The organism is Micromonospora sp. NBS 11-29 (genome assembly GCF_002140155.1).
Taxonomy (GTDB): domain Bacteria; phylum Actinomycetota; class Actinomycetes; order Mycobacteriales; family Micromonosporaceae; genus Micromonospora.
Genome location: NZ_NAPR01000013.1, coordinates 633,742 through 736,912, shown reverse-complemented (window position 1 = coordinate 736,912; position 103,171 = coordinate 633,742). Strand labels below are relative to the sequence as shown.

Sequence of the window (103,171 nt, the reverse complement as noted above, 5' to 3'; positions counted from 1 at the left end):
CGCCCAACCCCTGACGACGGCGGTGCTGGTCGGCGCCCTGCTCGCGGTGGCGGTGGCCGGCGCGCTCTGGTGGACGTACTTCGACGTGGCCCGGTTCGCCGGGGAGCAGACGCTCGGGCGGGTCTCCGGGAAACGCCGCAACCGGCTCGGTCGCGATGCGTACAGCTATCTACACCTGCCCATGCTGGCCGGACTGATCCTGGTGGCGCTCGGGCTGAAGAAGTCGCTCAGCGAGATCCGGATCCACATCGAGAGCGAGGCCAGCACGCCCGGTCTCTACCTGCCCGTGCTCTACGGCGGGGTGGCGCTCTATCTGCTCGGGCTGATCCTCTTCGAGCTCCGCACGCTCCGCTTCCTGGGCCGTTCCCCGGTCCTGGGCCTGGTGCTGGTGGCGGCGCTCGCGCCGCTGGCGGCACGGCTGCCCGTGCTGGCGCAGTTGGCCCTGCTCGCCGCGGCGACGGGCCTGATGCCCCTGGCGGACGCGACCGTCTTCCGGCACCGGCACCGGCGTCTGCACGCGCAGATCGACAACGCGCACGACCCGGCCGACGTCGCCCCGAAGGAGCTCTTCTTCGATCTGGCCTTCGTGTACGCGTTCCTCCAGGTGGCCGCGCTGATGGCCGACGATCCCACCTGGACCGGCGTGGCCCGGGGTCTGCTGGTGCTCACCCTGCTCTGGCTGGCGTGGGCCGGGTACTGCTGGCTGACCGTCATGATCACGTCAGAGCATCGGGTGGTACGGCTCGCGACGCTCCTCGTGGTCGCGCTGACCACGCTGCTCATCCTGGCCAGCCCGCAGGCGTTCACCGACGTGTCGGGCGGCCTCGACGGGCCGCTGGTGTTCGTGGCCTGCTACGCGGTCATCCGTCTCCTCCGCCTGGCCGCGTTGCACATCGCCGGCCGGCGGCAACCGACGCTCCCGAAGCCGCGGCTGCGCGACGCCACACCGACGCTCCTCGCGCTCGCCCTGCTGCTTGCCGCCGCGCTCGTACCCCGTCCAGCCGACGACATCCGCCTCCTCGCCCCGCTCAGCGTGGTTCTCTGGCTGCTGGCCATGGCGATCGACGTCATGGGCAACGGCCGTCTCACCGTCGGTAACCTGCGGGTCACCTCGCCGGAGCACTGGACCCGCCGGTACTCGCTCGTGATCATCATCGGGCTCGGGGAGGCGGTGATCTCGTTGGGCTCGGCGGTGACGTTCACGCCGGTCTCGTTGCGCGTCATCGTGGCGGTGTTCCTGGGCACCGCCCTGTTGGCCAGCCTCTGGTGGGTCTACTTCGGCCCGGGCAGCGCCGAGGCCCAACGGGCCCTGGCGGCGGCGCGGGGCGAGCGGCGTATCCGGCTGGCCCGCGACGGGTACGCCTGGCTGCACCTGCCGATGGTGGTCGGAATCGTGCTGGTCTCCCTCGGTCTGCGCAAGACCATGTCGGTGCTGGGCAGCCGAGGGCTCTTCGAGTTCGGAGCGCCGCTGTACCCGGTGGGGCATGTGGCGCTCTTCGGCGGCGTGCTGATCTACCTGCTCGGCGACCTGGCGTTCCGGTACCGGCTGACCGGCCGCTACCGGCCGGCGCGGGTGGTGCGGGTGCTGGTGGTCGCGGCTCTGCTGCCGTCGACGCGGGAGCTCACGGCGTTGCTCGCGCTGGCCCTGCTCGTCGCGGTCTGCCTGGCCTTCACCGCGTTCGAGGCGGTACGGCACCGCTGGCCGGGCGGGCTTCCGGCGGTGACCGGCCGCTGATTCCACGACGGCCGGTCAGTCGCCGTCCACCCGACGGTCGCGCTTGCGCTGGGACTGCCGTTTCTTCTCGGCCAGCCGGCGTTCCTTGGCGCCCCGGGAGGGGCGGGTCGGCCGGCGCGGTTTCGGCGGCGGCGCGACCGCCTCGCGCAGCAGCGCGGCCATCCGCTCCCGGGCCGCCTCCCGGTTGGCCAGTTGCGCGCGGTGCTCGCTGGCCGTCACGGTCAGCACGCCGTCGACCAGCCGGCCGGCGAGCCGGTCGAGGGCCCGCGCCCGCAGCGTCTCCGGCACGCTCGGCGAGCCGGCCAGGTCGAAGCTCAGCTCCACCCGCGAGTCGGTGGTGTTGACGCCCTGCCCGCCCGGCCCGGAGGAGCGGGAGAACCGCTCCCGCAGCTCGGCGGCGGGCACCACGAGCCGGTCGGTCACCCGCAGTCCGTCGTCCACGCTCCGAGGCTAACGCCCCGGCCGGTGCCCCGGGGTCGGGGTGCCGGTCAGCCGCCCCGGCCGATGATGGTGTCGGCGGTCTGCTGGACCTGGTCGATCGGGATGGCGAAACCGATGCCGATCGAGCCGTTGCCGTCGATGGTGGCGATGGCGGTGTTCACGCCGACCACCTCACCGCGCGCGTTGACCAGTGGCCCGCCGGAGTTGCCCGGGTTGATCGAGGCGTCGGTCTGCACCGCGGTGTGCCGGCCGTTGCCGATCCGGACCTGCCGGTTGAGCGCGCTGACGATGCCGGCGGTGACCGTGCCGGCGAGCCCGAGCGGGGATCCGACGGCGAGCACGGGTTCACCCACCCGGGTCGCGTTCGCCTTGGCCAACGGCAGCGGTGGCAGCCCGGCCGACGCGGGCACCTTGAGCACGGCCAGGTCGCTGCCGGGCTCCCGGCCCACCACCTCGGCGGTGAACCGACGCCCGTCCGAGGTCTCCACCGTCACCGGGCCGGTGCCGCCCCGGGCCAGGATGTGGTCGTTGGTGACGATGTGCTGCTCGTTGTCGATGGCGAAGCCGGAGCCGGACGCGCCCCCGCCGGGCCGTCCGCCGACCATCACCGAGACCACCCCGGGGACCGTCCGGCCGGCGGCGGTGACCAGTTCCGCCGGCACCGGCGCGGCGGAGGCCGCGGACGGGCCGGGCGCGCCCCTATCGGCCGCCCAGGTGCCGGCCGCCGCGCCGGAGACGGTGGAGAGCGCCACCACCGCCGCCGCGCTGAGCAACCGGTGCGACCAGCTCCGCCGCCCCGCCGCCCGGTCGGTCCCGGGTACGTCCCGGTGTCCGCGCCCGTCCGGGTCCAGCTCGGGCGAGACGAACCACGGGCCGCGCGGCTCGCCGAGTCCGGTCTGCACTGCCATGCCTGGCTCCTCACGTGTCGTGCCTCGTCCNGCCCATGGCCAGGACCAGTCCGAGGCCGATGAAGCGCGCTGAGACGTCCTGCCGTTGCGTCCGGTAGCCCACCGACGTGCCGATGTCCTCGTACACGTCCTTCAGCTCGGCCCTGGTGGACGCGGCGTGGAAGCCGCCGCCGGTCTGCTCGGCGACCGCCTTGAGCGTCTGCCCGTCCACCGGCACCTGGATCGCCCGGCCGCCCCGGTCGACCGACCCGCCGGGGGTGCCGAACGAGATGGTGTGCACCGGGACCTTGGCCGCGACCGCCTGGTCCGCCGCCTCCATCGGGTCCATCCCGGAGGTGTTCGCGCCGTCGGAGAGGATGATGATGCGGGCCGGCGGCGGGTCCTTGGCGGCCGTCGCGTCCAGGCTCTTCACCGCGCCCAGCGAGGTGCTGATCGCCTCGCCGATGGCGGTGCCCTGCACCCCGGTGATGCCCTCGGCCAGCCGTCCGATGCCCTCGTGCAGGGCCTCCCGGTCGGTGCTCGGCGGCACCAGCACCGCCGCACTGCCGGCGAACGCGACCAGGCCGACGTTGAACTCGTCCGGCAGCCCGTCGACGAACTTCCGGCCGGCCTCCTTCGCTGCGGTCAGCCGGTCCGGGTCGACGTCGCCGGCGAGCATCGAGGTGGACACGTCCACCGCGACCATCACGGTGGCCCGTTCCCGGGGCACCCGCACCTCCGCCTCGGGCCGGGCGAACCCGACCNCGGCCGGCGCGGGGCGACCCGGTCCAGCAGGCGCAGGTTGGTGAAGCGCACCGCGTACCGGCTCTGCCGGCGCTGCATCACCAGGTAGCCGGCGACCAGCGCGGCGACCGCGAGCAGCAGCCAGAGGCGGGCGGGCGACTGCCAGTTCATGCGACACCTCCCCGGGCGGCGGCCGGCGCGCTGGCCAGCCGGCGTTGCTCGTGCACGTGCCGGACCACGTCCGCGCACCAGTCCCGGTCGGTGCGCAGCGGCAGGTGGGTCGCGCCGGCCCGGCGCAGGATGTGGCGTACCTGGTCGCGCTGGGCGGCGGCGGCCTGCGCGTACCGCTCGCGCAGGGTCGGGTCGCCGGTCCAGACCTCGCGCCGCCGGCCGTCCTCCGGGTCGACCAGGGTGATCAGCCCGACGTCGGGCAGCTCCAGCTCGCGCGGGTCGGTGACCTCCACGGCGAGCACCTGGTGCCGTACCGCCAGCCGGCGCAGCGTCACCGCCCAGGGCGGCGGCGCGTCCGGCTCGTCGGGCAGCTCGTCGAGGAAGTCGGAGACGACCACCACCAGACCCCGCCGGGTGGCGACCCGTTGCAGGCCGTCCAGCCCGTCGGCCAGGCCCGGCGTGGTGACCGCCGGGCGTCCGCCGGCCGGGCCCGGCCCGCGCGGGTCCACCCCGACGCCGGTACGCGGGGCGCCGAGCAGCGCGCGGAGCAGCCCGAGCAGATGGGTACGGCCGCTGCGGGCCGGGAACCGGCGCAGCCCTTCGGGGGTGAGCACCTGTGCGCCGAGCCGGTTGCCCACCCCGGCGGTGAGGAAGCCGACGCAGGCCACCGCCGCCACCGCCAGTTCCCGTTTGTCCAGGGTGGCGGTGCCGTACTCCATGCTGGGGCTGGCGTCGACCAGGATCCAGGTGGTCAGTTCCCGGTCGGCGTCGACCTCGCGGACGTGCGGCACGGTGGTGCGGGCGGTGACCGCCCAGTCCATCCGGCGTACCTCGTCCTCGCCCGGCCGGTACTCCCGGCTGCCGGCCGCCTCGCTGCCGGGGCCGGGCAGCAGGCCCCGGTACCGGCCGTGCAGCAGGCCGTCGAGCCGCCGGGTCACGGTCAGTTCCAACCGGCGCAGCCGCTGGTCGGGTGCGAGGTCGGCGAGACCGGGATCGGCCNCCGGGCCCGATCCGGGCCCGGGCCGGCCGGTGTCGGGCCGGCCGGCGTCGGGCCGGCCGGCGTCGGGCCAGGTGGGGTCGGGCCAGGTCGGTGCGGGTGGGGCGGGAACGACCCGGCGGGTCATGCCGCCGCCAGGTCCGGCGTCGCCCCCGCGGGCCCGGTGACCAGGCGGGGTGGGGGCACCGCGTCGACCAGGCGGCGTACCACCGCCTCGCCGGAGATCCCGTCGGCCACCGCGTCGAAGGAGAGCACGAGCCGATGTGCCAGCACGTCCACCGCCAGCTCCCGGACGTCCTCGGGGAGCACATGGTCCCGGCCGCGGATCAGCGCGTGTGCCCGCGCGGCGGCGACCAGCCCGAGCGTGGCCCGGGGGCTGGCCCCGTACGCCAGCAGCGGGGCGACCTCCGGCAGGCCGAAGCGCCCGGGGTCCCGGGTGGCGAGGATGAGCCGGACCACGTACTCGGCGAGCGCGTGGTGGACGAAGACGTCGGCGGCGCGGCGCTGGAGTTCCCGGAGCCGGACCGGGTCGAGCACCGGACGCGCGGTGGGGCGCTCGGTGCTCATCCGGTAGAGGATGGCCAGTTCGTCGGCGTCGCTCGGGTAGTCGACCACGACCTTCATCAGGAACCGGTCGCGTTGCGCCTCGGGGAGCTGGTAGACGCCCTCGGACTCGATCGGGTTCTGNTCCAGCAGCGCCGACTGCACCTTGGCCGGGGCCCGGTTGATCTCGTCGGCGAGCACCAGGTTCGCCATGATCGGCCCCAGCTCCACGTCGAACGCCTCGGTCGAGGCCCGGTAGATCCGGGTGCCGACGATGTCCGAGGGGACCAGGTCGGGCGTGAACTGGATCCGGGAGAACGTGCCGCCGACCACGGTGGCGAGCGTCTGCGCGGCCAGGGTCTTGGCCACCCCGGGCACGCCCTCCAGCAGGCAGTGGCCGTCGGCGACCAGGGCGGTGAGCAGGCGGTCGACGAGCCGGTCCTGCCCGACGATCACGCGTTTGACCTCGAAGAGGGTCTGGTCCAGCTCGACGCCGCTCGCGTCGGCGTCGACTGGGCCGGTCACGCCGGCCAGGGTGTCCGAGATGTCCGTCACGGTGCTTGCTTCCCGGGCCGGACACACGACAAACGTCGGATTATCCGGCCCAGTGCCACCCGCTCCGGGCCGGACCGGGAGCACCTCCCCGATCGGGCGGCAACCACGCGAAGCGGCGCTGGCGGCCCCGCACGGGACGGAATCCGACACCGGCCCCCGCCGTGGCGGAGGCCGGTGCGTCAAGCCGGGTCAGTTCGCGATCACGAGGTGGAACGGCCGGGGCGAGTAGATCCCGTCGGAGGTGCGCGTCTGGACGAAGACCGCGTTCGGGGTCTGCAACCGCGGCGCCACCTGGATCTCGCCGGAGGGCGGCACGTTCACCTGGTCGTTGGTGCCGACGGTCGCCACGTACGCCTTCTGACTCACGTCGTAGTCGAGCAACACCTGGAACTGCCCCGGCTTGGTGTCCGGCCACCCGCTGGTCGGGAACCGGAACGCGGACACCACGTTGGCGGAGTGCTGGAGCAGCACCCCGGTGGAGGACACCACCGCCCAGGCGACCGTGCCCGGGGCCGGCGGGGCCACGGTGGCCCCCATGGCGGCCCGCGCGGCCTGCCGCTCGGCGGCGGTGACCACGGGCTGCTCCCCCTGCCGGACGGCGGTGCGGTCGGGCTTCGCGCCCGGCTGCGCAGCGACCGCGATCCCTCCACCGGCCACGGTGAGGGACAGCACGGCGAGCGCCACCACCGTCGCCTTTCGCTTGAAGAATGTGGCCATGACATACTCCCTTTTCTGACCGTGAGGATACGGCCGACCCGCGTTTTCGAGCACGCGGGACGGATGGTGGTGCGGCACGGGCGATCAGGCGCGAACAATGGCGGTTCAGCGAACATCAACGTCGCAGCGCATCGCGTCTGAGCTGGGCTTACTGCCCAAGTCGTGACGGCACGACCAGGTGGAACCTAACACCGGTAAATGGGAGTGGTCAATAGCGCATATCGCGTGTCGGCGTCGATCGAAAAGCGTGTCGATAATTGCGAGGAGATACCGCACGACGACTCACGAAATTGATTCACGGGACATCGCGGCGGCCCGGGGAGCGGGTAGCCTGACCGCCGTGGTCACGGTGGACGGTCCAAGGCGTGTCAGCACCCGGGGCGGCCGGTGGGCGACGGCGGCGTGCTGGCTGGCCGTCGCGCCGGTGGCCGCGTGGGCGCTGCTCCGGCTGGCCGGGCTGGAACGGGGGCCACTCGTGCTGGTGACGGCCTTCACGCCGTACGCCGCCGCCGTGGCCCCGGCCCCGGTGGTGCTGGCGCTCGCGCTGCGGCGCCGCGCCGCCGCGACGGTCGCGGTGCTCGCCACGCTGGCACTGGTCGGCGCGGTCGCGCCCCGCGCGGTCCCCGACCACGGGCCCACGGTCGACGGCCCGGCCGTGCGGCTGCTCACCGCCAACCTGCGCCTGGGCTCGGCCGACCCGGCCAGGCTGGTGACACTGGTGCGCATGCGCCGGGTGGACGTGCTCACCGTGCAGGAACTCACCCCGCGCCTCGCCGCCGACCTGGACCGGCTCGGCCTGGCCACCCTGCTGCCGCACCGGTCGCTGACCCCCGAGGTGGGCGCCACCGGCTCCGGCGTGTACGCCCGGCACCCGCTGCGCGATCCGGGCCACCGCCGTAACCGGGGCTTCTTCTTCACCCAGGCGTACGCGACGGTGCTGGTGCCGGGAGCGCCGCCGCTGCGGGTGGAGTCGGCGCACCCGGCCGCCCCGTACGCCGTCGACGTGGTGCCCGACTGGTGGACCGACCAGCGCGCCCAGCCGCCGGCCACCCCGACCGGCGGGCTCGGCGTGCTGGCCGGCGACTTCAACGCCACCCTGGACCACGCGGCCCTGCGCGACCTGATCGCGACCGGCTACACCGACGCCGCCGACGCGGCCGGCGCCGGGCTCGGTGGCACCTGGGGCCCCTACGACGGGGACCCGATCCCGCCGGTCACCATCGACCATGTGCTGGTCGACCGGCGCATCGCGGTCCGCGCCGCCGGCACCTGGCCGGTGCCCGGCAGCGACCACCGGGCGCTGCTGGCCGAGCTGCGCCTGCCGGCGGCGTGAACCCCACCCCGCCGCGCCGAGCGTCAAGCGGGGCCCCCTCCTCTACCGCAGGCGTTAAGCGGGGCCCCCGCCTTACTCAGGCCGTAGGTGAGCGCGTCGACGAGCGCGTGCCAGCTCGCCTCCACCACGTTCGGGTGCACACCGACGGTGGTCCAGTCCCGACCGGCGCCGGCCGTCTCCACCAGCACCCGGGNTCCGGGTAGTGCCGGGACAGCCCCACCCGCAGCGCCTCGTCGAGCGCGTTGACCGGGCCGTTGCCCTCGGCGGTGGCGATCACCCGTTCGCCGCGTACCCGGATCTTGACGGTCGCTTCGGAGACCACCGCGCCGTCCTCGCGGTGCTCGACCAGCACCCGGTACGACTCCAGCCCGAACGGCCGGGCCGGCGCCTCGCCCGGCAGCTCCGAGCGGACCAGCAGCTCGAACGAGGCGTCGGCGGCCTCGAACGACCAGCCGCCGGCCTCCAGTTCCTTGACCCGGTTGGTGACCCGGGACAGCGCGTCCGGATGGCCGGCCAGGTCCAGGCCCAGCTCGCGGCTCTTGAGCTCGATGCTGGCCCGGCCGGCCATCTCGGTCACCAGGATCCGCATGTCGTTGCCCACCACCGCCGGGTCGACGTGGTTGTAGAGCAACGGGTCGACCTTGATCGCGCTCGCGTGCAGCCCCGCCTTGTGGGCGAAGGCGGCGGCCCCGACGTAGGCCTGGTGGGTGTCGGGGGCGATGTTGGCGATCTCGGCGATGGCGTGCGAGACCCGCACCATCTGTTCCAGGCAGCCCTCCGGTAGGACGGGCATGCCGAGCTTGAGCTGGAGGTTGGCGACGATCGCGAAGAGGTCGGCGTTGCCGGGGCGTTCGCCGTACCCGTTGGCGGTGCCCTGCACGTGCCGGACGCCGGCCTCGACCGCGGCGATGGTGTTGGCCACCGCGCAGGCGGTGTCGTTCTGGGCGTGCATGCCGAGCCGCTCCGGCGCGATCCCGGTTCGCGCGACCAGGTCGGCGATCACGGCGCTGACCTGGGAGGGCAGCATGCCGCCGTTGGTGTCGCAGAGCACGAACCGCTCGGCGCCGGCGGCCAGCGCGGCCTGCGCCACGGCGGCCGTGTAGCCGGGGTCGTGACGGAATCCGTCGAAGGTGTGCTCCCCGTCGACGAAGACCCGCCGCCCCTGGGCGACCAGGTACTCGACGGTGTCGGTGACCATCGCCAGGTTCTCCTCGGCGGTGGTGCGCAGCGCCCGCTCGACGTGCCGCAGGTCCGCCTTGGCGACCAGCGCCACGGCCGGGGTCTGCGCGTCGAGCAGGCCGCGCACCTGCGGGTCGTCCTCGACCGCCAGGCCGGCCTTGCGGGTGGCGCCGAACGCGACCAGGATCGCGTGCCGCAACTCCAACTCCGTGCGGGCCCGCCGGAAGAACTCGGTGTCCTTGGGCACCGCGCCCGGCCAGCCACCCTCGATGAAGCCGACCCCGAGGTCGTCCAGCAGGCCGGCCACCGCCAGCTTGTCGACCACCGAGTAGGTGAGCCCCTCGCGCTGGGCGCCGTCGCGCAGCGTCGTGTCGTACACCTGGAAGGTCATCGGAGTCCTCTTCTCGTGCCCGGGAGAGCAAACAAAAAGACCCCCCGCGGATGCGGGAGGTCTGCGCGCTCGGCGAGGGAGTGGGCCGGCGCGCTAGCTGCTAATGATCAGGACGAAGCTGGTCACGTCCCGTACTCTGCCACCTCCGCCGGGTGCTGGGAGCCGTAATCCACATTCCGGGACGCGGCGTCGTCCGGTTGGCACCCGGACCGGGTGGGTAACCCGGTCGGAGAACAGCGGCGCTGCGGCGGCCACGGCCGCCGGGACGGGAGTGGGCAGATGGACAGTTTCGACCCCTGGCGTTACCGCGACGAGGCCGGGGTGGCCAGCGCCGACCTGACCGACTACAAGGTCGAGGCCACCGACGGCGGCATCGGGAAGATCGACCGCGCGAGCCACGAGGTCGACGACAGCTACCTGGTGGTCGACACCGGCCCGTGGATCTTCGGCAAGAAGGTGATGCTCCCGGCCGGCACCGTCAACCACGTCGACCACGACGCCCGCACGGTCTTCGTCGACCGGGAGAAGGACCAGATCAAGGCCGCCCCGGAGTACGACGAGACCAGCCACGCCGACCCGACGTACCGGGACCGCCTCGGCGGCTGGTACGGCGAGAACCACTCGGCGCTGCCGCCGGACGGCCCACCCCGCGTTTGACGCCCGACCGACGGTCGGCGGGGCACCCGGATGTCCCGCCGACCGTTACCGTGTCAGGGGTGGACGCTCCGGAGAAACCCTTCCCCGCGTTGTTCAACTTCCGCGACGTCGGCGGCTACCGCACCCGCGACGGGCACACCGTCCGACGCCACCGGCTCTACCGCTCCGACTCCCTGCACCGCATCGACGAGACCGACCGGGCGGCGTTCACCGCGCTCGGCATCCGCACCGTGATCGACCTGCGCCGCCCCACCGAGGTGGAACGCGACGGCCGGGTGCCGGCCTACGACGGTCTCGTCTACCGACACATCCACCCCGAGCACGAGGACTGGGCCGCCATCCAGTTCGAGTCCTCCGGGGTGAGCCTCGGCCGCTACCTCGCCGACCGCTACGCCGACCTGGCCCGCACCGGCACGGCGGGGCTGGCCGAGGCAGTCGGCCTGATCGCCGACAGCGCCAACGCCCCGGTGGTGGTGCACTGCGTCGCCGGCAAGGACCGCACCGGCATCGTCTGCGCGCTCACCCTGGCCGTGCTGGGCGTGCCGGACGACGACATCGTGGCCGACTACGCGTTGAGCACCGCCGCGTCCGAGCGCTTCGGCGCCTGGGTGCGGGCCACGCTGCCGGACGCGGATGACCCGCCGCCGCCGTTCCTGGCCTCCCCCGCCGAGGCGATGGAGCTGTTCCTGGACGAGCTGCGCGCCGGCCACGGCTCGGCCGAGGGCTACCTCGCCCACGCCGGCGTCACCGAGGCCCAGCTCGACGCCCTCCGCGCCCACCTGCTGGAGTGACCGGGTGGCCGGCGCCGCCCCTGGCTGCGCCGGCCACGCGTACGACCGTCAGAGGACGCGGGTGACCCAACCGTGCCGGTCCTCGGCGCGGCCACGCTGGATGTCGACCAGCTTCTGGCGCAACGCCATGGTGGTGCGGCCCGGCTCGCCGCCGATGAGGAACTCGCCGTCCGGGAAGCGCACGCCGCCGATCGGGGTGATCACGGCCGCGGTGCCGCACGCGAAGACCTCGCGCAGCCGCCCGCTGGCCGCGTCCGCCTGCCAGTCGGCGAAGCTGACCGGCCGCTCCGCCACCCGGTGCCCAGCCTCGACGGCCAGGGTCAGGATCGCGTCGCGGGTGATGCCCGGCAGGATCGTGCCGCTCAGCGGCGGGGTGACCAGCGAGCCGTCGTCGTAGACGAAGAAGACGTTCATGCCGCCCAACTCGTCGACGAACCGCTGCTCCACGGCGTCCAGGAAGACCACCTGGTCGCAGCCGGCCTCGATGGCCTCGGCCTGGGCGGCGAGCGAGGCGGCGTAGTTGCCGCCGCACTTGGCCGCGCCGGTGCCGCCGGGCGCCGCCCGGGTGTAGTCCGGGGAGACCCAGACCGTCACCGGCTTCACCCCGCCGGCGAAGTAGGCCCCGGCCGGCGACGCGATGACGCAGTAGAGGTATTCGTTGGCCGGGCGCACGCCGAGGAAGACCTCGCTGGCGAACATGAACGGCCGCAGGTAGAGGCTGGCGTCCTCGTGCTCCGGGATCCACTCCCGGTCGATCTCGACCAGCCGGCGCAGCGACTCCACGAACGTCTCGGGCGGCAGCTCCGGCATGGCCAGCCGCCGGGCGGACGCGACGAAGCGGGCCGCGTTGGACTCCGGCCGGAACATGGTGACCGCCCCGTCGCCGGTGCGGTACGCCTTCAGGCCCTCGAAGATCTCCTGCGCGTAGTGCAGCACCGCGGCGGCCGGGTCCATCGGGATCGGCGCACGCGCCTCGACCCGGGCGTCGTACCAGCCCTTGCCGTCGGCGTAACGAATCGTGACCATGTGATCGGTGAACACCCGGCCGAAGCCCGGGTTCGCCAGCAGGGCGGCCCGGTCGGCGGCGGATACCGGCGCGGGATTCGGACGGATCTCGAAATCGAGCATGTCACCACCGCTCATCGCGCTGACCTCCACTGCGGATCCCACGGCGTGCGGGATCGCACGCCGACGTCACTGGTGCCAGAAAACTTACCCCGAACGGTCGTTCAGCGGATAGCTCCGCCCCCGCACATCGACGATGCCAATCGGGTGGAGCTGGCCCGGAAAACAGGTCTGGCGGCCCGCATCCGGGCCGCCAGACAGGGACGACCCGGTCAGGCTACGGCGTAGCCGGCGAGCCGGTCGCCGACCTCCTCGGTGCGCAGCGGCGCCCCGGGGGTACGTGCGGCCAGCTCGGTGGCGACCGCGGCGGTGACCCGCGCGGCGGCGTCGGCGTGGCCGAGCTGGTCGAGCAGCAGCGCGGCGGAGAGCACGGCGGCCACCGGGTCGGCGACGCCCTTGCCGGCGATGTCCGGCGCGGAGCCGTGCACCGGCTCGAACATCGACGGGTAACGCCCCTCCGGGTTGATGCAGCCACTGGCGGCCAGCCCGATGCCGCCGGTCACCGCCGCGGCGATGTCGGTGAGGATGTCGCCGAAGAGGTTGTCGGTGACCACGACGTCGTACCGGGAGGGGTTGGTCACCAGGAACATCGCGGCGGCGTCGACGTGCTGGTATTCCGTGGCCACGTCGGGGTGCTCGGCGGCCACCGCGGCGAAGGCCCGGGACCAGAGCGAACCGGCGTGGGTGAGCACGTTGGTCTTGTGCACCAGCGTCACCTTGCGTCGTTCCCGGCGGGCGGCCCGGGCGAACGCGTCGCGGATCACCCGCTCGACGCCGTGCCGGGTGTTCAGGCTCTCCTCGGTGGCCACCTCGGCGGGGGTGTCCCGGTGCAGGCTGCCGCCGGCGCCCGCGTACAGCCCCTCGGTGCCCTCGCGGACCACCACCAGGTCGACCTCGCCGGGCTTCACGGCGGCGAGCGGACCGGTCACGCCGGGCCAGAGCCGGGACGGGCGGAGGTTGACGTACTGGTCGAAGGCGAACCGCAGCTTCAGCAGCAGGCCACGCTCCAGCACACCCGGCGGCACGGTCGGGTCGCCGACCGCACCGAGCAGGATGGCGTCGTGCCCGGCCAGCTCGTCGAGGACGGAGTCGGGCAGCACCTCGCCGGTGCGGTGCCAGCGCGCGGCGCCCAGGTCGTATTCTGTCGCCTCGATTCCGGGCAGCACCGCGTCGAGGACCTTGCGGGCCTGCCCGACCACCTCGGGACCGATGCCGTCGCCGGCCACCACCGCGATGTGTGCCACCTGGCGCTCCTCACCTCGTCGTTCAGCGCAACGGTAGTCGTCGTCCCGCCTCCCGGTACGACTCTTCCATCATCCGGGACGAGCGGACGCACAGGAGGCTCCCAGCCGGCATTCATGGTGCGGTCATCTCCACTGCTTATGGTCAGGCGGACGGGTCGAGGGAGACCCGCGGGCGGCGGCCGGCGAGGGGGCAGGGTGTCATGCGGATCGAGGAGCGGCGGACCCGCTGGGTGGACGAACAACCCCGGACCCGGTGGGTCGACCAGTCGGCGTTCCGGCATCCCCGCCCCGACCTGCGCCTCGGCGCCCGCAGCCACCGGGTCGAGCGGCCCGCCGCCACCACGCCCGACCGGATCAGCGTCCGGCACACCGTGACCACCTCCACCGCGGAGTACACGCTGCTGCTCAACGCACCCGACTGGCTGGGCCACCGGGGCGTCGGCGAGGCCCTCCGGGACGCCGTCGCCGAACTGCGCGCCGTCGACCTCACCTACGGTCCCAACCAGCCGGACAGCCTGGTGTCCCGGCTGCGCCGCGACGAGATCAGCCCCGACTCGTACCCGCCGCTGGCCGACCTGGTGGACCGCTGCGCCGCGATGCGGGCCGCGACCGACGGCTGGTTCGACGCCTGGGCGGTGCCGGGTGGCTTCGACCCGGGCGGCCTGCTCGGCGGCTGGGCGGTGGAGCGGGCGGCGGCGCGGCTGCGCGCCGCCGGCGTCCACGACTACGCCGTGCTCAGCGGCGCGGACCTGACGGTACGCGGCCACGCCGCGCACGGCGGCCCGTGGCGGGTCGCGGTGCACCACCCGACCGAGGTGCGGCGCGCACCGCTGGTGCTTGAGATGACCGCCGGCGCGGTGGGCACCTCCGGGGTCAGCGGGCGGCGGGGACACGTCGTCGACCCGCACACCGGGGAGCCGACCGACCGGCTGGTGGCCGCCACCGTGGTCGGCCCGGATCTCGCGGTCGCCGACGCCTACGCCACCGCCCTGTACGCGGCCGGACCGGCCGGCCTGGCCTGGTTCCGCGACGGCTCGGACTACCGGGCGCTCTTCGCGCACCGGCGCTGACCGCGGCTGCGCCCCGTCTCGCACCCGGGGCGTGGACCGCGATCGGCCCCCACGGTCTCGGCAACGACCGTGGGGGCCGGTCAGCGACGAGTGCGCGTGGCTCGCGCAATCGAGGGGTGCGGGCCGACGGACCGCACGCCCGACCGCGTCACCCGAAGACGTGCCGGGAAGCGAATCGGCCGCCAGACCGCACCGGTACGCTAGCGAATCGACGCAACTCGACGCAAGAGTCTCCACAGCGGACGTACCCGGGGTCGACCCGCGGTGGGGCAGGTGCGACGCGGCAGGCCGGGGATGGCACGCTGTCCGCCGTGAGTTTCGATCTGAGCGTGTGGGCCCTGCCGAACGGGGCGACACCGGACCAGGTTCGGGCGGCGGTGCAGCAGTGCCGCGAGGGCTGGCACAGCCAGCAGCACCCCGACCCGCGGGTGGTCGCCTTCTACCGGGCGATCACGGCGAGCTACCCCGACCGGCCGTCCCGGCCCGGCACGCCGTGGGAGGTCGTGCCGCTGCACGCGGCCGCCGACCACGTCGAGATGAACCTCTTCGCCACCTGCCCCGACCAGGTCCTGCTGGACATCGAGCGGCTGGCCGGCGAGCACGACCTGATGCTCTTCGACGCGCAGGACGGTTCGGTCTACCCGCCGCCGGTCCGGGTTCGTTCCTGACTCCCCCGGCACGACGAAGGGCCCGGCCGTCCGGCCGGGCCCCGATCAGTCCTGGTCGGACTACTCGTCGCGCAGGTCCGCCGCGCTGGCCGCGACCGCGCCGATCGAGTCGGCCGCGGAGGTGAGCAGGTCGGCGCCGAGCGCCTGGTCGACGGTGAGCGTCATCAACGTCTCGCCGCCGGCCTCCCGCCGGGCCACCTGCATGGCCGCGATGTTGACGCCGGCCTCACCGAGCAGCGTGCCGACCGTGCCGACCACGCCGGGACGGTCGACGTAGCGCAGGAAGAGCAGGATGCCCTCGGCGCCGATCTCCACGTCGAAGCCGTCCACCTCGGTCAGCTTGAGCACGTCGCGGGCCCCGGCGTGAGCCACCGTGCCGGAGACCCGGACGGTCCGGCCGTCCGGCAGCGCGCCGCGCACCGTCACCAGGTTCGGGTGGTCGACGGTCTCGGCCGGCGTGACGAGCGTGACCTCGACGCCCCGCTCGGCGGCCAGGTGCGGCGCGTTGACGTAGGTGACCTGCTCCTCCACCACGGAGCTGAACAGCCCCTTGGTGGCGGCGAGCTTCAGCACCGACACGTCGTGGGTGGCGATCTCGCCGCGCACCTCGACGGTGACGCTGGCGGCCACCCCGCCGGCCAGGGCGGTGAAGGCCCGGCCCAGCTTCTCGGCCAGCGGCAGCAACGGCCGGACGTCCTCGGCGACCACGCCACCGGCCTGCACGTTGACCGCGTCCGGCACGAACTCGCCCTGGAGCGCGAGCTTCACGCTCTTCGCCACCGCCAGGCCCGCCTTGTCCTGCGCCTCGTTGGTGGAGGCGCCCAGGTGCGGGGTGGCCACCACGTTGTCGAAGGCGAACAGCGGCGAGGAGGTGCAGGGCTCCTTGGCGTACACGTCGATGCCGGCGCCGGCGACGCGGCCCTCGGCGATCGCGTCGGCCAGTGCCTGCTCGTCGACCAGCCCACCGCGGGCCGCGTTGACGATCCGGACGCCCGGCTTGACGATCGCCAGCTCCTTCTCGCCGATCAGGCCGACCGTCTCCGGCGTCTTCGGCAGGTGGATCGAGATGAAGTCGCTCTCCCGCAGCAGCTCCTCCAGGCCGACCAGGCGGACGCCGAGCTGCGCGGCGCGGGCCGGCTGGATGTACGGGTCGTACGCGATCAGCCGGGTGCCGAACGCGGCGATCCGGGACGCGAAGAGCACACCGATGCGGCCGAGGCCGACCACGCCCACGGTCTTGCCCTGCAACTCCACACCGGTGTACTTCGACCGCTTCCACTCGCCGGCCTTGAGCGCGGCGCTGGCGCTGGCGGTGTTGCGGGCCACCGCGAGCAGCAGCGCGACGGCCTGCTCGGCGGCGGAGACGATGTTGGAGGTGGGAGCGTTGACCACCATGACGCCCCGCGCGGTGGCGGCGGGCACCTCGACGTTGTCCAGGCCGACGCCGGCCCGGGCGACCACCTTGAGCCGGGGCGCCGCCGCGACCGCCTCGGCGTCGATCTGGGTGGCGCTGCGTACGATCACCGCGTCGGCCTCGGCGAGGGCGCAGAGCAGAGCCGGGCGGTCGGTGCCGTCCACGTGGCGCACGTCGAAGTCGTGCGCGAGCACCTCGATGGCGGCGGGGGCGAGTTCTTCGGCGATCAGTACGACAGGATTCATCGGTCCTCGTAGACGCTCGGTGTCGGTCGGCCTGGGGCGTCGGGACGCCGCGCTGCGCCCTGCGCCGATGCGTGCCATGGCCGTCGGGTGCGCCGGGGCACCACACCAAGGATGGTAGGTGCCGGTACGCCCTCCGGGTCCCGCAGTGCCGGGTGAGCGCCCTCACACAGCGTTGTCGCACGCCCGTCATCCGCCGTTCACGCAGGCCGGGCCGGACGAGGCGTGGCTCACCCGCTCCCAGCAGGNCGCACCGACGCCGGGGAGAGCGGTCGGTGCGCGGGCCGCGCGGGGTGAGGCTCAGGCGGTCTCGGTGATGGGCCGGTCGACCCAGCTCATCATGGCGCGCAGCTTCTGCCCGGTCTCCTCGATCGGGTGCGCCGCGCCCTCGGCCCGCCACTTGGCGAAGTTCGGCCGGCCGGCCTCGTCCTCGGCCACCCACTCGCGGGCGAACTCGCCGGACTGGATCTCGCCGAGGATCTTGCGCATCTCGTCCTTGACCCGGGCGTCGACGACGCGCGGGCCGCGGGACAGGTCGCCGTACTCGGCGGTGTCGGAGATGCTGTAGCGCATCCGCGCGATGCCGCCCTCGTACATCAGGTCGACGATCAGCTTCAGCTCGTGCAGGCACTCGAAGTAGGCCACCTCGGGGGCGTAGCCGGCCTCGGTGAGCACCTCGAAGCCGGTCTGCACCAGCGCCGCCGCGCCGCCGCAGAGCACCGCCTGCTCACCGAAGAGGTCGGTCTCGGTCTCCTCGGTGAACGTGGTCTTGATCGCACCGGCGCGGGTGCCACCGATCGCCTTCGCGTACGCCAGGGCGAGGCCGAACGCGTTGCCGCTGGCGTCCTGCTCGACGGCGACCAGGCAGGGCACGCCCTTGCCGTCGACGTACTGGCGGCGGACCAGGTGACCCGGGCCCTTCGGCGCCACCATCGCCACGTCCACCTCGGCCGGCGGCTTGATCAGGTCGTACCGGATGTTGAAGCCGTGGCCGAAGAAGAGCGCCTTGCCCGGCGCCAGGTTCGGCGCGACGGACTCGGCGTAGAGGCCGCGCTGGGCGGTGTCCGGCGCCAGGATCATGATCACGTCGGCCTCGGCCGACGCCTCGGCCGGGGTGAGCACCCGCAGGCCCTGCTCCTCGGCCTTGGGCCGGCTCTTCGAGCCGACGGGCAGGCCGATCACCACGTCGACACCGGAGTCACGCAGCGACAGCGCGTGCGCGTGGCCCTGGCTGCCGTACCCGATCACGGCGACCTTGCGGCCCTGGATCAGACCCAGGTCGGCGTCGTCGTCGTAGAACACCTCAACGCTCATTGACTTCCCTTTCCTACCGGCGGTGCCCGTCGGCCCGTCGAAAAACTGGTGGATCGCGGATGAGGCGGCGCGCAGCGCCGCACCTGCAGGGATCAGGCGGCGCGCAGCGCCGGGCCGGCGGTGATGGCGCGGGAGCCGCGCCCGATCGCCACCGTGCCGGACTGGACCATCTCCTTGATGCCGAACGGCTCCAGGTCGCGCAGCAGCGCGTCGAGCTTGTCCGGGGTGCCGGTGGCCTCGATGGTCAGGGTGTCCGGCGCGACGTCGACCACCCGGGCGCGGAACAGGCCGACCGTCTCCAGCACCTGGGCGCGGGCGGCGCGGTCCGCGCGGACCTTGACCAGCAACAGCTCCCGGGCCACCGAGACCTGCGGGTCCAACTCGACGATCTTGAGTACGTTGACCAGCTTGTTGAGCTGCTTGGTCACCTGCTCCAGCGGCGAGGACTCCGCGTTGACCACGATGGTGATCCGGGAGACGTCCGGGTTCTCGGTCTCGCCCACGGCGAGGCTGTCGATGTTGAAACCGCGCCGGGAGAACAGCCCGGACACCCGGGCCAGGACACCCGGCTTGTTCTCCACGAGCACGGAGAGCGTGTGCAGCGTCATAGCAGTGCCTTCCTCGTCATGCTCTCATGGCCCTCGCTGCGCTCGGTGCATTCGGTCATGACTGTGCCGTCCTCGTCATGCCCTCATGGCCCTCGCTGCGCTCGGTGCATTCGGTCATGACTAAACGTCATTCTCGTCGAAGTCCGGGCGGACGCCCCGGGCGAACATGATCTCGTCGTTGCTGGTGCCGGCGGCGACCATCGGCCACACCATCGCGTCCTTGCCGACGGTGAAGTCGATGACCACCGGGGCGTCGGTGATCGCCATCGCCGCCTCGATGGTCTTGTCCACGTCGGCGGCGTTCTCGCAGCGCAGCCCGACGCATCCGAGCGCCTCGGCGAGCTTGACGAAATCCGGGATGCGGTGCTTGTGCGTGCCCAGTTCGGTGTTGGAGTAGCGCTCCCCATAGAACAGGGTCTGCCACTGCCGGACCATGCCCAGGTTGCCGTTGTTGATCACGGCGACCTTGATCGGGATGCCCTCCAACGCGCAGGTGGCCAACTCCTGGTTGGTCATCTGGAAACACCCGTCGCCGTCGACCGCCCACACGGTGGTGTCGGGCCGGCCGACCTTGGCGCCCATCGCCGCCGGCACGGCGTAACCCATGGTGCCCAGGCCGCCGGAGTTGAGCCAGGTCTGCGGCTTCTCGTAGGAGATGAACTGGCTGGCCCACATCTGGTGCTGGCCCACACCGGCCACGTAGATCGTGTCCGGGCCGGCGATCTCGCCCAGCCGCTTGATCACGTACTGCGGGGAGAGCGTGCCGTCGGCCGGCTCCTCGTAGCCGAGCGGGTAGCGCTCGCGCAGGTCGTCGAGCTGGGTCCACCAGTCCGCCAGGTCGGTGGCGGGGTGGGCGGCCCGCTCGGCGGTGACCGCCGCGATCAACTCGTCGATGACGTGCCGCGCGTCCCCCACGATCGGGACGTCGGCGTGCCGGTTCTTGCCGATCTCGGCCGGGTCGATGTCGGCGTGCACCACCGTGGCGTCCGGCGCGAACGAGTCGAGCTTGCCGGTGACCCGGTCGTCGAAGCGGGCGCCGAGCGCCACGATCAGGTCGGCCTTCTGCAGGCCGTAGACCGCGGCGACGGTGCCGTGCATGCCGGGCATGCCCAGGTGCTGGCGGTGCGAGTCGGGGAACGCGCCCAGCGCCATCAGCGTGGTGACCACCGGGATCCCGGTCAGCTCGGCCAGCCGGCGCAGCCCCTCGGTGGCGCCGGCCTTGAGCACGCCGCCGCCGACGTAGAGCACCGGGCGGCGGGCCGCGGACATCAGCCGGGCCGCCTCGCGGATCTGCTTGCCGTGCGGGTGCAGCGTGGGCCGGTAGCCGGGCAGCTCCAGCGTGGGCGGCCAGGAGAAGGTGACCTCCGCCTGGAGGACGTCCTTCGGGATGTCGACGAGCACCGGGCCGGGCCGACCGGTCGAGGCCAGGTGGAACGCCTCGGCCAGCACCTGAGGGATCTCCTCGGCGGTCTGCACCAGGAAGTTGTGCTTGGTGATCGGGAGCGTGATGCCCTGGATGTCGGCTTCCTGGAAGGCGTCGGTGCCGATCATCGGCCGGGCCACCTGACCGGTGATCGCCACCATCGGCACCGAGTCCATGAACGCGTCGGCGATCGGGGTGACCAGGTTCGTCGCTCCCGGGCCGGAGGTGGCGATGCAGACGCCGACCCGGCCGGTGGCCTGCGCGTACCCGGTGGCCGCGTGCCCGGCGCCCTGCTCGTGACGGACCAGGATGTGCCGGACCGTGGAGTCGTAGAGCGGGTCGTACGCGGGCAGGATCGCGCCGCCGGGGATGCCGAAGACGACGTCGACGCCGAGCGCCTCGAGCGACCGCACCAGCGAGCCGGCGCCGGAGACCTGGGCGGTGGCGGGCTGCCGTACCGGCGTGGGGGCGCCTTCCGGGGCGGCCGGGACGGCCCGGCTCGCGGCCGGGGCGGCACCGGCCCGGGGTGCGGGGGCGTGGTCGGGGTCGCCGGCCGCGCCGGCGCCCGGTCGGGCCCGCCGGGCGGTGTGGGCGAGCGTCTCTGGCGTGGGTCTCGTCATGGCGGTTCAGGCCTTCGGCTGTGAGTGGGTGACGCGGTTGTCAGGATGGGACGCGGGCGTCCCGGCGATGGTCCGACGGCAACAAAAAAGCCCTCGTGCAGGATGCACGGGGCCAGCGCACTCTCGGGAGGAGAGTGCGCTCAGGTAAGTACTCGCAGCGACCGGTTCGACGACATGCGGCTAAGCCTGACGCATCTCACGCGATGAGTCAACTGATCCCACATTTTGGTCCACGGACGTGGGCGTGTCGGCCACCTGCGACCCCTCCACGGCCGGTCCCACCTGCGGCGACGCGTCCGTCGAGGGGCGTGGGGCGGGCGGGTTGTTGCGCAGCCGGGGCAGCAGCGGCGACGGCGTACGCGCCGGCGGGGGCGGCGGCGCCGACGGGATCGAGGCGGACCGGTTGCCGGGCGAGGTGGCCGCCTCCAGCATCGCCTCCAGGTGCTCCGCCGGCACGCCCCAGCCGAAGAGCGCGCCCTGGCCGAACCGGCAACCGGCGGCCACCACGGCGGCCAGCTCCGTCGGGTTGGTGACGCCCTCGGCGATCACCTCCAGGCCGAGCTGGTGGCCCAGGCGCATGACGATGTCGACCATCGGGGCGAACGCCGGCCCGTCCCGGTCGACCGGCCGGACCGGTTCGTGCTCGGCCACCAGGCTGTGGTCGATCTTGAGGATGTCGATCGGCAGGCGGCGGAGCTGCCCGAGGGAGGAGTAGCCCGCGCCGAAGTCGTCCAGCGCGATCCGTACGCCGGTCCGCCGCAGCGCGGTGAGCCGCCGGATCAACTCGTCCAGGTCGGTGGCGACCGCGTGCTCGGTCACCTCCAGCACCAGCCGCTGCGGCGGTACGTGGTGGGCGCGCAGCGCGTCGGCGACCTGCACCACGTATTGCGGGGCGTGCAGCTCGCGCGGGGAGACGTTCACCGACACCCAGACGTCGTGCCCCTCGGCCAGCCAGCGGGAGAGCTGGTAGCACGCCTGGTGCAGCACCCAGGCGCCGAGCTTGGCGATCATCCCGCACTCCTCGGCGAGCGGGATGAACTCGTCCGGCCGCACGTTGCCCAGCTCCGGGTGACGCCAGCGCAGCAGCGCCTCCGCGCCGACCGGGCGGACCGAGGGCAGCGAGGCCACCGGCTGGAAGACCAGCCGCAGCTCGTCGCGCTCGATCGCGCCGCGCAGCTCGTGCTCCAGCCGGGTACGCCGGCTCAGCAACTGGTCGTACGTGGCGTCGTAGCGCTCGACCCGGTTCTTGCCCCGCTGCTTGGCGTAGCGCAGCGCCAGGTCGGCGTTGCGCAGCAGCAACTCGACGTCGTGGTCCCCGCCGCTGCCGGCCACCCCGATGCTGACCGAGAGGAAGACCGGCCCGTCCGCCTCCTCGTACGGGCGGCCGAGCACGCCGAGCAGCCGGTCGGCCACCGGCCCCGGCTCGGCCGAGCCGTGCATCAGCACCGCGAACTCGTCNCCACCTCGGCCAGCACCGCGTCACCGACGTCGTGCCCGCGCATGTCGTTGACGTTCTTGAAGCCGTCCAGGTCGAGCCCGAGCAGCACGCAGGGCTCGCCGGAGTCGGCGCACCGGTGCAGGGCGCGCAGCAGGCCACGCCGGTTGGCCAGACCGGTGAGCGGGTCGGTGTGCGCCAGCTCACGGAAGTGCGCCTCCCGCTCGGCCAGCCGGGCGGCGTAGCCGCGGACGTCGTTGAGGGCCAGATATTGCCGGGTCACCAGCGCGAACCCCTCGATGCTGCCCGCCACGATGCCGTACCCGTCGAACCGGCCGCCCTGCATCAGGTGGTACATCGCGGAGGCGGCCATGGCGAACATCGGCGCGAACGCGTACTCGCCGTCGCGGCGGATGAGGTCGACGTCGAACTGCGTCCGGTCGGCCTTGCGCCCGGCGACGGCGGTGGCCAGCAGGCCGGCGACGGTCACCGCGGCGCCGGCCGACAGCATGCCGGGGCCGCTCTGGCAGAGCCCGGCCGACACGCCCAGCCCGCCGACGGTCACCGCGATCGTCCCGACCCCGAGCAGGATCAGCCAGCCGCGCGGCGGGGCGGCCCGCGGCACCAGGATCAACGTCAGCCCGGTGGTCAGCGCGGTGCTGACGGTGGCCAGCAGGATGGGCAGGCACGCGGCCGGGGTGGCCGCGCCGAACAGCCGGGTGGGCGCGCTGAACGCCACCCAGCCGACGAACCAGAGCGAGGTGGCCATGATCAGGCCGTCGAGCAGGAGCCGGGCGGTCGCGGCCCGGGTCGCGGCCGCGCCGGGCAACCGGAGCAGCGCGGCGCCGAGGCTGAGGCCGGCGAGCGTGGTGGTCACCGCGACCAGCGTGGCCCACCCGGTCCGTTGGCCCTGCCGGTGCGCCCAGTGGTCCCCGGCCGTCAGCAGGCCGCCGAGGCCGAGCAGCAGGCTGAGCAGGGCGGCCCCGGCGGCGACGGCCAGCAACATGTGAACCTGGCGGCGGGGGCCGGTGCGACGGCGGGCCGACGCGACGAGCAGCGCGGTGGCGCCGGCCGCGACGAACCCGCTCGACGCCGCGACGATGACCATCCACGGGGACGACTGCACGGCTCAACTCTGCCGGATTCCCGCGCTCCGTGGGGCACCGGATGTGCAACTGTTGGGACACAGGGTGCACGACCGACACCCGCCGGGGCGGCGGTGTCAGACTGGTACGCATGCCTGAGCTGCGGTCGAGGACATCCACCCACGGTCGGACGATGGCCGGCGCCCGGGCCCTGTGGCGGGCCACCGGGATGACCGACGACGACTTCGGCAAGCCGATCGTCGCCATCGCCAACAGTTTCACCCAGTTCGTACCCGGTCACGTCCACCTCAAGGACCTCGGCGGCCTGGTCGCCGACGCGGTGGCCGAGGCCGGCGGGGTGGGTCGGGAGTTCAACACCATCGCCGTGGACGACGGCATCGCCATGGGCCACGGCGGGATGCTCTACTCGCTGCCCAGCCGCGAGCTGATCGCGGACGCGGTGGAGTACATGGTCAACGCGCACTGCGCGGACGCGCTGGTCTGCATCTCCAACTGCGACAAGATCACGCCGGGGATGCTGCTGGCCGCGCTGCGGCTGAACATCCCGACCGTGTTCGTCTCCGGCGGCCCGATGGAGGCCGGCAAGACGGTGGCGATCGAGGGCGTCGTGCACAGCAAGATCGACCTGATCGACGCCATGATCGCGTCGTCCAACGAGGCGGTCACCGACGACCAGCTCGGCGAGATCGAGCGCTCCGCGTGCCCGACCTGCGGCTCCTGCTCCGGCATGTTCACCGCCAACTCGATGAACTGCCTGACCGAGGCGATCGGCCTGGCGCTGCCCGGCAACGGGTCGACGCTGGCCACCCACGCCGCGCGCCGGTCGCTCTTCGTCGAGGCCGGCCGCACCGTCGTGGAGATCGCCAAGCGCTGGTACGACGGCGACGACGCCTCGGTGCTGCCCCGCTCCATCGCCGGCCGGTCCGCGTTCGAGAACGCCGTCGCCCTCGACGTGGCCATGGGCGGGTCGACCAACACGATCCTGCACCTGCTCGCCGCCGCCCGCGAGGCGGAGCTGGACTTCGACGTGGCCGACATCGACGCCGTCTCCCGCCGGGTGCCGTGCCTGGCCAAGGTCGCCCCGAACTCGCCGAACTACCACATGGAGGACGTGCACCGCGCGGGCGGCATCCCGGCCATCCTCGGCGAGCTGGACCGCGCCGGGCTGCTCCACCGCGACGTGCACGCGGTGCACTCCCCCGACCTGGACCGGTGGCTGACCGACTGGGACGTGCGCGGCGGCTCGCCGCGAGCGGAGGCGGTCGAGCTGTTCCACGCCGCCCCCGGCGGGGTGCGCACCACCGAGCCGTTCTCCACCACCAACCGCTGGTCGTCGCTGGACACCGACGCGGCCGGCGGCTGCATCCGGGACCGGGAACACGCGTACAGCGCCGACGGCGGGCTGGCCATCCTGCACGGCAACCTCGCGCCGGACGGCTGCGTGGTGAAGACCGCCGGCGTGCCCGAGGAGTGCCTGACCTTCCGCGGCCCGGCCAAGGTCTTCGAGTCGCAGGACGACGCCGTGTCGGCCATCCTCGCCAAGGAGATCGTCGCCGGGGACGTCGTGGTGATCCGGTACGAGGGCCCGAAGGGCGGCCCCGGCATGCAGGAGATGCTCTACCCCACCTCGTTCCTCAAGGGCCGGGGGCTGGGCCGCTCCTGCGCGCTGCTCACCGACGGCCGGTTCTCCGGCGGCACCTCCGGCCTGTCCATCGGACACGTCTCCCCGGAGGCGGCCTCCGGCGGGCTGATCGCGCTGGTGCGCGACGGCGACGAGGTCGTCATCGACATCCCGGGCCGCTCGATCGAGCTGAACGTGCCGGCCGACGAGCTGACCGCGCGCCGGGTCGCCGAGGAGAAGCGCGACCGCCCCTACACCCCGCTCGACCGGCAGCGCCCGGTGTCGGCAGCGCTGCGCGCGTACGCGTCGATGGCCACCTCGGCCAGCGACGGCGCCTACCGCCGCGTCCCCGAGTAGTAAGGAGGGGCCCCCGCTTAACGCCTGCGGTATAGGCGGGGCCCCTTCTTAACATCCACCCACCAGGGCATCGACGCTCACCTATAATGCGGGCACGTACCACCAACGGAGGTGACCCGTGTCCCGCCGCCACACCCCACTCCCCCTCTGCGGCCGTCGCCCGTGCGCGCTGCTGCTGATGCTCGGCCTGCTCCTGGGCCTGGCCGTCCCCACCGCACTGCCGACGCCCGCGTCCGCCCGGCCCGCCGCGCTGGCCGCCGATCCGCTCTGTTACGCCGACGGCTTCAGCCAACCGCCGGGCGTCGGCCGCCCGCTCGCCCTCACCTGGTCACGCATCGGCAACCGGTCCAACGGTGGCTACACCTACCGCTACTGGATGGTGCAGGAACTCAGCGGCTCGACCTGGTACTACCGGAACAGCTACGTGGCGCGGTGCTCCGGCGACGCGCTGGTGTCCAGCACTCAGGTCCCGACGACCGACGGATTCGGCACCGCGGCCTGCACCAGCACCGTCGACCGCTATCCGACGACGTCCGACGCCGAGCGGTACGTCGGGCAGGCCATCTCCTGGGACCGGGGCCACCTCCGCCAGATCACGTTCCGTTACTGGCACCACGAGGTGTTGTTGGTGGTGACCCCGGGATGGTCGTACCGGTCCAGCTCCGTCGTGCGCTGCTGACCGNCCCGCCCCGCCGGGTAGGGTCCGGCGACGTGGAGACGACGGTGAGTTACGCGCGACTGGTCCGACCGGCGATCGACCGCGTCTACGGGGGCGCACGCTGGGCGGCCCGCCCACGCATGGAGGCGTTCTACGCCGAACGCGGCTGCGACCTCGGCGCGGAGAACAGCTTCTTCTCCGGCGTACTGGCCCGGCCGATCCCCGCCGACGCGTTCGCCGACGGCCTGGTCTACACCGACAACAACCTGAGCCGGGAGCTGAGGCAGGGCATCTTCGTCCGGGACGACGACGGCGCCTGGCACCTGACCGAGCTGGGCCGGGAGCTGACGTCGTACGCGCAGCGGGCCAGCGGCGAGGCCGCCGAGGAACTGTGGGCCACCCTGCCCGGGGTGCTGCCGGGCCTGGGCATCGTGCCCCGGCTGGCGGAGCTGGTCGGTCGGGTGCTGGNGCGGGCCGGCGTTCCGGGCCATGTCCCCGCCGTACGAGCCGGCCGACGCCTCCCCGTCACTGCTGCTGGTCACTCGGCTGGGCTCGCTGCGGCACCACCGCGCGGACGCGCACCGGGCCGCGTGGCGGGCGGCCGGCCTGACCGCCGACGGGATCCGCGCGCTGCCGGACGGGCCGGAACGCGCGGCGATCGAGGCCGACACCGACCGCCGCGACGAGCCGGCGTACGCGGTGCTCACCGACGCCGAGCGTTGGGAGCTGCTGGCCGGCCTAGCCGCCCTGCCCAACTAGGCGTACACCGTCGTCGTCGTGCCGGTGGACGGTGCGACCGGCACGCGTGACGCGCAGGGTCACCGCCCGCCCCGGGTGCTCGGCGGCCAGCCGGGCCAGCTCCGGCAGCGGATTGGCAGCCGGTGCGCGGGCCGGCGCGCCGGGCGCCGGCAGCGACTCGTCCGGGTCGGTCGGGACCAGCTCGCCCACGTCGTCGGCGAGGTCGGCGAGGCAGTCGGCGAGCGCCGCCGCGAGGCTGGGCCGGGTGGGCAGGTCGTCCGGGTGCACCGGCGCGTCGCGCGGTCGTACCTGGGCCGACCACCAGCGGCCGTCCGGCCGGAGCGGGTGGCCGGCGTGCTGCCGCAGGTCGAGCACGCCGACGTGCAGCGCCAGGTCGAGGCCGAGCACGAGCCGGATCAGCTCGCCCGGTGGCGGCGCCGCCGGGCGGGTGGCGGTGACAACGAGCCGCCCGGCGGGCAGGCCGCCGCCGGCCTGCCGCACGTACTCCCTCACCGGGTCGGCACCGACCCAGGGCAGGGTGACGCATCCGTCGCGCAGCGCGCGGGGAATCGGATGGCCGCCGTCCGCCTCCGCCAGCTCCTCCGGGGGTACGCCGAAGACGCGCGCCCACGCGCCGAGCCGATAGCGTTCGGGGAGCTGGACCACCGCGCGGCCGTCCGGGGTGGTGGTCACCGTGCGGGTGGCCTCGGGTGCGCCGCCCCGCCAGGTCAGGTGCACCACCCGGTGCCGCAGGTCGGTGATGGTCACCAGCACCGCCCGGTGCAGTCGGCGGCTCCCGCCGCAGGTGGCGCAGCGTAGCGCCGAGCGTCGTCGCTCGGTGCCGCCGCAGCGGTCGCAGCCCTCGACCGGCGTCGGGCTCGACGCGGGCATGGGGTCCGAGCGCGGCAGGACCGGGACCGGGCCGGCGGCACGGCAACGGCAGTCCCGGGTCGGGCCCACCGACCGGCAGTCCGGGCAGGCACGGCCAGGCATCATTTCCCCGAGCCGGGTCGGTCCGGGTGGCTCGGCAACCCGGCCCAGGGCCATCGCGGACGGCCCGCCGAACCGGCCCGGTGCCGGCGCGGACGGCCCTGCGCCCCGACCCGGTGCCACCGCGCACGGCCCTGCGCCCCGACCCGGTGCCGGCGTGGAGGGCCCGCCGTCGGCCCGGCGCAGACCGGTGTACCACCAGCGGCCGTCCCGCCACACCGCCTGCGCGCCGGGCCGCCCGGTGCCGGTCGACTCGACCAGTTCGGCGAGGACGCGTCGCTCGATCCGCTCGACGTCGACGGGCGGCGGGACCGGGCCGAGGAGCGGAGCGCGCTCCCCGGGGCACGGCGGAACGGGGTCGAGCAGCCGGGCCGGCGCGGTCAGCCCCCGTTCGGTGAGCCCGGCCAGCGCCGCCGCCGCGTCGGTGCGGAGCAGCGCGGTCGCCAGGTCGGGTGCGCCCTCCACCGGGCCGTCCGGCACCGGCGAGCCGGGCACCTCGTACCGCACCGTCCACCACGGACGGCCGGCGCGGCGGCGCACCGTCGCGACGAGGTCCAGCAGGAGCAGGTCGGCCAGGTGGCAGAGCCGCGCGAGCCGGGTGCCCGGGTCCACCGGCGCCGCTGCGGCCGTCCCGCCCAGCCAGAGCCGCCACGGTCGGCGCGCCGCGTCGGCGAGGGCCGCCGCCGCCAGCGCGTACCGTTCGGCGGCCGGCAGCTCGGGACGCCAGGCCGGCGGGAGGCGTACCAGCACCGGTTCGGGGTCGAGCGCGACCGCGACGGTGGACGCGAGGGCGCGTACCCGAGGGGTCAGGTCGGCCACCACGGCACCCGCCGCATCCGGTCGGGGGGCGAGGTCGGCGGGCGTCACCCGGTGGGAGGCGACCGCGCCGGTGTCGGTGTTGGCGACGGTGAGCAGGAGCTGCGCGCGGCGGCGGCCGCGCCAGTGGCAGCGCGGGCAGCCGGTGCCGGCACACTCCGGGCAGGGCGTCACGTCGCTCACCGCGGCGGCCTCGGCGAGCAGGGCCCGTCGTGATCGACCCGGCGCCGGCACCGGCTGCGGTCGGGCAGCGGCAGGTCACAGAAGACCAGATGGCGTACGCCCTGCTCGTCCTCGAAGCTGACGGTGACCTCACCGGCGTCCACCTCGGACAGGAAGCTCACCGAACGGGCCAGCGTGCCGGCGAACCGACGCGCGGCGGGCAGGTCGCTCGCGCTGAACGGCAGATGCGCCACGAACCGCTCACCCATGGGATTCCCAGAATACGCGCACGAGAACACCACTCCTATTTCCGAAAACCGCCAGGAAAAGACATCCGCGCTGGTCATCCTGCGGCGCGGCCAGCATAGGCGCAACGCTTCACGCCCCCGATTCTTGACTTATTTCTGCATGACGGATATGCATTCCGGAGGAGGTATTCCGAGTGTTGCAAAATGGGATGGAGGCGTTGATCGTTGGCCGAGGACATGGGTTCGACGGTGCCGCGACGGCAGCTCGGCCGGGCGCTGCGGCAGTTGCGCGCCGAAGCCGGGGTGACGCTCGACGCGGCGGCCGAAGCGCTGGAGTGCAGCCGGCAGAAGGTGTGGCGGATCGAGAGCGGTCTCGGGTCGGTGCGCGGGGTGGACGTGCGGGCGATGTGCCAGCTCTACGACGCGAACGCGGAGTTGACCGGCGCGCTGACCGCCCTGGCGAGCGAGACGAAGGCGAAGGGTTGGTGGCACGCCTACGGCGACGCCATCCCGGACTGGTTCGAGCTGTACGTGAGCCTGGAACAGGCGGCCCACCGGCTCAGGTTCTACTACGACGCGATGGTTCCGGGTCTCTTGCAGACAAGGGAGTATGCGCACGCGGTCTACCAGCACCGACACGAGGTCAGCGACGAGGATCGGGAACGGCTGGTCGAGGTTCGGCTGCAACGCCAAACTTTGCTGACTCGTCGACTGCCGCCCGCTCCACGTTGCAGCGTCGTCCTCTCCGAGGCAGCGCTGCTGCGCGTCGTTGGGAGCAGCGCAACGATGGTGGGGCAACTACGCCACCTGCTGACCCTGAGCGAGAGGCCGAACATCTCCGTTCGCGTGCTACCACTCATGGCCGGACTACATCGAGGCGTTGAAGCGGGAACCTTCGTCATGCTGGCGTTCCCGCCAGGCAACCGGGCAACACCCGAGCCGCCTGTCGTCTACAGCGAGTCGTGGACCGGCGCGCTGTATCTTGACCGGCCCCAGGAACTCGCCGCATATGAGAAAGTCTGGGCAAGCATCGATGAGCTTGCTCTCGACCAAGGGCTGTCGAGACGGTTGATCGACAAGATCATCGGGGAGGTTCACCATGGCTGATCTGACCATCGCCCAATGGCGCAAGAGCACCCGCAGTGGCAGCAACGGGGGCGAGTGCGTCGAGGTTGCCGACAATTTGCCCGGCCTGGTCGCCGTACGCGACAGCAAGGACCCGGCAGGCCCGGTCCTCACCTTCACCCCCGCCGCCTGGACCACCTTCACNCCTCAGCGCCCGTTTGACACCCACAGCGTTCCACTCACGGCGCGCAAGCCGAGTGGGTGGAACGCTGTGGGTGTCTCCGCGCCCATTTCACACCCATACCGTTCCACCCGGCGGGCGCAGGGCGGGTCAGCCCACTCCGGGGATGCCCGTCAGGCCTTCGATCCACCCGGCGACCACCGACGTCTGGATGGCATAGCCGTAGGAATAGTCCGACGCGTACGAGTAGTAGATCCCATAGACGCGGTCGCCCGACCAGACGCCCGCGCCCGAATCCCCCTTCACCGGAATACCGTCGATGGGATCCAGCCGCATGTGGTCCACGGCGGACCCGTCCACCGACAGGGAGCAGACCCGGAGCGAGGGAGTCGGCGCCGACGAGGGTACGGATGGCTGATCCTGGCCCCAGCCCCGCACCGCGACCGTGATGCCGGTCTTCAGCAGTGAGTTGGCGTTGTACTTCGCGATCAGGTTCACGTTGCGCACGGACCATCGCAGATGCAGCACCGCGACGTCGTACTTGTCGTTGGGCGCCCAGCCGATGACCGGGACCCCCTCGCCATACTTCGGCCTGCGGTCGCCGGTCCAGATCTGGAACCTGTCGGGGTCTTCACCGTCGAAGCAGTGCTTGGCGGTGAGCACCCAACGCTGACCGATCAGCGTCCCGGTGCACTTGTATCTCGCTCCGGAGTCGGCCCAGATGTTGACCTGGCCGCGAAGAACGCCACTGGTGGTGCCGCCGAATATGGCCGATGCCGGTGTCGAGCCGGCGAGCACCAGCGCGACCGCGAGGCCGGCTGCCGCAGCGGCGGCGGCACCTGAACGGATCAAGCGTCCGAGCATGGACAAGTTCTCCCATCCACCCATGAAGTTGGTCCGGTGACCGTAATCGAGTTCGCGCACGGGCGGCAGAAGCACTGGATGAATATGTTATTTCGCGGTGATGACGGCACGCTCCGCTGCGGCGAGCGGCGAGGGCCCGGGGCGGAAAATGCAGTCAACTATTGGACGGATGAGCCCGTAAGGGCCGAACCGTTGACGAGGGAGCCTCCGTGCGGCAGTCCCGTTTCGGCCGGGTGGCCCCGGACGCGGCGCGCCGACCAGCCGGAGGATTGACCCCGATCGACAACCACACACCTTCGCGGGGAGGATGGTGTTCGCGGCTGGCAGGCTTGTCCCCGAGCGAGCGTGTAGGAGTGTCGATGCGCCTTGAGCACCTGTGGTCCGAGCTGGCGACGGAGCTTCTGGCCGCCCTCGCGCCCTACCGGTCCCGCATAGCGGAGATCGACGTGCGGGAGAAGGCCGACCGGACCCTGCTCACCGAGGCCGACCTTGCAGTCGAAAAAATGATCATCGACAAGATTCGCGCTGTGGACCCCGCAGCCCGGGTGGTGGCGGAGGAGTCAGGTAGCGGTAGTTGGCGGCCCGACATCGACGAGGAGCCCGAGCGGATCTGGGTCATCGATCCGATCGACGGCACGGCGGAGTTCGTGCAATCGCAAAGCACCGAGTTCTGCTCCGTGGTCTGCCTGTTGGAGCGGAGGGAACCGGTGGCGACGCTCATCGTCGCTCCCGAGCTCGGCACCGACCGCACGCCGATCGTCGTGCATGCGTCCCGCGCCGAGAACGTGATTTCGGTCAACGGTCGACCAGCGGCACTCAACAATGCTCCGGAGCCGACGCTTGTCGCATCCCTGACACGCAGTTCCACGTCCGAGGCGCCGCGGCACGAGGCAGCCGTAGCCGAGGCCGGATACCGGCTGAAGACGCGGACCACGTCACAGACACTCGACATGCTCCGCACAGCGCTGGATCTCACAGAACTGTGCGAGGGCGCGCCCCGGTTCGACCTCTTCTATCGCCCGCGGCAGAAGGTCTGGGACGGCTTGGCGGGCTTGTGTCTGGGTGAGATCGTCGGTCTAATGTCTACAGATATCGATGGGGTCAAGCGTCTGCCGGTGTCCATCGAGACGCTCGCCCAGCCAGAACCGACTTTCCCCAGCACCGTGATGGGTCGCCCGGAGGCAGTCAAGTGGTTCGTGGAGGTAGCACGGAACTCCCGCACCGAAGCACCGAAGTCCTCGTAGACGTCACTTCACTCATCGGTGCCGAGGATTTCGTCGCCGCTCAGAACCGCCGTGCGCAGCCCGGAGATCCGTTCGCGCGCCAAGCGTTCGTCGAGCTGATCCAGTCCTTGATCTTCATGAACCGGGTGTGGGTCGCCCATCCGGTGCTCGCTCGCCCCACCCCGGCGGACTTCGGCGCAAGACCTCTGCTGCTCCGCGCGCTGATCGACGCCAAGCTGCTCCATCCGCTGCAACTGGACGTTGACGAGAGCCAGGCTGCTCGCACCGCCGAGGAATCCGCTCTTCACGATCTGCAGAGCTGGCAGGGCAGCAGAGCGCTCGGGCAGTTCATCGAACAGGCACTCGCCTGCGACAACGCCCTGTCGAGCACGCGCAACTCGCTGTCGAAGCGCATCCACGGCTGGTCGACCTTTCAGGCCACGCACGTTCGCGTCGCCGGCCATCACGCCGACCGGATCGGGACGTCCGACGGCGTCGAGGACGATCCGTTCGGCGACTGGGCGCGGGCGGCCTCGGTCGTCCTACGGGGCCCACTGCAGTCGATGGCCCCGCCGGGCGACGAGGTCTACGTCGCAGCCACGCTCGCGCGTGGGCTCAAGTACCGCTCCAGAGCGGATGCCGCCGGGCTCTCATACCAGGCGCACCCCATCCGCAGAGACTTTCTCCTGACCTTCGACCTGTCCCGGGAGGGCGCGGCCGAGGGGGTGGTACTCGACGTCATCAAGGCCATCCGCGGCATCCACCAAACGCTCGCCGCCGCTGCGAGCGAGAGTGACACCCACCAGGTGCAACTGCTTGAGCTGGAACTACCGCTGCTCGGCGGCCGGCTCTGGCAGGCCTCGGAGACCGGCAAGCTGGGCGAGAGCGCATGGATCGACCTGGTCGTCAGCCGCATCGCCGACTATCGACGGAAGGCAGCCGACCTGCGAGCGGCCGTCGCCAGGTGCGTCACCGACGAGGACTACCTTCGCCTCGCGCGGGACATCGACGAGGCGAAGAAGCAACTGCTCGAACGCCTCGGGCTCCGCAGGATCGCGCTGTCGCCGGTCGAGCAGGAACTCGTCAACGGGGTGGCGTCGGTGGCCGAATCGGTCCCGGGGATTCCGAAGGTCGCGGGGATGTGGATCGGCGCGCGGGTGATCAGCAAGCAGATGTCTGCCAGCGGCAACCCGGTACAGCGGTTCCTGTACAAGGAGTTCTATCGGGCGTGGAAGCGCGCTGGACGCTGATGCCGCGCCCCAGCTCGTGGGCACGGCTTGCGGCCAGTTCAAGGCTTGACCCCGGCGAGGCAAAGGCTTCAGGCCATTCCGCGTGGTTTACTCGCATGGAACGGCCGCAAGGCCCGAAGATCAGAGGGCACAGTCATGCTGTTGAGCTTTCGCTTCGCCAATCACCGATCGTTCCGGGACGAGCAGCAACTCAATCTGACTCCGGCCTACGGCGACGACCAGCACGAGCAGGCGGTCCGAGTCGTCGGCATCTTCGGCGCGAACGCGTCCGGGAAGTCCAACTGCCTGCACGCCTTGGCGTTCATGCGTCGCTTCGTGATCTTCTCCGACCGGGAGGTCGAGCCGGGTCTCGGTGTGGCCCGCGAGCCGTATCGGATGACCCCTGACTCCCTCGACGCCCCGTCGCACTACGTCGTCGACCTCAGCCTGGACGGCGTCCGGCACACCTACGGCTACACCCTCGACAACGACGGGGTTGTCGACGAGTGGCTCTACCACTATCCGCTCAAGCGGAGGCGGCGCGTCTTCGAGCGCAACGGCGAATCCTTCGCTTGGGGTGAGGATTCCAGCCAGCGGGCCCTGCTGGAGCGGATCGCCGAGGTCACCGCCCCCACGGCCCTCTTTCTCAGCACCATCGCCCGCTTCGACCATCGGCAAGCCGTACCGGACGGAAACGGCCCTGAGCCACTTCGCGATGTCTACCGGTGGTTCCAGCGGATGTACAGCCGCAGCCAGCCCCACCTGGGTGGTCGCCTGAGCGGCGGCCACCGATCCGCCTGGCCGGAGAGCGACGTCAGCAGGCGTACGGTGGTCGAACTGTTGCGGGCAGCCGACGTGGGGATCGTCGACGTGGTCGAGGTGACCAGCACGGTGACCGAAGATCAGCCAATGCTCTTCCGGGACCCCGGCAACGAGCGGAGGATGCTGCGAAACCCCCGCAACCCGGTGGGACGGGAACGGAAGCGGCTGAGGTTCGCCCATCAGGGGCCGGCGGGCGAGGTGCAGTTCGAGCTGGCCGAGGAGTCGACGGGAACGCAACAGCTGCTCGGGCTCGCCATCGAAGCCGCCGACGTCCTCGCCGGTGGTGGAACCATGTGCGTCGATGAGATCGACGCCAGCCTGCATCCGCTGCTGACCGCGAAGCTCATCGGTCTCTTTCAGTCCGCCACGTCGAACCCCCGAGGCAGCCAACTCATCTTCACCAGTCACGACGCCGCTCTCCTCGGCACCATCGACACGGAGGAGATCCTGCACCGGGACGAGATCTGGTTCACCGAGAAGGACGCGGACGGCGCCTCCACGCTGTATCCGCTGACCGATTTCAAGCCTCGCAAGGACGGCGAGAACCGACAGCGTCGTTACCTGAACGGCAACTACGGCGCCGTGCCGGACGTTTCGGCGTATCTGTTCGAGCAGGCGCTCGCGACACGGAGACCGGTGGATGACGAAGCGACGGATTGACCAGCGGCGTACGGGCCGAACGACGGGCACGATCCGCGAGACCAACCTTCTCCGGCGGGTCGGAGTCAGGGAGCAACGGCACACCGTCCTCGCCGTCACCAACGGCAGGTCGACCGAGCGCGCCTATCTCGAAGCACTGCGGCAGGAGCCGTGGCTTGAGCACCGCCTCGTCGTGGCCGTGGAGAACGGATCGCCGATCGACGCGGTGCGGGGGGCCGCTCGCCGCCGCGACGACAACGACTTCGATCAGGCGTATGTGGTCTGCGACGTCGACCACTATGCTCCGGCGGAGCCGGAACGGGAAGCGCAGCGGCACGATGTCGCTCTGCTCTGGTCGAATCCGTGTTTCGAGGTCTGGTTGATCCTGCACCTCGACGGGTGCACCCGACACCTGGAGAACGCCGAGAAGGCCAAGGATCTACTGCGCAGATACGTCCGGAACTGGGACAAGACCAGGCTCGACTTCGACGACTTCCGCGACGGCCTCGACGCCGCCGTCAAACGGGCGCGGAACTTGGGCGATCCGCCTGACGCCAACCCCTCCACTGCGGTCTGGCAACTGGTGCTGGCACTTCGCTGAGTCTCTCCACCGGCATCGCCACACTATGGTGAAAACGTGCTCACCTTGATCGGATGCCGGGTCGTCACGCCGGCCGGCGTGCTGGATCCCGGTTGGCTGTCCATTGCTGACGGTGTCATCCGTGCGGTGGGCCGGGGTCGTCCACCGGCCGGCGGTCGGGTGGTGGATCTCGGCGGTGGGTGGCTGCTGCCCGGCTTCGTCGACCTGCACATGCACGGCGGTGGCGGGGCGCAGATCACCACCGACGATCCCGCCGAGATCCGGCAGGCGGTCGCCTTCCACCGGCGGCACGGCACCACCCGTACGCTGGCCAGTCTGGTCACCGACCGGCTGGACCGGATGGTCGCCTCGGTCGCCACCATCGCCGCGATGATCGACGCCGGTGAGCCGGGCATCGCCGGCATCCACCTGGAGGGTCCCTTCCTCAACCCGGCCAAGCGTGGCTCGCACCACCACGAGTTCCTGCTGGCCCCGGATCCGGCCGCGCTGCGGCAGCTCCTCGACGCCGGTCGCGGCCACATCCGGGTGGTCACGCTCGCGCCGGAACTGCCCGGTGGGATGGACCTGCTCGACCAGGTGGTCGGGGCCGGGGCGATCGCCGCCGTCGGGCACACCGAGGCCACGTACGTCCAGGCCCGGGACGCGTTCGCGGGCGGCGCCCGCCTGGCCACCCACCTGTTCAACGCCATGCGGCAGTTCCACCACCGCGAACCGGGTCCGGCCGGCGCGGCCCTGGCCAACCCGGCCGTCACCTGCGAGATCATCAACGACGGCGTCCACGTCCACGACGACGCCGTCCGCGTCGCGGTCGAGGCCGCCGGTCCGGACCGGATCGCGTTCGTGACCGACGCGACGCCGGCTGCGGGGATGACCAGTGGCCGGTACCGGCTGGGGCCGGTGCCGGTCGTCGCCGAGGGCGGCAGCGTACGCCTCACCGACGGCACGCTGGCCGGCAGCACCCTCACCATGGACGCGGCGGTGCGGCACGCAATCCGGGTCACCGGCCTGCCCGTCACCGACGTCGCCCGGTCCGCGGCCACGACTCCGGCCGCCCTGCTGGGCATGGCCGACCGCACCGGCAGTCTCGCCCCGGGCAAGGCCGCCGAAGTGGTCGTCCTCGACGACGATCTGCGCGTCCGCGAGGTGCTCGCCGGCGGGCGACCCGTGCACGGGTTTCTTCCCGAGCCCCGGCAGAACCGCTAGTCAGCAGCGACACAAGGCCGTTGGTATTCACCCCTGCCACCATACCTACTAGTATGTATGTTCGTCGGGCAAGTTGACGAAATGGAGAGCGTGGTGCGGGTGTGGTTGACGACCGGCGACGGCATCGACGGTCTACGGCAGGTTGAGGTGGACGATCCGGTCCCCGGGCCCCGCGACGTGCTGCTACGGACGTCCGCGCTGGCCCTGAACTACCGCGATCTCCTGGTGATCCGGGGGGAGGGCGGCTGGCGGCCCGAGCGGGCGATCGTGCCGATCTCCGACGCGGCCGGGGTGGTCGAAGCCGTCGGCGCGCAGGTCACCCGGTTCCGGCCGGGCGACGTGGTGCTGCCGACGTTCCTGCCCCGGTGGCGGTCCGGGCCGCTCACCGCGGAGGCGTACACCCTGCCCACCGGCGGGCCGGTGAACCGCGGCATGGCGGCCGAGTTGGTGACCGTCGACGAGGAGGAGGCCATACGGGCCCCGGGCACCCTCGACGCGACCCGGGCGGCGACGCTGCCGATCGCCGGCGTGACCGCCTGGCACGCGTTGCGGCGCACCGGCATCGCGCCCGGCGAGGTCGTGCTGATCCACGGCACCGGCGGGGTCGCGCTGATGGCGTTGCAGATCGCCCACGCGGCCGGCGCCAAGGTCGTCGTCACGTCGGGCAGCGAGCAGAAGCGGGCCCGGGCCCGGGCGCTCGGGGCGCGGCACACGATCGACCACCGGCGTCAGGACGTCGCCGCCGCGCGACCGACGGCCGAGCTGCTGACGTCGTGGTCGAGACGGTCGGTGGCGCGAACCTCGACGTCTCCCTCGACGCGGTCCGGATCGGCGGTCGCATCGCCTTCATCGGGCTGCTCGCGGGGCTGAAGGCCGAGGTCAGCACGTACAAGCTGGTCACCGCCAACGCCACGCTGCACGGCATCGAGACCGGCTCGCGCGACATGCTCGACGAACTCGTCGCGTTCGTCGACGCGCACCGGATCGTCCCGGTGGTCGACTCGGTGCACCGCTGGGACGACCTCCGCTCGGCGCTCCGGCATCTGGAAGCGGGAACGCACATGGGAAAGGTGGTGGTCACGGCATGACCGACAAGGACGCGCGCACCCGGCTGGTCGAGGGCATGGCGGACCTGCTGTGGGAACGCGGTTACGTGGGCACCAGCCCGTCGGCCGTGCTGGCTCGCGCGGGGGTGGGACAGGGCAGTTTGTACCACCACTTCGCCGGCAAGCAGGAGCTGGCGGTGGCCGGGATCCGGCGGAACGCCGACACCCTGACCCGGGCCGCGCGGGACGCGCTCGACGGGCCCGGCACCGCGTACGAAAGGCTCGAACGGTTCCTGCTGCGCGACCGGGACGTGCTGCGCGGCTGCCGCATCGGCCGGATGACGCAGGACCCGGACGTGTTCGCGGCGGAGCCCCTGCGGCAGCCGGTCGCGGACGCCCTGTCCTGGGTACGCGGAGCGATCGCCGCGGTGATCGAGCAGGGGCAGGCCCGGGGCGAACTCGTCCCCGTCATCGCCCCCGACGACCTCGCCGGGACGATTCTGTCCACGCTCCAGGGCGGGTACGTCCTCGCCCGCGCCGACCACGACGAGGAGCGGTTCACCGCCGCGGTCCGGGGTCTCCTCGGGCTGCTCAAGGCGCTGGTGGTGACCCCGTGATGGTCACCCGGCAGTCGGTGTCGCGGCCCGCGCCGGCGTCCGTGGTCGACGGGCCCGCACACTATGAGACGCTGGCCGCGCCGGGGCGGGTCGAGGCGCTGCATGTGCACTTCGCGGCCGGGAGCCGCACCCGCTGGCACACGCATCCGGCCGGGCAGTTGCTCGTCGTCACCGCCGGTGTCGGCTGGGTGCAGAGCCGGGGTCAGGCGCCGGAACGGATCGTGGCCGGCGACGTGGTACGCGTCGAGCCCGGCGAGGAGCACTGGCACGGTGCCGCCGCCGGGTCGGCGATGTCCCACCTGGCCATTCAGGAACACGACGAACGGGACGGGGCCGACGTCCTCGAAGCGGTCGCCGACGACGACTATCCAAAGGACTGAGACGCACCGATGCTCGCGATGCAGTACGAGATCACGCTGCCGGCCGACTACGACATGCGGATCATCCGCGACCGGGTCGCCGCGGGCGGTCACCTGCTCGACGCGTACCCCGGTCTGGGGTTGAAGGCGTTCCTGATCCGCGAACGTGGGGTCGACGGCGCCACCGCGAACCAGTACGCGCCGTTCTATCTGTGGGCCGACGCGGCGGGCGCGGCGTCCTTCCTCTGGTCGGGCGCGGGCTTCACCGCGATCCTGCGCGACTTCGGCCGGCCGGTCGTGCAGACCTGGATCGGCGGCACGGCCCACCAGGCGCCGCGCTGGCGCACTGCACCCGCGTACGGGATGCGGGTGAAGACCGCGCTGGCGGCCGACGCCAACTTCGTGGCCCTCGCCCGCGCGACGGACGCCCGGCTCGCCGATGCCGTGGACGCCGGGCAGGCGCAGCTCGGTGCGTACGGCGTCGACCCGCGCACCTGGGAACTCGTCACCTTCACCCTGCACGAACAGCGCCCCGACCGGGTGCCGGACACCGCCGTGCTGTTCCAGGTGCTGCACACCTCGGCCCCGGAACGTCGACTCCTGCCCGACCGGGTGACTCCCCGTCTCGTCCCACCCCTCGCCCCGACCGGGAAGGAACACGCCGATGCCTGAATCCTCCAGGAGCCTGATGATCCTGATCGCCGGTCCCTACACCTCCGGCACCGGCGGCGACCCGGAGACGCGGTGCTGCAGCTGCCCGGCGAGTCCCGGGGCGCCGGCCAGGACGTGACGATCACCCGTGAGCGCGGCATCCCCATCTACTACGACATCGACGACGTCCCCGGGATGCGGCCGTGTTAAGCGGGGCCCCCGCCTATACCAAATGCGTTAAGCGGGGGCCCCGCCTTACATGTTGACGCAGCGCAACACGGGGCGGCGGGTCAGCGCCGCCGCGTCGAGCGGGCGCGCGGCGCGCACCGTGAAAACGGTGCTCTCCCCCGGCAGCAACGTCACCAGCGCCTCGTCGACCTGCGCGGACGGGTCCAGCCGGTCGGGGAACAGCGTCAGGTCGCGCAGCACCGTCCGCGCGGTCACCCGGATGCGCTGGCCGTCGTCGGCCGGCTCGACCGTCGCCTCCCACTCCGCCGTCGGCCAGTCGATCTCGCGGTCCTCGGCGAAGAACCACAGCGCCCGCTCCGCGCCGTCGCCGGCGTCCGCGACCAGCAGCTCACGGCGGGCGTCGTCGGGCCGCGCCAGCTCCGCCGGCAGCGCCAGCACCACCGAGGAGTACGCCGGGACGTCGAGGTCGACCGAGGTCTTCGCCCTCGGCTCCCCGGTGACGGTGAGCCGGGTGACCGTGGTCGGCCCGGTCCACGCCCGCCCGGTGTCGTTCACCGCGACCAGCGCCAGCCCGCCGTCTCGCGGTTGCACGGTGAGCAGCCGGTCGGCGTAGGCGCGGCGCAGCGCGTACCAGAGGGGTTTGCGTCGGCCGTCGCCGTCGACGGCGGCCCACGAGGTGACCGGCCAGCAGTCGTTGAGCTGCCAGACGATGGTGCCCATGCAGACCGGCCGGTGCGAGCGGAAGTGCTCGACGCCGAGTCCGATGGCGCGAGCCTGGTTGAGCTGGGTGTAGTAGTGCCAGTCGTCGAAGTCGGCGGGCGGTGGCAGGTGGGCGTCGAGGCCGCGTTGGAGCTTGCGGTCGCCGTCGGCGGCCTTCTGGTGGTGGGCCATGCCCGGCGAGTCGTGCGCGAGCGGTTCGTCGGAGAGGGCCCGCCGCAGCGTCGCGTACGCGGGTGGCCCCTGGTAGCCGAACTCGGCGACGAACCGGGGCACGTACTCGCGATATTTGGTGTAGTCGTCGTCGTTCCACACGTCCCAGATGTGCATGGTGCCGTGCGCCGGGTCGTTGGGGTGGCGCTCCTCGGTGCCGGACCACGGGCTGCTCGGCCAGTACGGGACGGTCGGGTCCAGTTCGCCGACGACCGAGGGCAGCAGTTCCAGGTAGTAGCCGCGTCCCCAGGTGCGGTCGGCCAGCGGCTCCTGCCAGTCCCAGTCGTGCCAGCCCCAGATGTTCTCGTTGTTGCCGGTCCAGAGCACCAGCGACGGGTGGCCGGCGAGCCGGGCCACCTGCTCCCGCGCCTCCGCCTCGACCTCGGTGCGGAACGGTTCCTCCTCCGGGTACGCCGCGCAGGCGAACAGGAAGTCCTGCTGCACCAGCAGGCCGAGTGTGTCGGCCAGCTCGTAGAAGTCGTCCGACTCGTACCGGCCGCCGCCCCAGATTCGCAGCAGGTTGACGTTCGCGTCGACCGCCTGGCCGAACCGTTCGGCGAGGCGGGCCCGGGTGACCCGGTTGGGGAACGCGTCGTCGGGGATCCAGTTGACGCCCTTGACGAAGACCGGCACGTCGTTGACGTGCAGCGTGAACGGGGTCCCGTGGGCGTCGGGCGTGGTGTCCAGCCGCAGCGAGCGGAAGCCGATCCGGCGGGACGCGGCGTCCAGCTCGTGGTCGTCGGCGGCGTGCAGCGTCACGTCGAGGTCGTGCAGCGGCTGCTCGCCGTACCCGATCGGCCACCACAGCGCCGGGTCCGGCACGGTGAGCGTGAGCACGGCGGCCCGCTCCCCCGCCGGCACCGTCACCTCGGCGGCGGCCCCGGCGACGGTGGCGCGCACGGTCAGCGGTTCGTCGCCGGCCCGTTCCACGTCGACGTGCAGCGCCACCCGGCCGACACCGCCGTCGACCGTGACCAGCGGCCGGACCGAGGCCAGCCGGGCCGTGGACCAGGCGTGCAGGCCGATCTCCTGCCAGATGCCGGCGGTGACCACGGTCGGTCCCCAGTCCCAGCCGAAGTTGCAGGCGGTCTTGCGGATGAAGTGGAACGGCTCCGGGTACGCGTTGGGCCGGTCGCCGAGCCGCTCCCGGTGCGCCTCGGCATAGCGGTAGGGCGAGTCGAAGCGTACGGCGAGGATGTTCTCCCCCGGTCGCAGCAGCGACCGGATGTCGAACCGGTACGAGCGGTGCTGGTTCTCGGTGCGGCCGACCTCGGTGCCGTTGAGCGTGACCGTGGCGACCGTGTCCAGGCCGGCGCAGACCAGGTCCACCCGGTCGGCGTCGTCGCCGGGCTGCCAGGCGAACGTGGTCCGGTAGACCCAGTCGGTGCGACCGATCCAGTGCAGCCGGTTCTCGTTGTCGTCGAGGTAGGGGTCGGGGATGAGGCCGGCGGCGAGCAGGTCGGTGTGCACGCAGCCGGGCACGGTCGCCGGCACCTCGACCCCCGCGATCTCCGGCGGCACCTGCGGGCCGGGCTCGGGACGCAGCGTCCAACCCTCGTGCAGCAGCGTGGTACGGCTCACGACTTCACCGCGCCTTCCATGATCCCGCGGACGATCTGACGTCCACCGACGAACAGCATGAGCAGCAGGGGGACGGTGGCGATGAACGCGCCGGCCAGCACCCGCCGGTAGATCACATAGTTTCCGCTGGCCAGGTCGGAGACCGCGACCATCGAGGTGGGGAAGTCGGTGCCGCTGAGCGTGATCAGCGGCCACTGGAAGTCGTTCCAGGTGGCCACGAACGTGAGCAGGCCGAGCACCGCGAGGGCCGGGCGGATCGCGGGCAGCACGATGGTGGCGTACACCCGCATGGTCGTGGCGCCGTCGACCCGGGCCGACTCGATCAGCTCGTCCGGGACGGTGTTCACGATGAACTGTCGCATGTAGAACACGCCGAACGCGGTGACCAGGCCGGGCGCGATGACGGCGAGCAGCGTGCCGTTCCAGCCGAGCTTGCCCATCACGATGTAGAGCGCGACGATGCCGAGCTGGTTCGGCACGGTCAGCGTGAGCACCACGAAGAGCATCAGCGCGTTGCTGCCCTTGAAGCGGAGCTTGGCGAAGGCGAAGCCGGCCAGCGAGCAGAAGAACAGCACCGACGCGGTCACCACGGTCGACACGATGACGCTGTTGACCAGCGAGGCGGCGAAGTAGACGTCCTGGAGGGAGAAGACCTCGTCGACGTTGGTCAGGAACTTCTCGCCTGGGACGATCGCCGGTGGCAGCTTCGCCAGCGCCTCGTCGTTGCTGGTGGCGATGACGAACATCCAGTAGAGCGGGAACGCGGCGAAGAGCATGCTGACCGCGAGCAGCAGGTAGGTCCAGAGGCCGGCCGGGGTGTCCTGCGGCGCTCGCGCCACCACACGTCGTGTCGTCACCGACGACCTCCCGAGAGTCGGTTCGTCAGCAGGTAGTTCAGGCCGGCGACGACCAGGATGATCAGGAACAGCGCCCAGGACATGGCCGCGGCGTAGCCGAGGTTCAGGTCCTTCCAGCCGACCTTGTAGATGAGCTGCGCGATGGTCTGCCACTCGCCGTTCGGCCCGCCGGTGGCGGCCTGGGCGTTCGGGTCGAAGAGCATCGGCTCGGTGAAGAGCTGCAACCCGCCGATGGTGGAGAGGATCACGGTGAACACCACCACCGGCTGGATCATCGGGACGGTGATCCGCCAGAGCTGCTTCCACTGGCCGGCGCCGTCGATCGCCGACGCCTCGTAGACGTCGCGCGGGATGGACTGCATGGCGGCCAGGTAGAGCAGCGCGTTGTAGCCGATCCACTTCCAGTTGACCATGGTGGCGATGGCGATCCAGGCGTGCAGCTTGTCCGCCCGCCAGTCGATCGGGTCGTCCGCGCCGCCGATGCCGAGCAGGCCCAGCGCCCAGTTCGCCATGCCGAAGTCGCGGGAGAAGAAGACGCTGAACACCATGGTCGAGGCCACGATCGGCGTCACGTACGGCAGCAGCACGCCGACCCGCCACCAGGTCTGCGCCCGCAGCTTCCGGTTGAGCAGCGAGGCGACCATCAGGGCGAGCAGGAGCTGCGGCAGGGTGGAGAGCAGGAAGATTCCGAAGGTGTTGTAGAGCGCGTTCCAGAAGTCCTCGTCGGCGACGAGGCGGCTGAAGTTCTCGAAGCCCGCCCAGTAGGGCAGCGTCGGGTCGTCCAGGCGGTAGTTGCGCAGCGAGACCACCGCGTTGAACAGCAGCGGGAAGAGCCCGAACACGATGAAGAGCAGGAAGAACGGCGCGATCATGAGGTAGGGCATGTAGCGCATGTCGAAGCGGTACAGCCGGTTGCGCCACGTCAGCCGCGTGTCGTCGGCCCCGCCGCGCTCGCGCGCGGGTCGGCGGCTCGGCGGCGCGGGCGCGGCACGGGTGCTGGACATCGGGGTCACTCCAGGGCCGAGGAGGGTGGACGGGGTACGGCGGCGCCGGAGCGGGTTCGGGTCCCGCCCCGGCGCCGGTGCGTCAGGACTTGGCGGCCTTGTCGGCCTCCTTGACCGCCTCGTTCCAGGCGGCGTCCGGCTTCAGCGTCTTGTTCTCCACCCGCCGGATGACGTTCTCCACCGCGACCCGGGTCGGGCCGTTCTTCTTGCCCAGGTACTGCGGGGTGAGGCCCTGCGCCATCTTCGGGAAGATCTGGCCGACCGGGGCGTCGTTGAAGAACGGGTTCTTGAAGTCGGCGATGGCCGGGTCGGCGTAGAGCGCCGGCTGCGACGGCAGGTTGCCGACCTTCTTGAAGATCTCGATCTGCTGCTCCGGCGCGACCAGCCACTCCAGCAGCTTGTACGCCTCGTCGACGTTCTTGCCCTGCTTGGGGATGGTCAGGAACGACCCGCCCCAGTTGCCGCCGCCGCCGGGGACCGCGGCGATGTCCCACTTGCCCTGGGTGCCGGGCGCGGTGTCCTTGATGTGGCCGAGCATCCACGCCGGGCAGGCGAGCACCGCGAACGCGCCGCTGGTGAAGCCCTTGTCCCAGTCGGCCTGGAAGCTGACCAGGTTGGCGGAGAGCCCGCCCTGGACGGCCTTGACCGTGTAGTCGAACGCGACCTTCGGGCCCTGCTCCATCTGGAGCTGCTCCTGGTCGTTGTAGAAGCCGACCTGCTGCTGCCCGAGAATCGGGTTGAACAGGTTGGTGCCGGCGTCGAGGAACTTCTTCTTCGTCTTGCCGGTGTACTGCTGGCCGACCTCCAGGAACTTGTCCCAGGTGGGCCAGAGCGCGGAGACCTGGTCGCGGTCGGTGGGCAGGCCGGCGGCCTTGAACAGGTCGGTGCGGTAGCACATGGCCAGGCCGCCGACGTCGGTGCCGAGACCGATCTGCGTCTTGCCGTCGGCGGACAGCGACTGCTTCCACTTCCAGGGCAGGTACTTGCTCTCGTACGACCCGGCGCCCTTGTCCAGCAGGTTGACGAACTTGTCGGACTGGCTGCGGAACTGGACCATGAAGCCCTCGTCGATCGCCGCGATGTCCGGCGCGCCGTTGCCGGCGACGAGCTTCTTCTGCAGATCCTCGTGCTGGGCGTTGTACTCACCCGAGTTGAGCTGGATCTTGACGTTCGGGTGGTCGGCCTCGTACCTCGTCTTGAGGTCCTGGAGGCCGAAGTCGCCCCAGAAATTGATCTTCAAGGTGACCTGGCCGTCGGCTGCGTTCCCGCCGTCGGTGGTGCTCCTGCCGCTACAGGCGGCGACCATGACCAGGCTGACGGCACCGACGGCGGCGGTACGCGCCCAGTGCGTCCAGGACCGTTTCATGCTTCCTCCGCGCCAAATGGGAACGCTCCCGGTATCGAGAGGCGTTGACTGAACCGGATAAGTGAGGCCACCGTACGGTTCACCCCCGACACTGTCAACGGCCGGTTAACAGCGAGGCCAAGCGGTAACCAGCCGGCGCCCTGGGAGCGCGACCAGGCGTGGTGGCACCCCCTCCGGGGGCAGGTCGGCCCGGGGCCGCGGAGAGGGCCACGGACGTACGCTGAACCGCGCAAGTGGGCACCCCCCGTGCCGCACCCGACCGGCCGGATCCGGTGCAGTAGCGTCACAGCCGCCGGACCAGCCGGCGGTCGAACACGCCCGCGAGGGCCGGACACAGTGGAGGAGCGCTTCGGTGAAGCGGCCGACCATCGCCGACGTCGCCCGGCGTGCCGGGGTCTCCAAGGGCGCGGTGTCGTACGCGCTGAACGGGCAGCCCGGCGTCTCCGAGGCAACCCGCCGGCGCATCCTCGCGATCGCCGCCGAGATCGGGTTCAGCCCGAGCAGCGCCGCCCGCGCGCTCTCCGGCGCCAGCGCCCGGGCGGTCGGCCTGGCCCTCTGCCGACCCGCCCGGATACTGGGCATCGAGCCGTTCTTCATGGAGCTGATCAGCGGCGTCGAGGCCGAGCTGTCGGCCCGGTCGTACGCGCTGACCCTCCAGGTGGTCACCGACCAGGAGGCGGAGATCGCGGTCTACCGCCGGTGGTGGGCCGAGCGGCGGGTCGACGGGGTCTTCGTCTGCGACCTGCGCATCGACGACCGGCGGGTGCCGGCGCTGGAGGAGCTGCAACTGCCCGCCGTGGTGATCGGCGGCCCCGGGCACACCGGCGGGCTGGCCAGCATCTGGTCCGACGAACCGGCGGCCCTGGTCGAGACGGTGGAATACCTGGTCGCGCTCGGCCACCGGCGGATCGCCCGGGTCGGCGGCCTGCCCGGGCTGCTGCACACCGAGATCCGCACCGACGCGTTCAACGACCTGTGCCGGCGACTCGGGCTGGACGAGGCGAGCACGGTCTGGTCCGACTACACCGGCGAGGAGGGCGCGCGGGCCACCCGACGGCTGCTCAGCTCCGCCACGCGCCCCACGGCGGTGATCTACGACAACGACGTGATGGCGATCGCCGGCCTCGCCGTGGCGCAGGAGATGGGGCTGGGCGTCCCCGGCGACCTCTCCATCGTGGCCTGGGACGACTCCCCACTCTGCCAGCTCGTGCACCCGCCGCTGACCGCGCTGGGCCGGGACATCCCGGCGTACGGGGCGAACGCCGCCCGGCAGCTCCTCGCCGTGATCGCCGGCGAGCCGGTGACCGGCCTCCAGGACGAGACCGCCCACCTGACGCCGCGCGGCAGCACTGCCCCGCCCCGAATCCACTGAACCGGTTAAGCAGCGGCGGTCGTCAGCGCAACGTCGAGGGGAACTCCTCGAACCACGCCTCGACCCGCTCCGCGGTCGCCGGCCGGGCCAACGCGAAGCCCTGCCCGTACCGGCAGCCGGCCCGCCGCGCCCCGTCCACCTGGCCGTCCGACTCCAGCCCCTCGACCACCATCTCCACGCCCAGCCGGTCGCCCAGGTTCGCCACCACGTCGATCAGCGGGCGCTGCCCGTCCGCACCCGGCACGACCAGGTGCGGGCCCACCTTGAGCAGGTCGATCGGCAGCCGGCGGAGCTGGGCCAGCGAGGCGTGCTCGGCCCGGAAGTCGTCCAACGCGGTCCGCACGCCGAGCGACCGCAGGCCGGCGAGCCGCGCCACCACGGTCGACAACTCCGGCCCCACCGCCGGCTCGGCCACCTCCACCACCAGCCGTTCCGGCGGCACGTCGTACGCGGCCAGCGCGGTCGCGGTGCGGGCCACGAAATCCGTTGCCGCCAGCTCCCGCGGCGTCACGTTCACCGCCATCCACAGCTCGCGGCCCCCCTCCGACCAGACGGCGAGCTGCCGGCAGGCGCGGTCCACCACCCAGCGGCCGACCTCGCCGAGCAGGTCGAGATCGGCCGCCACCGGCAGCAGCTCCGCCGGGAGGACGGTGCCCAGCACCGGGCTGCGCCAGCGCAGCAGCGCCTCGGTGCCCACCGGCATCCGGTCGGCGAGCGCCACCACCGGCTGGTAGACCAGGTCCAGCTCGCCCCGGGCCACCGCGCCGGGCAGCTCCCGTTCCAGGTCCAGCCGACGGACCAACTGCTCCTCCAGGTAGGCGTCGTACCACTCGATCCGGTCCCGGCCGAGCTGCACCGCGCGCCGCCGGGCCAGGTCGGCCTGGCGCAACACGACCTCCGGGTCGCCGCCGGTGGTCTCGGCGAGCCCGACGCCGACCCGGACCACACCCCCGGGACCCGGGTACGGCTCGGTGAGCGCCGCCAGCAGCCGGGTTCCCAACGCGTACGCGAGCACCGGCCCGAGATCCGTGACCACCGCGAACTCGGTGTCGCCGAGCCGGGCGACCAGGTCGTGCGTCCCGCACCCGGCGCGCAGCCGCCGCACCACCTCGGCCGGCACCGACCCGTCCGGCGCCATCCCGTCCTCGCCGTGCAGGTCGACCACGAGCAGCGCGCCGCCGCTGCGCCGGGACAGCGCCAGGATCACGTCCTCCCGGGTAGACGGCACAGGCTCACCGTCGACCCGGGCCGAGGGGGCGACCTCACCGCCGTCCCGGCCCGACGAGGCAGGCTCACCGCCGGCCCGGCCCGACGAGGCGAGCCCACCGCTGTCCCGAGTCGACACCCCGGGCTCACCGGCCTCGCCGTTCGCGTCGACGAGCCGCCGCAGCGACGCCTCGCTGGCCGCGAGCCGCTCCACCCGGCGGCGCTGGTCCGCGGCGGTCAGCAGCTCACCCACCATGATCAGCGGGATGACCGCCAACCCCAGGGCCATCGCCGCGGGGGTGAACTCCCTCGACGTACCCAGATGAATCCCGGCGGCCAGCGCGGCTACCCCGGCCGGCGCGGTGAGCCGGGGCCAACCGGCCGGCGCGGCGCCCCGGTCCGGTCGCTCCCCCATCGAGGTACGCCGGGCGCCCGCCGCGGTCAGCAGCGCACCGGCCAGCAGCGGAGGCGCGACGGCCGAGAGGGCCCGATCCGGCGCGTCGTACGCCAGCAGCACCGCGAGCAACGCCAGCCCGCCCACAGTGAACCCGGCCCCGGCGTGGCAGCGCGCCGCACCGGGCCGGCGCCGACGCTCGGCCACCGCCGCCATCGCGAGCACGGCCACCGCCGCCGCCCCGCCCACACCGGCGACCCGGACGGCCGGCGGCACCGGCCCGGCCGGCAGCAGCATCCAACCGGCGAACACCACACTGACACCGAGGGCGAGCACGTCGACGGTACGGCGCAGCCGCTCCCGGCCGGGCAGCCGGGAACGGCCCGGCAGGCGGAGCAGCGCCACGACGTACAGCGGGGCGGTCAGGCCGAAACCGACCAGCGCGACCGGCAGCCGGTGCGCCGGATCGCTCAACGGCAGCACCGCGATGGTGAGGCCGGCGACCAGGACGGCAGCATCGAGGATCGCGGCGACCCGACGGGACAGCGCCACCCGCCGGGCCCGCCGTCCGGTCGCCCCACCCGGCCCGGCGCCCTCGGCTCGGCCGGCTCTCTCGGCCCTCTCAGCTCTCCCGGCTTCCCCCGCGCTCTCGACTCTCCCGGCCGACGCCGGCCCGGGCATCGAGTCCACGGCGGAAGCGCCCGGAGCGGGCCGGGACCCGGCACCAGCCGGACCAGGCCGGCGCGCAGCGTTCACGGAATCAGTCGAACCCGGCCAGCGCGCGGAGTCCACCGGCCCAGCCGGACCAGGCCGGCGCGCGGACTCCACTGATCCAGCCGGACCAGGCCGGAGCACAGCGTCAACGGAATCAGTCGAACCCGGCCAGCGCGCGGCGTTCACGGGATCAGTCGAACCAGGCCGGGGCGCGGCGTTCACGGAATCGGTTGGACCCGCTCGAAAGGCGGCGCCGCTGTTCGGGCCGGCCGGACCAGAACGGAGCGGGATGCCGTCGACCGGGCCGGTCGGGCCGGGCCGGGGGGCGGCGCAACCGGCGACGTCGCCCGGAGGCACGGCACGCTCCGGCCGCGGGACGGCACGGCGCGTCGGAGCGGGCGTGGGCGGCACACCGGCCAGCCAGGCGAGCCGGACACAGGCCAGGGCGGAGCCCCCGGCGACGGCGAGCGCCGCTGCGGCGGGGCCAGGGATCGCCCCGACGACGCCGGCCAGGACGAAGATCGCGCCGCTGAGCGACACGGCGAGTTCGGGCAGGTGCAGCGGCCGATGGGGATCGGCGGCGGGAGGGATGACGGGCACGGCGGTCGCCTTCGTGAGGGGGCACGGGGCGGTGCGGTTGCGGTGCGACGTGCGAGCCGAAGATCGACTCTTCCGCAGCGGCGGGGACCGCTGCGGGCCACGCCTAAGAACGATCCCGGACCCCTTCAGGTGACGCCACCCCCATAGTGACCTCCATCACATCCGTTCTCCGGCCAGAACCTCTCCGCATGCCGAAAACCCTCACCTGGCCCGCCCTCTTCCCAGAGAGAATTCGGCTAGGTGGCGTAGCCGGTTCGGTGAAGTGGCGGCATCGCCCCACCGGGAAGGCTCCACTTCGGCGAAATGGTGTCGGCCCCGCCGCTGAGCCACCAGGTACGGCCATCACCAGGGCGAGCGATATGACACAGGGGCATAATAATGCCTGAGGGTCATATCGCGTGAGAGTGAGTGCTTCTCTGGTGCGGGAGGTCCGGGCACGGAGCGGCCGGCGGCACGGTCCCGGCTCAAGGCGCTGGGCGGAACGGGTCCGGCTCAGGGCGCTGGGCGGGGCGCGCTCGATCGGGCGGGCCGAGGGCCACGACCGGGCGGCGGAGTGCGGCCGAGGAACCGGGCTGGGCCGAGGACCGGGCTGGCCGGATGCGATCATCGGAGGGTGAGCCGCGCCGACACCGTCCATTTCCGCCACAACCAGGCCATCCTGGTCGCCGCGATCGTCGCCTTCATCGGCGCGCTGCCATTGGCCACCGCCCGTTGGTGGCTGCTCTGGGTGCTACTCGTTCCGCTGGTGACCGGCGCCTGGGCGTGGCGGGCCGGCACCGACGCTGACAGCCGGGAGCTGCGGCTGCGGGCGCTCCTCGGGCACCGACGGGTGCCGTGGACCCGGGTGGCCGAGCTGACCGGTGACCCGCGCGGCCGGGCGGTCGCCCGACTCGACGACGGTCAGGTGCTCGTGCTGCCCGCGGTACGCGCCACCGACCTACCCCGACTGGTCTCCGCCACCGGCCAGACCCTGCCCGGCGACGCCGACGGACAGAGCGTGCCCGGCGACGCCGACGGACAGAGCGTGCCCGGCGACGCCGACGGACAGAGCCTGCCCGGCGACGGCCCGGGTCAGTAGCCGTCCGTCACCCGGTTTGTCAGCTCCTGCCCGGCTGCGAAGCGACGCAACTGCTCCCCCACCAGCCGGTACGCCCGTGGCAGCAGGCCCCGTACCGAGCCGGCGACGTGCGGGGTGAGCAGCACGTTCGGCAGTTCCCACAGCGGATGGTCCGCGGGCAGCGGCTCCGGGTCGGTGACGTCCAGCGCGGCCCGGAGCCGCCCCGACGCCAGCTCGGCGACGAGCGCGGGAGTGCGGGCCACCGGCCCCCGCGCGGCGTTCACCAGCAGCGCGCCGTCCGGCATCGCGGCGAGGAAGTCCTCGTTGACCAGGCCCCGGGTCTGCTCGGTCAGCGGCACCAGCAGCACCACCACGTCGGCCTCGGGCAGCAGGTGCGGAAGCTCGGACACCCCGTGCACCCGGTCGGCGGGGCGGGGCGTGCGGGCGACCAGCGTGAAGCTCACCTCGAACGGGGCGAGCCGGGCGCGTACCGCCGCCCCGATCGAGCCGGCGCCGACGATCAGCACCCGCTTGCCGGCCAGCTCGTCGGTCGGCGCCACCTCGTCGTACGCCCACTGCCGCCGGGCCTGCGCCCGGGCCAACGGCGCGAAGCCGCGCAACGCGGCGAGGATCGCGGTGACCACCCACTCGGCGGTGGCGGAGTCGTGCACCCCCCGGGCGTCGCAGAGCGTCACGCCGTCGGGCACCCGGCCCACCCAGGCGTCCGCGCCGGCGGAGAGGAGCTGCACCACCTCGACGTCCGGCAGCTCGGCCAGGAACGCGCCGGCGTCCGAGCCGGACAGGAACGGTGGCACCCAGAACCGCACGTCGGCCGGGGACGACGGCGGCCGGGCCGGGTCCGCCAACAGCTCCACGGTGACGTCGGGCGGCAGGTCACCGAGCAGCCGGCGGCCCTCGGGGTGCGGAATCCACGCTTTCACGACCGCCGACGATATCCGTTCCGGCAGGTCCGCGCCGTGCGAGCCGTGACGAACGCCCCGCCGAGGTTCGGACACCCGTGCGACAGGGTTTAATCGAGGGCGGGATGCCGACCGGCGTCCGGTGGCCGGGGACGGGTGGCGATGAGCGAGGACGGCACAGAGCGGACGGCTGTGCCGATTCCGGCCCTGTCCGACCCCGACCGGCTGCGCTCCCTGGCGGAGACCCGCCTCGACTCCGCGCCGGACGAGGCGTTCGACCGGTTCGCGCGCCTGGTCGGCGACCTGCTCGACGTACCGGTCGCGCTGGTTTCCCTGGTCGACGCGGACCGTCAGTTCTTTCCCGGCGCGACCGGGCTGCCGGAGCCCTGGGCGGCCCGCCGGGAGACGCCGCTCAGTCATTCGTTCTGCCAGCACGTCATCGACATCGAGATGCCGATGGTGCTGCCCGACGCCCGGCTCTACCCCCGGGTGCGGCTCAACCTGGCCATCGAGGACCTGGGCGTGGTGGCGTACGCCGGGATGCCCCTGACCGACCTGGACGGGCGGGTGCTCGGCTCGCTCTGCGCCATCGACAGCAAGCCCCGGGCCTGGACCAGGGAGCAGTTGCGTACGCTGGCCGACCTGGCCGCCGCCTGCTCCTCGGAGCTGCGGCTGCGGATCGCGGTCCGCAGTGCCGAGCAGGCCCGCCGCAGCGCGGAGCAGGCCCGCCGCCGCGCCGAGGAGGCGCACGACCGACTCGCCATGCTGGCCGGGATGAGCGAGATGCTCGGTGGCACGCTGGACGTGTCCACCACCGTCGACCGGCTCGCGCACGCCATGGTGCCGCTGCTCGCCGACTGGTGCCTGATCACGCTCGTCGACCCGGCGGGCCGACCGCGCGGCGTCTCCGGCGTGCACCGGGATCGGGAACGCGCCGCCGACCTGGCCCGCTTCGCCGCGCTGTTGACCACGGGGCTCGGCCCGGAGTCGTTGATCCGGTCGGTGCTGCGGACCGGGCGGCCGGTGATGCGCGGCACCGCCGACATCGAGGACGTGGCGCGCGGCACCACCCGGCCGGAGCTGGTCGGGCTGGCCGCGCAACTCGGCATCGGCTCGCACCTGACCGTGCCGATCACCGCCGCCGGCGACCGGATCATCGGCGCGGTCACCCTGGTCAACCGGCCCGGACGGCGCAGCTTCGACGCGAGCGACCTGCGGACCGCGCAGGACATCGGGGTACGGGCCGGGCAGGCGGTCGGCAACAGCCGGCTCTTCGGCGAGCAGCGGCACGTCGCGGAGGTGCTCCAGCACAGCATGCTGCCCACGCTGCCGAGCGTGCCGGGGATCGAGCTGGCTGCCCGCTACCTGCCGGCGGCCGACCGGGTCGAGGTGGGCGGCGACTGGTACGACGCGTTCGTCCAGCCCGACGGCGATCTGGTCGCCGCGATCGGCGACGTCGCCGGCCACGACATCGAGGCGGCGGCGACCATGGGCCAGCTCCGCAACCTGGTGCGGGGCAACGCGTACGGGCGGGACGACCCGGTGGAGGAGTTGGTGGCCAACCTCGACCGGGCCATCCGCGGGCTCCGGGTGCCCACCGTCGCCACGGCGGTGCTGGCCCGGATTCGTCCGGACGCCGACGGCCTGCGGGTCTGCTGGTGCAACGCCGGGCACCCGCCGCCGCTGCTGCTGCGCACCGACGGCACGGTGTCGGTGGCGCGTGGGCGCGGCCCGCTGCTCGGCCTGGCCCGCCCGCCGCAGCGGACCAGCCGGACGACGACCCTCGCCCCGGGCGACACGCTGCTGCTGTTCACCGACGGGCTGATCGAGCGCCGGGACCAGTCGATCGACGAGGGGCAGGCGGAGCTGATCGGGCAGCTCGCGGCCGCCGGCTCCGGGCTGTCACTGGCCGCTCTCTGTGACCGGCTGCTCGCCGCCGCGCACCGCCGTGAGGACGACGTCGCCCTGCTCGCCCTGCGTGCCGGCTGAAACGCCGTAGCATCCGACCACCCGAACGGTCGCGCCAGCCGTCGGCAGGGCTCGACCCGCCCGGTTCGTCGGTTCGCCCGGCTAGGCTGGTGCGGGTGAGCCCGCGTCTGACGTACCCCCGCATCCGCCGCCTCCGGACGGCGCTGGCGGCATCCTGCGCGACGCTGCTGCTGGGCACCGCCGGCTGCGCCCTCGGCGAACCCGAGCCGGACCCGGCCGGCGAGCCGCCCAACCTGCCGTCGCCGTCGAGCACGGCCAGCCCCGGTGGGGCCGGCCAGCAGGTGGTGGCCACGGTCCTGGCGAAGGGGCTGGAGGTGCCGTGGGCGATCGCGTTCCTGCCCGACGGCGCGGCGTTGGTGACCGAGCGGGACAGCGGGCGGATCCTCCAGGTCGGCCCGGAGTCCGGGCCGGACGGGCTCAGCGTGCGGCCGGTGCAGACCGTGCCGGGCGTGGCGGCCGGCGGCGAGGGTGGCCTGCTGGGCATCGCCGTCTCACCCGGCTACGCGCGGGACCGGACGCTCTTCGTCTACTACACGGCCGAGAACGACAACCGGATCGCGAAGCTGCGGCTCGGCCAGCCGCCGACGCCGATCCTCACCGGCATCCCCAAGGCCGGCAACCACGACGGCGGCGGGTTGGGTTTCGGCCCGGACGGCTATCTCTACGCCAGCACCGGGGACGCCGGGCGCACCGCGAACGCACAGGATCCGAAGAGCCTCGGCGGCAAGATCCTCCGGATCACCCCGGACGGCAAGCCGGCACCCGGCAACCCGACCGCCGGTTCGCCGGTCTGGTCGTCCGGGCACCGCAACGTGCAGGGCTTCGCCTGGGCGGCGAACAAGCGGATGTACGCCGTGGAGTTCGGCCAGAACACCTGGGACGAGATCAACGAGATCAACCAGGGCGGCAACTACGGGTGGCCGCAGGTCGAGGGGCGAAGCGACGACAAGCGTTACGTGAACCCGATCGTGCAGTGGCGCACCGCCGACGCGTCCTGTTCCGGGCTGGCCGCGGTGGATCAACTGCTGGTCACCGCCTGCCTGCGCGGCCAACGGCTCTGGCTGGTCGAACTCGCCGGCAACGGCACCGTCCTGGGCCAGCCACGCGAGTTGCTCACCGGCCGGTACGGTCGACTGCGCGCCGCCGCCGTGGCGCCGGACGGCTCGATCTGGGTCAGCACCTCGAACCGGGACGGCCGGGGCGAACCAGCCGCCGAGGACGACCGCATCCTGCGGCTGGTCTTCGCCGACGGCGGCGCCGGCCGAAGCTGACCCACCTCCGGCGGGTTTGCCAAGATCACGAAGCGGGCAGGTCAGAATCTCAGCATGGACGGCCAGGAAAACGAAGAGCAGCGCGCCGGGGACGGGACCGCCCCGGTCCCGGGGCGTGCCCGCCGCTTCCCGGCGTGGCGGCCCGGCCACCACCTGCGCCGGCTGGGCGTGGTGCTGGCCCTGCTCGCGGTCACGCTGGGCGGCATCGTGGTCGGCACGTACGCCGGCGGCCACGTCGGCACCGACATCGGCCCGTTCCGGGCGGAGCTGCGCCTCAGCCCGTCGCTGAGCGGTGGCACCACCGTCGACATCCCGCCGCTGGGCGCGCTGCTGCTGAACAGCCACGACGGCCCGGCGTACCTGACCGTCGAGGTGGGCTCGCTGGACCAGGGCCGCACCGAAGCGTTGATCGACGACCCGGCGAGCATCAGCCGGGCCAGCCAGTCGGCCGTGGCGGACGTCCGCGACGGGGTGGTGCGGCTCGGGCTGCGCACGCTCGCCTCGGTGGTGCTGGCCACGCTGCTCCTGGCCGGGCTGGTCTTCCGCGACGTGCGGCGCACCGCCTGGGCCGGCGGGCTGTCGCTGGTCGTCACCGCCGGCAGCCTCGGCCTGGCCGCCGCCACCGTGCGGCCGCAGGCGATCGAGGAGCCACGGTACGAGGGCCTGCTGGTCAACGCGCCCGCGATCGTGGGTGACGCGCGGCGGATCGCCAACGACTACACGAAGTACGCCGAGCAGTTGCAGCGGCTGGTCGGCAACGTCAGCAAGCTGTACACCACGGTCTCCGCGCTGCCGGTGGTGCAGCCGTCCCCCGGCACCACCCGCGTGCTGCACGTCTCCGACATGCACCTCAACCCGACCGGCTGGCAGCTCATCCGGACGGTGGTCGAGCAGTTCGGCATCGACGTGGTGATCGACACCGGCGACATGACCGACTGGGGCAGTGAGCCGGAGGCGTCCTACGTCGGCTCGATCGGCCTGCTGAAGAAGCCGTACGTGTACATCCGGGGCAACCACGATTCGCCGCGCACCGCCGCCGTGGTGGCCCAGCAGCCGAACGCCGTGGTGTTGAACAACTCCACCACGACCGTGGCCGGGTTGACCATCGCCGGCATCGGGGATCCCCGGTTCACCCCCGACAAGGAGACCTCACCGGCCGGCAGCGGCCTCACCTCGGCCGTCGCCGACCAGGTGATCGGCGCCGGCGAGCAGCTCGCCGCCACGGTCGAGAAGTCACCGCAGAAGGTGAACATCGCGCTGGTGCACGATCCGGCCTCGGCCGGGCCGCTCTCCGGTACCTGCCCGTTGGTGCTCTCCGGGCACACCCACGCCCGGCAGGTGTCGAAGCTGCCGGAGGTGCCGGGGCGGCAGCCGACCACGTTGATGGTGGAGGGCTCGACCGGCGGGGCCGGGCTGCGCGGCCTGGAGGGTGAGAAGCCCACGCCACTGGCCATGACCGTGCTCTACTTCGACCAGCAGAAGCTGCTCCAGGCGTACGACGAGATCACCGTCGGCGGGACCGGGCAGTCGCAGGTGAACCTGGAGCGACACGTCATCCGGGACCCGACCCAGGGCGACCAGGTGCCGGTCACCCCCACCCCGACGCGTGGCCCGTCGGAGTCGCCCTCGCCGTCGGCGGGCGCCACCTCCCCGAGCCCGACCACCACCGGCTGACCGGCCCGCCCCCGGGACCCACCGCGGCGTCCGCGACACGCAGAGGCATTGACATCGATCGTGCCTCCCGGCACGCTTTGTGAAACCTTCTTCGGCAGCCGAAGAACCGGTTTTTTTTGAGTTGTGCAATCGATTCCCAAAAACGCGTAGTGCCTCGAATTGGTACATCGACGGTCCCATTGGTCTTCCGCACTCTTTCCGGATCGGAGATCCGATGCGCGTTGCCCTGCTCACCACGACTCAGCATGGTCACCTGAACCCGTACGTCCCGGTGGTCAACGCGCTCCAGTCCGCCGGCGGTGAGGTGGCGCTGTTGCTGTTGTCCGCCGACGGCGGCGCGCTCGACGAGCAGCGTCGCCGGGCCCTGGGCAAGGCGCAGGTCCACGGGATCGGGCAGGTCGAGATGGCGCCGTGGAGCGGCGACCCGGCGAAGATCGGCCCGATGCTCCGGTCGTCGCCGGTGGCGGAGCAGACGACCGCGGCGATCCGCGCGACGGAGCCGGACTTCGTGCTCGTCGACTCGCTGCCGGTCACGGCTGCGGCCATGGTCGGCGCACACGCTTCCGGCGTGCCGTACGGAATGATCTGGGCCAACCTGGGCGGAGTCTGCCCGGCCGAGCACCGACGGGGTCGCTGGGCGTACGACGAGCAGGTCGGCGAGTATCTGACCGGGCACGGGGTGCGGTGGTCGACCCGGACCCACTCCGCGCGGTCGCCGATCCTCAACCTGATGCCGACGATCCCCGCGCTCGTCGGGGCGGACGCGGTCACCGACGACGGTGTGCAACTGGTCGGGTTACCAGGTGCGGCGGGCGCCCGCGGCGACGAGGTCGCCTTCGCGGGCCTGGACCGGCTCGACCCCGACCGCCCGGTGGTGTTCGTCTCCTTCGGCACCATCTTCTACCGGCGGCCGGACCTGCTGCGCACGGTGATCCTCGGGGCGGCGGCGACCGGCGCGCAGGTGATCGCCGCGGTGGGGGACCTCGCCGCGGAGCTGGCGCTGCCCGACGACGTGCTCACCGCCGGCTACCTGCCGCAACGTGAGGTGCTCGAACGCGCCGACGTGTTCGTCACCCACGGCGGCTACAACTCGGTGGCGGAGTCGATCCGGGCGGCGACACCGATGCTGGTGATCCCGCTGGCGGTGGACCAGCCCATCCAGGCGTACTTCGTGGGTCGTGCGGGCTTCGGCACGTCGTTGGAGCCGGCCGGTGTCACCGGGGAGGCGGTCACCGCCGCCGTCGCCGACCTGCTCGATCCCGCCCGGGACTACCGGGCCCGGCTGCGCGCCGCGCAGCCGGAGTGCGGCGACTCCGCCGCACGCACGGCCGAGCTGGTGGTCAGCACGGTCGAGACGCTGCCGCGACAGGGGGCACGNGCCTCTCCTTCCGGGTGGACCGCCGCGCCTACACCGACGAGGACGTGGCCGCTCAGGAGCTGACCAACATCTTCGATCGTTGCTGGCTGTACGTCGGGCACGAGTCGGAGGTGCCCGGGCCGGGCGCGTACGTGGCCCGTGACGTCGGCGGGCGTCCGGTGGTCATGGCGCGCGGGTCCGACGGGGCGATCCGGGTCTTCGCGAACAGTTGCACCCACCGCGGGGCTCTGATCTGCTCGCAGCCGGCCGGGCAGGTCACCTCGTTCCGGTGCCCGTACCACGACTGGACGTTCTCCAACCGGGGCGACCTGGTCGGGGTCCCGATCCCGGACGGGTACGGGCCGGGCTTCCGCAAGGCGGACTTCGGCCTCGCGCGGCACCGCAGCGACAGTTACCGCGGATTCGTGTTCGTCACCTTCGATCCGCAGCAGCCCCGCACCCTGACCGAATACCTGGCGGGCGCGACGGAATACCTCGACCTGATCGACGACCAGTCCGAGGTCGGGATGGAGGTGATCCGAGGCGCGCAACTGCACGGGGCCCGGGCCAACTGGAAGCTGATGATGGAGAACAGCGTCGACATCTACCACTTCCGGGCCCTGCACAAGCGCTACGTCAGCTACATGCAGTCGCTGGGATCGGTGCCGCCACGACGACGGGGCGGCTTCGGCCGCGCCCTCGGGCTGGGACACGGGGCCAACGAGCTGCCCCCGGCGGCGGCCCGTCCGCTCGCCCACTGGACACCGATGTTCGGCACCGAGGTCCGACCCCGGATCGAGGCGACGGCCGCACGGTTCGTCGACCGGTTCGGCGCCGAACGCGCCCAACGGATCACCGGCACCAACCGTGCGCTGCTGGTCTTTCCCAACCTGATGATCATCGACGCGATCGCCATCACGATCCGCAAGATCGATCCCGTCGGCGTCGACCGGATGGCCATCACCTCGGTCGCCCTGGCTCCCAAGGACGAGGACCCGGACATCCGGGAGCTGCGCAAGAGCCACTACCTGACGTTCCTCGGCCCCGCCGGCTTCGCCACCCCCGACGACATCGAGATCGTCGAGTCGTGCCAGCGGGGCTACCTCAACCGCACGGTCCGCTACTCGGACCTGTCCCGGGGCATGAACAAGGCGGTCCCGGAGACGACCGACGAGCTTCCCGCCCGCGAGTTCTGGCGGCAGTGGGACAGGCTGATGCACGGCGACGACGGTCACCACGAGGTCGCCCGCCGGGCCGGAACGCAGGAGGCGGGACCACGATGACCATCGAGCTGACCGTCGACGAGACGGCCCGGGTGCGGTTGTGGCACCGGGTCAGCCAGTTCCTGTTCCGCGAGGCGCGCCTGCTCGACGAGTGGCGCCTGCGCGAGTGGTACGACGAGATGCTGACCGACGACATCCGCTACTCGGTGCCGGCGACCGACGTCCGTGACGGGGCGGCCGACGCACTCGGGCTCGTCGACGACGATGCCGCCCGGCTGCGCCAACGCATCGAACAGCTCCTCAACGACGAGGTGTGGTGCGAGAACCCCCGGTCCCGCACCAACCGGATGATCGGCAACGTGGAGATCCTGACCGATCGGGGCATCCACCTCGACGTGGCGGCGAACGTGGTCGTGCACCGGTTCGGGCACGGGCGCTCCGACGCCTACGTCGGCAGGTACCGGTGCGAACTGGTCGTCGAGGGCGAGTCGTTCCGGGTCCGGCGGCGGGTCGTGGTGCTCGACCACGAGACGTTGTACGAACACGGCAAGCTCAGCATCATCCTGTGACCGGGCAGTGACGGCGGCCGGCACCGGCAACGCCCCACCCGTTGCCGCCACCCAACCGGGTCTCCCGCGCGAGGTCTACGTCCTCAGTGCCGTCGGTGGCTGCGTCATGCTCGGCCTGGGACTGGTGCTCCCGGTACTCCCGGTGTACGCGGCGACGTTCGGGGCCGGGCCCACCCGGATCGGCGTGCTCGTCGCCCTGTTCGCGTTGCTGCGACTGGCCGCCAGCCCGTTCTGCGGCCGGCTCGCCGCCCGGTACGGGGAGCGTCGGGTCCTGGTCGCCGGCCTGCTGCTGTGCGCGGCCTCGTCGGCCCTCACGGCCTTCGCCTCGTCCTACGGGCAGCTGCTCGTGTTCCGGGGCCTCGGCGGCGTCGGTTCGGTGCTGTTCTCGGTGTCCGCCCTGGCGATGCTCCTGGCGATCGCGCCGGCCGACCAGCGGGGCCGGGCCAGCGCGGTGTTCGAGGCGGGCTTCCTGCTCGGCGGGGTCTGCGGACCGGCGCTGGGCGGGCTCCTCACCCTCGTCGACCTGTCCACGCCGTTCCTGGCGTACGCCGTGCTGTTGCTGGCCGCCGCGGCGCTGACCCTGGCGGTGCTCCGCACCGGCCGCACCGCCGGCGCGGAGCCCGGCCGGGACGTGGTCGGGCTGCCGGTCCTGCTGCGGGACCGCCGCTACGTGGTGGCGTGCGTCGCGGCGTTGGCGCAGGGCTGGGTCCTGTTCGGGTTGCGCAGCGCGCTGGTCCCCACGGTGGTGGTGGCCTGGCGGCACGACGTGACCTGGGTCGGTTGGGCGTTCACCATCTCCGCCGTCGTCCAGACGCTGCTGATCGTGCCGGCCGGTCGGCTCGTCGACCGGGCCGGCCGCCGGACCGCCATGGTCACCGGCACCGGGGTGGCGGCGGTGGCGATCGCCGCCCTGGTGCTCACGGACAGCTACGCCTGGCTGGTCGCGCTGCTCTGCGTGTACGCGGCCGGTTCCGCGCTGCTCAACGCCGCGCCGGCCGCGCTGATCGGTGACGTCGTCGCGGGCCGCGGCGGCAGCGGCGTCGCCGTCTTCTCGATGTGCACCGATGTCGGCGCCGTGGTCGGACCGGTCGTGGTCGGGCTCGTCGCCGAGCGGGTGGGGGTGCCGGCCGCCTTCGGCACCGGCGCCGCGTTGCTGGTCGCCGCCTTCGTGGCGTCGTGGACGTTGCCAACTGTTCGGCCGATGCGAGGAGTTGATCGATGAGCCAGCCGGATGTCCGACACGAGCAGGGCGTGGCCATGTTCCAGCAGGTCTTCGGCCGCGAACCGCGTCCGGGTTCCTACCCGGAGTTCCTGCGGATCACCGTCGACCACCTGTTCGGCGAGATCTGGACCCGCCCCCACCTCAGCGTCGAGGAGCGTGAACTGGTCGCGCTGACCGCCGTCGCGCTGGCCCGGACCGACTGGGAGCTGCGCGGCCACATCGGCGCCGCCCTGCACCTCGGGATGTCGCGCGAGAAGATCGTCGAGGTCATCATCCAGCTCGCCTACTACGGCGGCTGGCCGGTGGCCAACAACGGGCTGCGCGTGGCCCAGGAGGTCTTCGCCGAGCTGGACGCCGCCGCGGGGAAGGACGCGGACCGTGACCGGTGAACCGCCCGCGCTCGACCCGGCCGACAAGGTCGACCTATGGCGTCAGCGGTTCTTCGAGGCCCAGGCGGCCGCGGAGGAGTTCGTGCTCGGCGAGCACGGCGAAGCCGGTCTGACCGCGTGGATCCAGGCGAACTCCCGGATCACCGCGGAGCTGCTGCGGGCGCAACGGCCCGCCGGGGTGTCCGCCACCGACCACTTCATGACCCGGCTACGCAACCAACTGTTGCTGTACGACTCGGCGGTGACCAGTGAGCCCGAGCCCACGGGCACCGTCCTGCGCAACGCCGACTGCGGGATCCTCCGGTACCGCAGGCGGGCCGCCCGCGCGGGCGTCGTGCTGACGTTCTCATCGCCGTGCGCGTACTGCCAGGAACTCAACATCGCCATCGCCGCCCGCTACGTGGAGCAGGACGTCACGGTGTCGTGCGAACAGGCGGGCGACGGGTGCACCTGGCGCGCGGAGTCCCCTCACCCCCGGGGAGGCGACGCCGCCGGGTCGCCGCAGCGGGGACGGGCCGGCGATTGAACCACCGACAGGACCGTGCGGTCGGGGGCCGGTGACCGGCTGTCGTCGAGCGTCATGCCGAGTTGCCGGCCCACCGCCACGCACAGGTCGATCGCCGCGGTGCGGGTCAGATCCTGGTGCTCGTTCTGGGTGACGCACGCCGACGCCACGTTCCTGTTCCGTAACCGCAGGTACCACGGGAACAACGCGCCCAGCGCGGGCTCGGTCAGCATCGTCCGCGAATGGACGATCGTGCCCACCAGCAGGTTGCCGAACGGGCGTCGCGGCGCGTTCATGTAGCTCTTCAGACGCTCCTGGAAGATCTTCAGCACGGCGGGCACGTTCCCCGCGTACACCGGCATGGCGAGCAGCATGGCCTGCGCGCCCTCGGCCAACTCCACGACGTGCGCGAAGTCGTCGTCGAGCGTGCACCGGCCCACGTCGGGATCGAGGCAGGTGTCCTCGCCCTCGCACATCGCGATGCGGTGGTCGATCAGCCGGATCCGCTGGATCTCGGCGTCGCCGACCTCCCGGAGGACGCCGGTGACCGCCGCGTCGAGCAGCGCGTCGGTCACCGACGGCAGACGCTTCTGCGTACAGGACAATGCGACGATCTTCATCCGGAGGGCCTCCCCTGTCCGCTCGGCGCCACCCGGCGCGGGCCGGGGTAAGGCGGGGCCCCCGCTTAACGCATTCTGCATAGGCGGGGGCCCCTATTAACACACGTCAGGCAGCGCCGAGGCGCTCCAGGATCAGCTCGCGGACGGTCTTGGCGTCGGCCTGGCCTCGGGTGGTCTTCATGACCGCGCCGACCAACGCGCCGGCCGCGGCGACCTTGCCGCTGCGGATCTTGTCGGCGATCTCAGGGTTGGCGGCGATCGCCTCGTCCACGGCGGCGGTCAGCGCACCGGTGTCCGAGACGACCTCCAGGTTGCGGTTGGTCATGATCTCGGTCGGCGAGCCCTCGCCGGCCACCACGCCCTCCAGCACGGTGCGGGCCAGCTTGTCGTTCAGCGAGCCTGCGTCGACCAGACCCTGGAGCTCGGCCACCTGCGCCGGGGTGGCGCCCACGTCGGCCAGCTCCACGCCGGTCTCGTTGGCCCGACGGGACAGCTCGCCCAGCCACCACTTGCGGGCCGCGGCCGGGGTGGCGCCAGCGGCCACGGTCGCCTCGATCAACTCGACCGCGCCGGCGTTGACCACCGACTGCATGTCCAGGTCGGACAGGCCCCAGTCCTGCTGGATGCGCTTGCGCCGCAGCCGCGGCAGCTCCGGCAGGGCGGCCTTCAGCTCGGCGACCCAGGCGGTGTCCGGCGCGAGCGGCACCAGGTCCGGCTCCGGGAAGTACCGGTAGTCGGTCGCGGTCTCCTTCGACCGGCCGGAGGTGGTGTCACCGGTGTCCTCGTGGAAGTGCCGCGTCTCCTGGGTGATCCGGCCGCCGGCCGTCAGCACGGACGCCTGCCGCAGCATCTCGGAGCGGACCGCCCGCTCGACCGAACGCAACGAGTTGACGTTCTTGGTCTCGGTACGCGTGCCCCACTCCTCGCCCGGCAGGTTCAGCGAGGTGTTGACGTCGCAGCGCAGCGAGCCCTCCTCCATCCGCACGTCCGAGACGCCCAGCGAGCGGATCACGTCGCGCAGCTCGGCGACGTACGCGCGGGCGACCTCCGGCGCGAGCGCACCGGTGCCCGGGATCGGCTTGGTGACGATCTCGACGAGCGGGATGCCGGCCCGGTTGTAGTCGACCAGCGACTCGGTCGCGCCGTGGATGCGGCCGGTGGCACCGCCGACGTGCAGCGTCTTGCCGGTGTCCTCCTCCAGGTGCACCCGTTCGATGCCGATGCGCACCAGCTCGCCGTTGACCTCGACGTCCAGGTAGCCGTCGAAGCAGAGCGGCTCGTCGTACTGGCTGATCTGGAAGTTCTTCGGCATGTCCGGGTAGAAGTAGTTCTTCCGGGCGAACCGGCACCACTCGGCGATGGAGCAGTTCAACGCCAGCCCGATCCGGATCGTCGCCTCGATGGCGGCCTTGTTGGCCACCGGCAGCGAACCGGGCAGCCCCAGGCAGACCGGGCAGACCCGGGTGTTCGGCTCGCCGCCGAAGTCGGTCGGGCAGCCGCACCACATCTTGGTGTTCGTGCCCAGCTCGACGTGGGTCTCCAGGCCGATCACCGGTTCGAAGCGCGCGACGACCTTGTCGTACGCGGGCAGTGTCGTCGTCATCTGAGCTCCAGGCGCGATCCGGACAGAACCGTTCCAGCCTAATCGGGCCCCCGGGCCGCCCCGTCCCCGGGTTTCGAGATCGTCGCGCGGGGACGCCGCGCCGGCAAGGGAGAGGACCTCGGGGGTACGCCTCAAATATGCCGGTAACCCAGCCGGGTCAACGCGTTACAAGTCTCGGACCACCACTGACGATAGGCCGGAACGTCTTCAAGCTTAGCCAGCGATACCAGCTCGCCCAGCTGACCGAAGTGATCGGTGGTTGAGCGACTGACCCGGGCCATGATGTCGTTGAGCGCCTTCTTAGGGTCAGCGATGCGTTCCACGCGACGCGGCTGGACGGGCAATCCCATCTCCGCGTCCGTCCACCGAACTCCGAGCGCACTTCGTAACGCGTCGCCGTCGGCCAACAACCATGCCTCGGTCTCCCGGACCGGCACCACGGCAACCAGTTGCTCCGCTCGATCTCCCCATAGGCTCCGTAGCGGTTGCAGCCACTCGACATCGACCCGCTCGGCACTGGCACCTTGATCGTGGTGGAAGAAGACGAGCGAGAAGCTGGCTGGATTCTGTTCGACGAGGCTGATCACGTCGGCCACCGAACACGGCCCTTTGCGCTCCCGCAAGGGCTGGACGTCAGCGACCTCGACCGCGTCCTCGAACTCCGACTGGCAGATTTCGGTCAGCGCCCGGACCAGCAACCGCGGCAGAAATTGATCATCTGTGACACCCTCGGATACCAGCGCGGAAGTGAGATAGCGCATCAGGTGTCCAACTCCGCCATCACCTCGAACTCGGCGATCTCCCGTGGGCTCACCACGCTGCCGACGGCCAGCGCATCGTCGATCGTGAGCTGCTGTGCGCCGGCAATAGAACGCCAGCGGCTGACCCGGCTACGCGCCTTGCCGCGCTGGACCCGGCTCACCACGTCCATGAACACCGCGTCCGACCGTAGATGAGTCTGCGCAGGTTCCAGCGCCCGTAGGATCGCTGGCGAATGGCTGCTCAGCACCAACTGAGTCAACGCAGCGCCATCCTTCCCCGATGCCAACGCTCGTTCGACCAGGCTTCTGAGATATCTGACGAACTGAGCGAGGCGCTGCGGAAAGATGCCGTTCTCCGGCTCCTCGAAGCAGATGAGTCCCGCACCTCGCGGATCGTAGAGCGCCGCCAACAGCGCGATCGCCCGTAGCGTGCCGTCCGAGGCCACTCTCGCCGAGAATGGGGCCTCCTCCCGGGTGACCACCTCCACCTGGCGTTGCCGACGTGCGTCGTCCTCGGCCAACCGCACCCGGACAACTCCGGGGATGACGGCTGCCAGATCGGCCGAGAGATCGTTCAAAGCTCCCTCGGGTCGATCCGCGCTACCCGTTTCGTCCGCCAGCCGACGGAGGGTGTTGGCAAGATGTCCCCCGTTGGCCGACAGGCTGTCAGGGTCGTCGTACGAGTCAGCGGCCCGTAGCGCGCTCGGGTCGAGGTGTAGCAGGCGCCACGACTGCATCTCTCGCTTGAGCGCGTAGAGCAGCGGAAAGTCGGTTGCGGTCGTCAGGCTGGACAGCACCGTAGCCGTGGCCGCCGTGGCTGGCAGCCTCCGCTTCCGTCCCTGGTTGCCCTGCTGCCTGATGCTGAAGACCGGTCGCCCTTGGTCATCGCGCTCGGTCTCCAACGGATCGGCAGCACCCGATCGATAAGCGGCCAACCGCTTCCGTTGCTCCGCGCTGAACCGTTCCATCCAGGTGTCGTCCGCGCGTCTGATCCGTCGCACGGCCTCACGGATGACGTATGGGCGCTGTATCCCGCTACCCATCGACCGGAGTTCGATGGTCAACTCGTAGCGGAGTCGCGAATGATTGATCTCAGCGGTGTCACCGAAAGCATCGGTGACCGAGCGGCCCAGAAGCACCTCGATCGCGAACGACATGACACCGAGCGACGTCGCGTCGGTGTGCTTGTGGAAAAGGTCCGCGACGTCGCCCCGCATGTGCTGAGCGGCTTCCAGGACCGGATCACCAGCAAGCCTGCCGAGGAACTGAATGGCATCGAAGAGATTCGACTTGCCCGCTGCGTTCCGTCCGATGATCACGAGAAAGGGCGGGATGTCCAGCGAGAAGTCGCGAAACGACTTGAAACCGTCGATCTCTATTCGCGTGAGCATCCCGCCCGCCTCACAGGGCCGGTGGGGTGAACGTGCCGACGCTCGACTCCAGCGCGGCGGCCACCCGGTACATCCGGTCGTCGGCCATGGTCGGGGCCATGATCTGGAAGCCGACCGGGAGCCCGTCGGACAGCCCGCACGGCACCGAGATGGCCGGACCGCCGTACAGGTTGGTCGGAATGGTGAACAGGTCGGCCAGGTACATCTGGTACGGGTCCGACGTGCGCGCCCCGATCGGGAACGCCACGAACGGGGTCGTCGGCGAGACCAGCGCGTCGACCTGCTCGAACGCCGCGGTGAAGTCGCGGGTGATCAGGGTACGGACCTTCTGCGCCTGCCCGTAGTAGGCGTCGTAGTAGCCCGAGGAGAGGGCGTACGTGCCGATCATGATGCGCCGCTTCACCTCGGGGCCGAAACCGGCCTCGCGGGTCAGCGACATGACCTCCTCCAGCGACCGGTTGCCGTCGTCGCCGACCCGCAGGCCGAACCGGACGCCGTCGAACCGGGCCAGGTTGGAGGAGCACTCGCTCGGCGCGATCAGGTAGTACGCCGGCAGCGCGTACGTGAAGTGCGGGCAGGAGATCTCGACGATCTCGGCGCCCAACTTGGCCAGCGCCTCGACCGACTCGCGGAACGCGGCCATCACGCCCGGCTCGGCGCCCTCGCCGGTGAACTCGGTGACCACGCCGAGCTTCACGCCGGTCAGGTCGCCGCTCGCGCCGCGCCGCGCCGCGCCCACCACGTCCGGCACCGGGGCCGGGATCGAGGTGGAGTCGCGCGGGTCGTGACCGCCGATGACCTGGTGCAGCAGCGCGGCGTCGAGCACGGTACGCGCACACGGGCCCGGGGTGTCCAGCGACGAGGAGAACGCCACCAGGCCGTACCGGGAGGTGCCGCCGTAGGTGGGCTTGGCGCCGACGGTGCCGGTGACCGCGCCGGGCTGGCGGATCGAACCGCCGGTGTCCGACCCGATCGCCAGCGGCGCCTCGTACGCCGCGAGGGCTGCGGCGCTGCCGCCGCCCGAGCCGCCGGGGATGCGCCCGGTGTCCCACGGGTTGCGGGTCGGCCCGTACGCGGAGTATTCGGTGGAGGAGCCCATGGCGAACTCGTCCATGTTGGTCTTGCCGAGCATCACCGTGCCGGCGGCGCGCAGCCGCTCGACGATGGTCGAGTCGTACGGCGGACGCCAGCCCTCCAGGATCTTCGAACCGACCGTGGTGGGGACACCCTTGGTGGTGAGCACGTCCTTCACCGCGACCGGCACGCCCGCCAGCGGGCCCAACTCCTCGCCGGCGGCCCGGCGCTCGTCCACACCGCGGGCGGCGGCCAGCGCGCCCTCGGTGTCGACGTGCAGGAAGGCGTGGACCTGCTCGTCGACGGCGGTGATCCGGTCCAGGTGGGCCTGCGTGACCTCCACGGCGGAGGTCTCGCCCGTCGCCACCAGGCCGGCGATCTCGACGGCGGTGAGCCGGGTCAGGTCAGTCATGAAGCCACATCCTCGTCCAGGATCCGCGGTACGCGGAACCGCTGCTCCTCGGCGTCGGGCGCACCCGACAGCGCCTCCTGCGGGGTCAGGCCCGGCGTCACCACGTCTTCCCGGAGCACGTTGGTCAGCGGCACCGAGTGGGAGGTCGGCGGGATGTCCGCCGCGGCGACCTCACCGATCTGCGCGACCGACTGGAGGATCACGTCGAGCTGGCCGGCGAAGGTGTCCAACTCCTCCTCGGTGACGGCGAGCCGCGACAGTCGCGCCAGGTGCGCGACCTCCTCGCGGGAGATGGCGGCCATCGGTGCCCCCTTCGTGGCGGTCCTGTGGTGACCGGAGGGAGTCTATTGTCCCGCCGTCACGACGACGCCCGCGACTCCCCCTCCCCGGCCGGCCCGCCCCGACCACCACCCTCCGCCGGACGCACCGGCCGGTAGCGCGACAGCCAGGCCACCAGATCCTCCGCCGGCATCGGCCGGGCGTGGAACCAGCCCTGCGCGACGTCGCAGCCGGCGGCGTGCAGCAGCCGCCAGGTGCGCTCGTCCTCCACGCCCTCGGCCACCACCCGCAGCCCGAGTGCGCCGGCCAGCTCGATCATCGAGCGGACGATCGCCGCGTCGTCCGGGTCGTCGGCCATCCCCAGCACGAACGACCGGTCCACCTTCACCTCGGACAGCGGCAGCCGGCGCAGGTGCTGCAACGACGAGTAACCGGTGCCGAAGTCGTCGAGCGCGATACCGACCCCGATCCGGTGGAGCTTGGTGATGCTGGCCAGCACCCGCCGGGGATCGGCCATCAACGCCCCCTCGGTGATCTCCACCTGGAGCCGCTCCGGCGGGACGCCGTACCGGGTCAGCCGGTCGGCGATCTGATCGGCGATCTCACCGGTGTGCAGGTCACGCACGCTGACGTTGAGCGCGGCCCGCAACGTGAGGCCGGTCGCGGACCACTTGGCCGCCTGCTCGACCACGTCGTCCACCACCCGGCGGGTGAGCAGCCGCATGACCGCGCTCTGCTCGGCGACCTGGATCAGCTCGCCCGGGTCGACCATCCCCCGCCGCGGATGCCGCCAGCGCAGCAGCGCCTCTACGCCCACCACCTCACCGGTCGCGATGGCGATCTGCGGCTGGTAGTACATGGTGATCTCGCCCGGGTCGCCGACCGCGCCCGCCACCTCCGCCATCGCCGGCCGGTCGCCGGCCGCGACGCCGACCTCCGGCCCGGATGCGCCGACGACGGACAGGTCGGTCCCCGACGCGACGTCCGCGCCGGGCGCGGTCGTCACGGCGTCGCCGCCGGGCGCGGTCGTCACCACCGGCGCAACGGGTACGCCTGCCCCGGCGTCGACCGCCGGTACGGCCACCGTCGGCGTGACCGGGCCGACGGACGCGACCGGGCCGACGGTCGTGTCGGCGTGGGCGGCCCGGCGGCGGATCGGGTCGGCGCCGGTCAGAATCCGTTCGATCAGGTCGTCGGCGGGCCGCGCGCTGACGCGTTCCCGGCGCCGCAGCCGCCACCGGGCCGGGCCGTGACCGGGCCGCCCCCCGCCCACGCGCTCGTCACGGACCGACCCGGCCTCGCCGCGGACGGACCCGGCGCCGTCGTGAACCGGCCCGGCACCGTCGTGGGCCGGCCCGGCGTCATCGTGGGCCGGCCCGGCATCGTCACGGACCGGTCCGGCGTCATCGTGGGCCGGTCGGGCGGCCGGCAGGGCCGCTGCCAGCGCGGCACCGTCACCGCCGCGTACGCCCGCCAGCTCGCCGGCCGGCGTCGGCGGCCCGGACTCCAGCACCCGGCGCAGGTCGGCCAGGAGGCTCAGCCGCTCGGCGGAGTTGTGGTCGGACTCCGGCGCGTAGACCGCCACGGTGTCGTTGCGGTGCTTGGCGTCGTACATGGCGACGTCGGCGTGCCGCATCAGGGTGGCGAAGTCCTCGCCGTGCTCGGGGAAGAGCGCGATGCCGATCGAGCCGCCCACGTCCAGCGGCAGGCCGTCCAGCGGCACCGGTTCGGCGAGCGCGGCGACCACCCGGTCGGCCCGCTCGCGGGCCTCGTCGAGGCCGGCCAGCCGCGGTACGACGATGGCGAACTCGTCACCGCCGAGCCGCGCCACCAGGTCCTCCTCGCCCACCACGCCGATCAGCCGGGCGCTCACCTCGACCAGGAGACGGTCACCCACCGCGTGCCCAAGGGCGTCGTTGACGTGCTTGAACCGGTCGAGGTCGAGCAGCAGCAGGGCGAGGTGGGCGTCGGTGCCGCCCCGGGCGGCGCGCTCGGCGTGCAGGTGCACCTGCTCGGCCACCTCGGTGAGCAGCGCCTTGCGATTGGGCAGGCCGGTGAGCGGGTCGACGTCGGCGAGCTGTTCCCGCTCGTCGGAGAGCCGGGCCATCCGGTACACCGCGAAGAGCGGCACCAGCACCAGCGGGATCAGTGCCGCGCTGGCCCGGGCCGCGGCGACCAGCACCGGCGCGAGCAGCAGCAGTGAGCCGGTGGCGAGCAGCTCGTAGGCCAGCCCGAGCCGGACGCTGGGCCACCACCGGTCGCCGAAACGCAGGCGGATGGCGGTGTTGACCAGGCCGTAGTTGACCAGGAACCAGACCACGGTGGCGCCACCCACCGCCGCCACGTCGGTCCCGCGCAGCCGGCCGTCGCCGAACAGCTCACCCGGACCGAACCAGGTGACCGCGTACGCGGCGGCGAGCGCGCAGGCGTACTGGGCGGCGTTGAAGCCGGTGCGCCAGGCCGCGTAGCCGAGCCGCCAGCCGGAGACGGCCACCGCCACCGCCTGCACGGCCACGGCCGGGCCGAGCCCCCAGCCGAGCAGGATGGCGAAGGTGAAGCAGGTGGACGGGAAGACCGCCGAGGTCTGCCGCCGGCCGGGCGGGACGAACGGACGGGCGTCACAGGCGACGGCGAGCGCCGCCATGGTCCAGAACGCGACCGGCAGCTCGGTCAGTCGGCCCGGGAGCGCGACCAACGGCCCGACCGAGACGAGCAGGGCGAGGACGCCGACCACGGCGACGAAACCGAAGAACGGCCCCGTCCGCCCGGGCGGGACGGAGTTGCGCGGGTCGCCGGTCGCCATCGCACCTCCCCGGAGGGGTCCTGGCGTGCGCCGTCACACGCCGTACGCCAATGAAACGCCCTCCGGGCCGGTTTCCCCGACACGACAGACACGAATCGGTCGTGGTCGTGACTAAGTTGGTATAAGCCGGGGTGGCCCACGCCGACCGGCGGTCAGCCCTCCACCCGGGCCGCCGCCCGGGCCGCCTCCGGGCCGGAGTCCAGCAGCACGCGGAACCCGTCCTCGTCGAGGATCGGCACTTTCAGGGTGGCCGCCTTGTCGGCCTTGGTGCCCGGGTTGTCGCCGACCACCACGAAGCCGGTCTTCTTGGAGACCGAACCGGTCACCTTGCCGCCCCGGCTCTGGATCGCCTCGGCGGCCTGGTCGCGGCTGAACCCGGCCAGCGTGCCGGTGACCACGACGGTGACCCCGTCGAGCGGGCGCGGGCCCTCGTCGCCGGCCTCCTCCACCATGCGTACGCCCGCCTCGGCCCACTTGCGCACCACGTCGCGGTGCCAGTCGACGGCGAACCACTCCTTGATGCTCGCGGCGATCGTCGGGCCGACCCCGTCCGCCGAGGAGAGCTCCTCCTCGGTGGCCTCCTCGATCGCGGTCATCGAGCGGAAGTGCCGGGCCAGCGCCTGGGCCGCGGTCGGACCGACGTGCCGGACGGAGAGCGCCACCAGCACCCGCCACAGGTCGCGTTCCCGAGCCACGGCGAGGTTGTCGAGCAGCTTGGTGGCGTTGCTGCCGAGTGTGCCGTCCTTGTTGACGAAGAACGGCGACCGGCTCAACTGCTCGGCGTCGAGGCCGAACAGGTCACCCTCGTCGGCGATGATGCCGGCGTCGAGCAGCGCGGCGGCGCCCTTGTAACCGAGCACCTCGATGTCGAAGGCGCCGCGGCCCGCCAGGTGGAAGACCCGTTCCCGGAGCTGCGCCGGGCAGCTGCGGGAGTTGGGGCAGCGGATGTCGACGTCGCTCTCCTTGGCCGGCGCGAGCGGCGTGCCGCAGGCCGGACAGACGGTCGGCATGACGAACGGGCGGGCGTCGGCCGGGCGCAGCTCGACCACCGGGCCGAGAACCTCGGGGATGACGTCGCCGGCCTTGCGCAGCACCACCGTGTCACCGATGAGCACGCCCTTGCGTTCGACCTCACGGGCGTTGTGCAGGGTGGCCAGCGCGACGGTGGAACCGGCGACCCGGACCGGCTCCAGAACGGCGAACGGCGTGACCCGGCCGGTGCGCCCGACGTTGACGTCGATGTCGAGCAGCTTGGTGTTGACCTCCTCCGGCGGGTACTTGAAGGCGATCGCCCAACGCGGCGCGCGGCTGGTCGAGCCGAGACGCCCCTGGATGGAGACCGGGTCGACCTTGACCACCACGCCGTCGATCTCGTGCTCGACGTCGTGCCGGTGCTCGGCGTAGAAGGCGATGTATTCCGCCACCCCGGTCAGGTCGTCGACCACCTTCCAGCGGTCACTCGTCGGCAGCCCCCACGCCTTGAGCGCGGCGTAGGCCGTGGACTGCGCGGAGGGGCGGTAGCCCTGACGGGCGCCGATGCCGTGCACGACCAGGCGCAGCGGCCGGGACGCGGTGACCCGTGGGTCCTTCTGCCGGAGGCTGCCGGCGGCGGCGTTGCGCGGGTTGGCGAACGGGGCCTTGCCCTGCTCGACCAGGCTCGCGTTGAGGTCGGCGAACGCGGCCACCGGGAAGTAGATCTCGCCGCGGACCTCCAGCAGCTCCGGCACGTCGGGGTAGTCGTCGGCCGGGGTCAGCCGGGCCGGCACGCCCTGGATGCTGCGGACGTTGGCGGTGACGTCCTCGCCGGTGCGCCCGTCGCCGCGGGTGGCCGCCCGCACCAGCCGACCCTTCTCGTAGGTCAGGTTGATGGCCAGCCCGTCGACCTTGAGCTCGCAGAGGTAGGGCACCGGGCCGCCCGCGTCCCGCTCGACCCGCTCGGCCCAGGCGGCCAACTCCTCGTCGGCGAAGGCGTTGTCGAGCGACAGCATCCGCTCGGCGTGGGTGACCGGGGTGAAGTCGGTGGAGAACGTGCCGCCGACGCGCTGCGTGGGCGAGTCGGGCGTGCGCAGCGCCGGGTATTCCGCCTCCAGCGCCTCCAGCTCCCGCAGTTGCCGGTCGAACTCGGCGTCGGTGATGGTCGGCGCGTCCAGCACGTAGTAGCGGTATTGATGCTCCGTGAGCTCCTGACTCAGCGTGGCGTGCCGTTCCCGGGCCTCCGGGGTGGGCTCGGCACCCGCCGCCGCCTCCTGGGCGGCGTCGACCGTGGTGGGAACCGCTTCTTCGGACACGCCGCCGCCTTCGGACACCGCTGCCGACCTCCCGTGCTCGCGCTACCCCGAAACCGTAGCGGTCGGGGGTGACACTCGTCCGGCCACCCACGTTGACCAGGCGCGGCGCCCGTCGCGGCGGTCGGCGGCCGGGCCCCGTCCGTGCGACGATCGCCACGGCGGCGTCGGGCCCGCCCGGGGGACGAGAGGCGGTACGGATGCGCGACGGGCTGATCTGGGCGATGGTCGTCGTGGCCTGCGTCGCGGCCGGCTGGCTGTGGGGCGAGTGGCGCCACCGCCGGACCGACCGGACTGACGGCACCGGGGCGCGGGCCGGCGACCGGCGGCGACCGGGCACCGGACGCGGCGGTGACCGGCCCGGCNGACCCGGCGACCGGACCGATGGCGGCAGCCGGACCGGAATCGGCAGCCGAGCCGATGGCGGCGGACGGGCCGGGGGCACGGCCCCGCCGAAACCGCGCCGCGGCGCGCGGCCGGCCGGGGGGCGGCCCCGACCCGGGGACATCTGGTGGGCCGACGTGCCCTATGCCGACGGGACCGGCTCGAAGGTGCGCCCCTGCCTGGTGCTGCGGGTCGACGGGCGGGCCGCCGAGGTGCTGAAGATCACCAGCCAGGACCGGTCGGACCGGGACGACCATCTGCCGATCCCCACCCGGAGCTGGGACCCGAGCGCCGACCACGACAGCTTCCTGGACGTCAGCGAACCGATCCCGGTGCCGCTGACCGCGTTCGGCGACCGCGCCGGCGGCTGCGACCCCGACGTGTGGCGCGGCGTCCGGCGCCTACCCCACCTCACCGCCTGACGGCCGGTCCCGACGCGTCGAATCCGGCGGCGAGAGCGGTGAGCTGGTCGGCGTATTCGATCCGGTCGGCCCAGTCGGCTGGCCAGGCCGCCATCCCGTACGCCGCCCCGACGAACGCGCCGGCCAACGCGGCGATCGAGTCCGAGTCGCCGGCGGTGGTGGCGCCCCGGGCCAGCGCGCCGACCGGGTCGTCCGGGTGCCGCAACGCGCAGAGCAGCGCGGTGGCGAGTGCCTCCTCGGCGATCCAGCCCTCCCCGGTGAGCCGGCACGGGTCGCCGCCGTCGTCGGGCTGGGCCAGCGCCACCTCCAGCAGGCCGAGCGCCCGGAGGCAGTCGTCCCAGCCCTCGGCGGCGAACTCGGCCGGGGTGGTCGCGCCCGAGCGCCGCCACAGGTCGCCGAGCCAGTCGCCCCGGTAGACCGCGCGCTGCCCGCGGGCCCGCTCGGTGAGCAGGCCGGGCAGTTCCGGCAGCGACGCGCCGTCGCGCAGCAGCCGGACCGCGTACGCGGTCAGCTCGCTGGCCGCCAGACCGGTCGGGTGGCCGTGGGTGAGGCCGGCCTGGAGCTGGGCCAGGCCGGCCAGCGTGTCGAGGTCGACGTCGAGCAACCCGACCGGGGTGACCCGCATGTTCGCCCCGCAGCCCTTCGAGCCGGCGACCGTGGCCTCCTGCCACCGGGTGCCCCGGCTCAGCTCGGCGCAGGCCCGCAGGCAGGTCATGCCCGGCGCGCGATTGTTCTCCGGGCTGGCCGCCCAGTCGAGGAAGCGCCGCCGCAGCAACGGTTCCACCGCCTCCGCCGTGAACGCGGGCGCGTCGTGCAGCGCCCACGCCACGGCCAACGCCATCTGGGTGTCGTCGGTGACCAGGGCCGGCTCGCCGGTCAACTCGCGGGGACCGGTCGGGCCGTAGCGCCGGACGATCTCGGCGACGGTGAGGAACTCGGTCGGCTTGCCCAGGGCGTCGCCGTAGGCGAGGCCGAAGAGCGAACCGGCGGCGTGGTGGTCGGTGGAGACGGTCACGGTGGCGATCATGCCTCCGCGACGCAAGCGTGGCGCGGTCAGTCCCAGCAGAGGCAGAACGGGTGGCCGGCCGGGTCGGCGTAGACCCGGAAGCCCTCCCCCTCGCCGGGCAGCCGCCGGGCGCCGAGCGCGAGCGCCGCCTTCTCGGCCGCCTCGATGTCGTCCACCGTCACGTCGAGGTGGAACTGCTGCGGCCGCTCCGGGTCGGGCCAGTCGGGGGCGCGCAGGTCGGGCGCCTTCTGGAAGGCCAGCCGAGGCTGGTGCCCCGGCGGGCCGCCGAGCACCACCCAGTCGTCGCCGTCGGAGTTCTCCTCGACCAGCGGGAGGCCGAGCAATTCGGCGTAGAAGGTGGCCAGTGCGCGCGGGTCGGGGCAATCGATCACCGTGGAACGCAGTCGTCCGATCATGCCGGCCATCGTGCCCCCGGGGTACGACAGGAAAACGTCACTCCTCGGCGAGCCGCCGCCCGGCGTCGCGGCAGGCGGCCAGCACCGCCCGCGCGTACGCCGGGGTGGCGCCGGCCAGCCCACAGGTGGGGGTGACCACGACCTGCTCGGCCAGCCGGCGGCGCGGGAAGCCGAGCTGGTCCCAGGCGCGACGGACCCGGTCGGCGACCTCGGCCGACGTCGGCGCGCGGCCGGTCGACGGCGGCAGCGTCGGCGCGGCGCCGGCCAGCAGCCCGAGCCCGGCGTCGATCGCCTCACCGAGCGGATCCAGGTCGGTGACGAGCGACAGGTCGAGGGCGACGCCGACCGCGCCGGCGGTACGGATCAGCTCCAGCGGCACGTCCGGCGCGCAGCAGTGGACCACCACCGGCGTACCGGCCGCCTCGACCACCCCGCGCAGCAGCGCCCGGGCCACCTCCGCCTCGACCGGCCGGTGGGTGCCGAAGCCGCTCTCCGTGGGCACCCGGCCGGCCAGCACCGCCGGCAGGGAGGGCTCGTCGAGCTGGAGCAGCACCGAGGCGCGGGGCAGCCGCCGGGTCACCGCCGCGACATGCCCGCGCAGCCCTTCGCCGAGCGATCCGGCGAGGTCCCGCACCGCGCCCGGGTCGCGTAGCACCCGGCCGCCGAGCGGCAGCTCCAGCGCGGCGGCCAGGGTGAACGGGCCGGCGACCTGGATCTTGACCGGACCGGCGTACTCCTCGGCCTGCTCGGCGAGCTGGTCGAGGTCGCGTTCCATCAGGTCACGGGCGCGGCGCAGGTCCCGCCCGGGGCGCGGAGCGATCCGCCAGCGGGCCGCGTACAGCTCGACCGGAAGCTCGACGAACAGACCGGCCGTGCGACCGACCATGTCCGCGCCCGGTCCGCGGGCGGGCAGCTCCGGCAGGTGCGGCAGCGCGGGCAGCTCGCCGAGCACGATCCGCTGCGCCTCGGCGATGTCGGTGCCGGGCAGCGACCCGATCCCGGTCGCCGCACCGGTGGGCCAGGGCCACTGCTGCTCAGTCACCGCCGAAGCCTATCCACCGTGTCGCGGCACGGGCGGCACGGGCAGCCCCGACCGGCGCGGGCGGTGCGTCCGGGCCGAGGTCGGTCAGACGGCGATGGTGGCGGAGCCGAGGACGACGTCGCCGGCCGGGTCCGGTCGGTAGGCCACGATCGCCTGGCCCGCGGCCACCCCACGGACCGGGCGGCGCAGCGACGCGTGCAGCCCGTCGGCGTCCACCGTGACGGTGGCGGGGACCACGTCGCCGTGCGCGCGTAGCTGCACCTCGCACTCGATCGGCCCGTCCGGGCGCGGCCCGCCGGTCCAGACCGGACGGGTGGCCCGCACCGAGGAGACCTCCAGCGCCTCGGCCGGGCCGACCGTCACGGTGTTGGTGGTCGGGGTGATGGAGAGCACGTAGCGGGGCCGGCCGTCCGCCGCCGGGCGGTCCAGGTGCAGGCCGCGCCGCTGACCGACGGTGTACTGGTAGGCGCCGCTGTGGCTGCCCACGACCGCGCCGGTGAGCGCGTCGACCACCTCGCCGGGGGCCTCGCCGAGCCGCTGGGCCAGGAAACCGCGGGTGTCGCCGTCGGCGATGAAGCAGATGTCGTGCGAGTCCGGCTTGTCGGCGACGGCGAGGCCGCGCCGGGCGGCCTCGGCGCGCACCTCGGCCTTGGTCGAGTCGCCGAGCGGGAAGATCGACCGGTCGAGCTGCGCGCGGGTCAGCACCGCGAGGACGTACGACTGGTCCTTGGCCGCGTCGACGCTGCGCCGCAGCAGGCCGTCCGGGCCGAGCCGGGCATGGTGGCCGGTCACCACCGCGTCGAAGCCCAGGGCCACGGCCCGGTCCAGCACCGCGGCGAACTTGATCTTCTCATTGCAGCGCAGGCACGGATTCGGGGTACGGCCGGCCGCGTACTCGGCGACGAAGTCGTCGACCACGTCGTCGTGGAACCGGTCGGCCATGTCCCACACGTAGAACGGGATGCCGAGCACGTCGGCGGCCCGCCGGGCGTCCCGGGAGTCCTCCAGCGTGCAGCAGCCCCGCGCGCCGGTGCGGTAGGTCTGCGGGTTGCGGGCCAGCGCCAGGTGCACCCCGGTCACCTCGTGCCCGGCCGCCACCGCCCGCGCCGCCGCCACGGCGGAGTCCACCCCGCCCGACATCGCCGCCAGAACCCTCACCGGCCCACTCCCCTCGTCCTCACCGAGGGTATCCGGGTCAGCGGGGAGTGCGGAGGGCGGCCGCGCGGCGGGCCCGCTCCACGGCGGCCGGCAGCGCGGCGATCAGCGCGTCGACGTCCGCTCCGGTGCTGGTGTGACCGAGCGTGAAACGCAGCGAGGACCGTGCCCGGTCGTCGTCGGCGCCCATCGCGAGCAGCACATGCGAGGGCTGGGCCACGCCGGCCGAGCAGGCCGACCCGGTCGAGCAGGCGATGCCCTGGGCGTCGAGGAGCAGCAGCAGCGCGTCCCCCTCGCAGCCGGGGAACGAGAAGTGCGCGTTGCCGGGGAGCCGGTCGGTCGGGTCGCCGTTGAAGACCACCTCGGGGACCGCCTGCCGGACCCGCTCGACCAGCTCGTCGCGGAGCGCGGCCACGCGGGCCGCGTACTCCTGCTGGCCCTTGACCGCGGTCTCGACGGCGACCGCGAACGCGACGATGCCCGCCGCGTCCAGCGTCCCGGAGCGGACGTCGCGTTCCTGGCCACCGCCGTGCAGCAGCGGGGTGGCGGCGACGTCACGGGCCAGCAGCAGCGCGCCGACGCCGGCCGGCCCGCCGAGCTTGTGCCCGGTCACGGTGAGCGCGGACACGCCGCTCGCGGCGAAGTCGACCGGCACCTGCCCGACCGCCTGGATCGCGTCGGTGTGGAACGGCACCCCGTGCGCGGCGGCGACCGCGGCCAGCTCGGCCACCGGCTGGACGGTGCCGACCTCGTTGTTGGCCCACATCGCGGTGACCACCGCCACCCGGTCGCCGTGCTCGGCCAACTCGGCGTCGAGGCGCTGCGGGCGCAGCCGGCCGGCGCCGTCGACCGGCAGCCAGCCGACCTGCGCGCCCTCGTGGTCGACCAGCCAGTCCACGGCGTCCAGTACCGCGTGGTGCTCGACCGCGCTGGAGACCACCCGGACCCGCTCGGCCCGGGCCGCCCGCCGGGCCCAGAAGATGCCCTTCACGGCGAGGTTGTCGCTCTCCGTGCCGCCCCCGGTGAAGATCACCTCGGACGGGCGGGCGCCGAGCACGGCGGCCACCCGCTCGCGCGACTCCTCCACCCGTCGCCGGGCACGGCGGCCCGCCGCGTGCAGCGACGACGCGTTGCCCACCTCGCGGGCGGTGGCGACGTACGCCTCGAGTGCCTCGTCGAGCATCGGGGTCGTCGCCGCGTGATCCAGGTATGCCATCACCGTCCAGCCTAACGGCCGGTGAACGCGCCCCCGAGGGCCGGACCGCCCGTCCCGCGCGGCGGTGGGACGGGCGGTCCGGCGGTCATGCGGGAACGGCGGTGACGACGATGTTGTCCCGGTAGTTCCGGGTCTTCGCGTCGAACGGGCCACCGCAGGTGATCAGCGTGAGACGGGGCCTGCCGTCGCGGGCGAAGTACCGGTCCAGCGGGATCTTCGACTTCCGGTACTCCTCCCGGGCCACCACGCGGTAGCGGCGCTCGGCGCCGTCCGAGCCGGTGGCGGTGAGGGTGTCTCCCCGGTCCAGCTCGCGCAGCCGGAAGAACGCGCCCTTGCCCTGCTCGGCGCTGTCCACGTGCCCGGCGATCACCACCGAGCCGGAGTCGGCCTCCAGTCCGGGGCCGTAGCGGTACCAGCCGACCTGGTCCACGCTGGGCGGCACCTCGAACTCGTCGGTCCGCTCGTTCACACCCACCGGGTTGACGGAGGCGGTGACCCGGATCGGCGGGATGCTCAGCTTCACCGGCGGCACGATCTCGCTGCCGGCCGGCAGCGTGCCCGCGTTCACCGGGACCGAGCCGGACGCCGAGGCTGCCGGCATGGTCGTGGGCGTGGTCGTGGCGCTGGCCAGGGCGGCCACCTCGTCGCCGCCGACGTCCTCGGCGGCCTCGGACCCGCACGCCACCACCCCCGCCAGGGTGAGCGCGGTGGCGCCGGCGGCCATCGCCGCCAGCGCCCCGCGGTGGCGCACCGTCATCGGCGACCGGCCCGGGCGGTGGCCGCCCGCGCCCCGCCGCCGACCAGGAGCAGCACGCCGGCACCGGCCAGCACGTACCACCAGGTGTCCACGCCGGTGCCGGCCTGGCCGCCGGTGCCGCTGGGCACGCCGCCCGGCGCGGAGTGCAGCCCGCCGATGGTCTGCGCGACCAGGTCCAGGTTCTTGCCGTCGGCGGAGCCGATCGCGTAGACGATGGTGGCGGTGCCCTCCTTGAGGTTCAGGTCGGCCGGGCCGATGGCGACGGTGTCGGTGCCGGCGAGGACCACGTCCGCCTTGACCGTGCCGGCGGCCACGTCGGCCTTCGCCTCCTTCGGGTTGGTCAGGTTCTCGAAGACCGGCTTGCCGCCGGCCCGGACGTCGACGGCCGGCGCGGCGGCGGTGTGCCGGACGATCAGGCGGGCCTTGCCGGCGCCCACCTTGGACACGTCGTTGACGAACGGGGTGATCAGCGGCTTGCCGTCGGCGCTCAGGTGGGCGGCGAGGCTGATGTTCGCCCCGCCCGGCACCGCGGCGTCGTCCACCTTCAGGATCGCCTTGTCGATCGCCTCCCCCGGCTTGGTCAGGGCGATGTCGTACTCCCCCTCGGGCAGGGTGAGCGGGCCGGCGACGTCGCCGGGCTTGAAGTTGTCGAGCGTCTTCTCGCCGTTGACGTACACGTCGACCGGGGTGTCCGGGATGCCGTGCACCACGGAGACCTTCGACGAGGCGGCGTAGGCCGGGCTCATGGTCGCGGCGCCGACGCCGGCGAAGGTCAGGGCGGCCACCGCGCCGCCTGCGGCGACCCGACGGAACATAGCGAGCTGCATTGTCTGCCTCCTGGGCATTGGTGACGATCTGTCAGGCCTGGCGTGCAGAACGGGTTACGCCGGCCCGGCCGCCCTCGGATGCGGCCGGAATCCGATTTCTTTTTTCCGCCTCGGGCGCATCCGCCCGGGCCTTCTGCGACGAATGGCAGGTGACGACGGTCGCGCCGGCACACCGGGAAGTGGGGCGAGGGGCGGTGAGAGCTACAGTGCGGCATGCCCCACGGAAGGCGAACCGCCCGATGACGGCGGTCAGACAGGGCCCCGAGCCGCCGCGGGAGGACGATCTCGCGGCGCGGTTCCGCGACGGCGACGAGGCCGCCCTGCGGGAGGCGTACGACCGGTACGGCCGCGCGGTGCTGCACCTGGCCACCACGACGCTGGCCAACCGGAGCGACGCCGAGGACGTGACCCAGGCGACCTTCGTCGCCGCCTGGCTCGGCCGGGACACGTTCGACCCGGCGAAGGGCTCGCTGGTCGGCTGGCTGCTCGGCATCGCACGGCGCAAGGTGGTCGACCGGATCCGGGTCGCGGCCCGCGAGACCCGGGTGGTGGAGACCGTCAAGCGGCTGCCCGAGCCGGCCGACACCGGCCCCGACCCGGACCGTGTGGTCGAGCGGCTGGTGGTCGCCGACGAGCTGGCCCGGCTCCCCGACGACCAGCGCCGGATGCTGGAGCTGGCGTTCTACGACGACCTGACCCACCAGCAGATCGCGACCGTGACCGGAGTGCCGCTCGGCACGGTCAAGAGCCACATCCGGCGCGGCATGCAGAGTTTGAAGCGCAGATGGGAGGTGGACGGTGCAGCACCTGGACCACGACCGGCTGGTCTTCCTGGCCCTCGGTGAGAGCGAGGCGGTGGACGGTGAGGCCACCCACCTCGACACCTGCGCGCACTGCCGGGGCGAGCTGGAGACGTTCCGGCACGTCGCCGGCCTGGGCGCCGAAACCCAGGCCCTGAGCGACCTGCCCGAGCCGCCCGAGCACCTCTGGCAGAGCGTGGTGGCCGAGATCCGGGCCGCCGAGGAGCTGCCCGCGTTGAACGGCCGCCGTCCGTCCCGTGCCGGCGACGCGGCCGGTGAACCGGCTGACCGGCCGGCTGCCGCGGCCCGCCCCCGCCGTGGCCGTCGCTGGCCGGGCTGGGCCACCGCCGCGGTCAGCGCCACCGCCGCCGCGCTGATCGGCGTGGTGGGCACCGCCGTGGTGCTCGGCGTGGGCGGCGACGAGCCCGCGCCGCGGCCCGCGGTGCTGGCCAGCGCGCCGCTGGCCGCGTACGGGACGACGCCGAAGGACGCCTCGGGCGACGCCCGGGTGCTCGGTGACAACCGGTTGCATCTGCATGTGGCGAATCTCCCGAGCGTTCCGGGGTACTACGAGGTCTGGCTGATCGATCCGACGACGATGGAGATGTTCTCGGTGGGTACGCTGAGCACCGGATCGGGAGATGCGCTGCTGCCGATCCCGCCGAACGTGGACCTGCGCACCTACTCGGTGGTGGACGTCAGCGCCGAGCAGTACGACAACAAGCCCGCCCACTCCGGCGACAGTCTGNGATCAGCTCCCTTCGTGGGGAAAGGCCGCCGCCCGGATCACCGGGCGGCGGCCTTCGTTCGTGCCCCGAGGGTCACTTGCGCTTGCGGATCTCCTCGGCGGCCTGCGGGACGATCTTGAACAGGTCACCGACCACGCCGTAGTCGGCCAACTCGAAGATCGGCGCCTCGCCGTCCTTGTTCACCGCGACGATGGTCTTCGAGGTCTGCATGCCGGCCCGGTGCTGGATCGCGCCGGAGATGCCGAGCGCGACGTAGAGCTGCGGGGAGACGGTCTTGCCGGTCTGGCCGACCTGGAACTGGTGCGGGTAGAAGCCGGAGTCGACCGCCGCGCGGGACGCGCCGACCGCGCCGCCGAGCAGGTCGGCCAGCTCCTCGACCAGTTTGAAGTTGTCCGCGTTGCCGACGCCGCGACCGCCGGAGACGACGATCGACGCCTCGGTCAGCTCGGGGCGGGAGCCCTTCTGCTCGGCGACCCGCTCGACGACCCGGGCCAGCTTGTCCGCGTCGGTGACCGAGACGGTGAGCTGCTCCACCGCCGGGCTGGCCGCGGCCGGGGTCGGGGTGAGCGAGTTCGGCCGGACGGTGACCAGCGGCAGGCCCTTGGTGACCTTGGACTTGACGATGGTGGAGCCGGCGAACGCGACCTGGGTGGCGGTGCCGTCGGCGTCCAGAGCGACCACGTCGGTCAGGATGCCGTTGTCCAACTTGACCGCCAGCCGGGCGGCGATCTCCTTGCCCTCCTGCGAGGACGCGAGCAGCACGGCGGCCGGCTGCACCCGCGTGACCAGCTCGGCGACCACGGTGGCCTTCGGCGCCACCAGGTAGCCGTCGATCTCCTCGCCCTCGGCGGCGTAGATCTTCTCCGCGCCGTACTCGCCCAGCTTGGCGCTCAGCGCCTCGCCGGCGCCGGCGCCACCGAGCACGACCGCGCTCGGGGTGCCCAGCTCGCGGGCGAGGGTGAGCATCTCAAGGGTGACCTTCTTGACGCCGAATTCCCGGGTGGCTTCGACGACGACCAGAACCTCGGACATGTCCAGACCTCTCACACGAACTTCTCGGTGGCGAGGAACTCGACCAGCTGCACGCCGCCGGAGCCCTCGTCGGTGACCTTGGTGCCGCCGGAACGCGGCGGACGCTTGGTGTGCTCCAGCACGGCGCTGGTGGCGCCGTCGAGGCCCACCTCGGCCGAAGCGACGCCCAGGTCGCCCAGGGAGAGCGTCTGCACCGGCTTCTTCTTGGCCGCCATGATGCCCTTGAAGGACGGGTACCGAGGCTCGTTGATGGTGTCCCAGACGGAGACCACGGCCGGCGTGGAGGCGGTGACCACCTCGTAGCCCTCCTCGGTCTGCCGCTCGGCGGTCAGGGTCGAGCCGTCGACGGTGAGCTTGCGTGCCCCGGTCAACGCGGCCACGCCCAGCCGCTCGGCGATCATGTGCGGCATGACCTGGACCCGGCCGTCGGTGGACTCGGCACCGCAGATGACCAGGTCGGCGCCGAGCTGCCCGAGGGCGGCGGCGAGCACCTTGGAGGTGGCCACGGCGCAGGAGCCGTGCAGCGCGTCGTCGACGACGTGGACGGCCTTGTCCGGCCCCATGGAGAGCGCCTTGCGGATCGACTCGGTCGCCCGGTCCGGACCCATGGTCAAGATGGTGACCTCGCCGCCGTGCGCCTCCTTGATCTTCAACGCCTCCTCGATGGCGTACTCGTCCATCTCGTTGATGACGTTGTTCGCCGAGCCGCGGTCGACGGTGTTGTCGTCAGAACGCAGGTTGCGGTCCGCGCCCGAATCGGGCACCTGCTTGACGAGTACGACGATGTTCATCGCGCTTCGACGACCCTCCTGTTTGGTGTAGCGATCACTCGCCCGGTCACGGGCGCAGCCTCCCGCGTGACTTAACGGTCGGTCAACCGCGAGCCGCTGTGCACTTGCCCACGAGCCAATGTTACCCACAAGTAGCTTGACCGCTCCCGGAGCCCGGAGTGACGCAGATCACCGGCGACGGCGTGACGGTCAGGCCGGCTCGGCCAACGCCGCCCGGATCTTCTCGATCGCCGCCGCCTCGGCCGGCTCGACCCCCCGGTGCGCCTGCGCCACCTGGTCCGCCGCGGCCAACACCACCGACCGGTACGCCTCGACGTCCCCCGGCGACTTGGCCCGCAGGATCCCCACCGCCCGGCCCAGCGCGGGCAGCACCACCGACTCGATCTCCAGCGCGGAGTCGCGCGGCAACTGCGGCAACGGACCGGTGGTGAGCGCCTCCTTGACCACGCCCCCGACGTCGGCCAGCGCCCCGGAGGCGGCGATGCTCTCCCGCACCATGGCCAGCACCCCGGGCACCGCGTTGGAGACCAGGAAGACCGCGCCGAACGCGCCGGTCTTGAGGGTGAGCTGCTCGTCCGCCGTCAACCGCTCCATGATCACGGAGTGTAGACGTACGGCGTGGAGGTGGTGACCGCAACGAGCCCGAGCCGCTCCAGGATGGGTCGGCTGTCCGGCGAGCAGTCCACCTGCACCAACGTCTTGCCGCGCTGCTGCGCCAGCCGCGCCCGGTACGCCACCAGCGCCCGGTAGATGCCCCGCTTGCGCCACTGCGGCAGCGTCGAGCCGCCCCAGAGACTGGCGAAGCCGGTGCCGCGCTGATAGCGGATCCAGCCGGCGCTGACCACCGTCTCCCCCGCCTCGGCCACCACCACGGTGATCGACTGCGGATCGGTCGCGATCTCCAACTCCAGCCCGGTCACCAGGTGGCTGCGGTCGTCGCCCCAGACCTCCTCCTCCATGGCGGCGATCCGCTCCAGGTCGACCCGACCGGTCACCTCACGCAGGCGTACCCCCTCGGGGAGCACGGGCACGGCGGCGGCCAGCGGCGCGACCGGGCCGACCACGACGGTCTCCTCGTCCTCCGGCACGAAACCGGCGGCGCGCAGCCGGTCGCCCAGGTCGGCCGGCTCGTCGTGGCCGGCGAGCTTCCACTCGACCCCCTCGCCGCGGGCCCGGAAGAACTCGACCTGCCGGGCGATCAGCGCGTCCAGCTCGGCGCCGGCCAGGCCGTCCAGCGTCCGGTAGGTGAGGAAGCCGCGCTGGTCCAGGCCCAGGACGCGGAACAGCGGACCGTCACGCTCCACGGTCACCCCGGCGGGCAGCGGGTCGGGCAGCTCGGGGCGGACCTGGCTGTCGTAGGCGTCGCGCAGGGAGCGCGCATCAAGATCGGTCATCCCACCAGGCTAGGCGCGGGGCAAAGCGGATAATCGGCCGCGTGTGGGAGTCGATCAGGCGCTGGTTCGACCCGCGGGAGCTGCGCTCGGTCGGCACCCCGCCGGACTACCGCTTCTCGCTGGCCAACGAACGGACGTTCCTGGCCTGGTTGCGGACCGGGTTGGCGCTGGTCGCGGGCGGGTTGGCCGCCGCCCAGTTCCTGCCCCCGCTCCCCCTGGCCCACCTGCGCGAGGCGCTCGCCGTCGGGTTGCTGCTGCTCGGCGCGACCGTGTCGGTCCGGGCGGTGGACCACTGGGCCCGCACCGAACGCGCGATCCGGCTGGGCGAGGAGCTGCCGGCGTCCCGCTTCCCCGCCGTGCTCGCGCTGATCGTCGCCGTGGGCGCGNCCGGCCCCGGACCTCGGTCTGCAACCGGAACGCACCCGGCTGGCCTGGCGGCGGACGCTGCTCGCGTTGACCGCGGTGCTGCTGCTCCAGCTCCGGCCGGCGTTCACCGGCCGGGCCGTCGACGCGGTGCTGGGCGGGACCGCGGTCGCGGTCTGGCTGGCCGTGCTGGCGGCCGACTGGCGTCGCGCCACCGGCGCCGGACCGCGCCGGCTCGCCCACTGGTCCATGCCGCTGACCGCGCTCGGCGCGGCCGGGCTGGCCCTGCTCGGCGTGGCGCATGTGCTCGGCGGGGTGCACTGAGCGCCCCCGGTACGCCATCATGGGGCATGGCCCGCCTCTACGTGCTGCTCTTTCTGGTCCAGGTCGTGCTCGCCGCCTGCGCGCTGATCAGCTGCCTCTCCGCCGAGGACGATCAGGTCAAGGCGCTGCCCCGGCTGGTCTGGGTGCTGGTCATCCTGTTCTTCCCGCTGATCGGCTCGATCGCCTGGTTCGTGGCCGGCCGGGAACGCCCGGCCGACGCGGCCGGCTCCGGTGGCCCCGCCGCCCCGGCCCGCCGCCCGCTGGCCCCCGACGACGACCCGGACTTCCTCGCCTCGCTCGCCGAACGGGCCCGCGCGGAGGACCAGGAACGCCTCCGCCGCTGGGAGGAGGACCTGCGCCGACGCGAGCAGGAGCTGCGCGACCGGCCGGACGACCGGGACCGCCCCGAGGTCTGAGCCGGGCGTGGGGCCGCCCGCCGGTCACCCGGCGAGCGGCCCGGAGGCTCACGCCAGGTTCGACGACCGGGGGTACGCGTCCGCCGGGTCGGTCAGCACGTTGACCAGGTACGGCACGCCGGCGTCGAACGCGCGACCCAGTGCCGGGCCGAGGTCGGCGGCCTTCTCCACCGTCTCGCCCGCGCCGCCGAGCGCCTCGACCACCTTGTCGTAACGCAGGCCGGGCTGAAGGTCGGNCCGTTGTTGCCGACCACGATCACCACCGGCAGCTTCTGCCGGGCCAGGGACTCCACGTCCATCAGCGAGAAGCCGGCCGCGCCGTCGCCCATCAGCACGCAGATCTGCCGGTCCGGGTGGCTGACCCGGGCGCCCATCGCGTAGCCCATGCCGGTGCCGAGGCAGCCGTACGGGCCCGGGTCGAGCCAGGTGCCGGGCTGGGCGGGCTCCAGGTACTTCCCCGCGTACGAGACGAAGTCGCCGCCGTCACCGATGGTGATGGCGTCCGGGGCGAGCGCCCTGCGCAGCTCGCCGTAGACCCGGGCGGGGCGGATCGGGTCGGTCTCGGCGGCCATCTCCTCGGCGTCGCGGGCCTTCGCCGCGTCCTCGGCGGTGCGCAGGGCGGCGATCCAGTCGGCGTGGTCGGCCCGGTCGCCGGGGTGCTCGGCGAACGCGCCGAGGATCAGCCGCAGGTCACCGGCGGGCGCGGCGGCCGGCTGGACGTGCCCGGCGCGCTGGCTGGGCGCGTCCACGACGTGCACGACCTTGGCGTCGCCGAAGTCGCCGAAGGAGAGCCGGAAGTCCAGCGGGGTGCCGATCACCACGACCACGTCGGCGCCCTTGAACGCGACCCGGCGGGCCTTGGCGAACGCGAGCGGGTGCGTCGGCGGGAGCGCGCCCCGGCCCATCCCGTTGGTGAACACCGGCACCTGCAACGCCTCGGCGGCGGCGCGCAGGGCGTCGACGGCGTCACCGGCGTACACGTCGGAGCCGGCGATGATCACCGGCCGGGACGCGCCGGCGATCAGGCCGGCCGCCGTCGCGACCTCGTCCGGGTCGGGCTCGACCGGCGCGGGGGCCGTGACCGCCGGCAGGTCGGCGTCGCCGACGGAGAAGACCGCCTCCAGCGGGAAGTCCAGGAAGACCGGGCCCCGGTGCGGGGTGAGCGCGGTGGTCAGCGCCGCGGACACGGCGCGCGGGATGTCGTCGGCGCTGAACACCGTCTCGGCGTGCTTGGTCACCGGGGCGACCAGCGGGAGGTGGTCCATCTCCTGAAGGCTGCCGGAGCCCCAGCGGAACTGCGGGGCGCGGCCGCCGAGCACCAGCACCGGCGAGGCGTTGAAGAACGCGCTGGTCAGCCCGGAGACGCCGTTGGTGACGCCGGGGCCGGCGGTGAGCACGGCCAGACCGGGACGGCGCTGGAGCTTGGCCACCGCCTCGGCGGCGAACACGGCGGACTGCTCGTGCCGGACGTCGTAGAGCGGGAAGCCAGCCTTGTGCGCCGCGTCGTAGAGCGGGAAGACGTGCCCGCCGGAGAGCGTGAACATCTCCCGTACGCCGTGCGCGCGCAGCGCCGCGAGCGCCAGCTCGCCGCCGTGCCCCTCGACCCGTTCCGTCATGCCTGCTCCCTCTCGTCACCCGACCGGAGTCACACGCTACTGGCCGGTAGACCAGATGTGAACAACCCTCGCGTCAGCGCCCGGTGAAGCCCGGCTTGCGCTTCTCCACGAACGCGGCCATGCCCTCGCGCCGGTCGTCGGTGGCGAACAGCGCCGCGAAGAGCTGACTCTCCCAGGCCAGGCCGGAGGTGAGGTCCATGTCCAGGCCGCCGTCGACCGCCGCCTTCGCCGCCCGCAGCGCCTGCACCGGCCCGGTCAGGAACGGCGTCACGTACGCCACCGCGGCGTCGTACACCTCGGCGGCGGGCACCACCCGGTCGGCCAGGCCGATGCGCAGCGCCTCCTCGGCGTCGACCATCCGCCCGGTCATGATCAGCTCCTTGGCACGCGCCGGACCGACCAGCCGGGCCAGCCGCTGGGTGCCACCGGCGCCCGGGATGATGCCGAGCTTGATCTCCGGCTGGCCGAGCTTGGCGTCGGCGGCCACGATCCGCCAGTCGCAGGCCAGCGCCAGCTCGCAGCCGCCACCCAGCGCGTACCCGGTGATCGCGGCGACGACCGGCTTGGGGATGCGGGCGATCGCACCCAACGCGCTGGACAGGTCGGCGGCCCGCTCCGCCATGTCCACGTAGGACATGTCGGCCATCTCCTTGATGTCCGCGCCGGCCGCGAAGACCTTCTCGCCGCCGTACACGATGACGGCGCGGACCTCGGCGTCGGCGGTGGCCGCCGTGGCGGCGGCGCGCAACTCCTCCTGCACCCGGGTGTTGAGCGCGTTCATCGGCGGCCGTCCCAGCCGGATGGTGCCGATGCCGTCCTTCACTTCCAGCCTGACGAACTCGCCCACGCCGCCCTCACTTCCTCGTCGAAGTCGCGTGCCAACCTTACGACCTGAGTCGTTTGGGTAGACAGAGCGGTGACGACGGGCTGCCGGGAGCGAGGCGATGACCACCTACTACGACGACCGGTCGGTCCGGGTCACCTCCACCACGCTGCGGGTCGACGACCGCAGCTACCCGTTGGCCGAGCTGACCGTGGTGTGGCACCGGCGGGGCAGCCGATCCTGGCGGATGCTGGCCGGCCGCGGCGCGATCGGGGTGGCGCTCGCCGGGCCGCTGGTGGCCGCGCTGCTGGGCATCGCGCTGGCCGTGTGGCTGCACCGCTCGCCCACCGTCACCATCGCCATCGTCGGGGCCTCCGTGCTGGTCGGCCTCGCGGTCGGGCCGCTCGCCGACGTGCTCTTCGAGCACCTGGACCGCTCCTACACCCGCGGCAGTCGGGAGCTGGAGATGTGGGCCCGCTGGCAGGGCCGGCCGGTGCGGCTGCTGCGCACCGCGGACGCGCTGCGCTTCGGCCAGATCTACCGCGCGGTGCAGCGGGCCACGGAACGGATGCCCGCCGGCGCGGGTCCCGGTGTCGCTCAGAACGTGATCGGCTCGTCCGGCAACAGGCCGAGCCCACGCGACAGGCCGTAGGTGTCCTGCTCGCCGGAGCCGTCCCGCCCCGATCCGTCATGCCGCCACGCTAGCGATCCGTACCCCTCCCCGCGCGCGCCCGTCCGTCGCCCGGCCGCCGGCCAGAGATGCCCGCGCGCCCCCTTTCGAGCTGATGGCACGAACGACTCACCGCCCTCACCTTCCCCTTGATCCGCTCCATGTCGCCGAGGTGGCGTGAACACACGCGCTCCGACACCGCCACTTCGCCGAGATGGAGTGGATCAAGAGCGCGGACCTGACCACTTCGCCGAACTGGCGAGCAGTGGCGACCGGCGGAACGCGCGGTCCGCCGCGCGGGTGGCGCACGGAGGGCGCGCGGGTGGTTACGCTGATTTATGACCCTCTATTACCGGGACGACACGGTACAGGTCACCTCCGAGGCCATCCACGCCGGCGGGCAGGTCGTGGCGCTCTCCGACGTCGCGTACGTCTGGCACGCCCGCGGCGCCACCACGATGGCGGTGCGGGGGCGGGTGCTGGGCCGCGGCGTGCTGCTCCTGCTGCTGTCGCTGCCGCCGCTGGTGGCGCTGGTCTGCGTCCTCTCCCTGGCCTGGGCCGCGCAGGACCGGGGCGAGTGGAAGCTGGCCCTGATCGTCCTGGCCGCCTTCGTGGTGGTCGGGCTGGCACTCACCCCGTTCCTGGAGGTGCCGCTGAGCTGGCTGGACCGCTCCTACGAGCGGGGCAACCGGGTGCACGAGCTGTGGGTGCAGCACCACGGGCGGGAGACGATGCTGGTCCGCACGCCGGACGCACTGCGGTTCGGGCAGATCTACCGGGCCGTGCAGCGCGCCGTCGAACAACAGGGAGACCTCCGCTGACCTGGCCGTGACGCCCCGCCGCCGAGCGTCACTGGCCGGCGCGACGCACACTGGTCAGCATGGCGATCCCACTTCCCCGGCCCGGTGCCGTCGTCGGCCTCACCCGTTCCGCCCTGGACCAGGCGCTCGGCTCGGCCGCCGCGTTCGCCGGCGTGCCCGCCCGCGCGTTCGCCGTGCTCGACGAGGTGGAGGCGCTGGTCCGGCGGATCAACGGGGTGGTCGACCGGATCGAGGGCACGCTCGACCGTACCGACCGGGTGCTCACCGACGCGGAGGCCGCGGTGCGCGAGGTGGGCGTGATCAGCGCCGCCGCCACCGGCGCGATCGAGACCGCGACCGAGGTGGCCGCCGCGGCCGCGGTGGTGGTGGGCGAGGCGGAACGGGTCTCCGCCGCGGCGGGCACGGTGGTCGGCGAGGCCGACCGGGTGGCGCGGGCGGCGGCCGGCGTGGTCGCCGAGGCGGACACGGTGGCGGCCCGGGCCGCCGGCACGGTCGCCACCGCGCAGGAGGCGGCCGGCACCGCGACCGAACTGCTGGCGGCGTACGAGGCGACGCTGCGCCGCGCCGCGCCGATGGCGGCCCGCTTCATCGAGCAGCTCAGCCCGGAGGAGGTGACCGCCGCGATCCGGCTCGTCGACGAGTTGCCGAAGTTGAAGGAACACCTCACCTCGGACGTGCTGCCGATCCTGGCCACCCTCGACCGGGTCGGCCCGGACCTGCACGACCTGCTGGACGTCACCCGCGACCTGAAGCTCGCGGTGGCGGGCATCCCCGGCCTGGGCATCCTGCGTCGGCGCGGCGAACGCGCCGAGGGCGTGTAAGGAGGGGCCCCTTCTTAACGCCTGCGGTAGAGGCGGGGCCCCCTGTTAACCACGCCCCGCGCCGAACAGCTCGTCGATCTCGGCGCGGTACGGCAGCGCCACCGAGGCGCCGAGCTTGCGGACGCAGGCCGCCCCGGCCGCCGCGGCCCAGCGCACCGCGTCCGCCAGGTCCCGCCCCTCGCCCCACGCCACCGCCAGCGCGGCGGTGAACGCGTCGCCGGCCGCGGTGGAGTCGACCACGTCCACCGGCAGCGCCGGCACATGCACCGCCGGCCGGTCCCGGTCGACGTACCAGGCGCCGTCGCCGCCGAGCGTGAGCACCGCCCGGGGCGCCAGGTCGAGCAGCGCCGTCGGCTCGTCCCGGCCGCGACCGGTCAGCGCCTGCGCCTCGGTCTCGTTGACCACCAGCAGGTCGGTGGCGGCCAGCAGCTCGGTCGGCACCGACCGGGCCGGCGCGGCGTTGAGCACCACCCGGGTGCCCGCGGCCCGGGCCGCCAACGCCGCCTCGGTCACCGTCTCGACCGGCACCTCCAACTGCGCCACCAGCACGTCCGCCTCGCGTACGGCGGCCAACTCCTCCTCGGTCAGCCCGGTGAACGCGGCGTTCGCGCCGGGAGTGACCAGGATGGCGTTCTCCCCCGCGTCGCCGACCATGACCAGGGCGACACCGGACGGGCCGTACACCACCCGGAGATGGCCGGTGTCGACGCCGGCCGCGGTGATCCGGGCCCGGAGGGTGACGCCGAACGCGTCCGAGCCGATCGCGCCGAGGAAGACGCAGGACGCCCCGGCGCGGACCGCGGCGACGGCCTGGTTGGCCCCCTTGCCGCCGGGCAGCATGACGAAGTCGCTGCCGAGCACGGTCTCGCCCGGCCGGGGCAGCGCGGCGGCGGTGCCGACGAGGTCCATGTTGGCACTGCCGACGACGGCGATGCGGGTCTGCGGCACGACGTGGCTCAGGCGGCGCGTGCGGACCAGCGCTCGCCGGCGCGCGAGACGACCAGCGGCAGGCCGAAGGTCTTCGACAGGTTGTCGGCGGTGAGCACGTCGTCGAGCAGGCCCTGCGCCACCACGCCACCCTCGCGCAGCAGCAGCGCGTGGGTGAACCCCGGGGGGATCTCCTCGACGTGGTGGGTGACCAGCACCATGGCCGGGGCGTCCGGGTCGTACGCCAGCTCGGCGAGCCGGGCGACCAGGTCCTCCCGACCGCCCAGGTCGAGCCCGGCGGCGGGCTCGTCGAGCAGCAGCAGCTCCGGGTCGGTCATCAGGGCGCGGGCGATCTGCACCCGCTTGCGCTCGCCCTCGGAGAGCGTGCCGTAGGCGCGGTCGGCGAGGTGGCCGACGCCGAGCTGGCTCAGCAGGGCGGCGGCGCGGGCCTCGTCGGTGCGGTCGTAGCTCTCCCGCCAACGGCCGACCACCGACCACGCGGCGGTCACCACCACGTCGGTCACCCGCTCGTCGGCCGGGATCCGTTCGGCGAGCGTGGCGGTGGTGAGGCCGATCCGGGTACGCAGCTCGTTGACGTCGGTGCGGCCGATGCGCTCGCCGAGCACGTGCGCCACGCCGCTGGTCGGGTGCAGGCACCCGGCGGCCAGGTTGAGCAGGGTGGTCTTGCCGGCGCCGTTCGGGCCCAGCAGCACCCACCGTTCGTCCAGCTCGACCCGCCAGTCGACGTCGCGCACCAGCGCGGCGCCGGAGCGCGTCACGCCGACCCCGTCGAGGCTGACCACCAGATCCGCGTCCACGGTCGAGGGGGCGGGGGCGCCCGGGGCGCCGGGGATCAGGTCACCAGTCACCGCACCATCCAACCACGCAACCGGCCCGGCGCCCCCCACGGGCGGGACCGCCGCCATAGGGTGGGGCGCCGTGTCGTTGGTCACCGCTTCCGGAAGGACGACTCATGCCCGACCGCTGCCGGAAGGCACGCGGATGAGCGCGGTCATCGAGATCGCCGGTCTCCGCAAGACGTTCCACACCCTGCGCCAGGGGCGCCGGGTCGCCGTCGACGACTTCGACATGCTGGTCGAGGCCGGCCAGGTGCACGGCTTCCTCGGGCCGAACGGCTCCGGCAAGACGACCACGCTGCGGGCCCTGCTCGGGCTGGTCCGCCCGGACGCCGGCCGGATGAGCGTGCTGGGCGCCAGCTCACCGGACCGGCTGCCCGAGGTGGCCGGGCGGGTCGGCGCGATCGTGGAGAGCCCGCAGTTCTTCGGCAACTTCACCGCCCACCGGACGCTGCGGCTGCTGGCCCTGGCCGGCGGCGCGCCGACGGCGCGGGTGGACGAGGTGCTGGAGCAGGTGGGCCTGCGGGACCGGGGCGGGGAGCGGGTGAAGGGCTACTCGCTGGGCATGAAGCAGCGGCTGGCGGTCGCCTCGGCCCTGCTCAAGCGCCCGGAGCTGCTGATCCTCGACGAGCCGGCGAACGGGCTGGACCCGGCCGGCATCCGGGAGATGCGCGATCTCACCCGGTCGCTCGCCGCGGCCGGGGTGACCGTGCTGCTCTCCAGCCACATCCTCGCCGAGATCCAGTTGATCTGCGACCACGTGACGATCGTCAGCCGTGGTCGGCGGGTCGCGTACGGGCCGGTGGACGAGGTGCTGGCCGGCTTCGACCAGCACCAGTGGCAGGTCCGGGTGGCCGAGTTGGAGCAGGCCGCGCAGGTGCTGGGGCGGGCCGGCCTGTCGGTGACCGGGCATCCCGACCGCCTGGTGGTGACCGGCGTGGTCGACCCCGAGGTGATCAGCCGGACGTTGGGCGAGCAGGGCCTGTGGGTGCGCGAACTGCTTCCGCTCCGGCCCGATCTGGAGAGCGTCTTCCTGGAGCTGACCGGCGGTCACGACCACGTCGCGGTGCCTCGACAGGTGGACGGCGCGCCGCCGCAGGACGGCGTGATCGATCTCGACGTCCGGGAGAACCGGGAGGTGGACGCGTGAACCTGGTCCGTGCCGAGCTGGAGCGGCTGGCCGCCCGGCGCTTCGTGCAGCTGATGGTGGTGCTGTTGGCGGTCGCGTTCGCGGTGACCGTGCTGACCACGTTGGGCGGTTCGCACCGGCCGACCCCGGTCGAGCTGAGCCGGGCCCAGTCGCAGGCCGCGGACGAGGTGCGCCGGATGGAGCTGGCGCACGACCGCTGCCTGCGGATCAAGGCGGGCTCGCTGACCCCGGACGAGAACGACTACCTGCCGCGGGAGTGCAGCCAGATCGACCCGGCCCAGTCGGAGCGGTTGCCGACCGCGTCCGACTACCTGAGCGGGGTCTTCGTCTTCGCCAAGGAGGCCGAACCGCTGCTGTACTTCCTGATCGCGTTCCTGGCGCTGTTCGGGTTCCTGGTCGGCGCCTCCTACATCGGAGCGGACCTGAACTCCGGCGGGGTGGTGAACCTGCTGCTGTGGCGGCCGCGCCGGCCGACCGTGTTCGCCACGAAGCTCGGCACGCTGCTGGGCGGGCTGCTCGGCCTGTCCGTGCTGGCGTCGGTGGCGTACCTCGGGGCGTTCTGGCTGATCGGGCAGGCGTCCGGGCTGACCGGGCGGATGGACGGTGAGTTCTGGGCGTCACTGGGCGCGATCTGGGTGCGCGGCCTGGTGCTGGTGCTGCTCACCGCGGCGCTCGGGTTCGCCGTGGCGACGCTGGGTCGGCACACCTCGGCGGCGCTCGGCACGGTGGCCGCCTACCTGGTGGTGTGGGAGCTGGGGGCGCGGCTGGTGTTCCAGATCCTGGAGGTCGCCCGGCCGGACCGGTACATGCTCTCCAGCTATCTGGCGGCCTGGCTCGCCGGCGAGGTACGGCTCTGGGACGACAGCGTCTGCCGCCCCGGCATCTCCGGTTTCTGCGACGGCTCCTACACGCTCACCTGGGGTGCTGGCCTGGTGGTCCTGCTCGGGCTGACCGCCGCGCTGGTGGCCGCCGCCTTCACCGCGTTCCGCCGCCGCGACCTCGTCTGAGCGGCCGGCGCGGCCCGGACGCACCGGACCACCTCGGCAAGTCCTTGCAGACCTGATAGACAGGGTGAAGAATTCCTTCGCATGACGGCGAGGTGGGCGCAGCGGCGGTCAGCCGACGGTCGAGCCGAACACCTCGTCCCGCACCGCGTCGAGGGCGGTGCGCAACGCGCCCCGCAGGATCGGCTCCTCGGTCAACCCGGTGGTCACCACCCGCGGCCGGACCAGCGTGATCGCGGCCACCTCGCGCTGCACCCGCTCCGCCAGGGCGGCCCCACCCGCCCGGCCGACCGCGCCGGCGAGCACCACCAGCGGCGGGTCCAGCACCACACAGGTGCTCGCCACGCCGAGCGCCAGCCGACGGGCCAGCTCGTCCAGCACCGGGCCACCGGCGGCACCGGCCGCGAGGGCCGTACGGACCGCCTCGGCCGCCCGGGCCGCCGCCACGCTCTGCTCCACCGCGTCCGGCGTGGCGAACCCGTGCTCGGCGGCCACCGCCCGGATCGCGTCGGCACCGGCGAGCTGCTGGAACGCCGGCTTGGCGCGCTTCGACACGTCCCGCGGGATGGGTACCCCGGGCACCGGCAGGTAGCCGATCTCGCCGGCCGCGCCGCTGCTGCCGTGGTGCAGCCGGCCACCCAGCATGATCGCCAGGCCGATGCCGGCGTCCACCCAGACCAGCACGAAGTCGGCGGTGCCCTGGGCCGCGCCCGACTGCGCCTCGGCCACTGCGGCCAGGTTCACGTCATTCTCGAACACGACCGGGGTGTCCAGGTCCTCCCGGAGCGCGGCCAGCAGGCCGCTGTGCCACCGGGGCAGGTTGAACGCGAACGTGATGTCGCCGGTCTGCGGATCGACCAGGCCGGGCGTGCCGAGCACGACGCGCCGGACGGCGGACAGCTCCGCCCCGGCCCGGCTGGCCGCCTGCACCACGGCGTTGTGCACCACGCCGACCGGGTCGTCGGTGTCCCGCGTCGACTGCTCGACCCGGCCGGTCACCACGCCGGTGATGTCGGCGCAGGCCGCCACCACCCGCTCCGCGCCGACGTCCACTCCGACCACGTACGCGCTGCTCGGGCGCACCGCGTAGAGCTGGGCGTTCGGGCCCCGCCCGCCGGCCTGCTCGCCGACCCGGGCGACCAGGCCGCGCTCCTCCAACCGCTCGACGAGCTGGGACGCGGTCACCTTGGACAGCCCGGTCAGCTCGCCGATCCGGGCCCGGGTCAGCGGTCCGCGTTCGAGCAGCAACTCCAGCGCGGCTCGGTCGTTGAGCGCCCGCAACAGTCGGGGGGTGCCGGGCAGCCGGGTCGCACTCATGCCACGTCCTCGTTTTCGTCAGTTCGCCAACCACAAACACCTGCCGTGGGGTGCCCGTCAGCGTATCGGCCACCCCGGTCCGGGACCGTCGGACGACCCGGCAGGGAAAGGGGATATTCGTGGGGCTGGATCCTGGACTCCGCCGGCTCGCGCTGGGCACGTTGCTGGCCGCGTACCCCGGCCCGGTCCCGCCGGACTGGGCGGTCGACCTGCTGGCCGACGGGCTCGCCGGGCACACCCTGTTCGGCACCAACGTCCACGACCCGGCCCAGGTGGCGGCCTCCACCGCGGCGCTGCGCGCCGGGCGTCGCGACGTGATCGTCGCGATCGACGAGGAGGGCGGGGACGTCACCCGGCTGGCCCACGCCACCGGCAGCCCGTACCCGGGCAACGCCGCGCTCGGCGCGGTGGACGACCCCGACCTCACCCGCCGGGTGTACGCGGCGATCGGCGGGGAGTTGGCCGCGCTCGGGATCACGCTCGACCTGGCTCCCACTGTTGACGTGAACACCGCCGACGAGAACCCGGTGATCGGCACGCGCTCGTTCGGCGCGGACCCGGCCCGGGTGGCGGTCCACTCGGCCGCCGCGGTCGCCGGCCTCCAGTCGGTCGGCGTGGCCGCGTGCGCCAAGCACTTCCCCGGGCACGGCGCGACGGTCGCCGACTCCCATCATGAGCTGCCCACCGTCGACGTGCCGCCGGCCGTGCTGCGGGAGCGTGACCTGCCGCCGTTCGCGGCGGTGGTCGACGCCGGCGTACGGGCCGTGATGACCGCGCACATCCGGGTGCCGGCGTTGACCGGCGACGGGCCGGCGACGTTCAGCCGCGCGGTCCTGCACGACCTGCTGCGTGGCGAGTACGGCTTCACCGGCGCGGTGGTCACCGACGCGTTGGAGATGAAGGGTGCCGCGCTGGCCGCCGGCGGCGTCGGGCCGGCCGCGGTCCGGGCGCTGGCCGCCGGCGCCGATCTGCTCTGCGTCGGCGCGAAGGTCGACGCCGAGCTGGTGGAGCTGGTCGCCGCCGAGATCGTCGCCGCGCTCGGTGACGGCCGGCTCGGTCGCGCCCGGGTGGAGGAGGCCGCGGGCCGGACCGCCGCGCTCGCCGGCTGGACCGGCCCGACCCGCGTCCCGACGCCGGCCGTCGACGGGCTCGGCTACGCCGCGGCGCTGCGGGCGGTACGCGTCGAGGGCGAGCTTGCCGGCCCGGCCGTGCCGCTGGTGGTGCAGGTGCACGCCACCTCCACCGTCGCCGAGGGCCGGGTCCCGTGGGGGCTGGGTCCGCACCTGGCGGCCCGGGTGGAGCAGGCCCGTGCGGTGGCCGGCGAGACCGACCCGGCGCAGGTGCGCCGGCTGGCCGGGAATCGGCCGGTGGTGCTGGTCGGGCGGCACCTGCACCGGCTGCCCGGTGCGCGGGAACTCGTCGAGGCGCTGGCCGCCACGCACCCGGTGACCGTGGTCGAGATGGGCTGGCCGGGCGGCTGGCGGCCGGTCGGGACGCGCGCCTTCGTCGCCACGTACGGCGCCAGCCACGCGAACGGCCGGGCGGCCGCCCAGGTGCTCGGCCTGACCGACTGACCGCCGTCGCGGCCGGGCCGCTACTTGAACACGTTCAAGAATCGTCGTACGCTCAGCGCGACAAAGATTTGAACATGTTCAAGAGAGGCGACGGGGATGGACGTCAAGGTGTGGATGTACCTGACCTACCTCGCGGTCAGCATCGGTCTGACCGTCTGGGTGGCGCGGGCCCTGTCCCGCAACGGGCTGGTGTTCCTGCAGGACGTGTTCGCCGACAGCCGCCTGGCCGACGCCGTCAACAGCCTGCTGGTGGTCGGCTTCTACCTGCTCAACCTCGGCTACGTCACGGTGGCCATGAAGGAGTCCGCCCCGATCGTCGGCGCCAGCCAGGCGCTGGAGCAGCTCTCCCTGAAGGTGGGGCTGGTGCTGCTGGTCCTGGGCGCGCTGCACTTCTTCAACGTCTTCGCGCTCGGCCGCTACCGGCGCGGCCGGCTGCGTCAGCAGGCGACCCACCCGCCGCTCCCCCCGGCCGGCATGCTCCCGCCGCAGGGCGGCATGCTCCCGCCGCCGCAGGGTCCGCGGCCGGTCCCGCCGACTGCGCCGAACCCGCCGGCCCGGTGACGTCCGCCCCGGGCGGACACCCGTCGGATCCCACCGGGCACGGGGCCGGTGGGATCCGCGGATTCACCGTCCTCTACGACGCGGGCTGCCCCCTGTGCCGGGCCGCCCGGCGGTGGCTCGCCTCCCGCGCCCAGCTCGTACCGCTGGAGTTCGTGCCGGCCGGGTCGGCCCAGGCCCGGCGGCGCTTCCCCGGCCTCGACCACGACGCCACCCTGCGGGACCTGACCGCGGTCGCCGACACCGGCGCGGTCTACGCCGGCGACGGCGCGTGGTTCGCGTGCCTCTGGGCCCTCGCCGACCACCGCGCCACGGCCGAGCGGTTGGCCCGGCCGCACCTGTTGCCGCTGGCCCGGCGCGTGGTGGCGGCGGCCGCCGCGGTTCGCGAACGGATCCGGGAACCGGGATACGGTGACGACGATGACCGAGCAGAGTGCGCCGACGACCGCTGCGGGTGGCCCGAGCACCGGGGCGACCGCCCGCGGTGAGCAGACCCGGCAACTGATCCTCGACACCGCCCTGCGGCTGTTCCGCGAGCGGGGGTACGCGCGCACCACCATGCGGGCCGTCGCGCAGGAGGCCGGCGTGGCGGTGGGCAACGCCTACTACTACTTCGGCTCCAAGGAACACCTGATCCAGGAGTTCTACGCGGGCACCCAACACGAGCACCGGGCCGAGGCCGCGCCGGTGCTCGCCCGGGAGCGGGACCTCGCCCCTCGACTGGCCGGGGTGCTGCACGCGGGCGTGGACGTGCTCGGCCCGTACCACTCGTTCGCCGGGACGTTCTTCAAGACGGCGGCCGAGCCCACCTCGCCGCTCAGTCCGTTCTCCCGCGAGTCGTCGGCGGCCCGCGACGCGTCGGTGGCGCTCTTCCGCGAGGTGCTCGCGGGCTCCACCGCCAAGCTCGACAACGAGCTGCGGGAGGCCCTGCCGGAGCTGCTCTGGCTCGGCTACATGGGCGTGGTGCTCTACTGGGTGCACGACCGCTCACCCGGGCAGGTCAAGACCCGACAGCTCGTCGACGGCGTGGTGCCGCTGGTCGACCGGCTGGTGGGGCTGTCCCGGCTGCGGGTGCTGCGGCCGGTCACCCGCCAGGTGATCACCCTGATCCACACGCTGCGTCACTGAGCCCAGACGCGTCGACATCGCCGTAAATCCGCAGGTCAAGTCCGCAACCAGACAGCGATCACCAGCCTCGCACCCCTTGCCGGGCACCCGAGCGGGCACTTAGCGTTACCTCGGGGCCTGGGGGAGAGGCTGCGGACCGTGGATCCGGCCCGGGATCCACGGTCCGCGCCCGCCGGTCAGCGGGGAAAGACGCCGAACGAGGTCCAACCCCGATCCGGGAACCCGGCCGCGTCGGCCACCCGGGCGGAGGCCACATTGTCGACGCCGTGCAGATAGGTGGGCACGGCCCCCTCGTCCAGCACCCGCCGGGCCGCCTGCGCGACCAGCCGGCGGGCCAGTCCACGTCCCCGGGCCGCCGGCGCCGTGCCGACCGCCAGCTCGTGCCCGTACGCGTCGTGCCGCTTGATCCCCACGCCGGCCAGGTATCCGCCGTCGGCGTCACGCGCCACCAACACGTCCCGGTCGAACAGGCGCAACCAGGGCGGCAACCCGGGCAGCGTCGGCGGCAGCCACTCCCCCACGTCGGGCGACGGCGCCGGATCGGTGCACCAGCGGAAGACCGCGCGCTGCGTGACGAACTCCGGCGCGCCGACCGCCGCCGGGAGCGCGGGCAGCCACTCCTCGACGGGTCGCCCCCGGACCAACGCCCGCACCGCGTCGACCCGGTGCGGCGCGACCGAGAGGACGGCGCTGCCGTCCACCGCGACCGCGACGGCCGGACGCGCCCGACCGTCCCAGGCCGGGCGAGCCCGACGGTACGACCGGACGACGTGCAGCCCCGGCCCCGCCGGCCACTGCCCCAACCAGGTCGCCAGGTGCAGGGAGAGCCGCCGGTCGAGCACATGATCACGATACGCCCGTGCCGGCCGTAAGAACCTGGCAATGGATCACCTCTCCGCCCGTGGCTACGCTGACCCTCCGGTACGCGGGAGGTGTGCCATGGCCCAGCGGGTGCTGGTGGTCGACGACGACCGGACGGTCGCCGACGTGGTCTGCCGCTACCTGGAACACGCGGGCTACCAGGTCGAGCACGTCGGCGACGGCGCGAGCGCCCTGGCCGCGGTGGCCCGGCGGCCGCCGCACCTGGTGGTGCTGGACCTGATGCTGCCCGTGCTCGACGGGTTGGAGGTGTGCCGGCGGCTGCGGGAGCGGCCGGACGGCGTACCCATCGTGATGCTCACCGCGCGCGGCGACGAGGCCGACCGGATCCTCGGCCTGCAACTGGGCGCGGACGACTACCTGGGCAAGCCGTTCTCCCCGCGTGAGCTGGTGCTGCGGGTCCGCTCGGTGCTGCGCCGGGCCGGCGGCGAGCCGGCCACGGCGCCGCAACTGCTCGCCGACGGCGGCCTGGAGGTGGAGACCGGCCCCCGGGTGGCCCGCCTGCACGGGCGGGAACTGACCCTGACGCTGCGCGAGTTCGACCTGCTGGCGCACCTGATGCGCCACCCGGCGCGGGCGTTCCGCCGGGCCGAGCTGCTGGAACGCGTCTGGGGCTGGAGTTTCGGCGACCAGTCGACGGTGACCGTGCACGTACGCCGGCTGCGGGAGAAGATCGAGGCCGACCCGGCCCGACCTCGCCGGATCGTCACGGTCTGGGGCGTCGGCTACCGGTACGAGCCGGCCGATGCGTGACCTCGCGCTGGTCTTCGGCGTGGCGCTGGCCGCGGCGCTCGCGGTCGGGCTGACCGGCGCGGTGGCGCTGCGGCTGCTGCGCGGCCGGTCCATCACCGTGCACATCTCGGTGCTGCTGGCCACGACCGTCGGCGCGGTGGCGGCCGCGGTGGCGGTCGTCGCCCGGGCGATGTTCCTCTCCCCGCACGACCTCCAGGTGGTGTTGACCACGGTCGCCGCCGCCGCCGTGGTGAGTCTGACGGTGGGCTGGCTGGGCGGTCGCCGGCTCGCCGCCGCCGCGGTCTGGGCCGACCAGGCGCGGGAGCGGGAGCGGCGGATCGAGAAGGGCCGCCGGGACCTGGTCGCCTGGGTCTCGCACGACCTGCGTACGCCGCTGGCCGGGCTGCGGGCGATGGCCGAGGCGCTGGAGGACGGGGTGGTCGACGAACCGGTGACGGTGGCCGAGTACCACCGCCGGATCCGGGTGGAGACCGACCGGATGACGCGGCTGGTCGACGACCTGTTCGAGTTGTCCCGGATCAACGCCGGCGCGTTGCGGCTGTCGCTGTCCACGGTGGCGCTCGGCGACGTGGTCTCCGACGCGCTGGCCGGGGCGNCCCCCCCCGCCGGATCCGGCTGGTCGCCCCCGAGGCGGGCTGGCCGACGGTGACCGCCAGCGAACGGGAACTGGCCCGGGTGGTGGGCAACCTGCTGCTCAACGCGATCCGCTACACCCCGGAGGACGGGACGGTGCGGGTGGACGCCGGGCGGGACGTGGACACCGCCTGGCTGGCCGTGGCGGACACCTGCGGCGGCATCCCGGCCGACGACCTGCCCCGGGTCTTCGACGTGGCGTTCCGCGGCGAGCCGGCCCGTACCCCGGCGGCGGTCGAGCCGGGCGGGTCGGGCGGGCTCGGCCTGGCGATCGTGCGCGGGCTGGTTGAGGCGCACGGCGGGCGGGTAGAGGTGCGGAACGTCAGCGACGGATGCCGATTCGAGGTCCGCCTGCCGGCCGCGGGAACCTGACGCCTCCCGGGAACCGGACGCATCGATCCTGCGTCACATTCATTTCCATACATGGACAAGTTTCTCTGGGACGGTAATGGTCATGACGAATCACCCGAATGACCGCTTCCGGCAGGACACGGAGCGGAGCTGGCGGGCCACCGACCCGGCCGGGCATTTCCCGGCGCAGCCGGAGTACCGCGAGGCCCGCCACCGGCGTCCCACCTGGGCCGCGCTGAACGCGCAGCCCGCCGACGCCGTCGCCCGGCGCGGCCGTACAACTCGATGACACGCCCGGAAAGGCGCACCCCCGGCGCGTCCCAACAGGGCTCCTCCGATGCACATCGGCAAGCGGAAGAGATCGTCGCGGCCTTCGACCGGGTCGCGATGGACTTCACCGACTCCGCCGAGGGCTGGCGTTACGGCGGAGGGCGTGACCTGAGCCGCCTGGCCGAGCAGGTCGCTCGGAGGCGGTGACACACCGGCGGCGGCCGTCCCGGGCTTCGCACAGGTGTGCGGTAGCGTCTTGTGGTCCGATTTCGGCCTACGACAGGAGAAGCTCCGCGCATGGGCAAGAAGACGATCCACGTCTCCGACTTCACCGGCCAGGTGCTGTCCCCCGACGACGAGGTGGTCCGGGTCGTCGTGCTGGAGCACCCGGACCTGGTCGCCGGGCCCGTGCGGCTGGACGCCACCCCGGCCGACGTGGAGGGCATCGACGACGCGGCGCTGGACGTGGCCGTGGTGGAGATCCACGACCGGCACGGCGGCGACGAGCCGCGCCGGGTGGTGCTGACCGCCAGCGAGTTCGACGCGATGGCCACCGACGTGCCGATGGCGCAACTGCTGCGTACCGCCGAGCGGGTCCGCCCGCCCAAGGCACGGCGTGCCGCCGAGAAGATCGACTACGGCACCATCGAGCACGCCGGCCGCCCGCACCGCGGCCGGGTCACCGAGGAGGAGGCCCGGCTGGTCCGGGACCGGCTCGACGAGGTGAACAAGCGTCTCGCCGACGCCGGCATCCGGCAGGTCGACCCGGCCGATCCGGAGCACGCCGCCCGCTACGGCTTCCCGAGCA

At 73.0% G+C, this 103,171-nt stretch carries 87 protein-coding genes and 13 pseudogenes; 51 read left to right on the top strand and 49 right to left on the bottom strand.

Annotated features, from left to right (window positions below; translation table 11 throughout):
* Positions 1 to 1,735 (top strand): low temperature requirement protein A (locus tag B1205_RS19875; RefSeq protein ID WP_176308686.1); only part of this gene is annotated, 1,735 nt, incomplete at its 5' end.
* A gap of 15 nt (positions 1,736 to 1,750) precedes the next feature.
* Here B1205_RS19875 and arfB read toward each other — a convergent pair.
* The 6 genes and pseudogenes from arfB to B1205_RS19845 form a co-directional block, all read right to left on the bottom strand.
* Positions 1,751 to 2,176, bottom strand: a complete 426-nt coding sequence (arfB, locus tag B1205_RS19870) for an alternative ribosome rescue aminoacyl-tRNA hydrolase ArfB (protein WP_089156946.1) — start codon at positions 2,174 to 2,176, stop codon at positions 1,751 to 1,753.
* Positions 2,177 to 2,223: 47 nt separating this feature from the next.
* Positions 2,224 to 3,084, bottom strand: coding sequence for a S1C family serine protease (locus tag B1205_RS19865; protein WP_089156945.1), 861 nt, complete (start codon positions 3,082 to 3,084; stop codon positions 2,224 to 2,226).
* 10 nt (positions 3,085 to 3,094) lie between these two features.
* Positions 3,095 to 3,978: pseudogene (locus B1205_RS19860) on the bottom strand (VWA domain-containing protein).
* Positions 3,975 to 4,937, bottom strand: coding sequence for a DUF58 domain-containing protein (locus B1205_RS19855; protein WP_441338525.1), 963 nt, complete (start codon positions 4,935 to 4,937; stop codon positions 3,975 to 3,977). The pseudogene B1205_RS19860 and the gene B1205_RS19855 overlap by 4 nt, the downstream one beginning before the upstream one ends.
* 161 nt (positions 4,938 to 5,098) lie before the next feature.
* Positions 5,099 to 6,073, bottom strand: a complete 975-nt coding sequence (locus B1205_RS19850; RefSeq protein ID WP_089156943.1) for an AAA family ATPase — start codon at positions 6,071 to 6,073, stop codon at positions 5,099 to 5,101.
* Positions 6,074 to 6,262: 189 nt separating this feature from the next.
* Positions 6,263 to 6,790 carry a hypothetical protein gene (locus tag B1205_RS19845; protein WP_089156942.1) on the bottom strand — a complete coding sequence of 176 codons (528 nt, stop codon included), beginning with the start codon at positions 6,788 to 6,790 and terminating at the stop codon, positions 6,263 to 6,265.
* 340 nt (positions 6,791 to 7,130) lie between these two features.
* Between B1205_RS19845 and B1205_RS19840 the strand changes: the two genes are divergently transcribed.
* The gene (locus B1205_RS19840) at positions 7,131 to 8,123 is read left to right on the top strand and encodes an endonuclease/exonuclease/phosphatase family protein (RefSeq protein ID WP_441338518.1); all 993 of its coding nucleotides are present in this window, start codon (positions 7,131 to 7,133) and stop codon (positions 8,121 to 8,123) included.
* 23 nt (positions 8,124 to 8,146) lie between these two features.
* On the opposite strand, the pseudogene B1205_RS33460 reads toward B1205_RS19840, so the two are convergent.
* Together B1205_RS33460 and cimA are read right to left on the bottom strand one after the other, a co-directional pair.
* Positions 8,147 to 8,316, bottom strand: a pseudogene (locus B1205_RS33460) (alpha-isopropylmalate synthase regulatory domain-containing protein); the annotation flags it as partial.
* 3 nt (positions 8,317 to 8,319) lie between these two features.
* A pseudogene (gene cimA / locus B1205_RS19835) lies at positions 8,320 to 9,693 on the bottom strand (citramalate synthase); the annotation flags it as partial.
* A gap of 279 nt (positions 9,694 to 9,972) precedes the next feature.
* Between cimA and B1205_RS19830 the strand changes: the two are divergent.
* On the top strand, positions 9,973 to 10,350 hold the full coding sequence (locus B1205_RS19830; protein WP_089156941.1) for a hypothetical protein: 378 nt from the start codon (positions 9,973 to 9,975) through the stop codon (positions 10,348 to 10,350).
* A 50-nt stretch (positions 10,351 to 10,400) separates the two neighbouring features.
* Positions 10,401 to 11,141: a tyrosine-protein phosphatase gene (locus tag B1205_RS19825; protein ID WP_089156940.1), complete on the top strand. Its 741-nt coding sequence runs from the start codon at positions 10,401 to 10,403 to the stop codon at positions 11,139 to 11,141.
* Between the two features lie 48 nt (positions 11,142 to 11,189).
* On the opposite strand, the gene B1205_RS19820 is transcribed toward B1205_RS19825, so the two are convergent.
* Together B1205_RS19820 and B1205_RS19815 are read right to left on the bottom strand one after the other, a co-directional pair.
* Positions 11,190 to 12,284 carry a branched-chain amino acid aminotransferase gene (locus tag B1205_RS19820; RefSeq protein WP_089157103.1) on the bottom strand — a complete coding sequence of 365 codons (1,095 nt, stop codon included), beginning with the start codon at positions 12,282 to 12,284 and terminating at the stop codon, positions 11,190 to 11,192.
* A 194-nt stretch (positions 12,285 to 12,478) separates the two neighbouring features.
* On the bottom strand, positions 12,479 to 13,510 hold the full coding sequence (locus tag B1205_RS19815) for a 3-isopropylmalate dehydrogenase (protein WP_089156939.1): 1,032 nt from the start codon (positions 13,508 to 13,510) through the stop codon (positions 12,479 to 12,481).
* A 200-nt stretch (positions 13,511 to 13,710) separates the two neighbouring features.
* Between B1205_RS19815 and B1205_RS19810 the strand changes: the two genes are divergently transcribed.
* Positions 13,711 to 14,580, top strand: a complete 870-nt coding sequence (locus tag B1205_RS19810) for an FAD:protein FMN transferase (protein ID WP_089156938.1) — start codon at positions 13,711 to 13,713, stop codon at positions 14,578 to 14,580.
* Positions 14,581 to 14,891: 311 nt separating this feature from the next.
* Complete coding sequence (locus B1205_RS19805) at positions 14,892 to 15,248, top strand: hypothetical protein (RefSeq protein ID WP_089156937.1); 357 nt, start codon at positions 14,892 to 14,894, stop codon at positions 15,246 to 15,248.
* Positions 15,249 to 15,308: 60 nt separating this feature from the next.
* Here B1205_RS19805 and serA read toward each other — a convergent pair whose 3' ends face one another.
* From serA to B1205_RS19780, 5 genes and pseudogenes are all read right to left on the bottom strand, one after another.
* Positions 15,309 to 16,907, bottom strand: a complete 1,599-nt coding sequence (gene serA / locus B1205_RS19800) for a phosphoglycerate dehydrogenase (protein ID WP_089156936.1) — start codon at positions 16,905 to 16,907, stop codon at positions 15,309 to 15,311.
* 297 nt (positions 16,908 to 17,204) lie between these two features.
* Complete coding sequence (gene ilvC, locus B1205_RS19795) at positions 17,205 to 18,218, bottom strand: ketol-acid reductoisomerase (protein WP_089156935.1); 1,014 nt, start codon at positions 18,216 to 18,218, stop codon at positions 17,205 to 17,207.
* Between the two features lie 92 nt (positions 18,219 to 18,310).
* Positions 18,311 to 18,826: an acetolactate synthase small subunit gene (gene ilvN / locus B1205_RS19790; protein WP_089156934.1), complete on the bottom strand. Its 516-nt coding sequence runs from the start codon at positions 18,824 to 18,826 to the stop codon at positions 18,311 to 18,313.
* Between the two features lie 120 nt (positions 18,827 to 18,946).
* Positions 18,947 to 20,869: an acetolactate synthase large subunit gene (locus B1205_RS19785; RefSeq protein WP_089156933.1), complete on the bottom strand. Its 1,923-nt coding sequence runs from the start codon at positions 20,867 to 20,869 to the stop codon at positions 18,947 to 18,949.
* A gap of 180 nt (positions 20,870 to 21,049) precedes the next feature.
* Positions 21,050 to 23,430 (bottom strand): annotated as a pseudogene (locus B1205_RS19780) (putative bifunctional diguanylate cyclase/phosphodiesterase).
* A 110-nt stretch (positions 23,431 to 23,540) separates the two neighbouring features.
* Between B1205_RS19780 and ilvD the strand changes: the two are divergent.
* From ilvD to B1205_RS31855, 3 genes are all read left to right on the top strand, one after another.
* The gene (gene ilvD / locus B1205_RS19775; RefSeq protein ID WP_089156932.1) at positions 23,541 to 25,388 is read left to right on the top strand and encodes a dihydroxy-acid dehydratase; all 1,848 of its coding nucleotides are present in this window, start codon (positions 23,541 to 23,543) and stop codon (positions 25,386 to 25,388) included.
* A gap of 118 nt (positions 25,389 to 25,506) precedes the next feature.
* Positions 25,507 to 26,067 (top strand): hypothetical protein, encoded by a 561-nt coding sequence (locus B1205_RS19770; protein ID WP_089156931.1) that lies wholly within the window; start codon positions 25,507 to 25,509, stop codon positions 26,065 to 26,067.
* Positions 26,068 to 26,535: 468 nt separating this feature from the next.
* A complete protein-coding gene (locus tag B1205_RS31855) occupies positions 26,536 to 26,805 on the top strand; it encodes a hypothetical protein (RefSeq protein ID WP_254910053.1) in 270 nt (89 codons plus the stop codon).
* Here the strand turns inward: B1205_RS31855 and B1205_RS19760 are convergent.
* Positions 26,785 to 28,773, bottom strand: a complete 1,989-nt coding sequence (locus B1205_RS19760) for a hypothetical protein (RefSeq protein WP_140158107.1) — start codon at positions 28,771 to 28,773, stop codon at positions 26,785 to 26,787. The two genes, B1205_RS31855 and B1205_RS19760, sit on opposite strands and share 21 nt — an antisense overlap.
* On the bottom strand, positions 28,770 to 29,021 hold the full coding sequence (locus B1205_RS19755; RefSeq protein ID WP_089156929.1) for a hypothetical protein: 252 nt from the start codon (positions 29,019 to 29,021) through the stop codon (positions 28,770 to 28,772). The genes B1205_RS19760 and B1205_RS19755 overlap by 4 nt, the downstream gene beginning before the upstream one ends.
* Positions 29,022 to 29,225: 204 nt before the next feature.
* Between B1205_RS19755 and B1205_RS19750 the strand changes: the two genes are divergently transcribed.
* A complete protein-coding gene (locus B1205_RS19750; protein WP_089156928.1) occupies positions 29,226 to 30,107 on the top strand; it encodes a helix-turn-helix domain-containing protein in 882 nt (293 codons plus the stop codon).
* A pseudogene (locus B1205_RS19745) lies at positions 30,100 to 30,282 on the top strand (DUF397 domain-containing protein); the annotation flags it as partial. The gene B1205_RS19750 and the pseudogene B1205_RS19745, both read left to right, overlap by 8 nt.
* A gap of 114 nt (positions 30,283 to 30,396) precedes the next feature.
* Here the strand turns inward: B1205_RS19745 and B1205_RS19740 are convergent.
* Complete coding sequence (locus tag B1205_RS19740) at positions 30,397 to 31,185, bottom strand: trypsin-like serine protease (RefSeq protein ID WP_140158106.1); 789 nt, start codon at positions 31,183 to 31,185, stop codon at positions 30,397 to 30,399.
* A 284-nt stretch (positions 31,186 to 31,469) separates the two neighbouring features.
* On the opposite strand from B1205_RS19740, the gene B1205_RS19735 reads away from it, so the two are divergent.
* The 10 genes and pseudogenes from B1205_RS19735 to B1205_RS19695 all read left to right on the top strand — a co-directional run bounded on the left by B1205_RS19735 (position 31,470) and on the right by B1205_RS19695 (position 39,521).
* Positions 31,470 to 32,354, top strand: a complete 885-nt coding sequence (locus B1205_RS19735; RefSeq protein ID WP_140158105.1) for an inositol monophosphatase family protein — start codon at positions 31,470 to 31,472, stop codon at positions 32,352 to 32,354.
* Positions 32,300 to 33,583 carry a hypothetical protein gene (locus B1205_RS19730; protein ID WP_254910052.1) on the top strand — a complete coding sequence of 428 codons (1,284 nt, stop codon included), beginning with the start codon at positions 32,300 to 32,302 and terminating at the stop codon, positions 33,581 to 33,583. The genes B1205_RS19735 and B1205_RS19730 overlap by 55 nt, the downstream gene beginning before the upstream one ends.
* A 141-nt stretch (positions 33,584 to 33,724) precedes the next feature.
* Positions 33,725 to 35,044 (top strand): AAA family ATPase, encoded by a 1,320-nt coding sequence (locus B1205_RS19725; RefSeq protein ID WP_217809851.1) that lies wholly within the window; start codon positions 33,725 to 33,727, stop codon positions 35,042 to 35,044.
* Positions 35,025 to 35,624 (top strand): RloB family protein, encoded by a 600-nt coding sequence (locus B1205_RS19720; protein ID WP_089156924.1) that lies wholly within the window; start codon positions 35,025 to 35,027, stop codon positions 35,622 to 35,624. The genes B1205_RS19725 and B1205_RS19720 overlap by 20 nt, the downstream gene beginning before the upstream one ends.
* Positions 35,625 to 35,660: 36 nt before the next feature.
* A complete protein-coding gene (gene nagA, locus B1205_RS19715; protein ID WP_089156923.1) occupies positions 35,661 to 36,827 on the top strand; it encodes an N-acetylglucosamine-6-phosphate deacetylase in 1,167 nt (388 codons plus the stop codon).
* A gap of 57 nt (positions 36,828 to 36,884) precedes the next feature.
* Positions 36,885 to 37,298, top strand: a pseudogene (locus tag B1205_RS33455) (alcohol dehydrogenase catalytic domain-containing protein); the annotation flags it as partial.
* Positions 37,299 to 37,439: 141 nt separating this feature from the next.
* Positions 37,440 to 37,915: pseudogene (locus tag B1205_RS33450) on the top strand (zinc-binding dehydrogenase).
* Positions 37,912 to 38,490: a TetR/AcrR family transcriptional regulator gene (locus B1205_RS19705; protein ID WP_089156921.1), complete on the top strand. Its 579-nt coding sequence runs from the start codon at positions 37,912 to 37,914 to the stop codon at positions 38,488 to 38,490. Before B1205_RS33450 ends, B1205_RS19705 begins: the two are co-directional and overlap by 4 nt.
* Positions 38,490 to 38,870, top strand: a complete 381-nt coding sequence (locus tag B1205_RS19700) for a cupin domain-containing protein (protein ID WP_089156920.1) — start codon at positions 38,490 to 38,492, stop codon at positions 38,868 to 38,870. Before B1205_RS19705 ends, B1205_RS19700 begins: the two co-directional genes overlap by 1 nt.
* Positions 38,871 to 38,879: 9 nt before the next feature.
* Positions 38,880 to 39,521 (top strand): DUF4865 family protein, encoded by a 642-nt coding sequence (locus tag B1205_RS19695; RefSeq protein ID WP_089156919.1) that lies wholly within the window; start codon positions 38,880 to 38,882, stop codon positions 39,519 to 39,521.
* 234 nt (positions 39,522 to 39,755) lie between these two features.
* Here the strand turns inward: B1205_RS19695 and B1205_RS19690 are convergent, their stop codons facing one another.
* The 4 genes from B1205_RS19690 to B1205_RS19675 form a co-directional block, all read right to left on the bottom strand.
* On the bottom strand, positions 39,756 to 42,200 hold the full coding sequence (locus B1205_RS19690) for a glycoside hydrolase family 2 protein (RefSeq protein ID WP_089156918.1): 2,445 nt from the start codon (positions 42,198 to 42,200) through the stop codon (positions 39,756 to 39,758).
* Positions 42,197 to 43,057, bottom strand: coding sequence for a carbohydrate ABC transporter permease (locus B1205_RS19685; RefSeq protein WP_089156917.1), 861 nt, complete (start codon positions 43,055 to 43,057; stop codon positions 42,197 to 42,199). Before B1205_RS19685 ends, B1205_RS19690 begins: the two co-directional genes overlap by 4 nt.
* The gene (locus B1205_RS19680) at positions 43,054 to 44,061 is read right to left on the bottom strand and encodes a carbohydrate ABC transporter permease (RefSeq protein WP_089156916.1); all 1,008 of its coding nucleotides are present in this window, start codon (positions 44,059 to 44,061) and stop codon (positions 43,054 to 43,056) included. The genes B1205_RS19685 and B1205_RS19680 overlap by 4 nt, the downstream gene beginning before the upstream one ends.
* 82 nt (positions 44,062 to 44,143) lie before the next feature.
* On the bottom strand, positions 44,144 to 45,427 hold the full coding sequence (locus B1205_RS19675; RefSeq protein WP_089156915.1) for an ABC transporter substrate-binding protein: 1,284 nt from the start codon (positions 45,425 to 45,427) through the stop codon (positions 44,144 to 44,146).
* 352 nt (positions 45,428 to 45,779) lie between these two features.
* On the opposite strand from B1205_RS19675, the gene B1205_RS19670 reads away from it, so the two are divergent.
* A complete protein-coding gene (locus tag B1205_RS19670) occupies positions 45,780 to 46,799 on the top strand; it encodes a LacI family DNA-binding transcriptional regulator (RefSeq protein WP_089156914.1) in 1,020 nt (339 codons plus the stop codon).
* A 22-nt stretch (positions 46,800 to 46,821) separates the two neighbouring features.
* On the opposite strand, the gene B1205_RS19665 is transcribed toward B1205_RS19670, so the two are convergent.
* A complete protein-coding gene (locus tag B1205_RS19665; RefSeq protein ID WP_254910051.1) occupies positions 46,822 to 48,951 on the bottom strand; it encodes a bifunctional diguanylate cyclase/phosphodiesterase in 2,130 nt (709 codons plus the stop codon).
* A 1,375-nt stretch (positions 48,952 to 50,326) separates the two neighbouring features.
* Here B1205_RS19665 and B1205_RS19660 point away from each other — a divergent pair.
* Positions 50,327 to 50,698 (top strand): annotated as a pseudogene (locus tag B1205_RS19660) (PH domain-containing protein); the annotation flags it as partial.
* 86 nt (positions 50,699 to 50,784) lie between these two features.
* Here B1205_RS19660 and B1205_RS19655 read toward each other — a convergent pair.
* Positions 50,785 to 51,711, bottom strand: a complete 927-nt coding sequence (locus B1205_RS19655) for a 2-hydroxyacid dehydrogenase (RefSeq protein ID WP_089156912.1) — start codon at positions 51,709 to 51,711, stop codon at positions 50,785 to 50,787.
* A gap of 141 nt (positions 51,712 to 51,852) precedes the next feature.
* On the opposite strand from B1205_RS19655, the gene B1205_RS19650 reads away from it, so the two are divergent.
* From B1205_RS19650 to B1205_RS19610, 9 genes are all read left to right on the top strand, one after another.
* The gene (locus B1205_RS19650; protein ID WP_089156911.1) at positions 51,853 to 53,679 is read left to right on the top strand and encodes a SpoIIE family protein phosphatase; all 1,827 of its coding nucleotides are present in this window, start codon (positions 51,853 to 51,855) and stop codon (positions 53,677 to 53,679) included.
* A 95-nt stretch (positions 53,680 to 53,774) separates the two neighbouring features.
* Entirely contained in the window at positions 53,775 to 54,950 is a 1,176-nt protein-coding gene (locus tag B1205_RS19645; RefSeq protein WP_089157101.1) for a PQQ-dependent sugar dehydrogenase, read from the top strand.
* Between the two features lie 54 nt (positions 54,951 to 55,004).
* Positions 55,005 to 56,624 carry a metallophosphoesterase gene (locus tag B1205_RS19640; protein ID WP_089156910.1) on the top strand — a complete coding sequence of 540 codons (1,620 nt, stop codon included), beginning with the start codon at positions 55,005 to 55,007 and terminating at the stop codon, positions 56,622 to 56,624.
* A 214-nt stretch (positions 56,625 to 56,838) separates the two neighbouring features.
* A complete protein-coding gene (locus B1205_RS19635; protein WP_089156909.1) occupies positions 56,839 to 58,065 on the top strand; it encodes a glycosyltransferase in 1,227 nt (408 codons plus the stop codon).
* Positions 58,017 to 59,264: an aromatic ring-hydroxylating oxygenase subunit alpha gene (locus B1205_RS19630; protein ID WP_089156908.1), complete on the top strand. Its 1,248-nt coding sequence runs from the start codon at positions 58,017 to 58,019 to the stop codon at positions 59,262 to 59,264. Before B1205_RS19635 ends, B1205_RS19630 begins: the two co-directional genes overlap by 49 nt.
* Positions 59,261 to 59,773, top strand: coding sequence for an aromatic-ring-hydroxylating dioxygenase subunit beta (locus B1205_RS19625; RefSeq protein WP_176308642.1), 513 nt, complete (start codon positions 59,261 to 59,263; stop codon positions 59,771 to 59,773). The genes B1205_RS19630 and B1205_RS19625 overlap by 4 nt, the downstream gene beginning before the upstream one ends.
* Before the next feature lie 7 nt (positions 59,774 to 59,780).
* Entirely contained in the window at positions 59,781 to 60,995 is a 1,215-nt protein-coding gene (locus B1205_RS19620) for an MFS transporter (RefSeq protein ID WP_089156906.1), read from the top strand.
* Complete coding sequence (locus tag B1205_RS19615; protein WP_052503712.1) at positions 60,992 to 61,384, top strand: carboxymuconolactone decarboxylase family protein; 393 nt, start codon at positions 60,992 to 60,994, stop codon at positions 61,382 to 61,384. The genes B1205_RS19620 and B1205_RS19615 overlap by 4 nt, the downstream gene beginning before the upstream one ends.
* Positions 61,374 to 61,910, top strand: a complete 537-nt coding sequence (locus B1205_RS19610; RefSeq protein ID WP_089156905.1) for a hypothetical protein — start codon at positions 61,374 to 61,376, stop codon at positions 61,908 to 61,910. The genes B1205_RS19615 and B1205_RS19610 overlap by 11 nt, the downstream gene beginning before the upstream one ends.
* On the opposite strand, the gene B1205_RS19605 is transcribed toward B1205_RS19610, so the two are convergent.
* From B1205_RS19605 to ligA, 8 genes are all read right to left on the bottom strand, one after another.
* Entirely contained in the window at positions 61,853 to 62,509 is a 657-nt protein-coding gene (locus tag B1205_RS19605) for a flavodoxin family protein (protein ID WP_176308682.1), read from the bottom strand. The two genes, B1205_RS19610 and B1205_RS19605, sit on opposite strands and share 58 nt — an antisense overlap.
* Before the next feature lie 106 nt (positions 62,510 to 62,615).
* A complete protein-coding gene (gene gatB, locus B1205_RS19600) occupies positions 62,616 to 64,112 on the bottom strand; it encodes an Asp-tRNA(Asn)/Glu-tRNA(Gln) amidotransferase subunit GatB (protein ID WP_089156903.1) in 1,497 nt (498 codons plus the stop codon).
* A gap of 131 nt (positions 64,113 to 64,243) precedes the next feature.
* Complete coding sequence (locus B1205_RS19595) at positions 64,244 to 64,873, bottom strand: DUF4276 family protein (protein WP_089156902.1); 630 nt, start codon at positions 64,871 to 64,873, stop codon at positions 64,244 to 64,246.
* Positions 64,873 to 66,264, bottom strand: a complete 1,392-nt coding sequence (locus B1205_RS19590; protein ID WP_089156901.1) for an AAA family ATPase — start codon at positions 66,262 to 66,264, stop codon at positions 64,873 to 64,875. Before B1205_RS19590 ends, B1205_RS19595 begins: the two co-directional genes overlap by 1 nt.
* Positions 66,265 to 66,274: 10 nt before the next feature.
* Complete coding sequence (gatA, locus tag B1205_RS19585; protein ID WP_089156900.1) at positions 66,275 to 67,750, bottom strand: Asp-tRNA(Asn)/Glu-tRNA(Gln) amidotransferase subunit GatA; 1,476 nt, start codon at positions 67,748 to 67,750, stop codon at positions 66,275 to 66,277.
* Entirely contained in the window at positions 67,747 to 68,052 is a 306-nt protein-coding gene (gene gatC, locus B1205_RS19580) for an Asp-tRNA(Asn)/Glu-tRNA(Gln) amidotransferase subunit GatC (protein WP_089156899.1), read from the bottom strand. Before gatC ends, gatA begins: the two co-directional genes overlap by 4 nt.
* 56 nt (positions 68,053 to 68,108) lie before the next feature.
* The gene (locus tag B1205_RS19575) at positions 68,109 to 70,832 is read right to left on the bottom strand and encodes a bifunctional diguanylate cyclase/phosphodiesterase (RefSeq protein ID WP_089156898.1); all 2,724 of its coding nucleotides are present in this window, start codon (positions 70,830 to 70,832) and stop codon (positions 68,109 to 68,111) included.
* 152 nt (positions 70,833 to 70,984) lie between these two features.
* Complete coding sequence (ligA, locus tag B1205_RS19570; RefSeq protein WP_441338517.1) at positions 70,985 to 73,138, bottom strand: NAD-dependent DNA ligase LigA; 2,154 nt, start codon at positions 73,136 to 73,138, stop codon at positions 70,985 to 70,987.
* Positions 73,139 to 73,317: 179 nt separating this feature from the next.
* Here ligA and B1205_RS19565 point away from each other — a divergent pair, with 179 nt between their 5' ends.
* Entirely contained in the window at positions 73,318 to 73,923 is a 606-nt protein-coding gene (locus B1205_RS19565) for a type II toxin-antitoxin system PemK/MazF family toxin (protein WP_089156896.1), read from the top strand.
* Here the strand turns inward: B1205_RS19565 and B1205_RS19560 are convergent.
* The 7 genes from B1205_RS19560 to B1205_RS19530 all read right to left on the bottom strand — a co-directional run bounded on the left by B1205_RS19560 (position 73,913) and on the right by B1205_RS19530 (position 80,342).
* Positions 73,913 to 74,950 carry an ADP-ribosylglycohydrolase family protein gene (locus tag B1205_RS19560; RefSeq protein WP_089156895.1) on the bottom strand — a complete coding sequence of 346 codons (1,038 nt, stop codon included), beginning with the start codon at positions 74,948 to 74,950 and terminating at the stop codon, positions 73,913 to 73,915. The two genes, B1205_RS19565 and B1205_RS19560, sit on opposite strands and share 11 nt — an antisense overlap.
* A 26-nt stretch (positions 74,951 to 74,976) precedes the next feature.
* Positions 74,977 to 75,345 (bottom strand): VOC family protein, encoded by a 369-nt coding sequence (locus tag B1205_RS19555; RefSeq protein ID WP_176308681.1) that lies wholly within the window; start codon positions 75,343 to 75,345, stop codon positions 74,977 to 74,979.
* 37 nt (positions 75,346 to 75,382) lie between these two features.
* Complete coding sequence (locus B1205_RS19550; RefSeq protein ID WP_089156893.1) at positions 75,383 to 76,387, bottom strand: methionine synthase; 1,005 nt, start codon at positions 76,385 to 76,387, stop codon at positions 75,383 to 75,385.
* A gap of 84 nt (positions 76,388 to 76,471) precedes the next feature.
* Positions 76,472 to 77,545 (bottom strand): tRNA 2-thiouridine(34) synthase MnmA, encoded by a 1,074-nt coding sequence (mnmA, locus tag B1205_RS19545; RefSeq protein ID WP_089156892.1) that lies wholly within the window; start codon positions 77,543 to 77,545, stop codon positions 76,472 to 76,474.
* A gap of 37 nt (positions 77,546 to 77,582) precedes the next feature.
* Positions 77,583 to 78,758 carry a cysteine desulfurase family protein gene (locus tag B1205_RS19540; RefSeq protein ID WP_089156891.1) on the bottom strand — a complete coding sequence of 392 codons (1,176 nt, stop codon included), beginning with the start codon at positions 78,756 to 78,758 and terminating at the stop codon, positions 77,583 to 77,585.
* An 85-nt stretch (positions 78,759 to 78,843) separates the two neighbouring features.
* On the bottom strand, positions 78,844 to 79,515 hold the full coding sequence (locus B1205_RS19535) for a class F sortase (RefSeq protein WP_089156890.1): 672 nt from the start codon (positions 79,513 to 79,515) through the stop codon (positions 78,844 to 78,846).
* A complete protein-coding gene (locus B1205_RS19530) occupies positions 79,512 to 80,342 on the bottom strand; it encodes a DUF4397 domain-containing protein (RefSeq protein ID WP_089156889.1) in 831 nt (276 codons plus the stop codon). The genes B1205_RS19535 and B1205_RS19530 overlap by 4 nt, the downstream gene beginning before the upstream one ends.
* A gap of 239 nt (positions 80,343 to 80,581) precedes the next feature.
* On the opposite strand from B1205_RS19530, the gene B1205_RS19525 reads away from it, so the two are divergent.
* Complete coding sequence (locus B1205_RS19525; protein ID WP_089156888.1) at positions 80,582 to 81,187, top strand: RNA polymerase sigma factor; 606 nt, start codon at positions 80,582 to 80,584, stop codon at positions 81,185 to 81,187.
* Positions 81,141 to 81,911, top strand: a pseudogene (locus tag B1205_RS19520) (anti-sigma factor); the annotation flags it as partial. The gene B1205_RS19525 and the pseudogene B1205_RS19520, both read left to right, overlap by 47 nt.
* 52 nt (positions 81,912 to 81,963) lie before the next feature.
* Here the strand turns inward: B1205_RS19520 and B1205_RS19515 are convergent.
* The 4 genes from B1205_RS19515 to B1205_RS19500 form a co-directional block, all read right to left on the bottom strand.
* Positions 81,964 to 82,923: an electron transfer flavoprotein subunit alpha/FixB family protein gene (locus B1205_RS19515; RefSeq protein ID WP_089156886.1), complete on the bottom strand. Its 960-nt coding sequence runs from the start codon at positions 82,921 to 82,923 to the stop codon at positions 81,964 to 81,966.
* 11 nt (positions 82,924 to 82,934) lie between these two features.
* Positions 82,935 to 83,714, bottom strand: coding sequence for an electron transfer flavoprotein subunit beta/FixA family protein (locus B1205_RS19510; RefSeq protein ID WP_089156885.1), 780 nt, complete (start codon positions 83,712 to 83,714; stop codon positions 82,935 to 82,937).
* 189 nt (positions 83,715 to 83,903) lie between these two features.
* Positions 83,904 to 84,314, bottom strand: coding sequence for a hypothetical protein (locus B1205_RS19505; protein ID WP_176308680.1), 411 nt, complete (start codon positions 84,312 to 84,314; stop codon positions 83,904 to 83,906).
* Positions 84,311 to 85,108, bottom strand: coding sequence for a GNAT family N-acetyltransferase (locus tag B1205_RS19500; protein WP_089156884.1), 798 nt, complete (start codon positions 85,106 to 85,108; stop codon positions 84,311 to 84,313). The genes B1205_RS19505 and B1205_RS19500 overlap by 4 nt, the downstream gene beginning before the upstream one ends.
* A gap of 41 nt (positions 85,109 to 85,149) precedes the next feature.
* Between B1205_RS19500 and B1205_RS19495 the strand changes: the two are divergent.
* From B1205_RS19495 to B1205_RS19485, 3 genes and pseudogenes are all read left to right on the top strand, one after another.
* A pseudogene (locus B1205_RS19495) lies at positions 85,150 to 85,494 on the top strand (YidH family protein); the annotation flags it as partial.
* Between the two features lie 19 nt (positions 85,495 to 85,513).
* Positions 85,514 to 85,795, top strand: coding sequence for a DUF202 domain-containing protein (locus B1205_RS19490; RefSeq protein WP_089157099.1), 282 nt, complete (start codon positions 85,514 to 85,516; stop codon positions 85,793 to 85,795).
* 26 nt (positions 85,796 to 85,821) lie between these two features.
* Positions 85,822 to 86,211, top strand: coding sequence for a PLD nuclease N-terminal domain-containing protein (locus B1205_RS19485; protein ID WP_089157098.1), 390 nt, complete (start codon positions 85,822 to 85,824; stop codon positions 86,209 to 86,211).
* A 48-nt stretch (positions 86,212 to 86,259) separates the two neighbouring features.
* Here B1205_RS19485 and B1205_RS19480 read toward each other — a convergent pair.
* Together B1205_RS19480 and B1205_RS19475 are read right to left on the bottom strand one after the other, a co-directional pair.
* A pseudogene (locus tag B1205_RS19480) lies at positions 86,260 to 87,827 on the bottom strand (acetolactate synthase).
* 73 nt (positions 87,828 to 87,900) lie between these two features.
* Positions 87,901 to 88,674 (bottom strand): enoyl-CoA hydratase/isomerase family protein, encoded by a 774-nt coding sequence (locus B1205_RS19475; protein ID WP_089156883.1) that lies wholly within the window; start codon positions 88,672 to 88,674, stop codon positions 87,901 to 87,903.
* A 97-nt stretch (positions 88,675 to 88,771) separates the two neighbouring features.
* On the opposite strand from B1205_RS19475, the gene B1205_RS19470 reads away from it, so the two are divergent.
* From B1205_RS19470 to B1205_RS19460, 3 genes are all read left to right on the top strand, one after another.
* Complete coding sequence (locus B1205_RS19470) at positions 88,772 to 89,302, top strand: DUF6232 family protein (RefSeq protein WP_089156882.1); 531 nt, start codon at positions 88,772 to 88,774, stop codon at positions 89,300 to 89,302.
* 356 nt (positions 89,303 to 89,658) lie between these two features.
* Positions 89,659 to 90,141 carry a DUF6232 family protein gene (locus B1205_RS19465; protein WP_089156881.1) on the top strand — a complete coding sequence of 161 codons (483 nt, stop codon included), beginning with the start codon at positions 89,659 to 89,661 and terminating at the stop codon, positions 90,139 to 90,141.
* A 59-nt stretch (positions 90,142 to 90,200) separates the two neighbouring features.
* Positions 90,201 to 90,962 (top strand): hypothetical protein, encoded by a 762-nt coding sequence (locus B1205_RS19460; RefSeq protein WP_089156880.1) that lies wholly within the window; start codon positions 90,201 to 90,203, stop codon positions 90,960 to 90,962.
* A gap of 45 nt (positions 90,963 to 91,007) precedes the next feature.
* Here B1205_RS19460 and B1205_RS19455 read toward each other — a convergent pair whose 3' ends face one another.
* Entirely contained in the window at positions 91,008 to 91,910 is a 903-nt protein-coding gene (locus B1205_RS19455) for a ribokinase (RefSeq protein ID WP_089156879.1), read from the bottom strand.
* An 8-nt stretch (positions 91,911 to 91,918) separates the two neighbouring features.
* Positions 91,919 to 92,815 carry an ABC transporter ATP-binding protein gene (locus B1205_RS19450; RefSeq protein ID WP_176308679.1) on the bottom strand — a complete coding sequence of 299 codons (897 nt, stop codon included), beginning with the start codon at positions 92,813 to 92,815 and terminating at the stop codon, positions 91,919 to 91,921.
* A gap of 76 nt (positions 92,816 to 92,891) precedes the next feature.
* On the opposite strand from B1205_RS19450, the gene B1205_RS19445 reads away from it, so the two are divergent.
* Together B1205_RS19445 and B1205_RS19440 are read left to right on the top strand one after the other, a co-directional pair.
* The gene (locus B1205_RS19445) at positions 92,892 to 93,896 is read left to right on the top strand and encodes an ATP-binding cassette domain-containing protein (protein ID WP_089156877.1); all 1,005 of its coding nucleotides are present in this window, start codon (positions 92,892 to 92,894) and stop codon (positions 93,894 to 93,896) included.
* On the top strand, positions 93,893 to 94,903 hold the full coding sequence (locus B1205_RS19440; protein ID WP_089156876.1) for an ABC transporter permease subunit: 1,011 nt from the start codon (positions 93,893 to 93,895) through the stop codon (positions 94,901 to 94,903). The genes B1205_RS19445 and B1205_RS19440 overlap by 4 nt, the downstream gene beginning before the upstream one ends.
* Positions 94,904 to 95,011: 108 nt before the next feature.
* Here the strand turns inward: B1205_RS19440 and B1205_RS19435 are convergent, their stop codons facing one another.
* Positions 95,012 to 96,217, bottom strand: a complete 1,206-nt coding sequence (locus B1205_RS19435) for an ROK family transcriptional regulator (RefSeq protein WP_089156875.1) — start codon at positions 96,215 to 96,217, stop codon at positions 95,012 to 95,014.
* 119 nt (positions 96,218 to 96,336) lie between these two features.
* On the opposite strand from B1205_RS19435, the gene B1205_RS19430 reads away from it, so the two are divergent.
* The 4 genes from B1205_RS19430 (at position 96,337) to B1205_RS19415 (ending at position 99,477) form a co-directional block, all read left to right on the top strand.
* The gene (locus B1205_RS19430; protein WP_089156874.1) at positions 96,337 to 97,791 is read left to right on the top strand and encodes a glycoside hydrolase family 3 protein; all 1,455 of its coding nucleotides are present in this window, start codon (positions 96,337 to 96,339) and stop codon (positions 97,789 to 97,791) included.
* 96 nt (positions 97,792 to 97,887) lie between these two features.
* Positions 97,888 to 98,352, top strand: a complete 465-nt coding sequence (locus tag B1205_RS19425; RefSeq protein WP_254910050.1) for a hypothetical protein — start codon at positions 97,888 to 97,890, stop codon at positions 98,350 to 98,352.
* The gene (locus tag B1205_RS19420; RefSeq protein ID WP_089156873.1) at positions 98,349 to 98,837 is read left to right on the top strand and encodes a thiol-disulfide oxidoreductase DCC family protein; all 489 of its coding nucleotides are present in this window, start codon (positions 98,349 to 98,351) and stop codon (positions 98,835 to 98,837) included. Before B1205_RS19425 ends, B1205_RS19420 begins: the two co-directional genes overlap by 4 nt.
* Positions 98,770 to 99,477 (top strand): TetR family transcriptional regulator, encoded by a 708-nt coding sequence (locus B1205_RS19415; protein ID WP_089156872.1) that lies wholly within the window; start codon positions 98,770 to 98,772, stop codon positions 99,475 to 99,477. The genes B1205_RS19420 and B1205_RS19415 overlap by 68 nt, the downstream gene beginning before the upstream one ends.
* 176 nt (positions 99,478 to 99,653) lie before the next feature.
* Here the strand turns inward: B1205_RS19415 and B1205_RS19410 are convergent, their stop codons facing one another.
* Positions 99,654 to 100,319 (bottom strand): GNAT family N-acetyltransferase, encoded by a 666-nt coding sequence (locus B1205_RS19410; protein ID WP_089156871.1) that lies wholly within the window; start codon positions 100,317 to 100,319, stop codon positions 99,654 to 99,656.
* A 97-nt stretch (positions 100,320 to 100,416) separates the two neighbouring features.
* Between B1205_RS19410 and B1205_RS19405 the strand changes: the two genes are divergently transcribed.
* From B1205_RS19405 to B1205_RS19385, 4 genes and pseudogenes are all read left to right on the top strand, one after another.
* Entirely contained in the window at positions 100,417 to 101,109 is a 693-nt protein-coding gene (locus B1205_RS19405; protein WP_089156870.1) for a response regulator transcription factor, read from the top strand.
* Positions 101,102 to 102,114, top strand: a pseudogene (locus B1205_RS19400) (sensor histidine kinase). Before B1205_RS19405 ends, B1205_RS19400 begins: the two are co-directional and overlap by 8 nt.
* 82 nt (positions 102,115 to 102,196) lie before the next feature.
* Positions 102,197 to 102,382, top strand: coding sequence for a DNA repair protein (locus B1205_RS19395; RefSeq protein ID WP_089157097.1), 186 nt, complete (start codon positions 102,197 to 102,199; stop codon positions 102,380 to 102,382).
* Positions 102,383 to 102,660: 278 nt separating this feature from the next.
* Positions 102,661 to 103,171, top strand: a pseudogene (locus B1205_RS19385) (hypothetical protein); the annotation flags it as partial.

Bases quoted from the DNA above. Each gene is read 5' to 3' on its own strand.
- B1205_RS19865 (WP_089156945.1), bottom strand. From the start codon at position 3,084: ATGGCAGTGCAGACCGGACTCGGCGAGCCGCGCGGCCCGTGGTTCGTC.
- B1205_RS19845 (WP_089156942.1), bottom strand. From the start codon at position 6,790: ATGGCCACATTCTTCAAGCGAAAGGCGACGGTGGTGGCGCTCGCCGTG.
- B1205_RS19830 (WP_089156941.1), top strand. From the start codon at position 9,973: ATGGACAGTTTCGACCCCTGGCGTTACCGCGACGAGGCCGGGGTGGCC.
- B1205_RS19820 (WP_089157103.1), bottom strand. From the start codon at position 12,284: ATGAGCGGTGGTGACATGCTCGATTTCGAGATCCGTCCGAATCCCGCG.
- B1205_RS19810 (WP_089156938.1), top strand. From the start codon at position 13,711: ATGCGGATCGAGGAGCGGCGGACCCGCTGGGTGGACGAACAACCCCGG.
- serA (WP_089156936.1), bottom strand. From the start codon at position 16,907: ATGAATCCTGTCGTACTGATCGCCGAAGAACTCGCCCCCGCCGCCATC.
- ilvC (WP_089156935.1), bottom strand. From the start codon at position 18,218: ATGAGCGTTGAGGTGTTCTACGACGACGACGCCGACCTGGGTCTGATC.
- ilvN (WP_089156934.1), bottom strand. From the start codon at position 18,826: ATGACGCTGCACACGCTCTCCGTGCTCGTGGAGAACAAGCCGGGTGTC.
- B1205_RS19785 (WP_089156933.1), bottom strand. From the start codon at position 20,869: ATGACGAGACCCACGCCAGAGACGCTCGCCCACACCGCCCGGCGGGCC.
- ilvD (WP_089156932.1), top strand. From the start codon at position 23,541: ATGCCTGAGCTGCGGTCGAGGACATCCACCCACGGTCGGACGATGGCC.
- B1205_RS31855 (WP_254910053.1), top strand. From the start codon at position 26,536: ATGTCCCCGCCGTACGAGCCGGCCGACGCCTCCCCGTCACTGCTGCTG.
- B1205_RS19755 (WP_089156929.1), bottom strand. From the start codon at position 29,021: ATGGGTGAGCGGTTCGTGGCGCATCTGCCGTTCAGCGCGAGCGACCTG.
- B1205_RS19735 (WP_140158105.1), top strand. From the start codon at position 31,470: ATGCGCCTTGAGCACCTGTGGTCCGAGCTGGCGACGGAGCTTCTGGCC.
- B1205_RS19720 (WP_089156924.1), top strand. From the start codon at position 35,025: ATGACGAAGCGACGGATTGACCAGCGGCGTACGGGCCGAACGACGGGC.
- B1205_RS19705 (WP_089156921.1), top strand. From the start codon at position 37,912: ATGACCGACAAGGACGCGCGCACCCGGCTGGTCGAGGGCATGGCGGAC.
- B1205_RS19700 (WP_089156920.1), top strand. From the start codon at position 38,490: ATGGTCACCCGGCAGTCGGTGTCGCGGCCCGCGCCGGCGTCCGTGGTC.
- B1205_RS19695 (WP_089156919.1), top strand. From the start codon at position 38,880: ATGCTCGCGATGCAGTACGAGATCACGCTGCCGGCCGACTACGACATG.
- B1205_RS19680 (WP_089156916.1), bottom strand. From the start codon at position 44,061: ATGTCCAGCACCCGTGCCGCGCCCGCGCCGCCGAGCCGCCGACCCGCG.
- B1205_RS19675 (WP_089156915.1), bottom strand. From the start codon at position 45,427: ATGAAACGGTCCTGGACGCACTGGGCGCGTACCGCCGCCGTCGGTGCC.
- B1205_RS19650 (WP_089156911.1), top strand. From the start codon at position 51,853: ATGAGCGAGGACGGCACAGAGCGGACGGCTGTGCCGATTCCGGCCCTG.
- B1205_RS19640 (WP_089156910.1), top strand. From the start codon at position 55,005: ATGGACGGCCAGGAAAACGAAGAGCAGCGCGCCGGGGACGGGACCGCC.
- B1205_RS19625 (WP_176308642.1), top strand. From the start codon at position 59,261: ATGACCATCGAGCTGACCGTCGACGAGACGGCCCGGGTGCGGTTGTGG.
- B1205_RS19615 (WP_052503712.1), top strand. From the start codon at position 60,992: ATGAGCCAGCCGGATGTCCGACACGAGCAGGGCGTGGCCATGTTCCAG.
- B1205_RS19605 (WP_176308682.1), bottom strand. From the start codon at position 62,509: ATGAAGATCGTCGCATTGTCCTGTACGCAGAAGCGTCTGCCGTCGGTG.
- gatB (WP_089156903.1), bottom strand. From the start codon at position 64,112: ATGACGACGACACTGCCCGCGTACGACAAGGTCGTCGCGCGCTTCGAA.
- B1205_RS19595 (WP_089156902.1), bottom strand. From the start codon at position 64,873: ATGCGCTATCTCACTTCCGCGCTGGTATCCGAGGGTGTCACAGATGAT.
- B1205_RS19590 (WP_089156901.1), bottom strand. From the start codon at position 66,264: ATGCTCACGCGAATAGAGATCGACGGTTTCAAGTCGTTTCGCGACTTC.
- gatA (WP_089156900.1), bottom strand. From the start codon at position 67,750: ATGACTGACCTGACCCGGCTCACCGCCGTCGAGATCGCCGGCCTGGTG.
- gatC (WP_089156899.1), bottom strand. From the start codon at position 68,052: ATGGCCGCCATCTCCCGCGAGGAGGTCGCGCACCTGGCGCGACTGTCG.
- B1205_RS19575 (WP_089156898.1), bottom strand. From the start codon at position 70,832: ATGGCGACCGGCGACCCGCGCAACTCCGTCCCGCCCGGGCGGACGGGG.
- B1205_RS19560 (WP_089156895.1), bottom strand. From the start codon at position 74,950: ATGATCGCCACCGTGACCGTCTCCACCGACCACCACGCCGCCGGTTCG.
- B1205_RS19555 (WP_176308681.1), bottom strand. From the start codon at position 75,345: ATGATCGGACGACTGCGTTCCACGGTGATCGATTGCCCCGACCCGCGC.
- B1205_RS19540 (WP_089156891.1), bottom strand. From the start codon at position 78,758: ATGGCATACCTGGATCACGCGGCGACGACCCCGATGCTCGACGAGGCA.
- B1205_RS19535 (WP_089156890.1), bottom strand. From the start codon at position 79,515: ATGACGGTGCGCCACCGCGGGGCGCTGGCGGCGATGGCCGCCGGCGCC.
- B1205_RS19530 (WP_089156889.1), bottom strand. From the start codon at position 80,342: ATGCAGCTCGCTATGTTCCGTCGGGTCGCCGCAGGCGGCGCGGTGGCC.
- B1205_RS19525 (WP_089156888.1), top strand. From the start codon at position 80,582: ATGACGGCGGTCAGACAGGGCCCCGAGCCGCCGCGGGAGGACGATCTC.
- B1205_RS19515 (WP_089156886.1), bottom strand. From the start codon at position 82,923: ATGTCCGAGGTTCTGGTCGTCGTCGAAGCCACCCGGGAATTCGGCGTC.
- B1205_RS19510 (WP_089156885.1), bottom strand. From the start codon at position 83,714: ATGAACATCGTCGTACTCGTCAAGCAGGTGCCCGATTCGGGCGCGGAC.
- B1205_RS19500 (WP_089156884.1), bottom strand. From the start codon at position 85,108: ATGACCGATCTTGATGCGCGCTCCCTGCGCGACGCCTACGACAGCCAG.
- B1205_RS19485 (WP_089157098.1), top strand. From the start codon at position 85,822: ATGGCCCGCCTCTACGTGCTGCTCTTTCTGGTCCAGGTCGTGCTCGCC.
- B1205_RS19470 (WP_089156882.1), top strand. From the start codon at position 88,772: ATGACCACCTACTACGACGACCGGTCGGTCCGGGTCACCTCCACCACG.
- B1205_RS19465 (WP_089156881.1), top strand. From the start codon at position 89,659: ATGACCCTCTATTACCGGGACGACACGGTACAGGTCACCTCCGAGGCC.
- B1205_RS19460 (WP_089156880.1), top strand. From the start codon at position 90,201: ATGGCGATCCCACTTCCCCGGCCCGGTGCCGTCGTCGGCCTCACCCGT.
- B1205_RS19450 (WP_176308679.1), bottom strand. From the start codon at position 92,815: ATGGCGGCGGTCCCGCCCGTGGGGGGCGCCGGGCCGGTTGCGTGGTTG.
- B1205_RS19445 (WP_089156877.1), top strand. From the start codon at position 92,892: ATGAGCGCGGTCATCGAGATCGCCGGTCTCCGCAAGACGTTCCACACC.
- B1205_RS19435 (WP_089156875.1), bottom strand. From the start codon at position 96,217: ATGAGTGCGACCCGGCTGCCCGGCACCCCCCGACTGTTGCGGGCGCTC.
- B1205_RS19425 (WP_254910050.1), top strand. From the start codon at position 97,888: ATGGACGTCAAGGTGTGGATGTACCTGACCTACCTCGCGGTCAGCATC.
- B1205_RS19415 (WP_089156872.1), top strand. From the start codon at position 98,770: ATGACCGAGCAGAGTGCGCCGACGACCGCTGCGGGTGGCCCGAGCACC.
- B1205_RS19405 (WP_089156870.1), top strand. From the start codon at position 100,417: ATGGCCCAGCGGGTGCTGGTGGTCGACGACGACCGGACGGTCGCCGAC.
- B1205_RS19395 (WP_089157097.1), top strand. From the start codon at position 102,197: ATGACGAATCACCCGAATGACCGCTTCCGGCAGGACACGGAGCGGAGC.